This window comes from Haloferula sp. A504, from assembly GCF_044385805.1.
GTDB lineage: Bacteria > Verrucomicrobiota > Verrucomicrobiia > Verrucomicrobiales > Akkermansiaceae > Haloferula.
In genome coordinates, this window is record NZ_JBISBU010000003.1 from 1 (window position 1) to 115,343 (window position 115,343).

Below are 115,343 nucleotides of genomic sequence, written 5' to 3' on the forward strand. Positions count from 1 at the left end.
CTTGCGGGCGTGGACCCATTCCTCCATCGCCACGGTCAGCGAGAGGTCGAAGCGGGCGGCGAGTTGCTCGCAGTATCGGAGCAGTTCGATGTCCCGGCGGGTTACCTCGTCACCGGTGGCGATGCCGTTGGTGAGTCGCACGGTGATCTGCTGGGCGACGACTTGGGCCTCGTCCGGGCAGGAGATGCTTCGCCTCCGTCGCCGGCCGCCTTCCTTCCAGGCGAGGGTGTGTTCCGAGTATCCATCGGCCCGGGTCATCGTGTAGATCTTCACGGCGGCGGGGCCGGTTCCGATCTGGATCACGCTGCTGCGTTTCTTCCGTTTGCGCGGGTTCATCGAACCCTTCGCCGGTGTCAACTTGTCGGAATTTTTGTCCGAAGGATTCGCCCTCGGCGGCTTCGGATTCCTGCGAGTTGCTTGCCTGGAGCGGGTTACGGGATTGCTCCCACCCTCTCCGCCATCTACGGCTACAGCTACGAGGTCAATGGCGCGGGCAACCATCAGAGCGCCACCTCCGGCGACGCCTTTCCGCCCGCCCTCGACTGGGGCTGGAGTGGGGGCCCGAGGTTGATTTTCGATCAACCGGCCGATCAGCCAAGCGCCCGCTCGAAGGTCCAGTAGAGGCCGATGAGGGCGATCGTCGCCGAGGCGGTTTTCGAGAAGATCTTCATGCCCCGGGCGGCGCGCTCATCGGGTTCCCGTCCGTCCTTCGCCGGAAGGACGGCGCGAAGGATGGCCACCATCACGAACCACACGGCGAAGGCGGCGAGCAGGACAGTCACCTGACCGGCCTCGACGCCGAGGTTGAAGCCGACCAGCGGCTCGATGATCGCCCCCTTGGGGATTTCCAGCTCCTGCATGACCGAGGCGAAGCCCATCCCGTGCAACAGTCCGAGCGCGAAGACGAAGGCGACCCGCCACGGCTTGAGTTCCTTGACCCACAGGTTCTCGATGCCGACGTAGGCGATGCTGAAGGCGATCATCGATTCGACGAACCTCGGGTTGATCGAGAAGACGCCGAGCACGACCATCGCGAGGGTGATCGAGTGGGCCAGCGTGAAGGCCAGGCTTTGCGAAAGCAGCGGGCGGAACTTCGGCACCAGAAAGAAGAGCCCGAGGATGAACAGGATATGATCAACGCCCTTGGGCAGGATGTGCTCGAAGCCAGCGACGATCCAGGCATACAGGGACACCTCCCTGCTTTGCTCGATGCGGGCATCGGTCTGCACGGTCAGCAGCTCGACGGGTTCGTCCCGCGGGGCGAGGATCATCACGCGACGGAAGGGCTTTTTCCCCTCGCGGGGAATGATGACGTCGACCGTTAGAGGTTCCTCGCCGTCGTCGTTCCAGACCAGCGCGATCGAGCCCGAGGTGCCTGCGGGAAAGTCTCCGCTCAGGTCGGCGCGGATCACCGCGTTGTTCAGGGAGTTGGGTCCAAGTTGGGGGCGGCCCTTTCCGAACTCCGGCAACGACAGCTCGAACTCGAGAGGCTTGCCGTCCAGCGTGAGGACGAAGGCATCGTGGATGAAGACTTCCAGATGGTTTTGCATCGTCTCGAAGTCCTCTTGGCTGAGGGAGTCGAGCCACGCTTGGCCCGCGCGGTCGGGATCGCCGGGAGACCCCGGCGGCACCCGGGGGCCGTCTTCCGGATAGGTCGCCCAAGCCTCGATCCAAAGGCTGGAATTCCAGGTGCCGTCGGCCGCCTGGAACTCGGCCTTCACCTGGTCCAGGGGGTGGGCCGTGGCCTGGGAGAAGACCAGCAAGGGCGAGATCAGCCCGGCGAGGAATCCGCCCAGCGGATGAACTCTCGAAATTCGTGATCGTCCGGTCATGTCGGGAGGAGACGCCGTCGTCCGCGGGATCCTTTCGCTTTGAGGGGTGGGTGGGTCGCGTGCCGGCTAGGGCCTCTGCGTCGTGGGGAGGGAGCCGCCGGTTCTCAGCCGGACGTCTCGTGCAAAGGTCCGCGTCTTACCACTTGTCGAAGCCCGGCTTGGCGTCCGGGTTCACCGAGGGAGGCAGGGCGTCGGTGTCCTTGCGGAAGGCTTCAAGTTTCGCCTGGAGCTCGGCGAGTTTCTCCGGGTGTTTGTCGGCGAGGTTCGTGCGTTCGCCCGGATCGTCGGCGAGGTGGTAGAGTTCCGGCGACTTCTTCCAGTAGAAATCGATCAGCTTCCAGTCGCCGTCGCGGATCGCGGAGGAGGGGATGCCGCCCTGGTTGCCCCAGTGGGGGTAGTGCCAGAACAGGGGCGCGCGGTCGTGCCCGGCCTCCGGGTTCTTGAGCAACTTGGCGAAGCTGGTGCCGTCGACATGCTGTTCGGGCAGCGGGTCGAGCCCGCAGGCCTCGAGGATGGTCGGGTAGAAGTCGGTCGAGATCACCGGTGCGTCGCAGGTGGCACCCGCCTTGCCTTTCCCCGGCCAGCGGACGATCAGTGGCTCGCGGATGCCGCCCTCGTAGGTCCAGCCCTTGCCGGCGCGGAGGGGGAGATTGCTGGTGGGCGAGCCCTCGGAGGTCGAGAGGCCGCCGTTGTCGGAGAAGAAGAAGACCAGCGTGTCGTCGGCGACACCGTTTTTCTCCAGTGAGTCTAGTGCTTTGCCGACGGCGGCGTCCATCGCCTCGACCATGCCGGCGTAAATGGCGTGCTGCTGGACGGTGCGGTTCTTGCGCGGGTGTTCCGGTTCGAATTCCGCTTCGAGGCCGAGCTTCTTACGTTTGGCGTCGTACTTCGCGACCAGATCCTCCGGGGCCATCAGCGGCGTGTGCACCGAGTAGAAGGGGAGGTAGACGAAGAACTTCCCGTCCTTGTGGGTGGTGATGAACTTGTCGACTTCCTGTGCCAGTCGGTCGGGCAGGTGTTCGCCCTTCGGTCCGTTGGGCAGGTGCGGGTTGTCGTAGGGCGAGAAATACTTGTCGCCGGAGTAGGGCCCGCCGCCGCGGCCGCCGGCGATGTTGATGTCGAAGCCGTGGTCGGTGGGGAAGGACCCCTCGGGGCCGAGGTGCCATTTGCCGGCGTGCATCGTTGCGTAGCCGGCGGCCTTGAGCGCCTCGGCCAGGGTGGTGTGCGAGGCGTCGAGCTTCTCGATGTAGGGTGCGGGAAGCACCGGGCGCTTCTTGAAGTGCTTGAAGTTGCCGTCCTTCGCCGGATCGTAGTTCGCGGGCATCTCGAGGAAGCCGTTGGGGCCGCCGAAGTAGTCGGTGTTGCGCGTGCGGGCGGGATATTGGCCGGTAAGGACCGACGAGCGGGTGGGGGAACAGACCGGGCACGCCGCGTAGCCGTTGGTGAAGCGGACCGACTCCTTCGCCAGCGCATTCAGGCGCGGGGTGTCGTAGAAGGTTTCGGGGTTGTTGAAGCCAACGTCCATGTAGCCGAGGTCGTCGGCCATGATGAAGACGACGTTGGTCGCCGAGGCGGGAAGGACGAGCGCGGCGAGTGCGGCGAGAGCTTTCATGCCCCCACAACGCACCATTTGGCTGCTGACTTGCAAGCGAATGTGGCCGGGGCTTCCAGCCCCGTTGCCATGATGGATGAAAGGATGGGCGACGGGCCTGGAAGGCCCGGCCACATGATCGGGTCGGCCCGCTTGTACCAATTAAAAGTCAGATCTGGACTTTTAAGTTTTGCCCGAAGCGGGCTTCATCCATTACTCAGATCTTCGCCCGGGTCCCCTTCGCCAGGCCCAGTCCGTCAAGCTTCTCCCCGAGATCGCGGCGGAACGCCTCGGCTGCCGCGGGATCCTTCCTGGAGTGGCTGGGACGCGGCACCCTCAGCACTCCTCCGAGCTTTTTTGCCCAGTACCAAACCCTCTGGTAGGAAGTGTCGATCCCGTGGTGGCTCTTGAGCCATCGACGGGCGTCCTGAAGGGTCGTGAACTCGTGATTGGCCAGCTTCGCTTCGAACTCCTTCATCACCTCCCCGCTGACTCCCTTGCGCCAGCCCACCGGACGTCCGCCAGGGTCGCGTTGCCAGATCGCATCAAGTCCACCTTCGCGCACCGCCTTGAGCAGTTCGAACACCTTCGAGCGCGACAACCCGCAAAGCTCGGCGATTTGCTGGCTGGTGTGCTCTCCACGCGATGCCAACTTGATGACAAGAAGCCTATCCTTTCGCCAACCGGGCTTCTCTCCTCGATGTTTCTCGTCAATGACCGCTGCTACTTCAGGGCAGCCGAGCTTCAGTGTTCGTCCAGCCATGACGAACCCTAGCAAATCCCCGAGAAATCCAGAAGTTATTTTGTCACGGTATCAATCATGGCAACAGCCATGGTGCATGGCACCCCTGCCGGGGTGCGGGCTCCTTGGATTTGCAACCGGGGGTGGCGCTCGTTCCTCGCTTACCCCCGGCTACCACCATTTGACGCCTCCGGCGTCAGCGCCTTGGCAACGGGCATGTGCCGGATCCGCGTCGAGGCCTTGGCAACGGGCATGTGCCGGCTCCGGCGTCGGCGCCTTGGCAACGGGCATGTGCCGAGTCCGGCGTCAGCGCTTTGGCAACGGGCATTTGACGCCTCTGGTGGGCGAGTTCTGGCAGCGGGCAATTGAGCCCTCCGGCGTCAGCGCTTTCTCCGTCGCTGGTGGGTGAGCTTCTTCGGTCGCTTCCTGGCGGACTTTTTCCCTGTGCGATTTCCGCCGGCGGGGCGCTTGTCACCGGAGTTGCGGTTTCCGGAGCGAGATGACGGCTTCCCGCCTCTGCCGCGGTTCCGGCTTCCGCCGCCGTCCGGCTCCACTTCACCCGCGAGGGCGAAGTCGACGAAGCGGCGTTCGTGGTCGATGTTTGAGACCACCATCTTGAGTCGCTGGCCAAGCTCGATCTTGCGGTTGCCGGGGCCGACGTAGCGTCCGGTGCTCGATTCAAAACGCCAGCGGCCGCCGGGAAGGTCCTCGCGCTTGATCACCCCGCGGGTGGAGATGTCGGTCGCCTCGACCATCAGTCCCATCGAGCGGATCTCGGTGACGAGCCCGTTGAAGACGACCGGCTCCTCGGCGCTGGCGCACTGGTCGAGGTAGTCGAGGAGCTTGATCATCTTCGATTGACCCTCGGCGTCGGCGGAGGCGCGCTCGGTGTCGGAGATGTGGCGCGCGATCTCGGTGAGCTCGACCTGTTTCGGCGTGGCGTCCGTCTTCTTCGGCGGGTTGGTGAGGAAGGGCTGGAGCGCGCGGTGGACGATGAGGTCGGCGTAGCGGCGGATAGGCGAGGTGAAGTGGCAGTAGTCACCCTTCGACAGGCCGTAGTGACCGAGGGGATCCGGCGAGTAGGCGGCGCGCTTGAGCGACTTGAGAAGGCCGATCTTGATCGCGTGCTCGTCGGGGCGGCCGCGGGCGGCGTCGAGCAGTTGTTGGACGTGCTTCTTGTTGGTCAGGTCGCCGAACTGGTAACCGAAGGCCTTGGCCGTCTCTCCATACTCCTGCAGCTTGGAGAAGTCGGGGTCGTCGTGGACCCGGTAGATCGCGGGCTTGTTGCGGATCTTGAGGATGCGGGCCACCGACTCGTTGGCGGCGAGCATGCATTCCTCGATCAGCTGGTGGCTTTCGGTGTGGATGACGTTTTCGATCCGTGCCGCGCGGCCGTCGTCGCCGAGGATCACGCGGATTTCGGGCATCTCGAGGTCGAGCGCGCCGCGGGCGAAGCGCCGCTTGCGCAAGGCGGCGGCCATCTTCCATGCCTCCTTCACCATGTCGGCGACGCCCTTGTGGGATCCTTCCGGAGCCCGGCCGCCGTCGAGGATGGCCTGGGCCTGTTCGTAGGAGAGCTTGGCCTGGGAATGGATCACCGCGTTGCAGAAGCGCGACTTGTAGACATTGCCGGAGTGATCAACCTCGAGGACGGCGCACTTGGTCAGGCGGTCGACATCCGGCTTGAGCGAGCACAGGCCGTTCGACAGCTCGACGGGCAGCATCGGGATGACGCGATCGACGAGATACGTCGAGTTGCCGCGTTCGATGGCCTCCTTGTCGAGTGAAGTACGAGGCTTCACGTAGTGAGAGACGTCGGCGATGTGGACGGCAAGCTTCCAGCCCTTCCCGGTGCGCTCGACCCAGATCGCGTCGTCGTGGTCCTTGGCGTCGGCGGGGTCGATCGTGATCACCAGGCGGTCGCGCCAGTCCTCGCGGAGCTTCACCTCGGCGGGGTCCACCTCGTCGGGGATGGCCCTTGCCTCCTCGAGAACCTCGTCGGGGAAGGACGTCTTGATGCCGTTCCGGTGGATGATCGAGAGGATGTCGACGCCGGCGTCGCCGGGCCAGCCGAGGACTTCGATGATGCGCCCGTGGGGTGTCGTGTGCTGCCAGTTCTCGATGGCGACGACGACCATCTGCCCCGGCCGGGCGGTGGTGTCGCCGATCAGTTCCACGTTGCCGTCGATCGCGGGATCGTCCGCGCGGACCCAGGCGTTGCGGCCCTTCCGCTGGTAGGTCCCGACGATCTTGCCGGAGCGGCGGTCGATGATCTTTTCGACCACCGCGCGCGGCTCCTCGTTGTCGGTCTCCGGACGGCCGTCGCCCTTGCGGTTGCGGCGGAACTGCTTGGGACTGACCGGGCGCTGCTTCAGGGAGACCTGCACCCGGTCGCCGTCCATCGCCTTGCCGGTGTCGCGCTGCGAGACGTAGAGGCGGGTGCCGGGCTCGAGGTCGTAGCCGTGGTCGATCTCCTCGAGGTCGATGGGGTTCGGGTAGAACCAGGCGTGGCCTTTCGGGGTGAACTTGATGGTGCCGCGCAGTTGGTCGTCGGGCTGCCGGGCGGCGGCGTAGCGGCCTTTCTTGCCGGCTTCGATTTCGCCGTCGGCTTCGAGCTTGTCGAGTTCCTTGCGGAGTTGTGCCCGCTGGTCGGAGGGAATCTCGAGCGTGCGGGCGAACTCGGACTTGTTGAGGGGGCGGTAGTCGCGTTGGCGCATCGTTTCGAGGATGCGCTCGCGCAGGTTCTTGCGGGGCATGATGGTGAGAAAAGGGATGAGCTGGTGCCGGTGGCTGCCAGAGGCCGGAGAACGCCGGCTGCGGAGGGCGCGGGGATCGCGCGCGGTCGGCGTTCCAAGTGGCCGACGACGCGAAAGATGACCGGCTTTGCGCGGAAAGCAAGGCCGGAGATTTTCGGGAGCGCGCGATGCTGTCGCGCCTTGGACCGCTGGATTGGGAGCTGCCAGGAGTCTGGAGTGAGTGTTTGAACCCACGGTGCGCGACAGCGTCGCGCGTTCCTGCTAGAGGGATCAGCCTGCCTGGCCGAGGGTTTTGAGGCGGTCGAGGATCTCGACCGCGCGCTTGGCCTCCTCGGTCCGCCGGAATTCGAGTCGCTCGGCGGCTTCGGTGTTGAGTTGCTTCAGCTGACCGCGATCGAGCGCCATGCCTTCGGGGCCGATCTCGGGCCAGTCCCAGTCGTCGGTGCGGAAGCTGTGCAGCGGTTGCCAGGGCTTGCCGTCGACCTTGAGGTTGCCCGCCGCGCTGGTCGCCCAGGCGTAGCGGACGGCGGACGGCTCGGGCACCAAGGGGCTCCAGACGATCACCTTGGTGGCATCGAAGCTCTTGTTCGCGGTGTTCCAGATTCCGGCGTCCTTGGTCAGCGGCCAGGTGGCGTGGGCGCGGTAGAACTTCTGGTCGGGTCCGGCGATGGCGAAGCCTTCGATCACCGTCGACATGTCGTCGGGCATGACCTTCTTGTCGAAGGTGAGGACCATGCGATCAGCGTCGCGCTTGGTGGACACCAGCGAGGCCGAGTCCCAGCCGACCTTGAGATCATAGACCCGGTTCAGTGCCCAGCGGGCGGCTCGTTCGCCGTGGTCGCGCTTCTTGAAGGGATGGAGCCCGGGGATCTGGACGTCGTAGGCCGGGAGAAAGGCGGTGTTTTCCGGATCCCCCACATCGGCGAGTCCGAGGCGCTGGGCTTCGCGGATGAAGGCCGAGGGGGCGACGGTCCAGACCTCGAAGTTCTCCTCGGTCTGGGGAATGCCGCCGGCGCAGAAACCGATGACGCCCACCGGCAGTGCCGGGCTTTCGAAGTCCTCGCGCCAGCCTTCGACCATCAACTGCATCAGCGCCCGGTACCGTTTCGGCCGGCAGCTGCTTCCCATCGCGTTGTTGTAGCCCTGGTGGAAGAGAACGCCCTTGATGCCGAGGCCCTTGAAGGCCCCGAACATGCCGTTGTAGCAGCTGGCGGCATCGGACGGACTCTTGCCGGGGATGTTCCACGAGCGGAGCTCCTCGACGGTCCCCCGTTTCGGCCACTTTTCTTCGGGCACTCCCTTGGATTTGGCGCGGTTGAGCTGGTTCTGCCACTGGCGCTCGACTTCGGCCTCCGCGTCGAATTCCGCGATCCGCTGATCGAGGTGCTTCTTGTAGGCGGCGGCCACCGGGTGGTCGTCGAACTTGTGGGCCGGAACCAGCGACTCGATGGAGGCACCGCCGCGGGCGTTGTCGATGATGCCGATGGGAATGCCGAGCGCCCGCTGAAGGCGCGAACCAAAGGCGTAGCCGATGGCGGAGAAGCTGCCCGCGGTTTCCGGGTCGGAGACCAACCAGCCTCCGCCGTCGATCTTGTCGGCCGGAATGTCGTCCTGGAGGGTCGATTGCTCGTTGGGGCTGATCCCGAGCCGGCGGAACAGCGGCAGGTTGGATTGGGCCCTTTCGAGATCGGACTGGATCGTTTTTTCGAGGCCCCACTTCATGTTGCTCTGGCCGTTCATCACCCACACGTCGCCGACGAGGATGTTGTCCATCTCGATGGCTTCGTCGCCGGACCTGATGACCAGCTTGCGGGGTTCGATGTCGGCCTCCCGGGCCGGGAACTCGACTTTCCAGCGTCCGCCTTCGGCAATGCCTTCGGCCGACCCGGTTCCGAAAGTCACCGAGACCTTCGAGCCCGGCTTCGCCCAGCCCCAGATGGTGATCGGCTTGTCCCGCTGGAGGACCATGTTGCTGGAGAACACGCCGTGGGCCTTGAGGGCCGTGGCTTCGGCATTCGCCGGCGTGAGGGTCACGGCCACGGCCACGAGCGCGGAGGCGAAAAAGGGACGAAGGGTCATAGTTGGGATTACCCGAGCCCGCCCGCCCGCCTTTCATGACGGCGCGGTGTACTGGAATGCCGATTCGGAGATCGGCGGTCCGCTACAGACCACCAAAGCGCCGGTGGCGGGCCTGGTATTCCTCGACCGCGGCAAACAGGTCGGCCTGCTTGAAGTCCGGCCAGAACTTCTTGTAGATCACGATTTCCGAGTAGCTGATCTGCCACAGGAGGAAGTTCGACACGCGCAGCTCGCCCGAGGTCCGGATCAGCAGGTCGGGATCCGGAAGGTCGGCGGTGTAGAGGTGGGAAGCGACGAGTTCGGGGGTGACGTCGCCGGGCACGAGCCGGCCTTCAACGGCCTCGTGGACCATGGCGCGGGCGGCCTCGGTGATCTCCTCGCGCGATCCGTAGGACAGGGCGAGGACGAGGGTCATCGCGGTGTTGTCCGCGGTGCGGGCCATGGCATCGCGCAGCTTGTTGCGGGTCTTCTCGGGAAGGCGGTCGAGGTGGCCGATCGCCCGCAGCCGGACGTTCTGCTTCATCATCTCCTCGGCCTTCTGTTCGAGAAAGCGTTCGAGGAGGTTCATCAGGGCCGAGACTTCGTCGGCCGGACGGCTCCAGTTTTCCGAGGAAAAGGCATAGAGCGTGAGGTATTTCACGCCGAGCTGCTTGCACGCCTCGACGCATTCGCGGACCGACTCGGCACCCGCCCGGTGACCCTCGCGTCGGGGCAGGCCGCGTTCCTTGGCCCAGCGTCCGTTGCCGTCCATGATGACGGCGATGTGCTCGGGGACTGTGGGTTTGGGAGGCATCGGAGGCTGATGACAGCGCGCCCGGGTGAAGAAATGAAGAACGAACCGGGAAAATGCCGCGATTTCCGTCGAGGACTCAGCCCGTGGCGACGACCAGCGTCTGCACCCGGTCGGGCCCGACCCCGACGAACTGGATCGGCGTGTCGCAGAGTTCGGACAGGCGGCGGAGGTAGCCTTTGGTGTTCTCCGGAAGATCGTCGTAGTGGGTGCAGCCGGTGGTGTCGCTCATCCAGCCGGGAACTTCCTCGTAGATCGGGGTGGCACGATCCCAGGCATGGCGGTCGGCCGGCGGCAGATCGTGGCGGGTGCCGTCGATGTCGTAGCCGACGCAGATCTTCAGCGTCTCGTACTGGTCGAGGCCGTCGACGTTGGTGACGGCCAGGCCGGTGGTGCCGTTGACCATGCAGCCGTGGCGGAGCAGCACGGCATCGAGCCAGCCGCAGCCGCGGGCGCGACCGGTGGTGGCGCCGAACTCGCGACCGAGATCGTGGAGGTAGTCCGAAAGGCCCTCGTCGGCCGACGGGAAGGGGCCGGCGCCGACGCGGGTCGTGTAGGCCTTGCAGACGCCGATCACCTGGTCGATCGAGGTGGGCGGCAGGCCGGTGCCGGTGCAGGCACCGCCGGCGGTGGTGTTCGAGGAGGTGACAAAGGGGAAGGTGCCGTAGTCGATGTCGAGAAGGCTTCCCTGGGCACCCTCGAAGAGGATGTTGTCGCCGGCCTTCCATGACTTGTGGAGGGAGGCGATGGTGTTTGTGACGTGCGGTCGGAGGCGGGCGAAGGCGGCGAGCACCTCGTCGGCCTGCTGCTCCGCGTCGAAGGTCGGAAGGTCGAACCTGGCGAGCACCTCGTTGGCCTCCGCCGTGCGGTGCGCGAGCATCTCGCGGAAGTAAGATTCATCCAGCAGGTCGGCGACGCGCAGGCCGTTGCGGTTGATCTTGTCGGCGTAGGCCGGGCCGATGCCGCGCTTGGTGGTGCCGATCTTGCGATCGCCGAGGGCGGCCTCGCGGGCGGCGTCGAGTTCCTTGTGCAGCGGCAGGACGACGTGGCAGCGGTCGGAGATGAGGAGTTTCTCCGGAGTGATGGCGATGCCCTGGCCCTCGAGTCGCTCGATCTCGGCGACCAGGCCGATCGGGTCGAGGACCACGCCGTTGCCGATCACGTTGGTCTTGCCGTCCCAGAGGATGCCCGAGGGCAGCAGGTGCAGGACGTATTTGGTGCCCTTGGCGATGACCGTGTGGCCGGCGTTGTTGCCGCCCTGGCCGCGCACGACGACGTCGGCGGATTCGGTCAGGTAGTCGACGATCTTGCCTTTTCCTTCGTCTCCCCACTGGAGACCGGTGACGATGGTGTTCATGAAAAGTGATCGGTGATCAGTGATCGGTGATCAGTGCAGAGAGGCGATGAACTTACTTCGACTGCTCGACCAGGTCGGCGAACTCGTCGAAGAAGTAGGTCGCGTCGTGCGGGCCGGGGGCGGCCTCGGGGTGGTACTGGACGCTGAAGACCGGGTAATCCTTGTGGCGGATGCCCTCGACGGTGTCGTCGTTGAGGTTGATGTGGGTGACCTCGACGCTGGTGTCGAAGGACTCCGGGTCGACGGCGAAGCCGTGGTTCTGGGAGGTGATGGAGATCTTGCCGGTGCGCAGGTCCTTGACCGGTTGGTTGGCGCCGCGGTGGCCGAACTTGAGCTTGAAGGTCTTGCCGCCGAAGACGTGGCCGAGGATCTGGTTGCCGAGGCAGATGCCCATCATCGGCTTTTTCCCGATCAGCTTCTTCACCTCCTCGTGGATGTAGCCCAGGGCGGCCGGATCGCCCGGGCCGTTGGAGAGGAAGATGCCGTCGGGGTTCTTGCCGAGAACGACGTCGGCCGGCGTCGTGGAGGGGACGACCTCGACCTCGAAGCCGACCTGCCGCAGGCGGCGCAGGATGTTGTATTTGATGCCGAAGTCGTAGGCGACGATGCGGCTGCGGATCGGCGGGAGATCGGCCCAGTTGCCTTCCTGTCCGGTGACGGTGTTGGGCAGGGCGAAGCGGCGTGAATCATCCTCCCACGGGAAGGTTTCCGCGCAGGTGACCTCCTTGACCAGGTCGGCCCCCTCCATCGACGGCGAGGCCTTCGCGGCGGCGATTGCTTCCTCGGCGGTGAGTTCGGTGCTCAGGCACGCCCGCATCGCCCCCAGCGACCGGAGGTGCTTGGTGAGGGCCCGGGTATCGACGTGCTCGATGCCGAGGATGCCGTGTTCGGTGAAATACTCGGCCAGCGTCTGGCGCGACCGGTAGTTCGAGGCGATGGGGGAAAGCTCGCCGATGACGAAGCCGCGGACGTGCGGGGAGGCGGACTCGGCGTCGTCCGGGTTCACGCCGTAGTTGCCGATCTGCGGGTAGGTCATCGTGACGATCTGGCCGCGGTAGGACGGATCGGTGATGACCTCCTGGTAGCCGGTCATCGAGGTGTTGAAGCAGATTTCACCGGTGCGGGTGCCGGTTGCGCCGAAGGCACGTCCTTCGAAAAGGCGGCCGTCTTCGAGAGCGAGAATGGCTTTCATGAGGCGGGGAATGGGGCGGTGGAAAGACCGTCTTCCCGACCGCGGCGGCGGAGCCTAGGGGCGGCGGAGGCGGCTTGTCGAATGCGGAATGGAACTCCTACTCCTGGATCTGGCGGCGCAGCTTGTGGGGGCGGGAAAGGTGGTCCTCGTAGGTCTGCTGCAGGCGCCGGGTGAAGTCCCGGGCGGACTCGTCGGCCTGAGGTTCGAGGGCGTCGCCGAGCTCGAAGCTGATCCGGATGGGAAAGTCCGGCCGCTTCCACAGCGGCCAGCCCTTTTCCATGAAGCGGGTGTTGCTGCGGACGAAGACGGGCAGCACGGGGACGCCGGCCCGGCGGGCGATCAGCGCGCAGCCGCCCTTGAGCGGGTTGATCCAGCGCCGGTCGCGGCGGGTGCGGGTGCCCTCGGGGAAAAGCAGCAACTGGCCGCCGCGGTCGAGGGCGTCGGCGGCGTCGCGCACCAAGCGTGACGAGCTGCCGTTCGGGATGTAGCCCGCGAGGCGGGCGCCACCGCCGAGGAAGGGATTGCGAAGGATGCTGTCCTTCATGATGCAGATCGGCTGCGGCAGGCAGGAAATGACGAAGACCGCATCCCACAGCGAGGTGTGGTTGGGCGCGATGATGACCGGGTCGCGGCGTTCACGGAGCGGCTTGAGCGAGTCGAGGTCGGCATGGACCAGGCCGGTGACCCGCAGGTAGCCGACAAAGATCCGGAACGCCCGGTTCAGCAGGGTGCGCCCGAGGCGCTCGGCCCGGCGCTTGGGAAGCAGCAGGCAGAGAGGCAGTGCGGCCACGGTGAAAAGCAGTCCGAAGACGCCCCAGTAGGCGACGCCTCCGAGGGCGGCGAGCGTTTCCAGGGGCCACCACCACCAGCCGCGACCGGATACCGGGAGCGACGCCGAATCGCCGACGGCGGTTTCGGGAGGGGGTGACACGGCGCCAGACTAGCGGCCCGGCCGGGGGCGGGCCAAGGTTCAATTGAGGGGCGGGCTTCGTGCTTTTTCGGAAGCGCGCTTGCCAAGCGGGCGAGGAGTGACAGTGATTCGGCGATGTCCGAGCTGGAAGCACTGCCCCACGGTCCCGAGTTCCGGTTCGTGGATGAACTTGTGGAGATCGATCCCGGGCGCTCGGCGCACGGCCGCTACCGGGTGCGGGGCGACGAGGCCTTTCTCGCCGGACATTTTCCCGGGCAGCCGCTGATGCCGGGCGTGATCCTGGTCGAGGCCATCGCCCAGCTCGGCGGGGTCGCGGCGCAGAGCGACCCGGAGCATGGCGCGATGGACGGCCTGCTCCTGACCGGCATCCGCGGGGCGAAAATCCTCGGCGCCGCCGAGCCGGGCCAGACGCTGGAAATCCGGGTCGAGGTCGAGGGACGGCTCGGCGGGATGATCCAGATCTCCGGAGAGATCGAGTCGGCGGGGCGGAAACTTGCCAGCGCCAAGGTGATGCTCAGCGGACAAGCGTGAGTGCTCCGGGTCAACCCGCCGCCCGGCGGTTCTGGATCTACCCGGCGGTGCTCGCCGGAGTGTGGCTGGCGTGGGTCGTGGCCATGGCGATGGCCGATGCCTGGGGCCTGTTCCTCACGCGTTGGCCGATGGCCCTGACGATGGTGTTCGGCTCCTTCGTGGCGGGATCGACGCCGGCGGGCGGCGGCGCGGTGGCGTATCCGGTTTTCACCAAGTTGCTGTCGATCCCGACCAAGGATGCCGCGCTTTTCGGACTGATGATCCAAGCCGTGGGGATGAACATGGCGGCGATCTTCATCCTGACCCGGGGGATCCGGGTGAACTTCCGGGTGATCCGCTGGACGTTGCTCGGCGCGATTCCCGGGGTGATGCTCGGGCTGGCGTTCATCGAGTTGCCCCGCAACGTCCCGAAGCTCGCGTTTTCCTCGCTGCTGCTGGTGTTCGCGATCACGCTCTACCGGTCGCACTGGAAACGCCGCCACCGTCCCGAGGCCGAGGTGGTGGCGTGGACGCGGCGGGACGCGATCCGCTTCGTCGTGGTGGGCGTGGTCGGTGGCCTGGTGGCATCCCAACTCGGAGCGGGTGCGGACATGCTGTGCTTCGTGCTGATGACGCTGGGCTACGGACTCGACGAGCGGGTGGCGGTGCCGACCTCGGTGGTGACCATGGGGGTGATTTCCCTGGTGGCCTTCATGTTCCGGCTGCTGCTGCCCGAACCGATCGGGGTGGTCTGGGAATACTGGGCGGTGGCGGCCCCGGTGGTGGCGGTGGGCGCGCCCTTCGGGGCGTGGGTGGCGTCGAAGGCGAAGGGCGGGGCGATTCTGGTGTTCGTGTTCTGCCTGGTGACCGTGGAGGTGGTGACGACCGCCATCCTGGTGCCGGTGGACGGACCGCGCGCCCTGATGTTGATCGGGGTGCTGGTGGTTTCGGTGGTGTGGTTCCGCCGGCTGCGGGCGCTGCGGTCGAGGCATCTATCCGACGGAGCGTAGCGGGCCTTCCCCCGAATGATGCGGAAGACCTGCTGAAGCAGGAACTACGAACGCCTGGAGGCGAAGCGCTTGCGCAGTTCCATGCGGGAAAGGTTCCATGCGGTGGGATCGGTGAACCACTGCCGCGGAGTCTCCCAGCCGGCCAGCTCCGCGGTGGCGGCGGAGCGGAGGGCGGCGAGATCGGTGTCCACTGGGACCAGGGCGGCGACCTCGTCGACCCGCTCGGGATCCTGGCTCGGGATGCCGAAGACCCGGATCCTGTTCACGAGCCCGGTGCCGAGAAGCACCGCCTCGACGCGGCCCGGGCCGATCTTGCGACCCGCCACGTTGATGTGGCCGTCGGCGTGGCAGTCGAGGTGGAGGCGGCCGTTCTCCAGTCGCCCGACATCGGTGGTGAGAAACTTTCCGCCGCCGAGTTTCACGCCGTTTCGCGAGTGGTCGTAGCCGAGGGCGACCGAGTCGGACTCGATCAGGAAGCGTCCGTTCTCGTCGAGGGAGACCTTGACCCCGGGCAGCGGCTCGCCGAGGTCGGTGGCCTCCGTGCGCGGTTCCGGTGTCGGGTCCCATGAGATGCCCCCGCATTCGGAGGCGCCGTAGAAGTTGTGGAGCTTGAGCCCGTGCGCTTCCCACGCCGAGCGCTCGAGGTCGAGCGGCAGCGGGGCTCCCGCGGAAACGGCGAGGTGGATGGGGGCGTTTTCCAGGATCCCCGAGCGCAGCCAGGCCCGCCACATCGAGGGCACGGCCGGGACCACCATCGCCTCGTGCCCGGCCCACGCCGCGGCGACCACGGCCGGGAAGGGGACTTCGACCGTGCGCAGGGGAATGCCGTGGAGCAGCAGGGGCAGGACGACCGAGGAAAAGCCGTAGGAGTGGGCCAGCGAGATCGTGGCCAAATTGGGGATCTCGGGGGTCAGCCCCATCGCCCGGACGATCCGGTCCGCATCGGCGGCGATCTGCGAGGCGGTGAAGCGGACCGTGCGCGGCATGCCGTCGGTGCCCGGCGTCAGCTTGAGGTGGGCGACGCCTTCGGGAATGTCGGTCAGCGCCGGCAGGCGGGCCCCGGCGCGCTCGACCGGCAGCACCGGCACCCGGTCGCGCCAGCCGCGCAGGGTGGCGATTACAAGCTCGCGGGCGGAGCCGCTGGCGACCACCGGGCCGTCGGCTTCGGGGAGCTCGCCGAGCTGCTCATCGAGGTCGCGGAAACGGATCACCTCGTCGCCATCAAAGATTGCGGGACGGTCGTGGGATCGCGCCAGGGTTTCCTTCCAACGGTTAAGCAGCATTTGACAAGCTCGCTGGCCGTTGTCTTGCTGCGGCTTTCGCCCGACCGCCAGCCTGAATTCCAACGATTGTGGCTTACCGCGCCGATTCTCCCCGCCTTGAACACGCCCGACCGGTGGTCATCACCGGTGCCGGGATCGTGACCTCGATGGGGCTGGGCATGTCCGAGAATGCCGCCGGTTTCCGGGAAGGACGAACCGCCTTCCGCGAGGTCGATCTGTTCGACGTCTCGCAGCAGCGGACGAAATCCGCCGGCCAGGCGGTGCTGCCGGAAAAGCCGCCGGGTGTCGGCGCGCGGGCCTGGGAGCGGATGGATCGCGGGACCCGTTTCGCGCTCGTGGCGGCCCGCGAGGCGCTCGACGAGGCGGGCGTCTCCGGCGCGATGCCGGTCGTCATCGGCACCTCGGCCGGCGCGATGCCGATCGGCGAGGATTTTTACCGGCATGCGATCGCCGGCGAACGGCTGGGCCAGTTTCGAAGGGTCGAGTGCTATCAGCCGCAGGGTCAGCTGACCCGGATGATGGCGGAGCTCGGTGTGGCCGGCCCCTTGCGGATCATTTCCAACGCCTGCGCGTCGGGCGCCAATGCCATCGGCCATGCCTTCCAGATGATTCGGGAAGGAAAGGCCGACCGGGTGTTGGCGGGCGGCTACGACGGTCTCGCGCAGTTGGTTTTCGCCGGCTTCGATTCCCTGCAGGCCCTGTCGCCCTCCGGCGTGCCGCGTCCCTTCGATGCCGCGCGGGACGGTCTGGCGATCGGCGAGGGGGCGGGATTCGTCGTGGTCGAAAGCCTCGAGGCCGCCCGCGAGCGGGGTGCCCGGATGCGGGCCAGCGTGCTCGGTTACGGGGCGGCGACCGATATCCACCACCTTACCCAGCCGCATCCCGAGGGCGATGCCGCCTTGCTGACGATGACCGAGGCGACGCGCATGGCGGGGCTGGAGCCGGAGCAGATCGACTACATCAACTCCCACGGCACCGGCACGCCGCTCAACGATGTCGCCGAGGCCGGAGCGGTCCGCCGCTGGGCCGGGGACGCCGCGGGGAAGATCCGCCTGAGTTCCACCAAGTCATCCATCGGCCACCTTCTCGGCGGTGCCGGCGCGGTCGAGTCGGTGATCTGCCTGATGACCCTCGAGGGCCAGTGGCTCCCCGGGAGCCTCGGCGTCCGGGAGGTCGATCCGGCGGTGACCTTCGATCTCGTCCGCGAACCCCGCGAGGTCGAGGTGCGGCATGCGCTGACGAACTCCTTCGGCTTCGGTGGAGCGAATGCGACCCTGATCTTTGGAAGGGAGGTCCCGGCATGAGCCGCATCACCGCCTCGGGAATTGGCGCGGTCTCGCCCGCGGGTTGGGGGCTCGAGCCCATGATGGCGGCGCTCGATGCGAACCAGCGTCCGGAGGTCGGTGAATTCGAGCGGACCACCACCGGCGGGGAAGTCGTCCGCACACCGGTGCTGCGGGTGCCGAAGTTGGAGGATCGGTCGAAACTGCCCCGCGACCCGCGACTCCGCCGCGCCAGCGCGGTGGGCAAGTTCGCTGCGGCGGCGATGTACGAGGCCCTGGGTGTCGAGCGTTTCGAGGCGGTGAAGGCCGGGGACCTGCGCCTCGGCGTGGTCTGCACGATGATGAACGGCTGCGTGAACTACTCGAACCGGTTCTACGGCGAGGTGCTGGAAGCCCCTGCCACCGCGAGCCCGATCCTCTTTCCCGAAACGGTTTACAACGCCCCCTCGAGCCACCTCTCGGCGGTGGCCCACAGCCACGCGCCCAATGACACGCTGGTCGGCGACGGGGCGGAGTTCTTCACCGGCCTCGAGCTGGCGGCCGAATGGCTGGAGCGGGGCGACTGCGACCTGTGCGTGGTCGTTTCCCCGGAGGAGGCCGACTGGCTCAGCGCCGAGGCGATGGGCTACTACAGCTCCCGTATGTTGCCGGCGGAGGGGGCGGCGGCGGTCGTGCTTGAGAAGGATGGCGCAGGTCCACAGCTCATGGCGGTGCCGGATTCCGTGAACTACGCCGGCGAGTCCGACCGGGTTGCGGCGTTCGCAAGACTCTGGCAGGAACTGGAAGCCGAAGATGACGGTGCGACCGTCTGGGCCGACGGCCGTGTCGGGGTCGGGCGCTTCGACTTGCCGGAAAACTCGGTGTCCTGGAGTGGTCCGCGCTTTTCCCTGCGACGCGTGCTCGGCGAGTCGCTCGGGGCCTCCGCCGGCCTGCAGACCGTCGCCGCGCTGGCAAGGCTGAACCGCAGCGATGCCGGATCGGCGATCGTCACCTCGGTCGGCGGCAACGAAGCGGTCGGCGGCGCCCGCTGGAGCCGCTGAAGGACCGCGCGACGCTGACGCGCCCGACGGTTTGGGAGCGATCCGAAAGACAGGCAGGCGATCCCGGGGAATGCGGGAGGGTGCTTGAATGAGAATCCATTGGCAGGCATCTTGTCACGCAGGGTTCCTTCGGAGTACCTTCCACCAAGCCGGCAGGGACTGGCCACCCTGAGATTCATGAGACTTCCAGTCGTCATTCACAAAGACAAGGACTCCGATTACGGAGTCACGGTTCCCGATCTGCCGGGATGCTTTTCCGCTGGCGAGACGGCCGACGATGCCCTGAGCAATGCGGTTGAAGCGATCGAATGCCACGTCGAGGGACTTCTGATCGACGGTGAGCCCATTCCCCGGGGACAGCCCATCGAGAACCACCGATCGAAACGCGAGTTTTCCGGGGGGATCTGGGCCTTGGTCGATGTCGATCTGTCCAAGCTTTCCGGCAAGGCGAAGCGCGTCAACATCACCCTCCCCGAGAGGTTGCTGGTGCAGATCGATTCCTTTGCGTCGAAGACGGGTGATACCCGGTCGGATTTTCTCGCTCACGCCGCACTGGAGTATGTGAGCACCCATTCCGAACAAGAAGAGCGAAAAAGGCGCCGTTCCTGACATCTGCTCCGCGGCGAGCTCGAACCACCATGACCACCCAGTCCTCAAACTGTCGTCGAAGTCGCGTCCACGGCAGGTGTGGGAGGACGTTGACTCTGGGTGGAAGAGATTGAATTCATGCACGACGGACCGGACGAGAAAGACTGGAAGGCATTTCGCAAGTTGGCCCCGATTCTCCGGGAGCGATACCTTCGCGGTCGGATTGAGGAGTTGGCCACGATCCTGGCGGACGGGGAACGCTCTCCTGCCGAGAGGTTCTGGGATCTTGAGGAGCAGGTTGGGGAGATCGCCAAAGCGCTTCGAGCGTGCCTGGATGGGCACTCGCGCAGCAGGATGAGACAATTCATCATCCAGATGCTCGCCGTCGGCATGATGACGCGCGAAGACCTGGACGCATTCAGCGAAGAACTTCGGGAGCGCATGATCGAATGGACAAAGCCGGAACCCTGACGCTCGACAAGTCGGCGACGAAGTCCTCTTGGAGCGGTCTTGTCGCACCCTGGTTTTGACGATTCAATCCGGGCAACGGGACAGTTTCGGCGCTTCGTGGGGTTGGGGTCGACTGTCTTCAAATGTTGGGCCAGAAATCATGAAGTCAATCATCCTCGCATGGATCGCGGGTGCCACCGTGGCGAGCGCTGCCATCAATGCTGACGGCAAGGGGTTCTTTCCTGTGATGGTCCAGGTGATCGATCCTGATTCCAGAACCCCGATTCAAGGTGCCAAGGTGCGATTGGAGGGAGCCGGAACCTACGAAGAACTCGAGATCGATCCTGAGCGCCAAACGAAACTGCTTCCTGATTCCCTTGGTAAGCCGGTCGATACCAATGGTGAAGGCGTGGCAGTGGTCTTCTATTTTGGCGGATGGACCAGCACTACAACCGACGGGAAGTCGACCTATTCTAGATCGCTTGCGGGCACCATCGTCGTTGAACACGAAGGGAAGGAGATCTTCCGCTCGACGCTGAAGGATTGGGCGAAGAAAAATGGTTTCCGAGCGAGTTCCAGTTCGGCACCATGGATCGTCGTCACGCCACCAAACGAAAAATAGTCCAAGCTCAATAAGATAGCGGAGGTGACCCGCGCTAACAGCGGCCAAGTATTTTGCTGAGATCAAGGGCACGTCTGAGCAGATCGTCGTCACCGCTGGCTACTGTAGAGGTCCGCTATGGGGTGGCGGTCCCATTGTCGATGCAAAGAAGGTGAATGACACTTGGGTCTTTGACCCCTACGGTGCCCTCTGGAAGAATTGAATTTCCCCTCGAAGAGATTTACCCAGGTTCAAGCACCGAGTGCACCCGACGGGCCTCCCGGCTTTAATAGTGAAGTGCAAGCTTGGGGCTCATGGGAAGAGTTCGATGGCGCTGCGAGGTGCTTGGTTTCATGCTTTCGACCGAGGTTCGTCCGGACTACGTTTGCCCGATGAACGTCCTGCTCTGTTGGCTTTTGGCGGCATCCTCGGTCATTGCCGTGACGGTGGACGACGATGCTTCGCTGCGCGGGGCGCTTGCGGCGGCGAAGCCGGGGGATGAAATCGTGGTGAAGGCGGGCAGCTACCGCGGGGGGATTCAGGTCCGCGATCGGGCTGGCACGGCGGACCGCCCGATCGTCCTGCGGGCGGAGGGCGAGGTGTGGTTGCGCGGGGGCGGCTCGACCGCGATCCAGTTTTCGGCCTGCCCGCACTGGAAGGTGAAGGGGTTGCGGGCCGAGGGGTATCCGGGGAACGGATTCAACTTCGACGACGCGGGGCGGCTTGACCAAGCCGTGAAGGGCGTGGTGATCGAAGACCTGGTGGTCCTCCGCACCGGGCCGCGGGGGAACCACGACGGCATCAAGATGTCGGGGCTGGTCGACTTCGAGGTGAAGGGCTGCCGGATCGAAGGCTGGGGTGGCTCGGCGATCGACATGGTCGGCTGCCGCGATGGAAAGGTGACCGGCTGCATCATCCGCGGACTCGAAGGGCACGACTCCATGTCCGGCATCCAGATGAAGGGGGGCACGCGGGGCATCACGGTTTTCCGGACGCGGTTCGAGGATGCCGGCCTGCGGGCCATCAATCTCGGCGGAAGCACGGGAAAGCCGTACTTCCGGCCCGAGGTGACCCGCTTCGAGGCGAGCGACATCACGGTCGCCCACAACGTGTTCGTCGGCGGACAGTGTGCGGTGGCCTTCGTCACGGCTGACCAGGGCGCGGTGCGGCACAACTTGATCCTGCGGCCGGAGAAGTGGGCGTTCCGGATTCTCCAGGAGCAGCCGGTGCCGGAATTCGGTGCCTGCCGCAACGGGCGGATCGAACGGAACATCATCGTTTTTCCGGAGGACAACCGCGTGGCGGTGAACGTGGGGCCCAACACGGAGGCCGGGAGCTTTGCGTTCCGGGAGAATGCATGGTTCCACGAGGGCGGGCGGCATCGTCCGCAGCTTCCCTCCGCCGAGCAGGGCGGGGTTTACGGAACGGATCCCAAGCTGGACGGGGAAAGGGTCACCGCCCGTGCGCTTGCCGGCTTCGGTCCGCAGTCGGGTTCGTGAAGGATCGACTCCGTTCTTGGCAGGGCGGTGGGGTTCCGTAGCTTGCGGGGGTGCCGACGAGTTCCCAAGGCGACGTCTTCAAGGTCCTCCTCTACGTGGTGGGGACCCTGGTCCTCGGGGCGGCGATCGCCCCGTGGATCTACAACATCGGCATGGGCCTCGCCGAGGTGACCGCCGAGAAGGAGACCAACGGCTTCGTCGAATGGATCGGACGGGCGGCGGAGCGATCCAAGGACAACTTCGGGCGCTTCTTCGACCGCGCGGTCCTGCTGTCGGCCCTGGTGCTGCTGTTTCCGCTCTTGGCCTGGCTCAAGCTCGGCCGCGGTGGCGAGCGCTACCGGGACACGCCCTGGTCGCTGCGACTTCCGGATTCGGTGGTGAGCGGCCGGGGTCAGCCCCTGCGCCGGAATCCCCATGGCGGCGCGGAGATGATTTTTGGGTTCGTGTTGTCGGGAGGGATCCTGATGATTTCCGGCTGGATCCTGGTGAAGGCCGGCTTCTTCCTGTGGCGCGATGCGGCGGAGTCGACCCAGGGTGTCCCCAACCCCATCGTCTCGGAGATCGACTGGGGGGGCGCCCTGCGGAAAGGACTGATCACCGCGCTGGTGGTGTCGATCCTCGAGGAGGTGCTTTTCCGGGGGGTTCTGTTGGGCATCTTCCTGCGGGCGATGCGCCCGGCGATGGCGATCGTCACGCTGTCGTTCCTGTTCGCCTTCGTCCATTTCCTCGAGCCTCCGGCGGGGGCGGCGGTGGCCGATCCCGAGGCCGGGAATGCCGGCTTCGAGCTGCTGGGTCAGATTCTTTCCCGCTTCGCCGATCCGCTCTCGATGGTCGGCAGCTTCTCCATCCTGGTTGCCGTCGGCGTGGTGCTGGGCGTGGCGCGCTACCGGACGGCTTCATTGTGGCTGCCGATCGGCCTGCACGCGGGCTGGGTTCTGGCGCTCACCGTCTTCAAGGCGGCCACCTGGCCGGTCTTCGAGCTGCCCGATGCCGCGCGCTGGTTTGTCGGCATGACGCTGCTGGAGGGTGTGCTGCCGCTGGTCATGGTGATCCTGACCGGCCTGGTCGTCGCCTTGATGACCCGCCGGAGCCTGCCGGACGAGATCGATGAGGCGGGTCCTTAGAGGCATCTTCGGCCGGGCCCTCGATCTGGTCTATCCCGGCATCTGCCACCTGTGCGGCGAAGGGGTGCCGGGCGGGCGTTGCCTGTGTCGGGCATGCGGCGACGAGTTGCCCCGGCTGCGCGCCCCACATTGCCGGATCTGCGGGCAGGGGTTTGACGGGCGGATCGAGGCCGAGTTCGCGTGCCCGAACTGCCGCGACCAGAGCTTCGCCTTCGAGTTTGCGCGGCCCGCCCTGTTCCGTTCGGACGGTGCCATGACGCTGGTGCATGATTTGAAATACGGACGTCGGCTGGAACTGGCGCGCGAGTTGGCGGACCTGACCGTTTCCGCCTTTTCCGATCCGCGCCTGGCCGAGGCCCACGAGCAGGGCTGGCCGCTGGTCCCGGTGCCGCTGCACCGGCGGCGGCATCATTGGCGGCAGTTCAATCAGTCCCGCGAGATCGCCCGCCCGCTGGGCCGGCGGCTCGGCATGCCCGTGCTCGATCTGCTGCGGCGGATCCGGCCCACCGAGACCCAGACGCGCCTCAGCCGCAGCCAGCGCCAGAAGAACCTGCGCGGGGCGTTTGCCGTCCGCAGAGGGACGGTCGGCGGCGCGGGCGCGGTGCTGGTCGACGACGTCTTCACCACCGGCTCGACCGCCCACGAATGTGCCCGGGTGTTGAGAAAAGCGGGCTTTCAAAAGGTGATTGTCGTGACCGTGATGCGCGGGTAGCCTCGGGGCCATCCCGGTCGGGGCATTCTGCTCCCCGCCTCCAAGCACCATCATGGGAATTTTCGACAAGCCCAAGCTCCGGAAGAACAAGGCCAAGGACACGATGCCGGAAGGATTGTGGACCAAGTGTCCCGACTGCTCCGCGATGCTCCACCAGCTTGAGCTGCGCCAGCACCTCCAGACCTGTCACCACTGCGGCCATCATTTCCTGATGGATTCGCACGACCGGATCGCGCTGGTCGCCGATCCGCAGAGTTTCGAGGAAACCGAGACCGAGCTGATCTCCGCCAACCCGCTGGGTTTCCAGAACTATTCGGAAAAGACCGCGGGGCTGCGTGAGAAGACCGGCCTCCGGGATGCCGTCGTGACCGGACGCCTCACCGTCGGCGGCAAGCCGGTGATGATCGCGGTGATGGATTTCAAGTTCTTCGCCGGATCGATGGGATCGGTGGTCGGTGAGAAGATCACGCGGGCCATTGAGATGGCGATCAAGGAGAAGCGCGGGATGATCATCGTCTCCGCCTCGTCGGGCGCGCGCATGCAGGAGGGCATGCTGTCGCTGATGCAGATGGCCAAGACCTGCGGCGCGCTGGCGCGCCTGGGAGAGGCCGGGCTGCCCTACATTTCCATCCTCACGCATCCGACCACCGGCGGCGTCACCGCTTCCTTCGCGACCATCGGCGACGTGAACCTCGCCGAGCCGAAGTGCATGATCGGCTTTGCCGGACCGCGGGTGGTGAAGGAAACGACCCACCAGAACCTGCCGCCCGGTTTCCAGACGGCCGAGTTCATGCTCGATCACGGCCTGATCGACTCGATCGTGCCGCGCACCAAGCTGCGCGAGAAGCTGACCACGCTCCTCGCCTACATGATGGCGTGAGATTCCGTCGCGGCCGGTCATGAACTACCGCGAGTCCATCGACTGGCTGTTTTCAACCCAGCTCTTCGGGATCAAGCTCGGGCTCGACGGTCCGCGGCGCCTCCTCAAGGAGTTCCTCGCCTATCCCGGGCACCGGACGCGGGTCCTTCACGTCGCCGGGACCAACGGCAAGGGTAGTACTTGCGCCATGGCCGAGTCGGTCGCCCGGGCCGGCGGCACGCGCACCGGGCTTTTCACCTCGCCGCACCTGATCGACTTCCGCGAGCGGATCCGCGTCTCGGGCGTCGAAATCCCCGAGGAGGAATGTGCCGCCCTGCTGACCGAGTTGAGGGGGATCTGCGAACGCCTCGACCCGCATCCGACCTTCTTCGAGATCACGCTGGCCGCGGCGATGCGCTGGTTCCGGGAAAGGGAGTGCGAGCTGATCATCCTCGAAACCGGCATGGGCGGCCGCCTCGATGCGACCACGGCCGTGCCGGCGGATGTCTGCGCGATCACGCCGATCGGCATGGACCACATGCAGTGGCTGGGGGACACCCTGGAAAAGATCGCCTTCGAGAAGGCGGGGATCCTGGTGGAAGGGAAGCCGGCGATCTCCGCGCCCCAGCATGATGGAGCGCGCCGCGTGTTGGAGTTGGAGGCGAACGAGCGGCGGACGCCACTGAGTTTCGTGCCCGTCCCGCTCCGCGGTTATCCGATCGGGCTTCCGGGGGAGCACCAGGCCTGGAACGCGGCGCTGGCGCTCGAATGCCTGCACGCGCTGGGCTATCCGCTCGACTACGAGACGGTGAGACACGGCCTGGAAACGGTCCGCTGGCCCGGCCGTTTCGAGATTCTGGAATGCGACGACGGGAAGGTGGTGCTCGACGGCGCGCACAATCCCGAGGGGGCGGAGGCGCTGGTCCGGACCTGGAAGGAGCGATTCGGAGAGCGCAAGGCGGCGCTGATTTTCAGTGCGGTCGAATCGAAGGATGTCGCCGGAATCGCGCGCCATCTGGACGGGATTGCTTCCGAGGTTCATCTTTGTCCGATCGACTCGCCACGCGCCCTTCCGGCCGAGGCGCTGGTGGGGCACTTTTCCCAGGCCTGCCTGCACGAGGATTTTGCCAAGGCGTTCTCGGCGGCGAAGGCGAGCGGGGCACCGGTGCTGATCGCCGGTTCGCTGTTCCTGGTCGGGGAGGCCAAGGAGCACCTCGAGGGAGCCCGCCGCGACCGGAGCGCCCAGTGAAGGAGTTGGATTTGGGTCTTGTTCCCCGACGGCGGCGAACCGGAGAGTCGAGGCGATGAAACGCGGCGGATGGGTGGTGGTTTTCCTGGTGATGCTGGGAGTTGCCGTGCTGATGGTCCGGCGGGGTCCGTCGGATGCCGGGCGGGTGGAAGGCGGGGAGCCGGTGCCTTCGGCGGCCCGGCAGGAGAGCGTCGCAGGGCCGGTCGCCCCGGTGATCGACGATGCCTTTCGAAGCCTCGATGCGGCCAGGGGGGGCGCCGATGTCCGGCGGATTCTCGCGAGGCTTGAATCGGACCTGTTCGCCATGCCGCCTGCCGAAGCCTCCCGGGCGATGGTCGATTTTCTGGCGGACGATTCGCGCAATTTCCGGACCGGCCTGTCCTTCACGCTGCGCCCGGATGGGAGCCTGAAGACGGCGCCGGCCTTGCGCGTGGCCCTGCTCGACTGGCTGGGCCGGATCGATCCAGCGCAGGCCGCGAAGCTGGCGGAGACCGTCCTGGCGGAATCGAACGACCCGGACGAGTGGGCGGTCTGCCTGAGAAACAAGGCGCTCGGGGATCCGGGACCGGAAACCCGCGACGATCTGGAGCGAAAGGCGATCGAACTCGTGCGGAATCCCGAGTGGCGCACGAAACCGACCGCCGGGTATCTGGAGGCCTTCGACGTGCTGGTCCACACGCGGGCGACCTCCGCCGTGCCGCTTCTGTCCGAACTGGTGTCCGACCGCAGCGAGGCCGGTCGTGCCACGGCCCATGCCGCATTCCTCACGCTCGACCGGCTGGTCCGTTTGGCGCCGGAGGAGACCCTCGGCTGGCTTGCCGGCGATGCCGCGGTGGCGGCGTCGCGACCGGTGATGCTTGCCCAGCTCATGGCGCGGGCCGACCTGCGGGACGCCGCGCAGCGGAAGGTGGTCGAGGACTACCTGCTCGATCCGGCACGGAGTGCCGCCGGGCTCGATGCCTTCGCGGCGATTTTTCCAAACTCGAACTACCCGGTTTCCGACAACCTGCTGACCAGGGTGGAGATCCCTTCGGGCGCGGAGATGGACGCGCGGGACCGGGCGGCGCGCGAGGTCATCGACGCCTGGCGGCGCGAGGAACGGTTCGGCGCGCTCGGGGACCGGTTGGGCGCGATCCGTGAGCGCCTCGACGGGTATCTGGATCCGTGACCGCTCAGTGCCGCCCGGCTTCCTCGATGTACCACTTCTCGACCTTCTCGCGGGCCCAGGGGGTCTTGCGGAGGAAGGTGAGGCTGGAATTGATGCTGGGATTGTTCTGGAAGCAGCGGACCGGGATCCGGTCGGCCATCGCCTGCCAGCCGTGGCGCTCGTGCAGCTCGGTGACGATGGCTTTCAGCGTGATCCCGTGAAGGGGATCATTGGGGTGGGCATCACTCATCGGTCGCGCTTTCCGGGCCGGGTTTCTTCGTTCGATATCCCGGCTTGGCGAGGATCTCGATGTAGATGGCGGGCCATTCCTTGCGGGAGGCGTTGTCGATGAGCGCGATGAGCTCCGCGACGTGGGCCTCGGTGGCGGACTCCGGTTCGGTGCCGACCCGGCAGGCGAAGTCGCAGAAGTCGACGTCCTCGGGAAGCGGTTTGCGGCGCTCGCGTTTGATATACTTGCGGACGTCGTTCTTGATCGCGGCCACCACCCGCGGAGGCTTGATGCCGGGGACTTCGAGGGGAAAGGACTTCTTCATGGCGTGCCTTGTCGCAGGGTCATGGCGTTTGTCGAGCCGGGGTGTCGGCTCAGTCCCGTTTCTCGGCGAGGTAGATCCGGTGTTCCCGGCGCTTGGCGCGCGGGTGCTTGGCGACCTCCAGTTCCTCGACGGCGAATCCGCTGCGCCGGAGGTCGCGCAGCAAGCCGGCCTCGACGCCGGCGGACCAGAAGGCGACGCGGCCTCCGGGGCTGAGGGCGCGCTTGATCACCTGCAGCCCTTCCCGTCCGTAGATGCGGGCGTTGCGCGGCTGGAGCAGGGAGGAGGGGCCGTCGTCGACATCGAGCAGGATGGCGTCGTAGCGCGGGCCCTTCTTGCCGGCGGCCGCGACGATCCGGTCGTAGACGTCGGCCTCGACGATGCGCGTCCGCGGGTCGGCGAGGATGTCATCGTTGCAGCCGTCGAGGCATCTGCGGTTCCACTCGATGACCTCGGGCAGCAGCTCGGCGACCTCGACGAGCGCCTTTTCGCCCGTGATTTCCAACGATCGCCGGAGGCTGAAGCCGAGCCCGAGCCCGCCGATGAGGACCCGGGGGTGGCGCCGCTTGTCGCGGAAGTCGCAGCCACCGTCGGCCAGCAGCAACTCGGAGTGGGTGAGCGTGGTGCTCATGACCTGGCGGTCATTCATGTAGAGGTAGAATTCGCCGTCGTGGCCGACGAGGCGGAACACGGCACCATCGGGCGCAGTGGTCTGGGCGATGTTGGTGGTGGGTTTCATGGGGGCGGGCCTCGCGGGATTGGTGACTGTGGATTCAGAGATGGGAACCGCAGATTTCGCAGATTACGCGGAAAATCAATGAGGTGGATCGAACCGGATGAGCTCTCTTCAAGTGACTCCTGCCGTATTTCCAGCTCTTTCGAAATCCGCTTAATCTGCGTAATCAGCGGTTCATCGTTCCCGTTTCAGGGTCACGACTGCCCGGGATTGATCACAGCCGTTGCCCTTGCTTCTCGAGCCGCTCCCTGAGCTTGGCGTAAGGGACATCCTGTACCGGCTGATCCGCGTCAATCGCCATTGCGGCGGCAGTGCCGGCACTCTGTCCGAGGATCATGAAGACCGGCTCCATCCGGATCGAACCGAAGGCGACGTGGGAGGCGGAAAGGCCGACCGGCACCAGCAGGTTCGTGCACTCCTCCCGTTTCGGGACGATGGAGCGGTAGGCGACGGGGTACGGGCCGTTCTTGCAGGGGTGTCCGAAGCCGCCCTCGTTGCGGACGGTCGTGTGGCCATTCTCCTCGACCACGACCCGCTGGCAGAAGTGGGAGTCCATGGCATAGGAGGCGAGGCCGACCGAGTCCTCGGCGATGCGCGTCCGCTCGCAGTCGGCCTGGGTCATGACGTAGTCGGAAACCATGCGCCGCCCCTCGCGGACGTAGAGCTGGTGAGGCCAGTGACCGGTCTCCTTGAATTCCTCCGGATCGAGTCCGAACTTCCGCACGCGCTCCTGCAGCTTGTCGGGAACCTGCGGATCGTGGGCGAGGAAATACAGCAGCCCGAGTTGGTAGCTGACGTGGTCCTGGAAGATCTTTTCGCGGAGCTGATAGAGCGCGCGCATGGGCATCGGCAGGCCGCGGCGCGGCTCCGGCAACTTTGAGAAATTGACCGGCTCGTAGGTTCCGTCCGGCCAGTGGTGGGCACCATCGACGTGATCCGTCGAGAAGCTTCCGGCGTTGTTCGAGTCGCCATTTCGCATCTGCACCGGGCCATCGGTCATCGGGCGCGTGGTGTAGTTCAGTGTCCACGTCGGCCGCGGCTCGATGTTCAGGAAGCGCGCAAGCAGGGCGTAGCGGCCCGGGTCGTATCCCTGCGGCTTGGGAAAGGGCACCTTGCCCGGCTTGTTGGAGAGATACATGCGGAAGTTGTAGGCCTGGATCCGGTAGTCGCCCTGACCCGGCTTGCCGGCAGGATCCGAGGCAATCCCCGGCAACAGGCCGGACTCCGGGTCACCGGGATGGACGTAGGGGCTGATCGGCAGCCCGCAGAATTGATAGACGCCCTTCCACGATACCTGCTGCCACTGTCCGGCGAGCGATTCGCCGTAGGCACTGCGCGGTTCCCGGCCGACCTGATAGGAAACGCCCGCCGCCGCCATCAGGTCGCCCTCGTAGGTGCCGTCGATGAACATCCTTGCGCGGATGGTCTCGCCGCCTTCCATCTTCATCGAGACGATCCGGCCGTCCTTGGTTTCCACCGACTCCAGCGGTGCATTCAGGATCACTTCCACCCCGGCTTCTTCGAGCATCCTGCGGAAGGCCTCCTCGGCCGCCGACGGGCTGAAGTCTTTGATCTTGCCAATGCCCTGGTAGAACTCGTTGGCCAATCCGCCGATCGACTTCCGGTCGCCGATGTCGGTGGCGGTCAGCCCTCCCGAGGTCAGGCCGCCGACATGGCCATTGAATGAGACCAGCACCGCTTTGCGACCCATGCGAGCGGCTTGAATCGCCGCCGTGACACCGGCAGGGGTGCCGCCGTAAGCCGCCACGTCGCATTCCACGGTCCGTGCTTCCCGAGGCTGCGGTGGACGATAGTAGAAGAGGCCGTTCAGGTGCTGATCCGCCCCGGTCGCCGAGGTGACGGCCGAAAGCGCAAGGATCGCGAAACGGTGAAGCCAGGCGCGGCAGGGGTTGTGTGATGGGAAGTGTTTCATCGGCGGACGTAGCGGAAACCGGGGAGGGCCTGGACGAGGCGTTTCATTTCGAGCTTGAGGAGGGTGGCGGTGACGGTCGGGGCGGGGAGGCCGGTGACGTCGATCAGGCGGTCGACGCCGGATTCGTTGTCGCCGAGGGCGTCGAGGACGGTTTGTTCCTCGGGGGGAAGTTCGGGGGTGTCGGGTGGCCCGACTGAATCCGATGCGGAAGATGCGGACCGAAGTCCGCGCTCCAATCCGAGGCCGCCGAGGTCGTCGAGGATGTCGCCGGCGTCGGTGACCAGAGTGGCGCCGTCGCGGATGAGGCGGTGGCAACCGGCGGAGGTGGGCTTGTCGATGGGACCGGGAACGGCGTAGACGGGTCGTCCATACTCGGCGGCGAGATTGGCGGTGATGAGCGAGCCGGACCAGGCGGGCGACTCGGTGACGAGCAGGGCGCGCGACCAGGCGGCGACGATGCGGTTGCGCTGGGGAAAGGTCTGCTTGTCCGGCGCGGTGTGGAGCGGGAACTCGGAAACCACCGCGCCGTGGCCGTCGGCGATCATCTCGGCGAGGCCGAGGTTTTCGGCGGGGAAGATCTTGGCCAGGCCGGAGCCGATCACGGCGACGGTGCGACCGTCCCGGGCCGCGAGCGCCGCTTCGTGGGCGGTGGTGTCGATGCCCCGGGCAAGTCCGGAGAGGATGGTGTGTCCGGCATCGGCGAGCTGGAAGGAGAGCTTCTTGGTACTGTTTTTCCCGTAGATGGTGGCGCGGCGGGTGCCGACCACGCCGATGGCATGGCGGTCGCGCGGCAGGACCTCACCCCAGACGTAGAGCAGCACCGGGGCATCGTAGGCCTCGCGCAGCGCGGGCGGGAAGGCCTCGTCGTCGGGGGTGAGCAGGGACAGTCCGCGCTCCCGCACCTCGCGCAGCTCGGTGGCGGGATCGGTGTGGCTTTCCCACGAGCGCAGGACCTCGGCGGTTTCGGGGCCGATGCCATCGACGCGGGTGAGCCGGTCCTTCGGTGCGTTGAGGATGGCCTCGGCCGACCCGAAGGCGTCGAGCAGGCGCCGGATCCGGACCGGCCCGATCTTCGGCAGGGCATTGAGGGCGACGAGGTGCTCGAGCATGGGGTGGAAGAAGGTTGAACCGCAAAGTCGCCAAGACGCAAAGGCTCGGGTTGTGAAATTTGGAACTTGGAACTTCGACTTTGGAACTTCGGGTCAGCACCACTGCGAGAGCTGTTCCGGGAAGGGACAGTCGTGGCAGTCGGTGAGGTCTTCGAGACAGAAGTCGTGGTAGATCTGGAGCAGGGCCTGGTGGTGGGCGGCCTTCTTCAGCCACGGCGCGGCCTGGGCCTCGGAGCCGAACAGGCGGATGGCGCCGCGGCGGACCTTGTCATTGGGGGTGGCGGCCGGCAGTCGGAGGAAGGCCTCCCAGTCGAACCGCGGATCCTCGTGCAGGGCGAGGGGCGCGAGGTGATTGACGAGCAGTTCGGTGGCGCGTGACTTGCCGAAGAGGGCGACGGGCCTGGCGGAGGGTGCGGAAGAAAGGGTGTGGCGGTGGATCCAGAAGGGGTCTTCGAGATCGCCGAGGAAGCGGAGCACGGCTTTCGGCGAAAAGGGGCGGCCGAGGGCGTGGCGGCGGTAGGCGGGCCAGGCCCGGACCAGGGCGGCGAGGGCGGCGACCCGGCGGTGGGGATGGTTGGCGGGGCGCTGGCCGCCGAGCTGCCAGGGGATGGCGTGATCGGTTTCCCAGCGGGCCCGGTGTTTCCACCAGGTGTCCCACAGCGACCGCAGCTGGTCGCGGGTGTCGGCGGGGGCCTTCTCGTGGAGGTCGGGCGCGAGAAACCCGGCGACCCCGAAGAGCAGCGCGGCGGCGGCCCCGGGGTCCTCGCGCAGCGCGGCGAGTGGCAACCGCTGGGCGAGCAGCCGCATCGCCAGCGCATTGGGCCGGTAGCCGAGGGTCTCGGCGGTGGCCTGGAAAAGGGCGGCGTCGCGACCGTGGGCGTCGGCCGTTTGGAGGAGGCGGGAGCTCTTGAGTCCGGCCCGGTATTCCGCCGCCTCGCGCAGGAGTGACGCGACCGCACCCTCCGGCATTTCGGCGAGGGGATGAAGGCAGCGTCCCGGCCGGGCGATGGCCACTTCGCGGGCCGGGCGCTGGAGCACCTCCTCGAGCTGGTCGGGGGCGATCGTGACCCGCGGCACCGCGCGGTGCTCGGCGGTGCGGGTGAAGGTGGCGGCTTCGGGCGAGCGGAAGACGACGTGGAGCACGACCTGGTTGAAGGCGGGATCGGCCCCGTGGCCGTGGGCCTCCCAGTCGGTGGCGTGGCAGTCGAGTTCGATGGCGCCCGCGCGGGCCTCGCCGTCGATGGCCACCGAGGCATGGAGGAAGTCCGGGCCGGCGGTGCGGTTCCACTCGCCGAATTGTACGATCTTCACCGTAGCTCCATCGGCATCCACGAATTCCCGGCCGAAGGCGCCGGCGAACCACAGGGCCTGGAGCTCGAGTTCGGAGGGGAGATCGGGGGCGGGGGACTCGGCGACCGCGGCGAGGATCGATTCCCGTAGTTGCGCGTAGCGGGTCATCGGTTCTCGGGGGCCTGGGCGGGTGGTGGTGGCGGTGGATCGATGATGTTGAGCCAGGCGAGGGCCGCCTTGGCTTCCGGCAGCGAGGCGAAGGTGGTCGAAGCGGTGCGCAGCTGGCGAATGGCGGCCTCCTTGCGTCCGGCCTCGCGGTCGATGCGGGCGATGTGGAGATCCATGCGAAGCTTGCCGGCGGGATCCGTGAAGCGCGGCAGCGCATCGCGGAAGATCGAGGCGGCGCGGTCGCCACGACCGATGAGGTGAAGGTGGAGGCCGACCGCTTCGAGCAGGCGCGGATCGTTCATCCGCGTCGAGGCGGCGCGCAGCTGCGCCTCGCGCTCGGTGTCGTCGGACGGCCAACGGAGCTGGGCGATGCGCAGCGCGCGGAAGAGCCGGTCGGCGTCGGCCTTGCGGCCGGACCCGTCGATGCGCACAAAGGGCCGGTAGAGGGGGTCGCCGAGCACCACCGCCTGCCAGGATACGGCGGGGGCGGCCATGTACGCGGCTTCGACGAGCGTGTGGCCGTCGAGCAGGCGGTCGGTGAGGATGTCGAGGTGGTGGGTCAGGTGGAGGAAGGGTTCGTAGACGTTGCCGACCGTGGCGGCGGCACCCCTGGCGAGCAGGGGCGCGCACCAGGTCTTGTTCGGATCCCGGAGGGTGGCCGCACTGAAGGAGTGGAGATGGACCGCCACCGCCCCGCGCTTGAACTTGAACCCCGGTTTGACGAACGGGCCGCTGACGTTCCAGTCGTACCAGCCGAGGTAGTAGGCGGTGTCATCGAGCGGGAAGTTGACCGGCAGGGTTTCGTTGAAACGGTCGACCAGTGTCGGGATGCCTTGGCCGTCGAGGGTGGTCGCCGCGGTGCGCATCCAGCCGTCGCCTTGGGCGATCTTGTTGGCGAGGTCGACCACGGCGAAGCCCCACAGGCCGGTCTTCTCGACCTCGACGGCATCCTCGATCATGCGCTCGCAGACCGCGAAGCTGTGGGCATCGATCCGGCCGACCAGGAGAATCGGCGGCTCGGCCTCGGCGACCGGCGCGTCGCTTTTGAAATAGGGATTGTTGAGCGGGCCTTCGAGGGGGAGCCCCTCGTTTTCGAGCATCGCAAGTTCGGAATCCACCGCGGCGCTTGCGGTGGCCATCATCTGCTGCTGGGTGGGCGGGGCGCCGTTCTCGTTCTTGGGGAAGGCGTGCTTGATCCGGCTCGGCACCCCGCGCATGCAGACGAGAATGCGGATCTTGGTGCTTTGGAGGGCCGGGTTGCCCTTGGGATCCCGCACCCGGCGCCACCAGCGGCGTTCGTCGAAGATCCCGGCGAGCGGTTCCCGCAGCAGGGAGTCGTACTCGTCGCGGCTGATCTCCTCCTTGTCGGGCAGGGGGAGGCCGATGAGGTTTTCGGCGGGGATGTCGCGCTTCTCGGCGTAGAGCCGGGCGAGCTTTTCGGATCCCTCGACCCCGCTGTTGTAGATCACGGCGACGGTGGCGGGCCGCGGCGGCTCCGGCGGTTCCGCGCGCAGGGCGACGGAGAGGACCAGGATCAGAAGCGGAACGGGGAACATGAGACGATGGGAAGATTTCCCGCGCCGGGATGGAACCTAAAAAGCGGGCAGCTTCAATCCATCGTGCGCGACATGGACCTGGGGCGGAAGGCCGGCCGCCAGCGCGGCGTGGTCGTTTTCGTGGCCGAGATGGGTCAGCCACGCCTGACCGGGTTCGATTTCCCCGATCATGGCCATGGCCTCGGCGAGCGACAGGTGGGTCGGGTGCGGATCGGGCCGCAGTGAGTCGAGGATGAGAATGTCGACGTTCCGCAGCAGCTCGCGGGTGGTGGTCGGGATCTCCTTCACGTCGGGGATGTAGGCGATCGGCGGGTAGCCCGGGTGGTCGAAGAGAAAGCCGTGGGTCTCGATGTTGCCATGGACGACCGGCAGCGGGGTGATCTTCAGGCTGCCGATCCCGAAGGGGCCGTCGAGCAGCACCGGGGCGGGCTTGACGTAGCCCTTGTAGACGTTGTCCGGCGAAAAGGCCCACGGGTACATCTGACCGAGGATGTCGAGGGTCTGGCGGTTGCCGTGAAGCGGCAGCGGGTCGTCGCGCCGCCAGCAGAAGGCCCGCAACTCATCGAAGCCGGCGACATGATCGACGTGGGCGTGGGTGTAGAGCACGGCATCGACGCGGGTCAGCTTCTCACGCAGTGCCTGCTCGCGGAGGTCGGGTCCCGAGTCGACCAGCAGGCTGTGCCCGCCGGCCTCGAGATGGATCGAGGCCCGGGTGCGGCGGTTCCGGGGGTCGCCGGAGGTGCAGACCGCGCAGTCACAGCCGATCACCGGCACGCCGACCGAGGTGCCGGTGCCGAGAAAGGTGAGGTGGAAGGAGCCCGCCATGCGCGGGGACAGGCTGTCACAGCCATGGAGAACTGCCAAGTGCCCCGGCGGCCCGGGGTGGCTACCGTCGTTGCTCCAAAGGATTGGAGTTCATGGGACCCGCTGCCGGGGGTGCGGTGGCGGGCACTTGGCCTGGTTCTCAACCAGCCTTGAATTTCAGGATCTTCAGACTTGTTGATGCGAGTCGCACCATGGAGTGTTCGGAGCCCCCAGGAACCGCTTAATCACCAGAACCATGCGTCCACTTCCATTCCTGAGTGCCTTGCTCGCGACCTCGGCATCCGCCATTCAAATTCAAGTCGACTACACCTACGACACCGACGGCTACTTCGATATTCCCGAGCGACGACAAGCGCTTGAGGCCGCTGCTCAGTTCTATAGTGACTTGCTGAGCGATAATCTGTTGCGGGTGGATCCTTCGGAGTTCCCCGGTGGCAGTTGGACCGTATTTGTCAGCAATCCCCAAACCGGAGCCACCGAGAGTTTGCCCAATCCGGTAGTCCCGGAAGATATCCTCATCGTCTTCGCCGGAGCCCGTGAACTGGGTGGCACCGTCCGAGGTCAGGGGGGAACGTCCGGATACAGTGGATTTGGATCGGCTGCCGCGTGGTTCTCGAGGATCCGTGCCCGGGGAAATCCGGGGGCGGATGTCAACGACGACAGCCTGGCAACCGATTTCGCACCCTCCTTCGGCTTCGTGACGTTCGACATCACGACGGACTTCAATTTCTCATCGACCCCCCATCCCACGAAGACCGACTTCATTCCGGTGGCCCTGCACGAGTTCGCGCATGTGCTTGGTATCGGAACGGCCGCGTCGTGGGACAACCTCATCAACTCGAACACCTTCACCGGCCCGGCCGTCGTGCAGTCGGCAGGTAGCGCGCCCGCCGTGCAAACCGGTGGAGGTCACTTTGATCAGAGCGTTTCGAACAAACCCGCCTACGGCTCTTTTGGTACGCCCCATGGATCTTCCGGCGCGGTCATGATGCGGCCCAGCCTGACCGGCAGCAGCGGCGGACTCACGGTGGCGACCGACCTCGATCTGGCGGGCTTGCTGGACATTGGCTGGGAAGTCAGCCCTCCAGCCATCGTCGAGATCGTGAATCTCGGGCCCTCGGCGACCGAGCTTGAGTGGCCGTCTTCCAGCTTCCTCGACTACGTCGTCGAAAAGGACACCGATCTCGACTTCTCGAATGCCAGCCAGTTCTCGTTCAGTGGTGACGGGTTCGTGAAATCATGGACCGATCCCGCACCCCCCGCCGGGAAGGCATTTTACCGCCTGGTGAGTGAGCCATTCGGTCCTGCCGCCGTCCCGGCTGCACCATCTGCGCCTCTCCGCACAGAGCAAGTGAACGAAGGACTCATGACAGTCTACGTCGCCCCGCGCTGGGTCGAAGGCTGCGGATGCTCCGATCACTGAGGACAAGAACGCACAGCCTCGCTTTGCGTTTCCCGGAGCCCGACCTGCCCGTTGAGTCGATGGATCCGGTCGGGGATGTCGAGTTGCCCGGTGGGCCGGGCGGCCGTTTCATGCGCCTGCGGGTGATCCGGCCGTGAGGATTTCCCGGATTTGCCTCAACGCCGGGGATGCCGGCCGTGATTCGCGGTTGTAAGTTGGGTGCGGACCTGCTTTCTCCGGGGCGGCATGGCCGAACGAAAAACGCTGGAAGAACGGGAGCAGATGACGGATCTGGAGCGCCTGCGGCATTCGTGTGCCCATGTGATGGCGACCGCGATCCTGCGGATCTGGCCGGACGCGCAGTTCGCCTACGGTCCTCCGGTGGAGAACGGCTTCTACTACGACCTCGACATGGAGCACCGGATCACGCCGGACGACTTCGAGAAGATCGAGCAGGAGATGCGCAAGGTGGCGAAGGAAAACCAGCGCTTCGAGAGGATCGTGATTTCCCGCGACGAGGCGAAGGCGATGGCCGAAAGCGGCCGCCTGGGTGGTTTGTCCGAGCGCCCCGGAAATGCCAGTCGCTTCAAGCTCGACCTGATCGACAAGATTCCCGAAGGCGAGGAGATCTCCTGTTACCAGAACGGCGAATTCATCGACCTCTGTGCCGGCCCGCACGTCGGCTCGACGGCCAAGACGAAGCACGCGAAGCTGATGGCGGTGTCGTCGTCCTTCTACATGGGCGACAAGGACAAGGGGCAGCTGCAGCGGGTCTATGGCACGGCCTTCCCGACGAAGGACGAACTCATGACGCACCTCGAGCGGCTCGAGGAGGCGAAGAAGCGCGACCACCGCAAGCTCGGGCGCGAGATGGGCCTGTTCCACATCGACGAGGCGGTCGGCCAGGGACTCATTTTGTGGAAACCGAAGGGCGGGCTGGTGCGCCGGCAGCTGCAGGACTTCATCACCGAGGAGCTCGACAAGCAGGGCTACTCGCAGGTCTTCACGCCGCACATCGGCAAGCTCGACCTCTACCGCACCAGCGGTCACTTCCCCTACTACCAGGAGAGCCAGTATGCGCCGATCCCCGAGCGCGACACCCTCGAGAAGCTGGCCGACGAGAACGCGAGCTGCGACCAGTTGATCAACGGCCTCGAGGAGGGGCAGTACGAAGGCTACCTGCTCAAGCCGATGAACTGTCCGCACCACATCAAGATCTTCGACAGCGAGCACCGCTCGTACCGGGATCTGCCGGTGCGCCTGGCCGAGTTCGGCACGGTTTACCGCTGGGAGCAGAGCGGCGAGCTGGGCGGCATGACGCGGGTCCGCGGCTTCACCCAGGACGACGCCCACATTTTCTGCACGCCGGACCAGGTGGCCGGGGAGATCGAGGGCTGCCTCGGGCTCGTGAAGAAGGTCCTGACGACCCTCGGCATGGACGACTACACCGTGCGGCTGTCGCTGCGCGATCCGGACAGCGACAAGTACGTCGGCTCGCCCGAGAACTGGGACAAGGCCGAGGCCGCGCTGCGCGAGGCGGTGCGGGGGATGGGCGTGGACTACACCGAGGAACTCGGCGAGGCCGCCTTCTACGGACCGAAGATCGACTTCGTGGTGAAGGACGTGATCGGCCGCTCGTGGCAGCTTGGCACGGTGCAGGTCGACTACAACCTGCCCGAGCGTTTCGGGCTGGAATACGTCGGGGCCGACAACACGACCCACCGCCCGGTAATGATCCACCGCGCGCCCTTCGGCTCGCTGGAGCGCTTCACCGGCCTGCTGATCGAGCACTTCGCCGGCAAGTTTCCGACCTGGCTGGCGCCCGAACAGGTGCGGGTGCTGCCGATTTCCGAGAAGTTCCTCGAGGCGGCCGAGGAGACGACCGCCCGGCTCGCCGATGCCGGGGTGCGGGTCTCGCTCGACCGCGGAGGTGACAAAGTCGGTGCCAAGATTCGTCTTGCCCGGCTCGACCGGGTTCCGTATATGATCGTCCTAGGCGCCCGAGAGGTCGAGCAGGGGACGGTTTCCGTCCGCCACCGCGACAAAGACGACCTTGGTGCCCAATCACTTGATGCTTTCATTGGAACGATACGCGAGGAAATCCAGAACCGGTCACTTTGAGGACCGGCTCCTACGCTGATGCATCCCTCATGACGGGACTCCTGCATTCACGTTCCACCACCCTCTTCGCGGGGAGCCACCGGCTGTGTCCGGTTCTCGCCGCGTCGCACTGAACCAACACCGACCAGAGCCATCGCTAAGAAAAAGAAGAAATTCAAACGGACACCGCGTGACACGACCCGTGTCAACGAGCGCATCCGTGCCCCCAGAGTCCGTGTCGTCCTCCCCGACGGCCGTCAACTCGGAGTCATGAGCGCCAGGGAAGCCTTGGAGAAGGCGAAGCTGGTCGGGCTCGATCTGGTCGAAATCGCCTCCAAGGCCGATCCGCCGGTCTGCCGCATCATCGATTACGGCAAGTACAAGTACGAGCAGGCGAAACTCAAGAAGCAGGAGAAGAGCGCCAAGAACGCGACCCGGATGAAGGAGATCAAGTTCCGCGTCCGCACCGAGCAGCACGACTACAACATCAAGCTGCACCGCATCGAGAACTTCCTCGAAGAGGGGCACAAGATCCGCGTGGTGCTCCAGTTCCGCGGCCGGGAGAACGCCCACCGCGAGCTGGGTTTCGATAAGCTCGAAAGGATCATCGCGGACCTCAAGACGATGGCCAATGTCGACCAACCACCGAGGTTGAGCGGCCGTGCGCTGGGGATGACGCTTTCGCCGCTGCCCAAGGCCCAGCAGAAGCGCAAGTTCCAGATGTTCCACGGCGAGTTGATCGACGAGGACGACTTCATCGACGAGGACGAGGAAGAGGAAGATGTGGAGGTGATGTCGGAGCCGGCCTCCGACGAGGACGATTCCGCCGACGGGGAGTCGGCCGACGAAACGGCCGACGAGGCCAAGGTGTGAGCGCTCCGGCGAGACTCTGGCTTTTCGACATCGACGGCACCCTGGTGGACACCGGCGGTGCCGGGATGCGGGCGTTGAAGGATGCGGCGCACGAGTGCTTCGGCGCGGAAGGCCCGGAACTCGATCTCGCGGGCAGCACCGACTCGGGAATCGTGGCGGACATGTTCCGGCACTTCGGGCAGGAACCCGACGAGGCGGGAATCGAATCGTTTTACGCGCTCTATCTCGAACATCTCGAACGCCACCTCGGAGGGGGGCGGTTTCCGGGGCGGGTGCTGGCCGGTGCGTTGGAGATGCTCGAAGTGGTTGCCGGCAGGGAGGACATCACGGTGGGCCTCCTGACCGGCAATATCGAGTCCGGTGCCCGGGCCAAGATGCGGCACTACGGGCTCGATCATCACTTTGGTTTCGGCGCGTACGGCTGCGATCACCCCGACCGCAATCGGCTCGGGCCGGTCGCTCTTGAGCGGGCCGCGGCTCATGCCGGGCGGACGTTCACTCCCGAGGAGACCCTGATCATCGGCGACACGCCCAAGGACATCGCCTGTGCCCGCGCTCTCGGTGCCCGCTGCCTCGCCGTCGCCACCGGTTCCATCCCGGCGGATGGATTGCAGGAGGCCGATCACGTGCTCGCTTCCCTGGAGGAGCGAGAGGTGTGGGAGAAGTTTCTAAGTTAGGTGTGGAAGGGGTTTGAAGGCTACGACAACAAATGATCGTATTCGGCGTGGGTTCCGATGAAAAACCAGATCACCACATCCCCCTCCATGATTCCAAGGGCACGATAGCCCCCTGTCACTCTCGCTGACCAGAAGTCACCCACTTTCTTGAACCGCACCGATGGATGGTGGGGGTCTTCGAGCCAAAGTGAAAATTGCTTGTCCGCAGCTCGCTGGATCCTTGAGGGAAGCCTCTGATAACCCTCCCAAAAGCTGGCGACGGCTCTACTCTGCATCCGACGGAAAACTCTTCGACTTCCCCGCGCGATATTCGCTGAGGGCCTCCTCTGCGACCTTGTTCAGACGACCCGCCTCCACATCGTCCTCAAGCTGCTGATCCCACTGCGCATCGATTCGACGCTGAAGCCATTCACCCAGTGCGAAAACCTGGTCTTTGGGCAAGCGGTCGATTGCCTCTTCGATCTCTTGAAGCGTTCCCATGCTGTGATTTTAGGTGTACCTGCGATGGCTCTCAAGCCCCGCTTTCGGAGCGCGCGTTGAGGGGTCGGCATGCGGGTGTCTTTTCAGCCTGTGCTTCAAGCCTGAAACCACCTGAACCATCGCCGATCATGGAAAGCTCGCGGAACACCTCATCGAGGCGCTCCCGCGAGTGGCCTCGGTGGTAGGTTGCGAACTCAGGATCGAGTTTGGCGCCGTCGGGCCCGTCGCCGTTGAGCGCGCCGCGGATGGCTTCCACCGCGGCTTCGGGATCGCCCTCGGGAAAGGTGCGGCCGATCTGGAAGCGCTCGACGCGGTCGCCGACGCACTGGCCGGCGGTCGCGACGAGCGGGATGCGGAAGGCGGCGGCCTTGGTGAGGGCGTTGCTGCTTCCTTCAAAGCCCTCGTAGGCGGCCCAGACGAGGTCGAAGGTCGAGAAGATCGAGTTGTAGGGCGCGCCGTCCTGGATCCGGTCGCCACTGGTGTCGAAGTGGATGTGGTCGATTTCGCCCGCCGCGATGCGTTTCTCGAGATCATCGAGAAAGGCGAGATCCTCGGGAGAGAAGGTTCCCCGAGGATAGGGGCCGGTGGCGACGAAATACCATGGTTCTCGTAATTCACCGGCGCGCAGCGCGGCCTTGAGCATGGTGACGAGGCCCTTGCGCTTCTCCATGCTGATCAGCCCGATGATCTTCCGGTCGCCGGCCTTTTCCCGGAGGGCTCGGGCAGCCGGGGTCGGCGTGTCGGGAAGCGTCTCGTCGGTCATGTCGGGGAAGGCGATCGCCGGATGGCCGGAGATCTCCTCGAGGGTGTCGTTGAAGCGCTCGTCGAGCGTGCACACCGCACGGCAGTCGGGGCTGCGCAGGAGCCGGTCGCCCTTGGCCGCGCGGCGGAGCGGGTCGCCGGGGAACTCGAGGTGCCCGTTCCGGAAGTAGAGACCGCTCCACGGTCGGCCAAGGGTCATGCCGGGAAGCAGCGGGAAGGGCGAGAAGCGAAGGTAGCAGTCGAGGTAGCAGAAGAAGACGAGATCCGCGGTCCAGCCGGTGTCGCGCTCCGCACGGTCGAGGATTTCGGCGGTGGCGCGCCAGCGCAGGGGCGTGCTCAGGGGGTCGTGGTCGCGGTTGCGGTTGATGACTCCGTGATTGCGGTGGATGAAGGGGAAGCCGGCGATGCGGTCGCTTGGTGCCTCGTCGAGGGCCTCGAGGATCTCGTCGGGCTTCTGGCACAGCAACAGGACGCGGGCACCCATGCGCAGCAGCGAGGCGCTGAATTCCCGGAGGTAGGTCGGGTGGTGCCCGGCCCAGCGGGTGTCGACGAGTGCAACAGTGGGGGGTGGATTCATCGGTGCGGGTCGGTGCGGGCAAGGAAGGAAACCCGGATGTGGAAGGCCTGGGGCAGCCCGGCCATGATTCCGAAGGTCATGCCGGCGAGTCGTTCGTAGAAGGGATTGGAGGTCGCCGATTCACTCAGGAAACAGAGCGTGGCGACAAAGGGCAGGAAGGCGAGCCAGATGTCGGGTCCGGGCAGGGCGGCGTTGGACTTCGCCGAGCGCAGGCTTTGGATCGCGGTATTGGAGAAGAGGGCCAGGTGGCCCAGCAGGCCGATGACGCCGCCGGCAAAGAGCGCGTAGGTCCAGGTCGAGTGTCCGGCGAACCAGACGTCGCTGCCGAGGTCGGCATTCTTGGGGTAAACGAGTTGGAGCTCCGGGATGTAGGCCATGTTCCAGGTATAGGACGCGCCAACGCCCATGCCATGGACGTAGCGGTTCGGTTCCTCACCGAGGATCCGCACGATGTCTTCGGCCTCCGCGCGGCGGGTGAGCCACGAGACGTCCGTGGCCAGGTTGCGGTCGCCGGCGTGGTGGAAGAGGCGTTCGCCCCAGCGCTCGATGAGGGCGGGCCAGACGGCGGCGGCGATGACGAGTCCGGCCACGGCGAGCCCTGCGACGGCACCGACCGGCAGCAAACGCTTCGGAAGTTCGCTCCAGCGGAAGATCTTCCAGTGGCAGCCGAGCGCGAAGCAGAACGAGGTGGCGACGGCCGAGGCCATCACCGGGAAGATCAGGGCGCGGGTGACGGTGATGAGGATCCCGGTGAGCAAGGCGGCGGAGCCGAGGACGAGCGTCCAGTGGAAGCGCGACCGGAGCAGCAGGGCGCAGCCGATCCAGGCCGCCATCCAGTTGGTCGAAGGGCTGAGGACCTCGACGCGAACGGTCTCCAGCGAGATTTCCTTGAACAGGAAGCCGTGAAGGATGCGCCAGAAGATGTTGATCACCGCGGCGGCGAAAACCGGGGCCACGATGCGGGACGGACGGAGTCCGGCGCAGGCGGCGATGTGGGCGTTGATCATGCCGGCCAGGCACAGGCCGAAGGGCAGGCCGGTGCGGATCGAGCGCGTCGGATCGACGCCTTGAAGCAGCGCGCCGCCCGCCATGAAGGCCAGCACGCCACCCCACAGCGTGATCATCCAGACGCCGGGCCTGACCAGCAGGTGCCGCCAGCCGAAGTAGAGGATGCCGAGCGTGGCGAGCACGCAGGTGCCGAGGAACAGCAACTGGTCGAGACCGGTGCCGCCGCCGGCCTGGCGGTCCACCGACGCCCGGTAGTCGAAAGCGAAGGACAGCATGAACGCCCACAGCAATCGCTCGACCCACACCGCCTCGGGGGCGCGGGGAATTCGAAGCGGGTCGGTGGCGTCGTCGAGGAGCATGTCGGTGTTTCGGTGCTTCAGTATTTCGGTGTTTCAGTTCTTCGGCCCGGCATCGATGACTGAAACATCGAAACACGGAAACACTGCCTCACCGCTTCTGCCACGCCTCGACGATCTGGCGGATCGTCTCCTCGAGGCTGACGGTGATGTCCCACCCGGGGTAGTGGGCGCGCATCTTGTCGAGATTGGAGATGTAGCAGATGTGGTCGCCGATGCGGTTGCCCTCCTGATAGGCGAACTGCTGCTCCCTGCCGGAGAACTTTTCGGCGATCTTGAAGGCCTCGAGGATGGAGCACGAGTTGTGGCGTCCGCCGCCGATGTTGTAGACCTCGGCGACCCGCGGTGCCTTGATGAATTCCTCGATGAAGCGCGCGACGTCGTGCGAGTGGATGTTGTCGCGCACCTGCTTGCCCTTGTAGCCGAAGATCTTGTACTCGCGGCCCTCGAGGTTGCATTTCACGAGGAAACTCAGGAAGCCGTGCAACTCGACGCCCGAGTGGTTCGGACCGGTCAGGCAGCCGCCGCGCAGGCAGCAGGTCGGCATCTCGAAGTAGCGTCCGTACTCCTGGACCATCACGTCGGCCGCCACCTTCGACGCGCCGAAGAGCGAGTGCTTCGACTGGTCGATGGGAAATTCCTCGGTGATGCCGTCGGCGTAGGCCGGATCGTCGTAATCCCAGCGCGTTTCGAGTTCCTTGAGCGCGATCGTGTTGGGCCGGTCGCCGTAGACCTTGTTGGTCGACATGTGGACGAAGGGCGAGGTCGGGCAGGCCTGGCGGGTCGCCTCGAGCAGGTTGAGCGTGCCGACGGCGTTGGTGTCGAAGTCGTCGAAGGGAATCGCCGCGGCCCGGTCGTGCGACGGCTGGGCGGCGGTGTGGACGATGGCGTCGGGCTTCACCTCGGCGAGCAGCTTGAGCACGCCGTCGCGGTCGCGGATGTCGAATTCGTGGTGGACGAAGCCGGGCAGGTCGCGCTGCAGCCGGTCCTGATTCCAGCGGGTGTCGCCCTGCGGACCGAAGAAGACGGCGCGCTGGTTGTTGTCGACGCCATGGATCTCCCAGCCGAGGGCGGAGAAATGGATGCACACTTCGGAGCCGATGAGGCCGGAGGAGCCGGTGACGAGAAGCTTCATGGTAAATGCTGAAATTCTGAAATGCTGAGAAACTGAAAGAAGATCATGGAGTCAGAAGGCGGGCGAGGGCCTTGCCGCGGTCGGACCAGTGGAAGGCGCCACGGCATTTCTCCAGGGCATTGGCGGCGGCCTGGTTGAGGAACTCGAGGTCGTCGATGCGATCGGCGATCAGCTCCGCGAGTTCGGAGGTGGATCCGGCGGCGAGGCAGTCGCGTCCGGGATTCAGGGGCAGGCCGCTAAGGGCCGGTCCGATCGATGCGAGGGGCAGGCCACGGAAAATGTAGTCGAGGGCCTTGAGCTTGAAGCCGCCCCCGAGCGCCTCGGGGATCAGGCCGATCCGGGCGTCGCCCAGATGGGGATCCATGCTGCGGACGTTGGGGAAGAACGAAACCTGCGGGAATTCCTCGCTGAGCTTGGCGAAGTAGGCCGGGTCGCATTTCCCGACGACGTGGAAGGCGATGTTGGCCTTCTCGAAGGGTTCGGCGGATTCGGTGAGAAAGGCCTCGAGGTTCCGGCGCTTGGCCAGCCATTCGAAGGTGCCCGCCAGCACCACGCGGCGCGGGGTTCGCTCGACCAGCGGGGGCAGGGATTCGGGGATCCGGCGCGAGTATCCGGGCGAGATGATCTTGATCCGCTTCTCCGGAAACTCGCGCTTGTAGATCGAGGCGTCGCGCGGGGTGATGGCGCTGATGGCGTCGGCGCGTTCGGCGAGGCGGTCTTCGAGTCGGGCGTATTTCATCGCGTCCTTGGTCAGCGCCCAGCGGAAAAGCGGGGACCCCTCGCCGGACTCGGCGACCTCGGCGCGCACGCTCGCCTCGTGGTTGTGGGAAATGTAAATCACCCGCATCTCGCGCGGGATCAGGTCGAGCGCCCAGGCATTGGCGGCCTGATCGATGACCACGCAGTCGAAGTCCTCTTGCAGCAGGTCCCACAGCGCCTCGCGCATCTCGCGGCCACCGAGGCGGTGGGCATCGCTGGGGAGCTTCGAGAGCAGGCACAGCAGCGACTTCTTTGGCACGCCGACCGGCAGTTCGCAGTGAATGCCCGGCAGCGTCTCCCCCGCATTGTGTGGCGCCCGGTGGGCCAGCACGGTGATCCGGCACTCATCGGTCGCGGCCAGCGCCTGCAGCAACCCGATCGTGTAGATCAGGTCGCCGCTGTCGGCCGGACGCGGGTCCTGGCGGGTGATCCACAGGCAGCGTTTCATCCGGTGAGAATGCGTTCGAAGGTGTCGGCCTTGGCCTCGATGGGAAAGGTCTGCTCGGCGTAGCTGCGGGCGTTGGCAGCGAGGCTCGCCCGCAGCGCCTGGGACTCGCGGAGGTTGCGCCCGGCGGCGAGAAAGCCGTCGAGATCGCCCGGGGTGACGGTGAGGCCGGCCCCGTGGTCGAGGGTGATCCGGGCCGCGAGATTGGCTGGAGGCACGGCGAGCAGCAGCGGCCGGGCGGCGCACAGGTAGCTGAGCGTCTTCGACGGCACCGAAAAAGTGCCGGCCTCCTCCTCGAGCAGCCCGACCAGCACGTCGCCGGTGGCGAGCACCGACGGCAGATCGGCGAAGGGTTGGTAGGGAAGGACGAGAAGATTCTTGAGCCCGGCCTTCGCCGACTCGGTCTTGAGCCATTCGGCCCCGATGCCTTCCGAGATCACGACCACGCGCACCTCGGAGTCGTCGCGGTGGCGACGGGCGAGCTCGAGCAGCATCGAGGGATCGTGCTTCATCCCGAGCGTGCCGGAGTAGAGGAAGACGAAGCGGTTGTGGAGTCCGTGACGCACCGCCCACTCGTTGGACTTGTCCTGCTCGGGAAGTTCCTCGATCACCGCCCAGTTTGGCACGACTTCGACGCGATCCGGATCGATGCCGAACTCCTTCTCGAGAATGGGCGTGAAGTCCTCGGTGATGGTGACGATGCGCTCGCTCTGGGCGAACTGCCGCGAGTCGAGATGGCGGTACCACTTGCCGACCAGCGATCCGGCGACCGGGATCTTCTTCCGCAGCAGGCGATCAACCGCGAGGCTGTAGAAGTCCTGAACCCAGTAGAAGAAGCGTCCGCCGACGCCGGTGGTGGCGAAGGCGATCGGGTCCTGGGTCTCGGTGGGCGTGTTGCCGGAGAGCACGGCATCCGGCTTCCACTCGCGGATGAAGCCGGCGGCGGCCCGACCACAGCGGACCTCCATGTTGCGTCGGCGCAGGAAGGAATACTTGTAGCGCGGGTAGTCCGGATCCATCGGGATCTCCTGGAAACGGAGCGTCGGGGAATCCCCTTCGCGGTGCCGGAGGTCGCCGCGGGGCGTCTGCAGGGTCGAGGCAAAGGCATGCACGACCTCGTGACCGCGCTTGGCCAGAGCGCGGCTCAGGGATGTCGGGAACGCATGTCCCGCATAATCGTGGACGACAATTTTCATGAAGGGGGAACAGGCCGAAGCCGGTTGAATCCTAAGGGTTTCGGAAGCTTCCGGCAATCCCGCCCCGGCACGCGATCGCGTAGGAAAACGGGGAATTCTGCATTTTATTTCGATTGCGAGCGGCTTGGCCCGACCACTGCTGCATGGAATCCGTCGCGACACAGGCGGTCCGGCCGGCACCAGCGGGGTTTCATGGGTTTTTCTCCGCGTGTGCCTGGTCGGACCGCCGCCTTTTTTACCGGAAGCTTCTGGCCATCGTGCGGTCCCGTGCTGAGCGTGGCCCCCATGAGCGAGCAGAAGCACGATGCGATGGTGGTGGGATCCGGAACCTCGGCCTATTTTGCGGCAAGTGGATTGAAGGAAGGCGGACTCGACGTTGCGATCATCGATGAGCGCCCCTACGGCGGGACCTGTGCCCTGCGGGGCTGCCAGCCGAAGAAGTATCTGGTGTGCAATGCCGAGGCGGTGGCGATGGCGCAGCATCTGGTCGGGCGCGGCATCGTCGAAGCCCCGCGCACCGACTGGAAGGCGCTGCAGGCCCTGAAGAACGAGTTTCTGGAAGGGCGGCCGGAGGGTGAGGTCGAGGACTGGCGGAAGGAGGGGGTCGCCACCTACCACGACCGGGCCCGCTTTTGCGGCGAGCGGTCGCTGCAGGTTGGTGACCGGGTGCTGACTGCCGACCACATCATCCTGGCGACCGGGGCCACGCCCCGCTGTGCGGGTTATCCCGGGGCGGAACTTTCGGGGATCAGCGACGACTTCCTGGAACTGCCGGAACTGCCCGAGCGCCTGGTCTTCGTCGGCGGCGGCTACATTTCCTTCGAGTTCGCGCACGTCGCCGCCCGGGCCGGGGCGAAGGAGGTGACCATCCTCCAGCGCTCGGACCGGGTGCTGAAGGGCTTCGATGCCGATATGGTCGAGGTGGTGGTGAAAGCCAGCGAGGATGCGGGAATCCGGGTGATCCTCAACGAGTCGCCGGAGCAGCTCGAGAAGTCGGGCGATGTCTTTCTTTTGACCGGAAAATCGGGGACCCGCTACGAAGCGGACCTCGTGATCGAGGCGACCGGCCGGGTGCCGAACCTCAGCGTGGTGGAAGGGGGTGAGGGAGACGTCGAACACCACGAGGGCGGAATCGTGGTCGATGGATCGTTGCGAAGCGTCTCAAATCCGGCGGTGCATGCGATCGGGGATTGCGTGGCCGGTTCGCCCATGCTGGCACCGGTGGCCGATGCCCAGGGCAAGCTGGTTGCGCGGAATATCCTCAGCGGCAGCGACGAGGAGTTCGACGCCTCGGTGATCCCGAGCGCCGCCTTCACCACTCCCAGCATCGGGTCGGTCGGTCTGACCGAAGAGCAGGCGAAGGAGCAGGGGCTGGACGTTCGGGTCAATCGGGGCAGCACCACCGGCTGGCCCTCGGCGAAGCGCATCGGCGAGAAGCACGGCGGCTACAAGGTGATCATCGAGAACGGCAGTGAGCGCATCGTCGGCGCCCACCTCGCCCGCCACAACGCTGCCGAAGCGATCAACGTGCTGGCGCTGGCCATGAAGCACGGCATCACCGCGCCGCAGCTCAAGGACTTCATGTGGGCCTACCCGACCATCGTCTCGGACCTGAAATACATGGTGGGGTAGGCGCGGGGGGACAGGAGACAGGAGACGGGTTTCCCACCGATCATGGCTGTCACGAATCTGCGTTTTCCAGCATCCTCAGAAAATCCGCCGGCGAGATGGCCGGCACGGGAGAATTGCGGTAGTCGGGCAGGTTGCGGGTGACGATCCAATCGGCTTTCCATGCCACGGCGGCGGCGGCTTGGAAGGCATCTTCCACGTCGGACATCGGCAGGCCAAGAGCGAGACGGGCGTGGTCAGATCCGACGCTGGCGACGTCCACCAGCTTCAGCAGATTGTTGAGGAAAGCTCTGCCACCTTTGAGCAAGTAGGAGCAATTCGTCAGCGAGTGCCAGGCGACGGCGGCCTCGCCACTCGCCTGCGCCCATTCGAGGACGGCAGTGCTGTGATCGACATGCGGTTCGCGGGCGAGGGCGACATCCAACAAGACATCCGTATCGAGAAGCACCTTCATCAGCGAAGGTGTTTTGCCTTCAGCGCATCATAAAGTGGATCGGAGCCCGGTTCAGCATCCCTGAGACTCGCACTTCCTCTCATGCTGGCGACGAGATCCTTCCCGATGGGCGCGGTTTCCGCTTCGAGCAAGGACTCGATCAATCCGGAAACGGTGGTGTGCCTCTTATTGGCCGTCCGCTTGGCAAGGCGGTGGACCTCCGGGTCGAGCGTGATGGTCACCCGTGTCTTCATGAGTATGCACTTAATTCAGATGATGCATACTGTCAAGTGAGGGCGACCGATAGTGTCCCGCGCGGAGTCGGACATCCAAACCTTCGACACGGCGGAAGTGGCCTCCCATCGCAGGGGTGAAATTCAGTGCCTCACCCGGTGAGGTCATCCCCATCGTGCGGCGCTTGCCGAGCTTTTGTGAGGGGATCTTTTCCGCGCGCCCGCGGAAGGACGGTTGAGGGTGTTTCGTAGTTGTCCGAGCGGAGATCATTCACGCCCATCCCGCCTCCAAATGACCCATGAAGGTCCCGAACTTCCTGAAATCCACCTTGATGGCGGTGGGGGTCTGTCCGGTCGTCGCCACCGCGGCCGGACCGGAGACCCTGCCGCTTGCCGGTGAGTGGCGCTTCCAACTCGACCCCGATCAGGCGGGCGTGGCCGGGAAATGGCATGCCAGGCCGCTCACCGACACGATCCGCCTGCCCGGCACCACCGACGAGAACGAGAAGGGAATCCTCACCAACGAGCGTCCGGTGGACCGCCTCGCCCGCGTCTGGCGCTGGAAGGGGGCGGCCTGGTATCAGCGCGACATCGTCATCCCCGAATCGTGGGCGGGAAAGCGGATCACCCTTTTCCTCGAGCGCACCAAGCACAGCCGGCTGTGGGTGAACGACCGCTTCATTTCATGGCGCGACTCACTCAGTGCGCCGCACACCTTCGACATCACGACGGCGGCCCCGCCGGGACGGCACACGCTGACCCTGCTCATCGACAACTCCAAGCTCCCGCCGGTGGGTCCGTCCCACGCGGTCGACGAGCGAACGCAGACCAACTGGAACGGGATCGTCGGCCGCATCGAGCTGCGTGCCACCGATCCGGTGTGGATCGAGGACGTGCAGGTTTTTCCCGACGCCGCTAGCCGCGAGGCTCGCGTGGTGACCGCCTTCGGCAACATCACCGGGAAAACCGCCGCCGGATCTCTGAAACTCCGCTGCCGAAGCCGCAACGTGAAGGAGCCGGACGATTTCGCTCCGCAGTCGATCGAGGTGGAGATCCCCCCCGAGGGATCCACGCTTGAGTGGACCTATCGACCCGGCGGTGGCGTGCCGCTGTGGGACGAGTTCCATCCCGCCCTGCTCGAACTCGACCTGCATCTCACGACCCGCGCCGGGGAAGCGCGGTGCTCCGACCGGCGGTCCGTGACTCTCGGGATGCGCGATTTCACCCGCGAGGGCAACCGGCTGGTGATCAATGGTCGTCCGGTGTTCCTGCGCGGGCGGGTCGATTGCGCCAACTACCCGCTCACCGGCTACGCCCCGATGGACCGCGAGTCGTGGCGGCGCATCCTGCGTATCCAGAAGGACTGGGGTCTCAACCACGTCCGGTTTCATTCGTGGTGTCCACCCGCGGCCGCCTTCGAGGTGGCCGATGAGCTGGGCCTCTATCTGCAGGTCGAGCTGCCGAACAAGCGCAGTGCCTTCAAGGCGCCGGACGACGAAAACGCGGCGGTCCACAACTACGACTTCCTCGACGTCAATTCGAGCGAGGATGAGGTTGGCCTCTTCGACTACGGCAAGCGCGAGGGGGAGGCGATCTTCCGCCACTTCGGCAACAGCCCGTCATTCACGATGTTCACGCTCGGCAACGAGCTGGGCATGAATGACGGCATGGCCGAATTGGTTGCACATTTCCAACAGGTCAACCCGCGGGCGCTGCATGCGCAGGGGTCGAACAACAGGCACTGGGATCCGGCCCTGCCGGAAGGCGACGACTTCTGGGTCATGGCCAAGCTCGGGAAGATGGACCGGCCCGTGCGCGGCGCCTTTCACATCCACCGCAACCCGCCCGGTCACGTCGAGAACGCATCGCCCTCGACGCTCGTCGACTACCGCGACTCGATCGCCGGGGTGCCGGTGCCGGTGATCGCCCACGAAACCGGGGCCTACCAGGTGTCCCCGGATTTCCGCGAGATCGACAAGTTCACCGGAGTGCTCCGGGCGCGGAATTATGAGGTCTTTCGCGACCGGCTCAAGGCCGCCGGGATGCTCGACCAGGCGGAGGATTTCGTGAAGGCCTCGGGCGCGCTGGCCGCGATCTGTTATCGCGAGGAGATCGAGGCGGCCCTGCGCACTCCGGAGTTCGGGGGGTTCCAGCTTCTGGACATCATGGATTTCCCCGGCCAGGGCACCGCGCCGGTCGGCATGCTCGATGTCTTCATGGACAGCAAGGGCATCATCGGACCGGAGAAGTGGCGCGAGTTCTGCAGCGAGACCGTGCCGCTGCTGCGGATGGAGAAATACACCTGGACGGAGGACGAGACTTTCACCGCGAAGGTTCAGGTGGCGCACTACGGCCCGGCGGATCTCGTGGACGCGACGGTGTCCGCGACGCTGCTCGGGATTCCCGGCGGCCCGGTCGAGTTCGACCTTCCCAAGACCACCCTCCGCACCGGAAAGGTCAACGAGATCGGTCCGATCTCGCTGCCCCTGGACGCCGTCGATCTGGAGGCACCGAAGGATGTGCTCCTCATTCTGAAGGTCGAGGGAACTCCGTATCGCAACCGCTACCGACTTTGGATCTATCCGGCCGAGATCGAAACCACGGTGCCGGACGGTGTGAGGGGCTTCCGCCGTTTCAGCGACGATGCGACCCGGGTCCATCTGGAAGGCGGCGGACGCGTGCTGCTTTTCCCCGAACTGACCAAGCTTCCGCACAGCGTTCCGGGCGCGTTCATGACCGACTACTGGTCACCGATGTTTGCGCAGGGCGACCGCAAGCGCGGTGAAGCCACGCCTCCCGGCACGCTGGGCCTGCTTTTCCATCCCTCCTCGCCACCCGGCGGAGCGGCCCTGGGACATTTTCCCACCGAGGCGCACAGCAACTGGCAATGGTGGCACCTGGTGAAAAACGCGCGCCCCATCATCCTCGACGACACTCCCGATGACTTCCGCCCGAGCGTGCAGGCGATCGACAATTTTGCCCGTAATCACAAGCTCGGGGTGATTTTTGAAACCCGCGTCGGCCGGGGCTCGATGCTGGTCTGTGCCATCGACCTGCCCGCCCTTCAGGACAAGCCGGAGGCCCGCCAGCTTCTCCACAGCCTGCTGCGCTATGTCGGCTCGGAGCAGTTTGCTCCCTCGAATGAGATCGACCGCGCGATTCTCGAGAAGCTTTTCCCGGAGTGATCCGAGCTGAAATCGACGATCGGCTGAATCGAGACGCACGGGCATTTGGTGGACCTCCACGCATGGGTTTTCGTCTCAGGACGTAAAGTGAGTCTCATATTGAAACTTTTAAAGTTGACAAATACGGAAACACTTACTCATTTTCATGGATAAATCATTGATATGAAAACGATTACGGTCCGGGAGATGAAGGCGCGATGGGCTGAGGTGGAGGCCCAGGTGCGCGAAGGGGAGACTTTTGAGGTTCTCAATCGGGGCCGGCCTGCGGCACGCATTGTGCCGGCGATTCCACGCAAGGTGCTGCGCTGGGAAGATCATCTGGCCACCGCGATTCCGGCCTCGGGCCGATCCGCGGAAGAAACGGTGCGGGCTGACCGCGACCATCGCTGGTAGGCACGGGTATGATCTATTTGGACACCAGTGCTTTTCTGAAACTCTACCTCCGAGAGTCGGGATCTCAGGAAGTTCAGGATTTTGTCGCTGCCCAGGACGATCCCTTGCCGGTCTGGGACATTTTGGAGGGAGAGCTTACCAATGCGCTCCGTCTCAAGGCCTTCTGGAAGGAGATCACCGAGGAGCAGGCGGAGGACCAGATCGTGCGTTATCGCCAGCGGAAACAGCAGGGTTTCTACCATGTTCCGGAGATCGACCGGAGGGCGCTGATGGACGCTTTCCAGATTCTGAGCCGGGAGACGCCGCGTCTGGGTTGCCGGACCCTCGACATCCTTCATGTGGCGTGTGCCAATCTGCTCAAGCCGGAGGCCTTCATCACCTTTAATGACCGTCAGCGCTCCCTGGCCGACCATGTCGGTCTCCAGGTGCCCGCCATTCTCAAGCCCTGACCCCGGCGTCAGATTGACCAAACCTCGAATGCGCATCGTGCTGCGGTAATGAGAATCACGATTGAGATAGATGATGCGCTTCTTCGTGCTTTGCGGGAGGAGGCAGGCCGAAAGGGCAAGTTGATCAAGCGTTTGGTGGAAGAGACCTTGCAGAAGGGATTGAGCGTTTCGATGTGGGGTGAGCGGGAGCTGATCGATATTGAGCCTTCACCGGTCGGGGTGCGTGTTCCCTATCGGGCGATGAGCATGAATAGGCTCCATGACGATCTTGAGGCGAGGGATCCGACATGAGCAGGCCCGCGCTCAGCTGGACGAATCCGCTGGCTGCCACGGGGTAATCGCCGATCCATCCATCAGGGTTGAGGAGTGAAGTCGTCCGGCTTCAGCGTCACGGACTTGCCGGGAGGGGTGCTCACCATGGTGCCCCGGTCGCCGGAAACGACCTTCACTTTCTCCAGGGCGTTCTTGCCAGGGTGGAGGGTGGCCTCGACCAGTTGGCCAGCCTTCCATCGGATATCGACGGTGAAATCACCGCGGGCGCGGAGGCCGGTGACGTGGCCCTCGGGCCAGCGGTCGGCGGGCAGGGCGGGGAGCAGCTTGATCTCGTCGTTGTGGCTGTGCAGCAGCATCTCGGCGACCGCCGCGGTGGCGCCGAAGTTGCCGTCGATCTGGAAGGGCGGATGGTTGTCCCAGAGGTTGTCCTTGGTCGAACGGACGAGGATGGCGTGGAGGTTCTCGTAGGCCTTCGCGCCGTCGGAGAGGCGGGCGAAGATGCCGATTGTCCAGGCGCGGCTCCAGCCAGTGGCGGCGCCGCCCTTCCGGAGGCGGGTCTCGATCGACTTCAGCACGGCGGCGCGCATCGCCGGGTCGTCGTCGAGGTCGATCTGATTGCCGGGGTAGGCACCGAGGATGTGGGAGATGTGGCGGTGGCCGGGTTCATTCTCCTCGAAGGGCAGGCGCCACTCCATCAGCCGTCCATCTTCGCCGATCTGCGGCTTGAAGACCTTGGGCAGGGTGGCGGCGATGTGTTTCACGAAGGGATCATCCTGTTTCCCGAGCACCTCGGCGGCCTCGAGGTAGTCACTGAAGACCTGACGGATCATGAACTGGTCGAAGCTGGTGCCGGCGGACAGCGCGGCCGGGATCTTCTTGCCGTCCTCGTTGGTGTAGAGAAACAAGTTCTCCGGTGAGCTCGACGGGCGCGACATGAGTTGTCCTTCCCCGGGTCCGGGGATCAGCCACGAGTCGGCGAAGCGCACCGAGTCGGTGAGGATGTCCCAGTTTTGCTCGAGAAACTTCGGGTCGCGGTTGAAGCGGTAGTGCTCGAGCAGGTGCAGCGTGAGCCACTGGCCGTTGAGAAACTGCCCGGACCATTTGGCCTTGGTTGACATCGCCTTGGCGTAGCCCCAGATGTCGGTGGCGTGACCCATGCACCAGCCCTTCATGCCCATGAGTGAGGCCATTTCGCGCCCCCTCGGCTGAAAGTGCCGGACGAGGTCGAAGAACGGTCCGTGCATCTCGGCGAGGTGCATGGTCTCCGCCGGCCAGTAGTTCATCTGAAGGTTGATGTTCAGGTGGTAGTCGGACTTCCACGGCGGGTTGAGGTGCGGATTCCAGAGGCCCTGCAGGTTGGCCGGAAAACAGCCGGGCCGCGACGAGGCGACCAGCAGGTAGCGGCCGAACTGGACGTAGGTTTCGACCAGGTCCGGATCGTCGTGCTCGCCCTGCTTGATGCGGGCGAGCCGCTCGCGGGTGGGCAGCTTGAGGATGGCGGGGTCGGTGTCACCGAGTTGCAGGTCGACGCGGTCGAAATACCCGGCATGTGAGGCGATGGCCGCCTCGCGGACGGCTGCGGGCTCCTTGTCCTGCACCTTGTCGAGGTCGGTGAGTGTCTTCTCCTGCCAGCCATCGGCGAGGTTTTTGCCGGGCTCGTCGCGGTCGAAATCGGTGGCGGCGCTCAGGTAGAGCGTCACCGTCGTCGTCGGGCCGATCTTCAGGACGCCGTCTTTGGTCTCGATCTTGTCGGCCGTGATCGCGCGCACGCGGCTGGTGAACTTCGTGCCCAGCGGGCCGGAGGCCGCGCCGTGGAGGACAAGATCGCCGTCCGCGGTGGTGGCGTTTTCCATCGAGACCCTCAGCGAGATGGGTTTCCGCGCCTTGATGTTGACGGCAATCATGTCGTCGGGAGCGCTGGCGAGCACCTCCTGGGTGATCTCGTTGCCGTCGCTCAAGGTATGGATGCTGGTGGCGACCCCCGTGCGAAGGTCGAGGTTGCGCCGGGTCTCCCCGAGGTCGGCGGCGTCGTAGTTCAACTCCAGCCAGCCCACGAGCTGATAGGCATTGGGCCGACCACCATCGAGCACTTCTTTTTCGAAGACCCGGTCGGCGGCGTGGTAGTCGCCCTTCGCTTCGAGTTCGCGGATGGTTTCGAGGTGCTTCGGCGTGTTCTCGCCCATTTTCATCTCACCCTTGTTCTCCCAGATCGTCTCTTCGTTGATCAGGATCCTCTCGGCCGGGAAGCCGCCTTGCGGCATCGCGCCGATGCGGCCGTTGCCGACCGGATAGGAAACGTCCCATTCGGTGGCGGGTTGATTGTCCCAGATCGTCAGCGGCCGGAGGCCGGGATCGGCGGCCATCAGTGTGGTGGAACAGGCGAGGCCAAGGAGGAAGTGCGACGGTTTCATGGCTGTTGGGACTACTGAGCGCCACCGGCCTTCCTTGCGGACGCATTGCGTCATTGGATAACCCGCCCGGGCGGGAGACGCTTTCATGCCCCCGGCTCAACCGCCCGCAGGATCCAGCCTGAGCGGATGGCTGCGCTTGGCGGGGTCCCGCTTGAAGATCTTGCCGACACTCACCCGCACGGCTTCTCCCTCGGCGCGGATGGTGGCGCAGTCCGGACCCGCCTGGGTGCCGCGGTCGGGATAGTGGGCGCTGGCCCCGGTCACGGCGGCCGGCCTGCCGTTGACTTGCGGCCAGCCGAAGGTGACTTCCACTTTTGGGATCGGAGATCTCGGCAGCGGCTGGGTGGCGTAGACCTCGACGAAGGCGGAGTGCTTGGCCCAGTAGGTGAAGTCGCGGCCCTCGAAGCGCAGCTTGCCGATCGGGTGCCACTCGCCCGCCGGCGACTGGATGCGGCATTCGAACCAGGTGGCTGGTTGACCTTCGACCTCAACGGTCTCCGCCTTCCGGATCTGATAGATCCACGTCCCCTTGCTCCACTTCAAGGGCCGCCGCACGCTGGCAAACTCGCCCTCGTAGCCGGCGCTTTCCACCAGGCAATCGGGACCGGCCACCCGGACGTGGTCGAGGCCGATCGGCGTCTTCTTGTCACTCGACCAGCGGGAAAAGATCCCTCCGTGTTCGCGGTGCACCCGCTCCCGCGACTCGGGGTCGGCCCAGCCGTTGATGTTGGTCTGGATGCCACCGTAGAACATCAGGCCGTTGATCTCCGCCACCCCGACCGGGGCGATGTAGAGGTTGTAGTCGGCCGGCACGTCACGATCGATCGTGACGTCCACGCTGAGGGACTCGAAGTCCTTCACCGGTTCCTTGAACGTCCACCAGATGTTGGCGAGGTGCCAGGGATAGCGGGGGAGTTCCACCCCGGCCTCCTTCGCCATCTCGACCGGAGACGGTTGCGAGCAGGGATCGGTGGTGGGGACCTCCTCGGCCAGGGCGAAGACCGGTACCACGAGAGCCGACAGCACCCTGCAGAGGGGCGGGAATGATCGCAGTGTGAAGGCAGGCATGCGGGCTGGGGGAGGTTGGGACGGTCTACAGCTCCTCGACCTCGATGTTGCGGAAGTGGATTTCGCTGCCTTCGGATTGCAGGCCGATCGGGCCGGAGACGATGTCGAGGCTGTGTGCTTCGTTGATCGGTTGGCCATTCAACGACACCCTGATGGTGTCACCCTGGACGATGATCTCGTAGCGGTTCCATTCGCCGGGCGGATTTTCGGCCATCTTGGTCTTTTCGACGCCCCTGAAGTCGCCGAGGTCCTCGTGGTCCTCGACGGTCTTGATGCGCTCTTCCGGGCCGTCGACCTTGGCTCCACGGAAGGCCCAGATGTCGCCGGCGGATTCGTGCATGAGCTGGGCCTCGACGCACTTCGGCATGAAGCCGATCGGTTCGCCCGCGATGCGCAGCAGCACGCCGCTGTTGGTTGGTTCCGCCGCCCAGCGCCACTCGAGGGTCAGCTTGAAGTCCTGGAACGAATCGTCGGTCACGAGGTAACCGAGCGGCTCGCCCTTGCAGACGATGGCGCCGTCCTTGACCGACCAGACGTCTTCGATTTTGAGCGTGTCGTCGACCAGCACGTGCGACCATCCGTCGAGCGTCTCGCCGTCGAAGAGGGAAATGGTTTCCGCTGGCACCGGGGTCTCCGCGACGGTGGGCGGCTCGTGCTTTTCGCAGCCGACCAGCGCCAGCGCCAGCGTCAGCGTTCCGATCAGCGAAGGGGAAGGGGAAGGAGTCGTCATGTCCCGTGGAGTCCACACGGGCCGGGACCGTCAGGCAAGCCCGGCCTCCGCGGATCATCCGGGTGTCATCGCCCGACGGGCCGGTGAATCGAAGCCCGAGGGAATGCGCAGGCATCGATCGCAGGTGCCTGCCGCCTCCTTTTGCCTTTCCTGAAATTCTTCAACGCGCCAGCTTTGCCGCCGTATGAAACGAGCATACCGCGATGTTGTGATGGCAACCGTCGTCGGCACCTTTCTCGTCCACGGTGCTCCCGCCGGGGCGGCGGAGATGGTGGCCAACGAGGACGGGGTGTATGGCTACGAGGACACCCCGATGCTGCCATGGATCAACTACCGGGTGCACGACAACCGGAGGCCGAAGCCACGGCACGTCGAGGCGAAACCGAGCACCACGCCTGCTCCGGCCGATGCCGTGGTCCTCTTCGGCGGCACCGGCATGGACCAGTGGCAGGTGGCCGAGGGCTGGCAGGTGGCCGACGGGGCCCTGGTGGCCGGCAAGAGGGCGATGCGGACCAGGCAGTCCTTCGGCGACTGCCAGATCCACCTCGAGTTCATGGTGCCGGATGTCGAGTCCCCCAATTTTTCGGATCGCGGCAACAACGGTGTCGGCCTGATGGGCCTCTACGAGATCCAGATTTTCGACTCGCACCCGATGCACGAGAAGAAGCTCTACGCCGACGGGCAGTGCGCGGCGATCTATGGCGAGACTCCTCCCTTGGTGAACGCCTGCCGCCGGCCCGGCGAATGGCAGAGCTTCGACATCGTCTTCATCGCCCCCGTCTTCGAGGGCGACAAGCTGGTCTCGCCGGCCTACGTCACGGTTCATCACAACGGTGTGCTCGTTCACCACCACGAGCCGATCCGCGGGCCGGTCCGCTGGCGCGGCATCGCGCCCTACAAGCCTCACCCGCCAAAGCTGCCGCTCGTCCTGATGAGCCACGGCAGCGAGGTCAGGTTCCGCAACATCTGGGTGCGCGATCTCGACCCGCAGCCGTGAAAGCCGGCCCCCGGGAGCCGATTTCCCTCCCGTCCCGGCACGCCATTCGCTAGTCGGTGGTGGATGTCGCTTCTGGGAATGCTGCTGTTGCTCGGTCTCGCGTACGCGCTTTCCCGCGGACGGCGGTCGATCCGGTGGCGCACGGTCGGCCTGGCCTTCGCGCTGCAACTGCTGATCGGGTTGCTGGTCTTCCGGGTCCCGTGGGGCAAGGATGCGCTCGACTGGCTCTCGGCCCACGTGGCGGCGGTGATCGCCGCCGGGGACGACGGCATCGCGTTCTTGTTCGGGCCACTGGTGGAGGTCGATTCGATCGGCTTCGTCTTCGCCTTCAAGGTGCTGCCGGTGATCATCTTCTTCTCCTCGCTGATCGCCGTGCTCTACCACCTGAAGATCATGCAGTGGGTGATCCTCGTCCTCGGCGGCGGCTTGAGGAAACTGCTAGGCACCAGCCGCGCCGAGTCGCTGTCGGCAGCGGCGAACATCTTCGTCGGCCAGACCGAGGCGCCGCTGGTGGTGAAGCCCTACGTCGCGCGCATGACCCGCTCAGAGCTTTTCGCGGTGATGTGCGGCGGCCTGGCCAGCGTGGCGGGATCGGTGCTGGCCGGCTACGCCAGCATGGGGGTCGAGCTGAAATACCTGCTCGCCGCGTCCTTCATGGCCGCACCGGGTGGACTGCTTTTCGCCAAGATCCTGATGCCCGAGACCGAGAAGCCTGAGGAGGTCACGCTCGACTGGGACGAGGGTGACGACAAGCCGGTCAATGTGCTGGACGCCGCCGCGCTCGGCGCCGCCACCGGCCTCAAGCTGGCGCTGAATGTCGGTGCGATGCTCCTCGCCTTCATCGGGCTGATCGCGCTGATCAATCTGATGCTGGGCGGGATCGGTGCGTGGTTCGACCGGCCCGATTTGAGTCTCGAGTTGATCCTCGGCTCGATCTTCGCGCCGGTCGCCTGGTCATTGGGCATGCCGTGGGGCGACAGCGTGTCGGGCGGGAGTCTCATCGGCCAGAAGCTGATTCTCAACGAGTTCGTCGCCTACGGCCAGTTCCGCGAGATGGGCGAGATGTTCAGCGAGCGCAGCAAGGCGATCGTCACGGTCGCCCTCTGCGGCTTTGCCAACCTTTCCTCGATCGCCATCCTGCTCGGCGGCCTCGGAGGCATGGCGCCCACTCGCCGCCAGGAGATCGCCCGCTTCGGCCTGCTGGCCGTCGCTGCCGGGACCTTCTCGAACCTGATGAGCGCCGCGATTGCCGGGCTGTTCTGGACGGGATAGGGTAGGCCAAATCCCGGAAGCGGAGGAACGCCTCGGGAACTCAGTGAAAGGAGGTCATGCGATGAAGAGTCACAAGCGAATCCAAGGGTGTCTCGGCAAGAGGATGGGTCTGGTTTCAACCGCTGCCATGATGATGGCGGCCGGGACGATGCCGGCGGAAGACATCGCCTATCCTGTGGCGAAAGTGAGTTTCAAGGACTTCGAGGGCCTCGTCGCGGAGGCGGGGAAGCATCGTGCGGACCGGTTGGTGGATCTCGACACCTTTCTGAAGATGAGCAGGGAGCCGGGCGTCATCATTCTGGACACCCGCTCGCAATTCCGTTTCGACCGCATTCACGTGAAGGGGGCGAAGCACCTGAACTTCTCCGATTTCACCCAGGCCAATCTGGCGGAGGTGATTCCCACCTTCGAGACGACCGTCCTGATCTACTGCAACAACAACTTCGAGGGCAACCAGACCGACTTCGCCTCCAAGATCGCCCTGCCGAGGCCGAAGGGCCGCGTGACCCCGGCCGAGCAGTTCTCCGTTCAGGAAAGGCCGATCATGATGGCGCTGAACATCCCCACCTATGTGAATCTCTACGGTTACGGCTATCGCAAGGTTTACGAGTTGCACGAACTGGTCGACGTCAAGGATCCGCGGATCATTTTCGAGGGATCGATTGTCGACAAGCCGGACAAGCCCGGCGTCGGGAAGTGACCCCTGCTTCCGCAGGGATCCATGAAGCCACCAACCCCGAGACAGCATGTCGCCACTCAAGGGACAAGTCGCCTTGGTCACGGGCGGAAGCCGCAGCGTCGGCCGGGGAATCGCGCTCGGTCTGGGTGAGGCCGGAGCGACCGTTTACATCACCGGTCGATCGGTGAGCGGAAAACTCGCAGCAGAGGTCGACGCTCTCGGTGGGCGGGGAGTGGCGGTCCCCTGTGATCACGAGGATGACGATCAGGTGAGGGCGGTGTTCGGCCGGATCGAGAAGGAGGAGGGTCGTCTGGACTTGCTGGTCAACAATGCCTGGGGCGGCTACCGGCGCCTCAGGAATCGCAAGGCCAATCCCGGTTTCAAGTGGAAGGATCCATTCTGGAAGCAGCCGGTGGACTTGTGGGACGACATGCACACCGTGGGAGTGCGGTCGAATTACGTGGCCAGCGTGTTTGCCGCGCGGATGATGCAGAGTCAGGGAAGCGGGTTGATCGTCAGCATCTCGTTCTACGCCGGGCGCCGTTACTACGACAACGTCCCCTACGGTGTGTCGAAGGCGGCGACGGATCGCCTGGCCCGGGACATGGCGGTGGAGCTGGAGCCGCACCGGGTGGCGTCGGTTTCCCTCTATCCGGGTCACGTGATCGACACCAAGAAGGCACCCAAGCCGAAGCGGGAATCGGCGCAGTTCGTGGGAAGGGCCGTCGCCGCCCTGGCGGCGGACCCGAAGGTCATGGAAAGAACCGGGCAAGTCCTGGTCGTGGCCGAGTTGGCCAAGGAATACGGCTTCACCGACACCGACGGCACCCAGCCGGAACCCTATGACAAGTTGTAGTCGAAGGGCCCGAGCCAACGTCCTCGATGCCACCGCGCTGGTGCCGGCACCGGCCTCAAGCTGGCGGCACCTTCTCCAACCTGATGAACGCTTCCGGAGCTCCGTGAAAGGAGCCGCTTCCCGGGCTGGATGCAGTGGATAGGGGATCCTCGCTTGATTGTGAATACATGGCGGTGGATACCTCCCGCCATGAAGACGCGCGTATTCCGAAGCGGCAATTCCTTGGCGGTCCGGTTGCCGAAAGAGATGGCTTTGCCTTGTGGCCCGGTTTCGATCCGACGCGAGGGCTCGAGGATTGTCATCGAGGAAATGAACGAGGGAGGCTGGCCGGAGGGCTTCTTTGACGGCATTCGGATCAAGCGAAAGAGCTTCGGCCGCGAGGTGCCCGAGTTTCACGAGAAGAAGCTGTGAAGCGCCGGCTCGACACGAACGCCTGCATCGACGTCCTGCCATTTGATGACGAGTGCGCGAAAGTCGCGGGAGGGATCAATGCGGCGCTGCTGAACGATGGCACCCCGGTTGGCATTACCGACGTCTGGATTGCGGCGACCGGGTTGCGGCACGGTTGGACCGTGGTGACGAGCAATCGACGGGATTTCGAGCGGATCAAGGGTTTGGAGCTGGAGAACTGGCGGATTTGATTGTTCACCACTGTGGCAGCTTGTGCATTGATCCGGGGTGGATGCATCTGGCTTTCATCGGCGGGGGTGGTGCGGGCGGTGTTCTCGTGTTGATCGGGCTTCTGATCCTGTTGCTCCTCAGTCTGCTTCTCGTCGCGGTTGGGGTCACGTTTGCCTGCATGAAGAAGCCGAAATTGTCGGCGGTATCCTTCTGTGTTGCCCTGGGGATCGGTGGCTACCTTTACTCGTTCTACTCTGAGGTCGCCAAACGGGCTGAACTAGGTGCCAGCCGGAAAACCGATTTCGAGGTCGAGATGCAACTCTGCGGGCCAGGTGGCTACGCGGTCTTGGTCGATGGAGAGCCTTTCGACGGGGAACGTGTCATGCTGGACGGCACCATTCGTTTTTCCATCAACTTCGATGAGGTGAGGTCGCTTTCAGGGGAGTGTTCCTCGTTTGACTCGATTCATGATGGCGGAGAATTCGAATCGCTCCATCTTTTCGGTCTCAAGATAGCAGCAGAAGAGCGGGCATCGTTTCTCGCCAGTTTCGAGTCAGCACCTCAGGGTGCAGACCGATCCGGGTGGACCGAGGATTACTGGGTCGCTTTTCGGACGCACCATCCGGCGAGAGAATCGCTCGAGTGCCGCAGGAGGGTTGCACGAGGATACGACTGAGGTGCTGGTAAGAGAGGCATGTGGAAACTCCCCATTGTCAACGGGTTGTGCCGGGTTAAAGGTCCGTGAACCTTGAATTCCGTAAACCACGGCGGCGTTCGCGGCATTTCTTAGCGTGGGCGTGTTGCCGGATGGGTGAGGTGCCTCGCAAACCCTTCAATCCATGAATCCTCGAAACTCTCTCAGGCGGGTGGCTCCCTTGCTGCTCGTTCTCGGTGTGCTGAACTCGACTCGGTTGGCCGCTGCGCCGTCGGATCAGGTCTGGCACATCCCCTTTGCGCAGCAGGTGCCCGAGAACAATGGGGGAACTTCGAATTTCTTCCAGATGCGGACTCCCTACGTGGAGATCGATCCGGCGGGAACGTTCACGGTGTATCAGGGCTTCTTCAAGAATGGGGGAGTCAATGGGGATCAGAACGGTGGTCAAGTGTACTACCGCAACGCCAGCACGGCCGGAGCCTGGCAGTCGTTGCCGCTCGGGTTCCACGCCAACGAGGGCGGAAACCAGTTCTGGAAGGCCACCGTCGATCTGGGGCCGGGGGGGCTCGATGCCGGGGACGACGACGTGATCGAATACTACATTCTGGTCACCTTCACCGGCGGGAGCCCTTCCGACACGTACATTCATGGTGGTGATCTCGATCCAGGCTTCGGCAACCAGTTGGTGACCGACATCGAGTCGGGCGCGCAGGCCAGCCCGTATTCGTTCCGCAACCGGCCGGCCTGGATCTTCCATGCGGACAATCGGGTAATCAATGGCGACGACGTCGAGTTCTGGTCCAAGGTCGGCTACATCGGCGACGTCAACGACCCCTCCACCCGCTGGGCCAATGCAGGGAGCGTCTATTTCACGACCGACGGTACCGATCCGGACGGCTCGCTCGGTTCGCCCGCGGGTACCTCGCAGGCCGTTGCGTTCACCTACAACGGGCCCGAGCAGAACGAAATCGACCAAGGCAGCGTGACCGGTGGCCGCGGCATGTGGTGGCGCGCCACCGCCACGGATCTCCTCCAGGGATTGCCGCTCGGTGCCACCATTCGCTACAAGGTCGGCTTCTGGAACACCGACACCAACGAGGAAAAGTTCGCCGATCACAACGCAGGTACCAACGACCAGATCTTCTCCTTCACCAACGGCTCCGTCGGCGACCCGGCTCTCACCGTTTCGACGGCCACCACCGGCACGCTGAATGGCGACTACACCACCTCGAAACTCTATGTCGATGAGATCGCCGGAGATTCCATTCCCGTCACCGTCGTCTTCGAGCCGGGCGAGCCGAACATCACGCCCGGCAGCGTGGAGGTGGTCACGAACCTGAACCAGCGCCACCGCACCGACACCGACAAGAACGCCAACGGCATTTCCGACGGTCAGGAATACAACCAGACCGAGGCGATCATCGGGCCATCCACCGACGATACCTATTACTACCAGGCTCATGCCATGAACACAACCGGCACGCCGGGTCAGTACTCAGCGGTCATCCAGGCGACCAAGACCGGCGCCTACCGGCTGACGGCTCGGTGGAAGGTCGATGGCGATCCGGCCTGGCGCTGGTATACCGCCTTCGGCCGTCGTGACCACGCGATCACCGTGGCACCGACCGATGCCCGAAACATCAATCTGTACGAGCTTCACACGCTGACGATCGAGGCCAATGGTGGCGGCTTTGAAAACCGATCGACCTTCGAGGACCTGCACGACGCACCCGGTGCCCTGCGCACCGGCGACGGGAAGGGTTTCAATCTCGGCTACCTGCAGGGGCTCGGGGTGAACTGGCTGTGGTTCCAGCCGGTGCATCCGCCCGCGATCGAGGGGCGGGAGATCGATCCGGCGACGGGTCAGCCGTACGACCACGGCAGCCCGTACGCGATCAAGAACTTCTTCGAAATCGACCCGGCGATGAGCGTCGCCAACACGCGGCCCGCAGCAATGACCGCGTTCCAGAACTTCATGGCGGCCGCCGATGCCGCGCAGATCGAGGTGATGCTCGACGCGCCCTTCAATCACACCGGCTTCGACGTCGAACTGGCCCAGAAAGGGGTCGATCTCTTCGACACGGGTGGTGCGGGATGGTCACCGACCGACAAGATTCGTGACCGCGAGGCACGTTTCTTCTCCAAGGGCGACATTTTCAACTCCGCCAACAACAACTACGGCGAACGCGCCACCAATGCCAACGAGGCCACGAATGCCCCCGACCGCGGCGACTTCGGGAAGTGGGGTGACGTGATCGACGTGTACTTCGGCAACTACGACTCGCTGGTGCGCCTGAATCCCTCCGAGAACGGCCGCTATCTCAACGAGGGCGACCAGTTCTACTACACCGACCCGAACTGGGACGACGTCACCCGCAACGTCTGGAAGTATTTCCGCGACTACGCGCTGCACTGGCTCGACCAGACCGGCTACCCCGCCGGCACGCCGCACACCGAGGCGAACCGCAACAAGGGCATCGACGGCCTGCGCTGCGACTTTGGCCAGGGACTGCCGCCGCAGGCCTGGGAATACATCATCAATGCCACCCGCACCCGGAAGTGGAACTTCGTGATGATGTCCGAGTCGCTCGACGGCGGGGCGGTGACCTACCGCTCGAACCGCCACTTCGACATCATGAACGAGAACATCGTGTTCCCGCTGAAGAGCGCGTCGAACGCGAACGACTACCGGCAGATCTTCGAGGACCGCCGCAACGCCTACGGCCAGGGCCTGGTGCTGCTCAACAACACCTCGCACGACGAGGAAAACTACGTCGATCCCTTCGAGGCGCTGGTCCGCTACAGCGTGGTTGGTGCCATCGATGGCCTGCCGATGATCTTCATGGGCCAGGAACTCGGGATCTCGCGCACCTTCGGCTTCAATTTCTACGAAACCAACTTCGGCAAGCAGATTGGTCACTTCAAGAAGTACAACTCTCTCGATCCGATCTGGGACAATGACGACAACGGACTCAACCAGCTCTATCCGGTCTATGCGGGCATCAATGCCGCGCGACTCTTCAGTCCGGCCCTGCGCTCGGTGAACCGCTGGTTCCTCGATGGCGACGGATTCAACAACCAGATCTTTGCGGTGGCGAAATACGAGGATGCCGGGGCTTCCCCCGCGTTCCAGGACGTGGTGCTCGCCTTCACCAATCTCGACCGCAACAACGACCAGTCCGACAACTTCAAGATCCCTCCCGCGCTGGCACCGCTGATCGGGCTCAAGGACGGCCGGCTCTACGACGTGAAGAACATCGCCGCCTACCTCGGGCAGGATCCGAACCGGCGCGACCTGTGGTTGTGGAACGGCGGCAGTGGAGTCAGCGGTGCCTCGCTCAAGTCGAGCGGCCGCTTCGTCCAGCTCTGGAAGGTGCCCACCGAGCCGGCGCTGTGGAACGCCGGACCTTACGAGGCACAGTATCTCAAGGTCTACGACGTCACCCCGCCTCCCTCACCCGATCCGCTGGCCAGCCACTACGCGATCGGAACGAGCGGCACCTTCACCTGGACGAATCCCGGCGGGCCCGACGACAACATCACCAAATACGTGATCGACATCGGCACCACACCGGGTGGCACCGACCTGGTTGACGGCGCCGAGGTGACCGACGGCTCGAACCAGTACACCTTCACCGGCACGCCGGGAACCGTGTACTACGCCACGGTCACCGCGGTCAGTGTTGCGGGCATTTCCGCCACAAGTTCGGGTTCCTCGGATGCGGGCGCGCCGAATCCGGCCTCCGGCACGACTCCGGTGATCCTGCTCGACTCGGCAGACGACGAGGACGGGGACGGGCGTTCCAACGGCGACGAGGACATTGCGGGCACCGATCCGCTCGACCCGGCTTCGAAGCTGGAGGTCGTCTCGATCGAGAAACTGGCGACCACCGTCGAGCTCACTTACTCCAGCGTCCCCGGCCGGATCTACACGATCGAGAGTTCCACCTCCCTTATCGGCTGGACACCCGAGGATGAGCCGGATGCTGAGGATTTCCTTGCCGGTCCGGGAGCCACCACGACCTTCATCGATCTGAATCCGGGGCCGACGAAGAAGTTCTACCGGGTGCGTGTCCAAGCTCCGTAGTAGCAGCCGCCCTTGAGGCGGACGACCGTATTGGCTGGTGACAACGAGGATGCTCCACGAATCCGCTCATTGCCGACGCCCGGAGTACTCGGTGTGGATCTCTTCCTCAACCCAGCCGGCACTTTTTGGGAAGCGGTCGCTGAAAGAGCCGAGGTTTTGGGTCTCGACTGCAGCGCGGCTTGGGGACCTCGCTTCGCCGATTGGCAGGCAATGGATGACGAACGATCTCGGGGTCGCCCCTCCTGGCACCACATGCGTTCCCATTGACAGAAGCGAAGAGTGAAATTAATCAGCGGATCCAATGAAACCGTATTCATCTCTCCGGAGTGCCGGTGCAATGTCTTTGGCGGTTCTTTCTGCTCTTATCGGGGCCTTGCGGGCCGACACCATCGTGGTCAACAGCACGGCCGACCCAGCGGGATTCAACCAGGGCATCACCGTCGCCGGTCTTGGCAGCACGGTCACCTTGCGGGACGCAGTCAACGCGGTCTGTAACAGCGGCACCGGGCACACCATTACCTTCGACCCCGCTTTGGCGGGGCAGACGATCGAACTCTCCCAGGAAGCGACCAGTGGAAGTGCGTTGCTCTTCTACAACATCCCGGGGCAAGCCAGCTACCTTACCATCCAGGGGCTGACCGGCCCTGCGGGGATCACCATCGCGCGTGCTGCCGGTGCTCCGAACATGAGACTTTTTGAAGTGAGTGGCACGAGCATCGGCACCCTTACCCTGAACGACCTGACGCTTTCCGGCGGTCATGTCCCCGGTGAATTCGGTGGAGCCATCTTCTCGGCCAGCCCCAGTTGCTCTATCGTCCTGAACCGGTGCACCGTGATGAATAATACCGCCTTCTTCGGTGGCGGTATCTATCTGCGCGACCTTGCCGAAATGACGCTGAATAACTGCACCGTGAGCGGAAACACAGCCACGGACCAGGGAGGCGGGATCAACTCCTACAAGGGAAGTCTCACCCTTAATCACACGACCATCGCCGGCAACACCGCGCCGTCAGCGGGCGGGCTCTACAGTCGTATTCTCTACCCCCTGCTGGTGAATACGATCATCGCCCAGAACACGGCGACAGTCGTCAACCCCGACCTCGCCGGAGACGGGATCAGCCCGAGCAGTCATCACAACCTCATCGGTGGCAACGTGAATCTCGGGACGCTCGCCAACCATGGCGGACCCACCCCGACCTATGATTTCAGCGGACCCAGTCCGGCCTTTGATGCAGGGGCAGCCATTGGCTTCACCACGGACCAGCGGGGGGTGGCCCGTCCGCAGGGCGCTTCGCCGGATATTGGAGCGGTCGAGGCAGAGCCCGCTGCGCCGACCTTCCTGACGGCGAACAGCGCTCAGTTCAGCGTCGGCATTGCCGGCTCTTTCACGATGCTGGCTTCTGGCTATCCGGCCCCCGCTTTTTCCACGACGGATCCCCTGCCTGCCGGCGTGACGCTCAGCTCCTCCGGCATTTTGAGTGGCACCCCGGCCGCAGGCACGGGTGGCAGCTATCCGATCACGGTCACGGCTTCCAACGGGACAAGCCCGGATGCCGCCCAATCCTTCACCCTGACCGTGCTCGACCTCGTGGTCACCACCGCAGTCGATGAGGACAACGGCAGTGCCGATCCGGCCCTCGGCACCGGGACCAGCCTGCGCGAGGCCTTGAACCGGGCCAAGGCACTTGGTGGCAGCAGGACCATCGTGTTCTCGCCCAGCCTGGCAGGGCAGACCATTCAGGTGACTGACTCTGAAGCCGACGTCGCCGGGGCTTCGGCATTCTGGATCACTACGCCCATCACAATCCAGGGACTGACCGGAGATGCGGGCATCACCATCGCGCGGACCAGCGCTTCCGCGTTGAGGCTCTTTGCGGTAACGAACCCAGGAAGTCTGACCTTGAACGACCTGACGCTGGCCAACGGCTCGGCACAGGACGGAGGCGCCATTCTAAGTTTCGTTCCCCTAACCCTCAACCGCTGCACCCTGACCGGCAACAGTGCCACCGGGCTGGGAGGTGCCATCTACGCCAACAGTCTAACCATGACCAATTGCACGCTGGCGGGCAATTCGGCCGACAACCAGGGGGGCGCCATCTACACCTTTACCAACGCCGCCCAGCTGAAGCACGTCACGGTCACCGCCAATAGTGCGGTCAACGCCGGAGGCGGAATCTCCGGCCCGGCGAACCTGACCAACTGCATCGTGGCCGGCAACCTTCAGGGGGGCGCGCCCTCCGATCTTGGCGGTAGCTGCACCGGCAGTGGAAATATCATCGGCACCGGTGGCTCCGGCGGCCTGACCGATGGGGTGAATTCCAATCAGGTGGGCCTGGCCTTGGCCGATATCAAGCTCGGCGCGCTGGCCGACAATGGAGGGCCTAACGCGACCTGTTCGTTGCTTCTCGATAGCCCGGCCGTGAACGCGGCGGTGGCCTTAGGTGGCGTCAGCACCGACCAGCGTGGCACGGCGCGACCGCAGGTGGGAACGGCGGACATTGGTGCCTATGAGTATGTCCCGCATTTCGTGGTCACGACAGCCGTGGATGAAAACGACGGCACGAGTGAACCGGGAGTGGGCACAGGCACCAGCCTGCGCGAAGCACTTCAGGATGCGACCTTCACCGGCACGGCACAGACCATCACCTTCGATCCGGCGCTGGGGGGGCAGACGGTGACGCTAGATTCCGGCTGGAACGACACTGCCGATGCTTCGGCGCTGCGCGTATCCACACCGGTCACCATTCAGGGGCCGTCCACCGCGCCGGGTGTCACCCTCAAGGTGGCCGACGGCGTGGACAAACGGCACTTCCTCGTCGAGGGCTCGGGTGCATTGACGCTGGAGAATCTCACCCTGCGCGACGGCACGGGCGACAACGGTGGCGCGATCTGGAACTTCGGTTCATTGACCGCGCTTGCTTGCACGTTCACAGGCAACCACGCGACTTCGGAAGGCGGTGCCATCCAGTCCTGGGGCGACTCCCCGCTGCTCTGGCTGGAGAACAGCACCTTCGCCGGTAATTCCTGCGATGGGAATGGAACGGCCATTCTGACCGGAGCCTCGGCCAACACCCTGCGCCACGTCACCATTACGGGCAACACCGGGGGCACCACGGCCTTCGCCATCTGGACGCATCAAGTCGAAGCGACCAACAGCCTGATCGCGGGCAACAGCGTTGAGGGTGTGACTGGAATCAGCGGCGGCTCCTTCAGTGCAACGAGCGCCAACAATCTTCTATCCACCGGCGGTGGCGCAGGCTTGACCCACGGTGTCAACGGTAACCTCGTGGGCATCCCCGCCTCCAGCCTTTACCTCGGCGCTCTCGCCGACAACGGCGGGCCGACCCCGACGGTCGCCTTGCTCAGTGGCAGCCCGGCCATCAACTCCGGCACGGCCATCGGCGGACTCGCATTCGACCAGCGTGGCATCACCCGCGTGGTCGCCGGACTGCCCGACATCGGTGCGGTGGAGGATGCGCTGGGCGACAGCGATCCCGACGGCGACAACCTCGACAACGTCACCGAGGTCACCGGCGGGACCAGCCCGGTCCTCATCGACACCGACAGCGACGGCTTCAACGATGCCACCGAGATCCTTTCCGGCAGCGACCCGACCCTTTCGGGCAGCGTGCCGGGCAGCACTCGCATCGAGCGCGTGCTTGGCTTCGGTCCGGCCCGCGGCCTCGACCTCTCCGGCACCTTCGTCCACGCCTTCAACGTGGGCACGAACGGCGCGGCCGGACAGGCGGGCGACGCGACCTTCACCGCCGACAATGCCAGCGGCGTCACCGTCACCGCGCCCAACGAGATCCCCAACTGGACCACCCGCGAGTTTGGGCCCGACGCTGAAGACACGACCCTCGAGACCCTTTTCCAGTCCATCCGCTGGGCGGACAATCCCAACACGATCAACGTCACGCTGGATAACCTGACACCCGGCAATCACTACAAGCTCCAGTTGCTCTTCATCGAGAGCAATGATGGGATCCGCCGCTTCGACGTGCGGGTGGACGGTGTACTGGTCGCCGACGATTTCTCTCCTGCCGTGGCTCAGGGCATCCCCCTGAAGGCCTACACAGCCGCTGCCGTCGTGCACGAGTTCATCGCCAGCGGGACCAGCACGCAAATCGTGCTCAGCGGGGCCGACGTCGCCACTCCTGCAGATTTCAACCCGACCCTCAGCGGGGTCACCCTGGAGCAAACGGCTCTGGCCACGCCCATTGACAGCTGGCGGGTGCTCCACGGCCTCGCCACCGACGGCTCCGAGGACGACGGCAATCCCTCCGGCGATGGAGTGGCCAACCTCCTCAAATACGCCTTCAACATCGCACCCAACGCGGGCGACCTGCTGGAGTCGAACGTCTCCATTCTACCGAACGGCGGCAGCGCCGGCCTCCCGGCCATCACCGCCAATGGAACGCCGCAACTCGTCATCCAGTTCGTCCGCCGCAAGGCTGCGAGCAACCCCGGCGTCACCTACACCGTGCAGGTCTGCTCGGACCTCTCCGATCCCAACGACTGGAGCCCCCTCGACCTGAGTGGCGCAACCGTGGAGTCGATCGACAGCACCTGGGAGCGCGTCACCGTAACCGACCCGACCGGAGGTCCGCGACGATTCGGCCGGCTCCTTGTTTCCGCGGCGGCACCATAGAACCTGCAATCCGCAATTCGGCTAGGGCAGGTGAAGCGCAGATATCTGTCGCGCAAGGTCTTGCGGGGGTCGCCGGACATCTTTCGGCATCCTGCCGAACGTCTCTTCAAGCTTTGTCAGCTTCCAAACGGCGGAAGACGGGAAGGACCGTCAGCTCCATCGCGTTTCCCGACAGCCTCTTCAGTCCGCCCGCAACCGGCCCCGTTCCGACACAGGCGGACTGAAGTCCGCACTCCTTTGGAGGCGAGTCTGAAATCCTGAGTCCAAGAGGCATGCATGGCGCGGCGGGTTCGCTGCGAGAATCACCCCGGCTGGGCCGTATCCAAAAATGCACGCTCATGACTTGTCTCACGACTTCCCGGGTCGTCGCATTGACCGGGTTCCTGGCCGCCGCCTGCCTGTCGGCACAGACTCCGGAGGAATCGGCCCGCGCATCTTCGGAGATTGCCGGCCGCTCACTGGGCAAGGTCCAGCGATGGCTGCACGAGGTGGCGCTGCCGAAGATCGATCCCGAGACGGGGCTCTACCTCTCCCACACCAGCGGCAGTGGTCGCTATCGGCAGTCGCTCTGGAACTACGACGATGCTGCGGCCGACACCTATCCGTTTCTGTTCTGGGCGGCGTGGTATACCGACCGGGAAAAAATCGACGGTCCGATTCTCGGCGTGCTCGAGGCCGAGCAGAGGCTGTGCAACCACCTCGATCGCATTCCCACCGCGATCAACCCGAAGACACTGGAGAAGCAGATCAAGTCCAAGGACGACCTCGTTTTCGCCGCGTCCGAATACGTCAAGGATGGCCTGATCGCGATCGTCGAGGTGGCCGGCAGGGACAACCCGTGGTTCGAGCGGATGCGGGCGATCGAAGACGACATCTGGAAGCATGCCGACGTCGAGACACCCTTCGGGCCGATCCCGACCCGGAACCTCGAGGCGAACGGCGAGCAGATCCAGGCGCTGGTCAGGCTCTTCACGATGACCGGCGAGCGGAAGTATCTCGAATGGGCCGAGCGGCTGGCGGACCACTACCTGCTCAAGGGAGACTTCCTGCCCACCCGCTTGCGCGACCACGGGTGCGAGATCATCGGCGGGCTCGGCCTGCTCTTCGCGGTGGAGACAATCCACAACCCGGAGAAGGCGAAGGAATATCGTCCCCACCTCCGCAAGATGCTCGATGAGATCCTCGCCCGCGGCATCAACGAGGACGGGCTCATGTTCAATGCGCTCGACCAGAAGAAGGGACAACTCAGCGATGGTTGGGGCTACAACTACGTGGCTTACCTCTGTTTCGACATGGTGGTGGGTGAGCCCATCTATCGGAACCGGATCGAGAGCACGCTACGAGCGGTCGCCAAGCCGGCCTATGCCAACTACCCGTGGGAGGGCAGTTCGATCGACGGCGTGGCGGACTCGGTCGAAGGCGGGCTGTATCTCATCAATCGCCTGCCGGTGCCCGAGGCCATCGGGTGGGCCGATCGCGAGGCGGCGGACCGCCTGGTGCGGGTGGCCGACAAGGACCACCTCTGGGGCTCGATGAAGCTCGAGTCGAACGGCGTGCGCACCGTCCTGCAGCACGCGCTCATGCACACCCGCGGCACGATTGCCCGCCCATGGCGCGACGACCTGCGGCTCGGTGCCAGCGAGTCCGATGACGGCTTGACGGTGGTGCTGAAAGCCGACCGCCCGTGGTCGGGCAGGCTCGTCTTCGACAAGCCCCGTCATCGGGTGGAGATGGGATTTGCGAAGGATTGGCCGCGCATGAACACCATGCCGGAATGGTTCACGGTCGATGCAGAGGCCGACTATGTCGTCGAGGATCCCGCCAGCGGCCGCGAGACCACCTGCACGGGGGCGAGTCTTCAGGAAGGCTTCGAACTTTCGCTGAAGCCCGGCGTCGAAACGCGGCTGATCGTTCGCAAGGCGGCGCGCTGAGCGATTGGAACTCTCGAAGCGGCGGAGCTATTCCTTTCCGGTTGGGTCGGCACGCTCCCGGCGCAGGGCCTTGAACAGGCAGAAGGTCATCACCAGAAGAGCGAGGGCGAAGGGAAGGCCGGTGGTGATGGCGGCGGATTGGAGCGCCTTGAGTCCGCCGGCGTAGAGCAGGGCGGCGGCGACGCCGCCCTCGAGCAACGCCCAGAAGACTTTCTGGATCACGGGCGGTTTCGGATGACCACCGCCGGTGATGGTGTCGATCACCAGCGAACCGGAGTCGGAAGAGGTGACGAAGAAGGTGATAACGACAATGACGGCCAGGCCGCTGGTGATCCGGGACAGCGGGTAGTGTTCGAACAACTTGAAAATGGCGGTGCTGAAGTTTTCGTTCACGGCAGAGAGGATGCCGCTGTCATAAGCCATCTCTTCGTGCAGTGCGGAATTTCCGAACACGGTCAGCCAGACGAAGGTCAGCAGCGTGGGAACGAACAGCACGCCGAGGGCGAACTCGCGGATGGTCCGCCCGCGGGAAATGCGGGCGATGAACATCCCGACGAAGGGTGACCAACTGATCCACCAACCCCAGTAGAAGATGGTCCAGCCGTGTTGCCAGCCGCCACCCTCGCCATTGCGATAGGTTTCGGTCCAGGTAGCCATCGGCACGAGGCGGTAAATGTAGTTGCCGATATTTTGCAGCAGGGCGTCGAGCAGGTGGGCCGTGGGCCCGATCAGGAAGACCATCAGGAGCAGCGCGCCGGCGAGGATCAGGTTGGCTTGGGAAAGGCGCTTGATGCCGCGGTCGAGGCCGCTCACGACCGAGGCGGTGGCGGCCAGGGTGATGCCGATGATGAGCAGCATCTGCACGTTGGTGCCGGCGGTGGTGCCGTTGGCGGCAATGGCTTTCGGGAAAAGGTGATGCAGTCCGGAGTTGATCTGCAGCACGCCGAGCCCGAGCGAGGTGGCGACACCGAAAAGGGTCGCGACGACGGCGAGAATATCGATGAGGTGCCCGAAGGGTCCGCGCACCCGCTTGCCGAGGATCGGGTAAAAGGTGGAGCGGATGGTGATCGGCAGGCCGCGATTGAAGGCGAAGTAGGCGATGGCGCAGCCGACCAGCGCATAGATTCCCCAGGCGTGGAGGCCCCAGTGGTAGAAGGTGATGAGCATCGCCTCGCGTGCCGCCTCGGGCGAGCCGGTGGCGAGAATGCCCGGCGGCGAGCCGAAGTGATACATCGGTTCCGCGACCGACCAGAACATCAGGCCGATGCCCATGCCGGCGGAGAACAGCATCGCGAACCACGAGCCGTAGCGGTAGTCGGGCTTGCAATCCGCTCCGCCGAGCCGGATCCGGCCGAAGCGCGAGAAGATCAGGACGCCGACCGATATCAGCAGGAGGTTGGCGGCCAGGATGTAGAACCAGCCGAAGTTGGTCGCCAGCCAGTCGAGGGTGACGGCGAAGATGTTCTCGGTTCCCTCGGCATCCTGGCGGGCCGAGACGAAACCCCACAGCGTGAAGCCGAGGATGAGCAGGGCGGAGACCGGGAAAACGACGGGGTGGAACTCAAGCGGACCGAGCTTGATGAAGTCCGGCTCCAGCTCGCCCTGCCGCTTGCCGCGTTTGCTCATGGCCCGGTCACGCAGGCTTGCGGAAGTGCAGGATACCCCAGTCCAGGGCCCCTTTCGACCCGGCCTCGATCCAGTGACGCAGGCCGCTTTTCATCCGCTCGACATACTCGCCGCTGATCTCGTCGCCGATCTCGTCGGAGCGCTTCTCGAGTTCCTCCAGCACGCGGCTGTAGTGCCGTACCAGGCATTCGGGCTTTTCGTCGATGTCGATGGTTTCCCAGCCGAGTCCGGCGGCGTAGCCCATGTAGGTCTCCACCGAGCCCATCGACGGCAGGTGGATGCGGGCGAGAACGGGTTCGAGCAACTCGGGGTCGACACCTGCCTTCTGCATCGGGTCGGTGAAGATGAAACCACCGCCGGGCTTGAGCACGCGGTCGACCTCCTCGAAGACGCGACGGCGTCGTCCGCTATGCAGGATGGAATCCTGGCACCAGACCTGTTCGAAGGTGGCGTCGTCGAAGGGGAGTTCCTCGAAGTTGCCGTCGTGGACCTCGATCAGCTCCGCAAGGCCCTGCTCGGCGGACATGGCGCGGTTGCGCTCGTTTTGCACGGCGCTCAGGTTGAGGCAGGTGACCGGGATGCCGCGCTCGCGGGCAATCACCCGCGCCGAGCCGCCGTAGCCGGCCCCGATGTCGAGCAGGCGGCCGTTTTCCGGCAGCGCCGGGATGCGCGAGAGCATGGTGTCCACGGTGCGCCGGCTGGCGGTAAGGATCGGCTCGTCGGGGGTCCGGTAGATGCCGACGTGGATGTCCTCGCCGCCCCAGATGCGGTAGTAGAAGTTGTCGGCGTCACTGCTGTCGTAGTAGTCGCGGGCGATGTCCACAACCTGGGATCCGTCGGCCCGGCTCATCGGTTTTCCTCCTCTTCCCCGACGTACTTTTTCTCGGCGATGTGGACGTAGAAGTCCGGGTTTTCCTGGCGGTAGGTTTCCTGGAAGTCGGCGAAGGTCTGGACACGCTGGAAGCCGACCTCGAACATCAGCCGCTCGACGTAGGCCCGGCGCAGGGGAAACATGTTGAGGTGATAGACCGACTCGTCGGGAAAGGTGTAGCGGAAGCGGGCGAGCCCCTCGTCGACGTGCTCCGGCTCGGCGCGGACGTTGTCGCCGCAGTAGTAGTAGGCGTGCTTGGTGGAGAAGCCCTCGTCGAGGATCATGTCGTAGTTGCGCTGGTCGAGGATGAGGCATCCGTCGTGGCGCAGCGCGGCGTAGAACTCGGCGAGCGCCTTGCGGCGGTCGCGCTCGTTGAAGAGGTGGGTGAAGGAATTCCCGAGACAGACGACGGCGTCGAACTTGCCGTTGAGGTCGCGGTTGAGCCAACGCCAGTCGGCCTGGACGGTGCGCAGGATGTGGCCGCGGCGGCGGCCGTTCTCAAAGGCCTTGGCGAGCATCTCCGGAGCGCCGTCGGCCGAGACGACCTCGAAGCCGGCCTCGATCAGGCGCACCGAGTGGAAGCCGGTGCCGGTCGCCACGTCGAGCACGCGCTTGGCGCCGCGCTCCTTGAGGGTCTTGATGAAAAAGTCGCCCTCGCTCCTGGCGCGGGCGTCCCAGTCGATCAGTTCATCCCATTTGTCGACGAATCCCCGGACATACTCTTCCTGGTATTTGTCGGTTTCACGGACCTCGGTGGGATTGGATCCGTAGTCCTGTTCGACGTCGTCGTCGGCGATCTTCTTGGTGATGTGTGACATGGTGGTGGCAGGCTGGCCTGCTCGGATGAGCGAGGCTTTCAAGGTTCCCTCAAACACGCATCATCGGTGCCCGTGAGGGGGATGCGCGGCGCAAAACAACGACTCGGTTTCGCGGCTTGCTTGGTGACAAGAGGCCACGGAATCGAGGCCCCGAGGTCAAGGAGCGATTGGTGGAGGCGCGCGGCGGGGGGCTGAAGTCCGGTGCCCCGGTGGGCGTCAAAGCCTTGAAGGAAGGGGGTCTGGTGGAATTCCGGCAGGCGACGCGCCAAACTGAAGAAACTTTCCGGAGTGTCGCGGGACGGCCTTCACGAGACCGGCAGAACGTCGGGGAATTCGATCTCGGGCTCCATTGACGTCCGGAGAGATCGGGTCCAGTGTCCGCCTATTGCATGAAAGGCCCGTTTTTCACAATCCTTGCGCTGGCGCTGTCGTCGACGGCCCTCCCCGCCGCGACGCCATCGCCGTCGAAGACCGACGACCCCGAGTTCGTGCGCAAGGCGGCGCTGGAAATCGACAAGCATGTGGCGGGTTGGTACCGCAAGCAGAAGCTGCAGGTGCCGGACGTCACGGATGACGCCACCTTTCTGCGCCGGGCTTTCCTGGTGACCGTCGGGCGCGTCCCGACCGCCGAGGAGGCGATGTTTTTCCTCGAGATCAACGACGGGAACAAGCGCACCGAGCTCATCGACTACCTGCTCGACTCGCCGGGCTACTCGAGCCACATGTCGAACTGGGCCTTCGACCTGCTGCGGGTGGCCGACAACAAGCCGGGAAACCGGGCCGGCTTCGAGCCCTACCGCGAGTGGGTCCGCCGCGCGATCGACGACAACAAACCGTGGGACGAACTCACCCGGGAGCTGCTCGCGGCCAGGGGCAGCATGTGGGACCCCGACGAGGCGGCGGTGGGCTACTACCTGCGCGACCGCGGCATGGAACTCGACAACCTGGCCAACTCGATGCGGATTTTCCTCGGCTCGCGGATGGAGTGCGCGCAGTGCCACGACGATCCCTTCCGCGACACCGAGCGGATGGAATTCTACGAGCTGGCGGCCTTCGTCCACGGCCAGGGAACCGGCAACCGCAAGCCGATGCGCCAGATCTGGGACGAGGTCCGTGAGGAGGACCGCCGCCGCACCATCGACTACGCCGCCGCCCAGGTGCTCTGGGATGAGGTTTATGGAACGACCCTCACGGGGGGTGGCCGGGGGCGCATCGAGTTGCCGGGCGACTACCAGTACCGCGATGGTCAGCCCGGCGAGATGATCGGGGCCAGGACGCCCTTCGGCAAGACGGTGCGGCTCTCGGACCGGCGCAATGCCGGGGACGGTCGCGAGGAACTCGCCGAGTGGGTGACCCGCGACACCGGCGAGCAGTTCCCCTCGGTGATCGCCAACCGGATGTGGGAGCGGGTGATGGGTCGCGGCGTTTATGAGCCGGTGGACGAGTTCATTCCCGCCTCCGAGACGCACCTGCCGGCGATGATGAACGAACTGATCGCCCTCATGGTCGACCTCGACTACGACCTCAAGGGTTTCCAGAAGGTGCTGCTCAACACCCGCACCTTCCAGTTTGTGCCGAATCCAAAGCCCTCGAAGGTGCCGAGCGGCGATGACTTTCACGGCCGCCAGCTCGCCCGCCTCTCGGCCGAGCAGATCTGGGACTCGCTGATCACGCTGGCGGGCGGAAATCCCGACACCAAGCCGCGGCGCAGCGCGGACAACCGCATCCGCGTTGGCGGGAAGGTCGTCAACTTCGAGGGCAAGGACATGAAGCAGCTCTCCGACGAGGTGCTGGCGATCGACTCCGAGCAGGAGATGCGCCGCTACTTCAACAAGTTCCTCGCCGCCGTGAAGAAGGGCGGCAGCAAGGGCGGCGACGACATGATGTCGATGCAGTCGGCAGGCCGCAGCTACGGTCGCAACGCCCAGGTGCGGGCCAGTGAGTTGCCGAGTCCGGCGCCGCGCGACCACCTGCTGTTCCTCTTCGGCCAGGCCGACCGCGAGGTGATCGAGTCGCACAGCCGCGAGCCGAACGTCGGCCAGGTGCTGGCGCTGATGAACGGCTTCGTGCAGGAACAACTGGTCAACAATGCCGACGCCCACCTTTACAAGAGCCTCGAGGGCGCGAGCACCGACCATGAAAAGATCCGCCGCCTCTACATCGCCATCCTCAGCCGTCCGCCGTCCGACGAGGAGATGGGCTGGATGCTCGACGAGGTGAAGGCCGCCGGCGATGCCGGCTACCGCAACATCGTCTCGGCGCTGGTGATGTCCTCCGAGTTCCTCTTTGTCCAATGAGCCCCTTCGACCGATGAGTGAGATTGAAAACAACCGTCACGACGAGCTGACCCGGCGCCATTTCATGTCCAACGCCGCGCGCTGGTATCTCGGCGTGCACCTCGCGCCGATGTTCGGAGCCAGTGTCGCCACCGCCGCGCCGGCCTCGGCGGGAGCGAAGGCGAAGAACGTGATCTACCTCTACATGTCCGGCGGCATGAGCCATCTCGACACCTTCGATCCCAAGCCGAACAAGAAGGAGGTCATGGGTCCGCTCGAGGCGATCCCGAGCAAGGCCGACGACATCCTCGTCGGCCAGCACCTGCCGAAGACCGCGCAGGTCATGGACAAGGTTTGCGTGGTCAACTCGATGAGCTCGAAGCAGGGCGCCCACGAGCAGGGCTCCTACATCATGCACACCAGCTATCCGATGCGCGGGACGATCAAGCATCCCTCGCTCGGAGCCTGGGTGCTCAAGCTCGGCGGACGCCTGAATCCCGAGATTCCCGGCTACGTCGCGATCGACTCGTCACAGGACCTGACCGGTGGCGGCTTCTTCGGGGCCAAGTACGCCGCCGCTCCCATCGGCAGCGCGAGCGAGGGCCTCAAGGACAGCCATAAACCCGCAAACGTGTCGAAGGGTGACTTCGACCGCCGTCTGGCGCTGGCCGACCGGCTCAACAAGCAGTTCCACGGTCGCTACGAAAACGCCGACGTGAAGGCCTACGAGGAGCTCTATCAGGAAGCCATCCGCCTGATGAACAGCGACGACCTGAAGGCCTTCAACATCAACGACGAGCCGCAGTCGTCGAAGGGCCTCTACGGTGGCGGCCGTTTCGCCCAGGGCTGCATGCTGGCACGCCGGCTGGTCGAGCACGGGGTCCGCTTCGTCGAGGTCCAGCTCGGCGGGTGGGACACCCACTACGACAACTTCGCCGGCGTCGAGGGACGCTGCCAGGAGTTCGACCAGGCCTACGCGGCGCTCATCAGCGATCTCGACCAGCGCGGCCTGCTCAAGGACACGCTGGTGGTCGTGGCGACCGAGTTCGGGCGCACGCCGGAGATCAAGACCGAGCACAACGACGGGCGCGACCACCATCCCTCGGCCTTCACCTGCCTGCTCGCCGGTGGCGGGGTCAAGGGCGGCTTCAAGTACGGTGAGACCGACTCGACCGGCTCGCGGGTGAAGAAGGACGAGGTTTCCCCGCAGGACTTCAACGCCACCATCGCCCACGCCCTCGGCATCCCGCACGACCTGGTGGTCATGTCTCCGAGCCAGCGGCCTTTCCGCATTTCCGACAAGGGTTCGCCGATCAAGGACGTGTTCGCTTAGTAGATATGGAGAAGGGCCTGGAAGGCCCTTCTCCATGCGAGGGAGTCCGCAACGCCTTGGCTGGTCATGCGGGTGGCGGGCTGATAGACAAGGCCGATGTCCGGATCGCCGAAGCACTGGCTTGCCTCCCTGCTGCCGGGCATTTTCCTGATCGGCTACAACATCGGCACCGGCAGCCTGACCGCGATGAGCAAGGCCGGGGCGAACTACGGCACCGGGATGCTGTGGGCGGTGCTGGTGAGCTGCCTGATCACCTGGTACCTGATCAACTTCTTCAGCCGCTTCACCATGTCGAGCGGGATGACCGCGATGGAGGCCTACCACCGGCACATCCACCCGGTCTATGCGTGGACGCTGTGGACCGCGCTGGGGATCATCATCCTCTCCGCGCTGATGGGTATGATGGGCCTGCTGGTGGATGTGGTGGCGGTGGGATTTCAGGAGCTGGCAGGCATCGCCGTCAACCGGGTCGCGACCGGCATCGCGATCGCGGCGGTGGTGCTGGTCCTGATCTGGGTCGGCACACCGCGTCGGCTCGAGGCGATGCTGGGCGTGATGGTCGGCCTCATGGGTCTGGCCTTCATCGGTTCGGCGATCCGCTTCTTCCCCGGCGTCGGGCCCACCCTGCAGGGCTTCGTCCCGAGGCTTCCGGGGGCGGCGGAGGGGAGCGACACCAGCCCCTTCGTGATTCTCGCCGGCATGGTCGGCACCACCGTGTCGGTCTTCGCCTTTCTCATCCGCAGCGGGCAGGTCAAGGAACACGGGTGGACGATGGAGCAATGGGCGATGCAGAAGCGCGACGCGCTGGTGAGTGCCTCGATGATGTTCGTGTTGAGCGCGGCGGTGCTGCTGACCGCCACCGCCACCCTGCACGCCGAGGGGCTGAAGATGAACTCGATCGCCGAGATGATTCCCATGCTGCACCCGATGTTCGGCGACGCGGCGATGGCGATCTTCGTGGTCGGCGTGCTTGCCGCGGGGATCTCGTCGCACATGCCGAACATGATGGTGATTCCCTGGCTCGCCCGCGACATGCGGGGCAGCCCGCGGGAGCCCCGCACCCGGGCCTTGGGCATCATCTTCCTGCTGCTCACCGCGGTCAGCATCCTCGGGGCGGTGCTTGAGACCCGGCCGGTGTTCCTGCTGCTGCTTTCCCAGGCGGGGATCTCGCTGGTCATGCCGTTGGCCCTGCTGGGACTGATCTGGCTTTCCGCGCACCCGGACCGGACCGGCGCGCCCCGCCCGGGCCGGGTCGAATGGCTGCTGCTGGGGTTGATCGCCGCCTTTTCATTGATCATGAGTTTTCTCGCCCTCCGCGGGCTCGTCACCGACCTGACCCAGTTGTTCTCATGACCAATCCCTTCAGCCTGGAAAACGAGGTTGCGCTGGTGACCGGCGGCGCGACCGGCATTGGTTTCGGCATCGCCCGATGCTTCGTCGAGGCCGGTGCGCGGGTGGTGCTGTGCAGCCGCGATGAAGAGGCGCTCACGAGCGCCGTGGGGGAGCTGGGGTACCACGCCTCCCGTCGCGTTCACGACGTTACCGAGACCGATGGCGCGGTCGACCTGGTGGCGGGCATCGAGCGCGAGATCGGACCGGTCTCCATCCTCGTCAACAATGCCGGGGTCCACCTCAAGAAGCCGGCCGAGGAGGTCACGCCGCCCGAGTTTCAGAAGTTGCTGGACGTCCATGTGCTCGGTGCGCACGCCCTGACGACTGCGGTTGGTCGCGGCATGCTCGAGCGGGGCAGGGGTTCGGTGCTCTTCATCGCCTCGATGGCCTCGTTGTTCGGGTTTCCGGGGGTGGTGGCCTATTCCGCCGCCAAGTCGGCCCACCTCGGGATGGTGCGCACGCTGGCCACCGAGTGGGGGCCGCGGGGCGTGCGGGTGAATGCGATCGCCCCGGGCTGGATCCACAGCGAGATGATGCACCAGGCGGTCGATGCCGATCCGGCGCGCAAGGCGAAGATCCTCGGCCGGACGCCGCTCGGAGGCTTCGGCGACCCCGAGGATGTCGGCCGGGCCGCCACCTATCTCTGCTCGCCGGCCGCGAAGTTCATCACCGGAGTCTGTCTGCCGGTCGACGGCGGTGCGGCCATCGGCTTCTAACTTCATCACCCATGAAGCTCGGATTCGGATTCTACCGCCACATGCTCAACCGCGAGCACTGCGACTTCGCCGTCCAGTGCGGGGCGACCCACGCGGTGGTCCACCTGGTCGACTACTTTCACCGGGGCTCGCGGGAGCACGGCGAGGACCAGCCGATCGGCGACACCCACGGGGGCTGGGGAATCGCCGGGGGCACCCCGGACGAGGAGTGGTCGGAGGAATCGCTCCGGTCGCTGAAGGCGGAACTCAAGGCGGCGGGCCTCGAGCTTGAGGCGATCGAGAACTTCGATCCCGCCCACTGGCACGACGTTCTCCTGGATGGTCCGCGCAAGGCGGCGCAGATCGAGCGGCTGAAGGAGATCATCCGCAACGTCGGTGCGGCCGGGATCCCGGTCTTCGGCTACAACTTCAGCATCGCCGGGGTGGCGGGCCGGACGGTCGGCAACGGCACCCGCGGCGGGGCCCGCACGGTGGGCATGGACGGCGCCGCCGAGTCCAGCACCGCGCCCATTCCCAAGGGCATGGTCTGGAACATGGTTTACGACGGCGAGGCGCCGGAAGGGATGCTGCCCGAGATCGACCACGAGGAATTGTGGAGCCGGCTCGAGTTCTTTCTCCGCGAACTGGTCCCGGTGGCCGAGGAGGCCGGAGTCCGCCTTGCCGCCCACCCGGATGATCCTCCGTTGCCGCGGGTCCGCCGGCAGCCGCGGCTCGTTTATCAGCCCGCGATGTATCAGCGCCTGGTCGACCTCGTGCCCAGCCGCAGCAACGCGCTCGAGTTCTGTCTCGGCACCCTGGCGGAAATGAGCGAGGGAGACATTTACGAGGCCTGCGACCATCACAGCCGGCAGGGGGACATCGCCTACATCCATTTCCGCAACGTCCGGGGCAAGGTGCCGCACTACACCGAGACCTTCATCGACGAGGGCGATATCGACATGCGGCGGATCATGGAAATCCTGCGGAAGAACCGCTACGAGGGAGTCCTGATTCCCGACCACGCCCCGCAGATGAGCTGCGAGGCCCCCTGGCACGCCGGCATGGCCTACACGATGGGATACATGAAGGCCCTGCTCGACGGGGCGTCCTCCGGTCGGCCCGAATGACGCCGCAGCCTCCCGCCGACTCGATCAGGTCCTGGGAAATCGGAGCCCCGAAGGGCATGAATTCGTTGATAATGAGACGATTGGCACCCTTCGAGCTTCATCGGTGTTTGCGACGGTCCTCTCGCAGCAAACCCATCATTGCTTCCGGGATGGCTCCGCGCCTCGAAAAGCCCGTCAGCCATGTGCCAAGATCGTTACATTTGTTGGAATTGGCTGGCGTTGGGGAAATGGATTCGGGGACGCTGCCCGATGCGCATCCGCTTGTTGCTGTGGCTCCCGCTGGCTCTTTGCGGGATGCCGGGCAACGTCTTCGGTCAGTCGGGCGATGGGGGCGAGTTGGTGGTGGTGGAGAACCAGGTGGAGCGGTCGCCGGCGCGCACCGCTTGGCGAAAGGCGGTGCTGGGTGAGAAAATCGGGTGGCAGGAGCAGGTGCGGACGGGTGAGCTGAGTCGCGCCGGCATCGAGCTTGCCACCGGAGGGGTGCTGCGGGTCAGCGAGCTGACCGTGCTCCGCCTGCAGCCGCCGAAGCCCGGGCAGGATCAGCGCAGCCGGATCGATTTTTCGAAAGGGGCGGCCTATTTCTTCAGTCGCACCGACAAGGAGGCGGACGTCGAGACGCCGACGGCCAGCCTCAACATCCGGGGCACCGAATTCGTCATCGAGGTCGGCGACAACGGCACGACGGTGGTGACGATGATCGACGGCGCGGTCGGCCTGTCGAATGCGTTCGGGGCGGTGGAGCTGGCGAGTGGCGAACAAGGAGTCGCCGAGCCGGGTCGCGCGCCGCGGAAGACCGCCGTGCTCGACGCGTCCGAAGACATCCAGTGGTTCCTGTATTACCCCGGGATCGCCGATCCGGCGGGCTTTGCGGGGCTGGGCCCCGCCTTTGCGGCATCGCGGAAGGCCTATGCCGCGGGCGACCTGCTGCAGGCACTGGAGTTGCTGCCACCGCCGACCGGCCGCGACGAGCATCTGTTTGCCTCCGCCGTGAAGCTGTCGAGCGGTCGGATCGACGAGGTCGATGAGAACCTGAAGCGGGCCGGAGGGGGCGCGGTCGCCGATTCCTTGCGGCTGTTGATGGAGGTGGTCCGCACACCGGCGGCACAGATGAACGGGGTGGTGGCCCCGGAGACGCCGGAAGGGCGGATGGCGCTGTCGTATGCGCTTCAGTCGGCCGGGGATCTGGAAGGGGCGCTGGAAGCGGCGAAGGGAGCGGTCGGGCTCTCGCCGCGATTCGGTATGGCGTGGGCTCGTGTCGCCGAGCTGGAGTTTGGTTTCGGGCGGAACGAGGTGGCGGAGGAAGCCGTTGAGCAGGCGCTTGCCTTGAGCCCGCGCAATGCGCAGGCGATTTCGCTAAAGGGTTACTTTGCGCTGGCGGGGAACCGGATTCGGGAGGCTCGGGAGCAATTCGCCCGCGCGCTCGAAATCGATCCCGCGCTCGGCAACGCGTGGCTCGGCCAGGGTCTGGCCTTTTTCCAGTCGTCGATGCCGGATGAGGCACTGCGCTCGATGACCATCGCGGCGGCGGTCGAGCCGAACCGTGCCTTTCTGCGGAGCTACCTGGGCAAGGCCTTTGCGGAGACGGGGCGGGACGAACGCGCCATGCACGAACTCGGCCTGGCGGGTCAGCTCGACCCGGGGGACCCCACCGCCCCTCTCTATCAGGCCCTGCTCGAGCAGAGGCAGTCGCGATTCAACGAGGGAATCGCCAACCTCGAACGATCCATCGAGCTGAACGACAACCGGGCGATCTATCGCTCCGGCTTCCTGCTCGACCAGGACCGCGCGGTGCGCGAGGCGAACCTGGCCGCCCTGTATGAGAATGCGGGCATGACCGGGACCAGCCTCGAGGAGGCGCGGCGGTCGGTGGTCAGCGACTACCTCAATCCCGCCGCCCACCTGTTCCTGTCGAACAGCGTCGATGCGTTGCGCGACCCGCGTCGGGTGTCGCTGCGTTATGAGACGCCCTGGTTCAACGAGCTGCTGCTCGCCAACCTGCTGTCCCCGGCCGGGACCGACCTGCTGGCGCAGAACATCTCGCAGCAGGAATACACCAACCTGTTTCCGGTAAGTCCTTTCGGCATTTCCAACCGCAGCCTTTGGCGGGGCGACGGCGAGTTTCTTTCGACCGGGACGCTGCAGGGTCGCTTCGACCGGAGCAGCGTGGCGCTCGATTACGACATCTTCCTCGCCGACGGCGACCGTCCCAACCGGGACGTCGAGCGCTACACCGCCTACCTGCAGTACAAGCAGGCCCTCAGCGATCGCGACAGCCTCTACTTCAACTTCAAGTTCCAGCGCTTCCGGGGAGGCGACCTGCGGCAGCTTTACGATCCGACGACCTTCGACCCGGACTACCGCGTCGAGCAGGAGCAGGCACCGGTGGCGATCATCGGCTACCAGCACGAGTGGTCGCCGGGCAGTCGGACGCTGGCGCTCGGCGGCCTGCTCACCGACCGCCTGCGGATCTCCAACAGGTCGACGACTTCCTTCGCGATGCTGATCGATCCCCTGGCACCGGCCGTATCGACGCCGATCGGCTTTCCGAGCGATATCGACCAGCTTCGCGAAACCGAGGTCTTTTTCGGCGAGTTGCAGCACATCTGGAGCGACGAGCGGCAGACCTTCCTGATCGGCACCCGCTTCGACTCGGGCCGCTTCGAGACCGAGAACACGCTTTCGATGCAGCCGATCGTCGGCATTCTTCCGGGCGATCCCTTCACCCTTCGCGCCGCGCCGGACTATCAGCGATGGGTCAGCTACGCCTACTACACGAGGGAACTGGTTGACGGCCTGTGGGGCACGCTCGGGCTCGCCTTCGATACCCAGGACTATCCGCTCAACCCCAGCGTGCCACCGGTTTCGGCGGAGCGGAAAAGCCGCTCCGAATTGCTGCCGAAGGCGGGCTTGGTTTGGACGCCGTGCAACGAGTTCACGATGCGGCTCGGCTATGCCCGCTCGCTGGGCGGAGCGACCTTCGACGAGAGTGTGAGGCTCGAGCCGACACAGGTGGCCGGCTTCACCCAGTCGTTCCGGACCCTGATCAACGAGTCGGAAGTCGGCGGACTCTCAGCGCCGCTTTTCGACACGGCCGGGGCGAGCGTCCTGTGGAAATTGCCGGGCCGCACCTATCTCGGGGCGGAAGGCTTCGTTCGCCGTGCCGAGGCGGCCCGCGGGGTCGGGGTGCTGGGGATCGACAGCGGCACCCTGGCCTTCGACCGGGTGCTCCAGATCGAGGAGGATCTCGACTACGAGGAATGGGGTGGGGCCTTCCACGCCACCAAGCTCGTCGGCGATGCGTGGTCGATCGGCACCCGCTACACTTTCGCCCGGGCCGAGCTGAGCCGTTCGTTCCCGGCGCTGACGGCGGCGGGGGTGGCCGGATTCCGGTCGGACGAATCGTCGCAGCTCCACGATGCCGAGGCTTACGTGATCTACAACCACCCGAGCGGCTGGTATGGCCGCCTGAGCGGACGGTTTCTTTCGCAGGACAACGAGGGCTACGCACCGGTCCGGCCCGGAGATTCATGGACGCAGCTCGACTGCGCGGTGGGCAGGCGATTCCTGAAAAATCGCGGCGCGTTGGAACTCGGCGTGCTTAACCTCACGGATCGGGATTACCGATTCAACCCGCTCATCACGCTCCCCGAACAGCCCCGCGAAAGGACCTTCTACATGGAATTCCGGCTCGACATCTAGATCGGTGGAAAGCCCGTCCCAGACTCCCGCTCCCGCCGGTGAACCCCCGGTCTCGGAGTCAACCCAGCATCAAAATGCCTTCCCAAACCCAAGTTCTCCTCACCTTCCTGGCATGGTTTGTCGTGCCGTCGCTTTTTGGCCAGGTCCTGCTGATCAGTGACCAGCAGGGTTTCCGGACGCTGGCGTCGGAACTCCGCGAAGAAGGTTACGACGTGACCCTGCGCGAGGAGGAGTATGACAACAATTACGCCAACCTGCTCGATGCCACCTTCCTCGACTCCTTCGCCGTGATCGTCTACTCGGAGACCGGGTTTCAGTCGGTCGGTTCGGTGATTCCGGCCAATGTCGCCGCGGGCCTCGAGAACTACGTCAATGCGGGCGGGCACCTGCTGGTCACCGGCAACGACGTGTTCGCGCATCCGGCCGACGGGGCGATGGCCTCGCTGGTCGGCTCGACCTCCACGGCGGACTACTTCGTCTCGCTCGACACCTGGGTGGTCCCGGACATCGATCACCCGGTTCTCAACGGGCCCTACGGGAACTTCCGCGGCCAGACCTTCACCGGAATCAACTTCCGCGATTTTTCGGGGGGCTACGACACGGCCGAGCCGAATGTCGCGGCCGGTACCATCGAGCTGGCCACCCTCGGGAGCCCGCGGGGCACCGGCAAGCTGCTCTTCACCGACCGTCCGGGGCCGGCGGGCAGCGTGACCTTCTGGAATGGCGGGACCGCGGATCCCAACGTGGATCCGCAGGACGAGTTGCTGGCGGGGACCGAGACCGGAAGCATCTTCCGCAACTACCTGGCCTCGACCGACGGTCTGCCTGCGGCTCCGGGCGGCAAGGTCGTGATCACCGAGTTCATGATGGCGCCGGAGGGTTCGGGGAACTCGATCGGCCAGTACATCGAGATCTTCAACGCGGGGCCGACGTCCATCGACCTGGACGGATGGAGCATCCGCAAGACCAACACCACCACCGGCCACACGATTTCGGGGTCCGTGGTGGTCGCCCCGGGCACCTACGCGCTGCTCGGGCAGACCGCCGACCTCGGAGGCACGCTCGCGACCGGGGTCACCGCCGATTACGACTACGATGACTTCGATTTCCTGTCCGGCGGTAGTGGGCTGCAATTGGTCGATGACCAGGGCGTGGAGGTCGACCATGTGAATGTCGTCTTCGGGACTTTCTTTCCGGATGCGAGCTACAACGGGGTCGCTCACGTGTTCACCGGAACGGTCGACGATGACAACAAGGAGTTTCCCGCATGGGCCAAGGCAATCGCGACGGAGCCCGGCTACGACCCGGGCAACATCGACCTGGGTTCGCCCGGCACGGCCGGGAGCGACCAGTCGGCCATCGAGGCCGTTCCGCTGAGCTACTACGTCAGCTTCGATCTGGGCGATCTCGGAACACTGACCGGGGGGGACCTCCTTCAAACTGTTGAGGCCGGGACTTCGGCCGAGGCGCCAACCTTTGGGGTCGATCCAGGCTGGCTTTTCGCCGGTTGGAATCTCGACTTCTCGACCGTGATCGGACCGATGGTCGTGACCGCTCAGTATGTGCCCGAGATCTTCCAACTCACCTTCGTCGAGGGAACCAACGGAACGCGCACCGGGGGCGGGCCACTGACCCAGTTTGTCAGCGTCCTCGACCCGGTGGTCGAGCCGGTGATCACCGCGGATCCAGGCTGGCGGTTTGCCGGTTGGGACACCGACTTTTCGCTGGTTACCAGTGACCTCACGATCACCGCACTCTTCGAGGCCGGGCCATCGGCGGTGGCGGGTGGAGATGTCGAGATTGCCGATCTCAATGACGACGATCAGGTTCTGGTGCGCCTCGATGGCAGTGCCTCGCAGCCGGCCACCGGCACCATCGCGTCGTGGGACTGGACCTGGCCGGGCGGCAGCGCCAGCGGCGAGGTCGTGGATGTGATTTTCCCGGCGAATGACCTGGCGATCCCGGTCACGCTGACGGTGACCGACGGAGCGGGCGATACTGCCGTGGACACCCTGAACCTGACGGTCCTGCGCCGGGAGACCGGCCTGTTCAAGGACTTCGCCGGATTCACGGGAGGCATCGACGACACCTACCTGGCGGGTGACACCCTGTTGGTGGACGGCTCCGATGCGGCAAGCACCGAGGTCTTTCGACTGACGGCCGGCACCTGGGTGGAGTCGCCGATCACTCCGGGCGGACCCGACCTTGCTCTTGTCGATTCCGATACCATCGTCAGCGGCGATTTTACCAATCTTACCGGGTTCACCGTCCACCGATGGAGCGGCGGCGCGTGGATCGGGACCGGCCAAACGATCGTCGGCTCCCTGCCTCCGGTGGACGGCAGCCGCAAGACCTTCGCCTTCACCTCCGACACGGTGGTGATCGGCGACGGGAACAACGATGGCTCGGCGACCGATGGCGGCCGGGTCGATGTGTTCGAATGGACGGCGGACACATGGACCCATGCCACCTCCCTGCAGCCCGGCGATGGACTCGGGGTCGGGGCTCGTTACGGGGATGTGCTTGCGGTCGAAGGCGACCTGATGGTGATTGCCAAGCGCATCGAACTCTTCAGCGGCAGTTACGTCGGTCGCCGGCTCGATGTGTTCCGCCGGGCGGGCGGAAGCTGGAGCTTCGACGAGTCGATCTTCTACGACCCGAGCGTTCCAACGTCGATTTCCCGCTTCCTCGAAGACACCGAGCTCGACCTCAGGAACGGGACCATCCTGGCGCGGACCACGGCACCCGCGACATTCGTGGTGATCGAAGAGATCGCTTCCACTTGGGTGCAGACCGAGATCAGCTATTCGTTCTCTGAGTTTTCCTTCATCAACGGCCTGCATCTCGACAGCGATTCGACCGCTTTGATCGCATCGGGGAACGCGGCATTGCGACTCTACGAACGAGATCTGTCGGCTTCCGACTGGACCGGGTTCGCGGGTGCGGGGAGGCCTCCCTTGGTAAGCTCCTTCACCCGGGCGGGCGATTTTGAATCCGGTCGGGCGGCGATCATCAACGGCTCCTCGGTCCGCCTGCTCATGGATGGGTCCACCGGGGAGGACCGGGTCGCGGTCGAGGCGACGGCCAATGCCGGATCGGACATCGCGACCACGAGCTTCGACGGTTCTCCGGTGCGGGTCTTCCTCAATGGTGGTGCCTCGAGTCACCCCGACGGTCCCGACAGCCTCACCGCCACCTGGTTGTGGGATGGGGGCAGCGCGACGGGACTGCGGACCTTCGCCGACATTCCGGCTTCGGTGACGTCGATCGAACTGGTGCTGACCGACGGACGCGGGGGAGTGGCCAAGGACACCATCAACGTCGACATCATCCAGCCGCCCCTGATCGATGCCGGAGTGGATCGGTCGGTGGTCGATGTCGATGCCGACGGCTCCGTTCGACTGAATGTCAGCGGTTCGGTCCTTTCCCAGGATGCTCCGGTGGTGTCGTGGACGTGGCGCTGGACAGGCGGGTCCTTCAACGGCCAATCCGGAACGATCACGCTGACCGAGGCGGCGCAGGGTCAGCCGGTCACGCTCGAAGTGATCGATGCCAACGGCTTGTCGCGTCAGACTTCCTTCCACTTTTCCCTCCTGGATGCCGATCCGCAGCCCGACATCATCACGGCGGCGGACGGCGAGTACGGGGACATGTTTGGTGCGGCGGTGTCGATCGATGACGGGGTGGCGCTGGTGGGTGCTCCCGAGAAGGAGTTTGGCGGCACGGTGCTCGGGGCGAGCTACCTGCTTGAGGACGTCACCGGGAACTGGCAGCAGATTCCGCTGCCCATGGCGCTGCGCCAGGGGGAGTCGGTTCTGGTCGAGGGCGATGAGGCCCTGGTGGGGGCGCCGTCCGACAACAGCGATGGATCCGGCGCGCCCGGGTCGGTCGAGGTCTACCGGAAGGCGAACGGAAACTGGAATTACCACGCGAGCCTCGTGCCGGTGGATCCGGCGACCGGTTTCCCGCGCACGGGTCTCGAGTCCGACGGGGATTTCGGCCTCTCGATGGACCGGGACGGCGACTTGCTGATCGTGGGGGCGCCGACTTCGAACTCGAATGACGGACGGGCGTTCGTGTTCGAGTTGGTCGCAGGCGAGTGGGAGCAGGTGGCGGAGATCAATCCACCGGCCTTTGCCACGACCGAAGGATCTCCGGGCTTCGGGGTCGCAGTGGCGATTCACGGAGACTTCGCGGTGGTTGGAAGCAAGGTCTATCAGGGTAACCTCAATTCGGGCGCGGCCTTCGTCTATGAGCGTGATGCCGCGGGAGCGTGGAGCTTCGTGACCCACTTCGAAAGCGACAACGTCAGCGACCCTGGTATCACCCCCTTCGACCGCTTTGCGTATGCCGTGGACATCGGCGAGACCGAGTTGCTGGTCGGAGCATCGGGGGACGACGAGGGCGTGAAATCGGGGGCGCTCTACCGCTACTCGCTCGTTTACGACGCCATGTCGGACACCCGCGCATGGAGCCGCGTGGAAAAGATTGCTTCACCGGCCAACGGCTTCGGCTCAAGCATCGCGCTGGAGGGCGCGGCGCTTGCCGTGGCGGCGTGGTCGGAAGCCGCCGGCGGGCTCCGTGGGGCGGTCTACACGTATCTTCTAACGGGAGGGACCTGGCAGCAATCGGGCTATCTGCCGATGAACACCTCGATCGACCCCGGGGTCGCCAGCAGCTCCTATCTCGGGTTGAGGGAGGCGTCCCTGGATCACGATGGCAACCATCTCATTGTCGGAGCGCCCGAGGCCTTTGATTCGTCCATCGTCCGGGGGAATGGACGAGCCTACATCTACCGCAATTTCGCCGGCCTCGACCCGGATGCCAACTTCGAGCCCTTGGCGGATGCCGGTGCGGACATTCCGGCGGTGGACACCATCGTCCGGGGCCCCGCGCCGGATTACGAGATCATCGAGCCGCTCGGTTCCGAGGAGGTGCTGCTGGATGGCAGCGGTTCCTCGGATCTTGAAGACAGCATCGTTTCATGGGAGTGGAACTGGAATGGTGGCAGCGCGACCGGCGAAACGGTCAGCGCCCGTTTCCCGGTCGGGACGACGACGGTCACGCTGACCGTGACCGATGACCAGGGAGTCGTGAACAGCGACACCGTCGATGTGATCGTGTCGCTCGCCCAGGTCGCCCCCGACCCGCTGGCGGATACCACCGGCAATACACTCACGGTGAACCTGCCGGTGGCCGGGGCGAAGTGGCGGCTTTCCTCGGAGTTCGAGTGGCACGACAGCGGCCACACGATCACCCAGGGCATCCTCGCCGACGCGAGTTATCGGCTCGAGATGCTGGCCTATCCGGGTTCGCCCGAAATTCTCAGCGAGTTGATCCTAACCGAGAGCGATGGCACGACGACGCTGAGCCCCGCCATCGATCCGCCGTCGCTACCGGCCGAGAACGGGATCATCGGCTTTCCCGAGAATGCGGAGGGTTTCGGTTGGCGACTGGTCGGCGAAACGTCGTTACGCAACGCGGTCGAGAACAACGACGGCATTGCCGACTTCTCCGATGTGAGTCTTCCACTTGGCACCTACCGCATCGAGTTCAAGCCGGTGGCCGGGTTCGCGACCCCGCCGTCGCGACTCGTGACCGTGGTGTCCGGTACGACGCACTTCACCTCCAGCGGCTACCAGCAGCTCGCCAGTTACGATCCGGCCAAAACCTTCGAGCAGGTCGTGCCCCCGCAGCAACTCGGCAATCCCAATCACTTCACCGGCATGATCCTTACCCGGCTGGGAAGGGGAACGGGCACCGTGGTCTCGGAGCGCGTCGTCCTCACCGCCGCCCACTTGTTCTTCGACGAGAACGGCCTCACCTTCGAGGAGGTTGAGTGGTTTCCGCGTCAGCAGCAGGGCGAGTATCAGGCGGAGCCGGTGAGTCCCCGTGGCATCCTCTACCGCACCAGCTACGCCAAGCTCGTGGCACCCGATACCGTGCCGGATGAAGTGACCTCGCTGCCGGACGACGATCAGGAGGTCGATTTCGCGGTGCTCTATTTCAACACCGACAACGCCTGGACCAGTGGGGAAGCCGGGTTTCTTGAATCCTCGGCGCAGAAGAACTGGCTGACGGGTACCGAGCCGAAGCTCGCCGTGGGCTATCCTCAGCGCAGCCAGCCGTTTCCCCAGCGCGGGACTCTCTTCGAAAAGGACCTGCTGCAGCCGCTCACCCCGCTGGACGCGAATTCCCCGCCCAAGCTGTACTCCACGGATGAACTGTCCGGAGACGGGGGTGCCAGCGGCAGTGCGCTCTTCGTCCAACCCGCGGGCGCTCCGGCACCGTACCCGGCCGCGGTTCTTCTCGCGGGGCAGGGACGCGCCGTCTATCGGGTGATCGACCAGGACGTGACCCGGATGATCAAGGACGGCGAGGACGCGGCGTCCGGAAACGACGAGGTGCTCGACAGCAGTTCGTCCTTGGTCGGATTCGGCGGGCTCGGAGGCTTCACCACGCTGGCCGTCCAGATCACGCCGAACGAGACCTTGGCCGCCGCGCGCTGGAGCATCACGCCGGATGTCGGCAGCGGCTACACGAATGTCATGCCGGGCGACCGCGTCGCCTTCAACTCGAACTGGGAGAGCTTCACCGTGAGCTTCAGCGACGTGCCGGGTTATGCGACGCCGGAGCCCCTGTTCTATCTGAAGGAACAGGTCAACTCCGGGGCGACGAACACCTACTCGGTGGTTTACGAGCCGCTCTCGAGCTACGAGATCTGGCTTCGGGACAACGGCATCGGGAGCGACTCCGCGGACGACGACCGGGACTCGCTCGAGGCGCTGGTGGAGTATGCGCTCGACCGCGATCCTGGCGTGTCGGACTACCTCGCGCCGATCCGGATGGTGCAAAATCCCTCGCAGGACACATTCGCCGAGTTCGAGGTGTATGTCAGCGCGGTGGCGGATGGCATCCGCTACGAGGTCCAGGTCGCCAACGACCTCGGTGACTTTGCCACCGGCACCAATGTCCTGACCCTGCGGACCCTGACCAAGGCCGACGGCACTTCGGACTACCTGGTGATTCCCGACACCCAACCGATCAGTGCCTCGAACACGCGCTTCGGGCGGGTGGTCATCACCCACGACCGCAGTCTATCCACCGCTCCCTGACGACTTCCGTTCCGACGATCCCACGACCCATGAACGCACCCCTGCCCCCGATTCAAAAGATACTGGAAGGCCTCCATGCCGAACTGATGGAAAACCGCGGCGGTGAAGTCGCAACCTACATTCCCGAACTGGGGAAGGCCGATCCCGAATGGTTCGGCGTCTGCCTGGTGACCGCCGACGGGCAGGTCTATCAGGTCGGCGAATGCGGTCAGCAGTTCACCATCCAGTCGATTTCCAAGCCCTTCGTCTACGGCATCGCGCTGGACGACCACGGCAAGGACGCCGTGCTGGAAAAGGTCTGGATGGAGCCGTCCGGCGAGGCCTTCAACGCGATCAGCCTCAGGCCCGGCACCGGCAAGCCGGCCAACCCGATGATCAACGCCGGGGCGATCACCTCGAACTCGATGGTGGCGGGAGACGGCGTCGAGGAAGTCGTCGGCCGGATCAAGCAGGTGCTCGGGACTTACGCGGGTCGCGAACTGACGATCGACGAATCGGTCTATCGCTCGGAAAGCGAGACCGGGCATCGCAACCGCGCGATCGGCTACATGCTGCGGAACTTCGACATCCTCGAGGAGGATCCGACGGACTGTCTCGAGGCGTATTTCATGCAGTGCGCCATCTCGGTGAACTGCCGCGATCTCGGCATGATGGCGGCGACGCTTGCGAACGGTGGCGTCAATCCATGCACCGGCAAGCGGGCGGTGAGTCGCCAGCACGTCGAGAACATCCTCAGCGTGATGGGCTCCTGCGGGATGTACGACGCGGCGGGCGAATGGATCTACAATGTCGGGATGCCGGCGAAGAGTGGCGTCGCCGGGGGCATCCTCGCGGTGCTGCCGGGACAGCTCGGCATCGGGGTCTTCTCCCCGCGTCTCGATCCCTGCGGCAACAGCGTGCGGGGCATCGAGGTGTGCCGCGGGATCTCCCGCAAGTTCGGGCTCCACATGTTCCAGGTGCCGCAGCTTTCCACTTCGGTGCTGCGGCGGGTCGGTAGCCTGATGCAGACCCGCTCCAGCCGCCTGCGCTCGAAGGCGCAGACCCGCAAGCTCAAGGAGTCGGCCGGCATGGTCCGGGTGCTTGAATTGCAGGGTGACCTGAACTTCGGCACGGCGGAGTTCGCGATGCGCCAGCTCACCGAGGACGCTGCGGGCGTGCGCGAGTTGGTCCTCGATTTTGCCCATGTCACCCGGCTCGACTCGAGCGCGACCGGGGTGCTGTCACTGGCCTTCGCGAGCTGGTTGGAATCCGGACGGCGCATCTCGATCTGCCGTTGCGAGCGGTTCCCGTCGCTGCGGGAGATCATCGAGGCGGAGGCTTCCGACCTCAGCGACAAGGCGGAGTTCTTCGACGACATGCCGGCGGCTCTTGAGGAGGTCGAGAACCGAATACTGGAGGAAGCCGGCCTGCGCCGTCACAGCTCCGAGCGCGTCGGACTCGAGTGCTGCTACCTGCTGGAGGGATTCACGGTGAAGGAGCTCGAGTTCATCCGGGGCGTCCTCGAGCCGGTCGCCTTCCCCGAAGGAAGCAGCCTGATGAATGTCGGCGACGAGCCCGACGGCATGTATTTCCTGATGCGGGGAAAGGCGAGTGCCTGGATCACCACCGAGGGCGGTCTCCAGCGCCGGGTCGCGACCTTTTCCCCGGGGATGAATTTCGGGGAAATGGGCCTGCTCGACGACAGTCCACGCTCGGCTGAGATCCGCGCCGACAGCGATCTCGAGACGCTGAAACTCACCAAGGACGGATTGCGGAAAATGGGCACCGACGTGCTGGCCACCTTGCTGGCCAACCTGACCCGGATCCTGGCCGATCGATTGAGGGAGGCCAATGCGGAGCTTTCCCAGCTGCATTCCTGATGACCCAGCCCCGCACATCCCCGAGCGACCCGAGGTGAGCAAACCGCGCTGGAACCGTCGGCTCAAGCGCCTGGGTGCCACACTCCTCATCGGGGCGCTGGCTTCGACCATGGGCGTCCTGTTGCTGGACCGCGGCCCCGGCCTCGGGCTCCAGCGCCTCAGCTACGACCTGCCGTTCCGCTTCACCGAGAGCGAGCCGCCGGACGAACTCGTGCTCGTCTACCTCGACGAGGCGACCTACACGGACCTCGACCAACCGCTCAGCCAACCGCTCGACCGCCGCTTCCACGCGGAGCTGACGAAGCGACTGACGGCTGTCGGGGCGCGCACGATCGTCTTCGACATCCTCTTTCACGACTCCCGGCCGGAGGAGGACGAGCCGTTTGCCCGCGCCATCGAAGCGCACGGACGGGTCGTCCTGGCCGGCGAACGGATGCGCAGCCGCGGGGGCTCCTCCGACCGCGACAGTCTGCTGCTGGCCACGCCGGACCTGCGCCGGGTGGCGGCCGGGTGGGGGCTGACCGCGGTGCCGCGCGACTCCGACGACGTGATCCGCCGGGTTCTGCCGGTGATCGAGACCCCCTTCGGACCCCGGCCGAGCCTTGCGGAAGCCGTCCGGCGCCTGGAGACCGGGGACGAGAATCCACCGTCGATCGCGGCCCCCATGCTCCATCATTACGGTCGTGCGGGCACTTTCCCGGGCTACCGGCTCAGCGATGTCCTCGGCGGCGGAACCATTCCGGAGGACGCTTTTCGCGACAAGATCGTGATCGTCGGCGCGCGCCAGAACGCGGGAGGTTTCGATGCGGGAAAGGATCTTTTTCTCACCCCCTACTCGGCCATCCCGATTGAGGATCCGGCGACCGGCACCCGGGTGCTGCGGCTGACGCCCGGGGTGGAAATCCAGGCGACGGCGATGGGCAACGCACTCGAAGGAAGCTGGATTGTCCGGCTCGATCCCGGGGTCGAGAAATGGATCGTCGTCTTGCTGCCCTTCGCTTTCGCAGGCCTGGCCTGCCTGCTGCCGCCCATCCGCGGCGGCCTGCTCTGTCTCCTGCTCGCCACCGGCGTGGGCGTGGCGGGAACGCTTGCCCAGCAAATGGGCGGCGTGCAGTCCGCCTGGGCCATTCCCGCCTTCGCGCAGGCCCCGCTGGTGCTGGTGATGGCCCTCGGAGCCCACTATTTGATCGAATATTCCGCGCGCTGGAAGCTCCGCCGCGCTTTCCGCTCCTACATGTCCGAAGAGCAGGCGCGCCAGATCGATGAGGACGAGGTCAGCCTCGAACTGGGTGGCAGGGAGGTCGAGGCCACCATCCTCTTCAGTGACCTCGAGGGGTTCACGGCGATGTCGGAGGGGCTGCCGCCGCAGTCGGTGTCGAAGGCGCTGATCAGTTACTTCGAGAGGGCCACCGAGGGCATCCTCGACAACGACGGCACGATCATCAAATACGTCGGCGATGCGGTGATGGCGACCTGGGGAGCCCCGCTCAAGGTCGACCGCGAGGCCGACCGGGCGATCGATGCGGCGATTCAGATGCAGAGGGCGAGCGCCCGCCCGATCACTCTCGAAACCACCGGAGGCAAGGTCGAGAAAGTCCTGGGAACCCGCGTGGGGATCAACCGCGGGCCGGGTCTGGCCGGCAACCTCGGCAGTCGCCGCCGCTTCGACTACTCGGTGATCGGCGACACCACCAACACCGCCGCCCGGCTCGAGGGGCTGAACAAGATGCTCGGCACTTCGGTGCTGGTCTCCGAGGCGGTGCTGGACGCGTGCACCGAGCCGGACCGGTTCCTGACCCGGCGGATGGGGAGCTTCGTGCTGAAGGGCAAGAAGCAGGGCATCGGCGTGTTCGAAGTGATGGGTGAGCGAGGGGATGCCGCACAGGCCTTCCGCCAACGGCAGGAGGCCTACCTGATCGCCTATCAGGAGGGCTTGGGCGCCTTCGAGTCCGGCGACCTGATGGCTGCCCGCGAGGCTTTCCTGGAGGCGAAGCTCCTGCATGACTTTTTTCCCGAGGACCCGGCATCGCGGCTTTTTCTGGATGCGATCGAGTCACTGGGATCCGAGGTTCCAAAGGAGCAGGCGTGGCGGGGCGAGGTCGTGCTCAGCTCCAAATGATGGGTGTGGCAGAAGGGCGCAATGGGAACTGGTGCGCAGCGCCAGGTGGCCGGGCCTTCCAGGCCCGGCATCTCGAACGTCGATCAAGGCCACGGGCCTGGAAGGCCCGGCCACAGCCCGCCGCAGGCTGATCAGGCCCACTCAATCCGCCCGCCTTTTTCAGTTTTACTCGCGGCAGGATCCCCGCTTGACGTTCCCGTGAGGCGTCGAAGGTTGGCCTATGAGAGATCCTGTCCTGATCATCGGCGGCAATTCCGGCATCGGCTTCGCCACCACCAAACGCCTCCAAGGCAATGGAGTGCCGCTGCTGGCGGCGCTGCGCCATCCCGAAGCGGTCCGCGAGCTGGGGATCGAAACCCAGGCATTCGATGCGACCTCGGCCCCCGACCTGAATTTGCCGGAGAAGCTCGGGGGACTCGTGTATTTTCCGGGCACGATCAACCTCAAGCCCTTCCATCGTCTGAGTGACGGGGATTTCCTCGACGACCTGCAGACGAACTTCCTGGGTGCCGTTCGAGCCATCCGGGCCGCGCTGCCGGCTCTCAAGAAGTCGGATTCGGCTTCGATCGTGCTCTTCTCGACGGTGGCGGTCGCCGAAGGCATGCCCTTCCACGCGTCGATTGCCTCGGCAAAGGCGGCGGTGGAAGGACTCGCCCGCTCCCTGGCGGCCGAGTTCGCGCCCCGAATCCGGGTCAACGTGATTGCGCCCTCACTGACCGACACCCCCCTCGCAGGTCATCTTCTCGGCAACGACGCCAAGCGCGAAGCCGCGGAAAAGCGTCATCCGCTGGATGCCGTGGGGTCGCCGGACGACGTCGCCGAACTCGTCGCCTTCCTGCTCTCTGATGCCTCAAAGTTCATGACGGGCCAGGTGCTCCGGCCCGATGGCGGGCTGTCGACGATCCGCCGGTTCTAACTGCCGGTCTCGTCCCGGGCGGGAAAATCCGGGGAAAGCTCCCGGAGGTCGCGAGCCTGTCTGCCGAACCGGCGCTTCTGTGGCGATTCTTGTCACAGGGAGCGCCGATTGTTTCCAATAGTATCCAAGAAACGGATCGCCTCGGTGTCTCTCACTCGGTGGGAGCCTCCGGGGTTCGTTGGACTATTTGGAATCATGAAAGGGAAACTGATTTTGGTGATGGCGACGATGGCCCTTGGCCTCGTCATGGGAGCTGAACCTGCGGAGCAACGCGAGAAGGCGCAGGCCTTGCAGAAGGAGGGCAACTGGAAGGATGCGCTCGAGATCTACGAGGTCCTGTTGAAGGAAGTGGACGACGCGAACAGCGGCGGAGATCTCGCCGCAGCCGTCCAGTCATTGCGCCAACTGCAGAAAACCCCGCTGCAGGACGAACTGGTCGAGACCGCGGTGGAAAGGCATCCGGAGAACTACGACGTGCTCGTCCAGGCGGCGAATGCCTACCAGAATGGTCCCGCCTGGGGCCGTCTGCTCGACGGGGAATTCCGGCGGGGCGAGAACCAGGGCGGGGGTGCCTGGATCGACGCCAGCGCCCGCGACCGGGTCCGCGCCATGCAGCTCCAGCTGCGCGCCATCGAAAACGCGCCCACGGCAGAGGCGAAGATCAGCTCCCTTTCCCAGCTGGCCCATCTGGTGAGCATGAACCGGACCCACTCGTCGACGCTCTGGGCCCTGGCGGTCAAGACGCCGCTGGATTCCCTGCCGGACTACGGCGACGACCGGGGATTGTCGAGCGGATCGGGAGCCCCGGTCGATGACGAGGGCAATCCGCTCTATTTCTCGGTGCCCGAAAGCTGGCAAGCGGCGGCAAATGACGGCGAACGCTGGCGCTGGCTCCGCAGCGAAGTGCGCCGGCTGATGCAGGAGGCCTCCCCCGACATGATGCCGAGGCGGGCTGCCTATCTCGACCTCGAATGGGCCAATTTCCTGCGCCAGAACTACGGCGTGGGCACCCTCGCCGGGTTCGGCTGGTGGGGCCGGTCCCAGGGGGCCGACGAGCACAAGGGCATCCTCCAGGCGCACACTCTCGGGGAATCCGAGACCTTGGCGAAGTTGGCAAATGGCGTGAAGCGCTTCGAACTCCGGGAGGACTACCAGTTCATTCCGCTCTACCGAAAGCTTTACCAAGGTGAAAGCCGGCTTGCGGACGCCGGCGATGCGCTGGTGCAGGTCTTTCTCGACCGCCGGCAGTTCGTCGCCGCTGAGAAGGAGCTGAGGGAGGTGATCGAGCGTCATGGACCCGGTTCCGACAATGCCCGCAGGAAGCTGCTCAAGCAGATCACCGGCGACTGGGGGCGTTTCGAAAGCGTCCCGATGTTCGGTGCCGGCAAGAAGCCGAGCGTGCCCTTCGTCTATCGGAATGCCGAGACCGCCGCCTGCGAACTGCACCGGATCAAGCTGGATCTCGTGGTCGACGATGTCTTCGAATACCTGGAGAGCAATCCGCGGGAGATCGACTGGGAGAAGGTGAACCCGGGAATGATCGGCCAGCAGCTCGTCGACAAGGACCGCAGCCGCTATCTCGGGGAGCAGGTCGCGGAATGGGAGGTGGAACTGGAGCCCCGCAAGGGGCACTGGGACACCCGGAGCGACATCAAGCTGCCGACGGGTGAGGCGGGCGCGTATCTGCTGAAGGCGACCGCCGGCGACGGCAACACCTCGTGGATCGTCGTCTGGATCTCGGACACGGTCCTGCTGCGCCACCAGACCAAGGAGAACCACATCTACTACCTCGGCGATTCGGCCAAGGGCGGGGCCCTCGCCGGCGAGGTCGAGTTCCTCGGCTTCAAGGTCAACCGGCGCGAGGGCGCCAAGGGCCTGATCCGCAAGTTCGACATCGAGACCCGGCGTTTCACCCGCGAGGTCGGCGAGGACGGCCTGCTGGAGCTGGAGAAGGGGACTTTCGACAACAACTTCCGCTGGATGGCGGTCGGGCGCGGCGACGCCGGCCGGATGGCGCTGATGGGTTTCCAGAACTACTACTGGAGGGACCATCACTGGCAGACTTGGCAGACGGATCGCTCCTATGGGATCACGGACCGGCCCGTGTACCGACCGGGGCAGCCGGTGAAGATCAAGTTCTGGAGCCGGTCCGCCAGTTACGACCTGGGCGACGAGTCCCTCTATGCCGGGAAGTCCTGCACGATCGAGATTCACCATCAGAACAGCGGCAAGGTCCACGACAGCGGTGCGCTGGTGGCGGACGAGTATGGTGGGGTGGAGATGGAGTTCGAACTCCCGGAGGATGCCAAGCTGGGGCAGTACTACGTCCGGATCGACGGCGTTGTGCCGGCTGGCAACATCAGCTTCCGGGTCGAGGAATATAAGAAGCCGGAATACGAGGTGACGGTCGACGGACCGAAAGAGCCCGTTGCTCTCGGCGAAACGATCGAGGCGACGGTGAAGGCGACCTACTACCACGGCGCGCCGGTCACCGAGGCGACCGTGAAGGTCAAGGTGCAGCGCTACAGCCACACCGAGCGCTGGTTCCCGGTCGGACGCTGGGACTGGCTCTACGGCAAGGGCTACTGGTGGTTCGGGCAGGAGTATCCCTGGTATCCCGGCTGGCACGATTGGGGTTGCATCCCGCCGACACCGCCGTGGTGGGGCGGCAACCGGTGGACGCCGCCGGAGCTGGTGCTCGAGCGCGAGTATCAGGTCGACGCCGACGGCACCGTGAAGGTCGAGATCGACACCTCGATCGCGAAGCTGGTCCACGGCGACATGGACCATCGCTACGAGCTCACCGCCGAGGTGGTCGATGCCTCGCGCCGGACGATCGTCGGCAGCGGCAGCGTGCTGGCGGCACGCCAGCCCTTCACGGTGACGACCTGGCTCGACCGCGGCTACGCGCGACCGGGTGAACCGGTGACGCTGTCGTTCGCCGCCAAGACGCTTGACGGGAAATCCGTGAAGGCGGCCGGGACGGTGAAGCTTTTCCAGATCCTTCCCGACCAAGGAGGCAAGGTGAAGGAGGAGCTGGTCAAGGAATGGAAGGCCGCGACCGGAGCGGACGGCGAAGGAGAGCGGGTCTTCAAGGCACCCGCCGCCGGGCAGTACCGCTTGTCCGTGACGCTCACCGATTCCAAGGGCAACGAGCAGGAGGGGGCGACGATCTTTGTCGTCAGGGGCATGAAGGACAAGGGACAGGGCCTGCGCTTCAACGATCTCGAGCTGGTGCTGGACAAGAAGCACTACGCCCCGGGGCAGACCGCGAGGCTGCTCATCAACACCAACCAGCCGGGCGCGACTGTGCTGCTCTTCCTCCGGGGCTCAGGAAACGTGGCGGAGGCCTTGGAGGTCATCCAGATGGACGGCAAGTCGGAGGAGTATGAACTCAAGCTCGAGAAGCGCGATATGCCCAACACCTTCGTCGAGGCGGTCACGATTGCGCGCGGCCGGGTGATCACGCAGGTGCGGGAGATTGTGCTGCCTCCCGAGAAACGACTCCTCACCGTCGAGGTCATCCCCGAGAAGACCAAGTACAAGCCCCGCGAGAAGGGGAAGGTGACCATCCGGCTCACGGATGAAACCGGAGAGCCCTTCGTCGGTAGCACGGCGGTCACGGTCTATGACAAGAGCCTCGAGTACATCTCCGGCGGCAGCAACGTGCCGGAGATCAAGAGCTTCTTCTGGAACTGGAAGCGCGGCTACTCGCGCGGATCGCTCCAGCACTCGCAGGTGCTCGGAGGCCACCATCTGGCCAGGCCGAAGAGCACCCAGATGCAGTCGCTGGGGCGGTTCGGCCACATGATGGCGGACCAGTTGACCGAAACGCTGGATTTGTCCGCCAATGGCGTTCGGAGGGAGATGATGTTCAAGGCGGGTGCCGCCCGGGCGATGCCCATGCCCATGGCTTCGGCGGTGCCGGGGATGCCGGTGGAGGAGGCGGCGATGGACATGGCTGCCGCGGTGGATGACCTTGCCAACGCGGCCGGCGGCGAAGCGGCGATGCCTGAAGTGATGGTCCGGTCCGAGTTCGCGGACCTCGTGAAATGGGCCGGTTCGGTCGAAACCAACGACAAGGGCGAGGCCGTGATCGACCTCGAGATGCCGGACAACCTCACCACCTGGAAGATCAAGACCTGGGCGGTGGGCCACGGCACACGCGTCGGCGAGGGCAGTGCGGAGATCATCACCAGCAAGGACCTGATCGTCCGGCTCCAGGCCCCCCGGTTCTTCATCGAAAGCGACGAGGTCACCCTCAGCGCCGTGGTTCACAACTACCACGATGAAGCCAAGGAGGTCGCCGTCAGCCTTGAGATGGATGGCGGCAATCTCACCACCGACGGCAGCACCCAAAGCACGGTCGTGATTCCCGCCGGCGGCGAGGAACGGATCAACTGGACCGCCGTCGCCAGGAAGGAGGGCGAGGTCACGATCCGGATGAAGGCGATCGCCAAGGATGATTCGGATGCGATGGAGATGACCTTCCCGGTCTACGTCCACGGCATGGCCAAGACGGAGTCATGGAGCCGTGCGATCGCCCCCGACGGAAGCTCCACCACGATCGAGTTCGAAGTGCCGGAGAAGCGGCGCCCGGCGGAGACCCGCCTGGAGATCCGCTACTCGCCGACGATCGCCACGGCGATGGTCGATGCGCTGCCTTATCTCGTCAGCTATCCCTACGGCTGCACCGAGCAGACGCTGAACCGCTTCGTGCCGACGGTGATCACGCAGAGGATCCTGCGCGAGATGGACGTGGATCTGGCGGCCGTCCGCGACAAGCGGGTAAACCTGAATCCCCAGGAGATCGGCGACGCCAGGGAGCGCGCGGCGCAGTGGCAGCAATGGAAAGACAATCCGGTCTGGGATGAGGAAGAGGTCAGCCGGATGGTCCGCACCGGCGTGCAGCGCCTCGCGGAAATGCAGAACCGCGACGGTGGCTGGGGCTGGTTCTCGGCTTACGGCGAGCATTCCTATCCGCACACCACGGCGGTGGTGGTCAACGGTCTGCTGATCGCAAAGGAGAACGGTGCCGAAATTCCGGAGGACATGCTCCAGAGCGGGGTGAAGTGGCTCAAGAAGCACGAGAACAAGGAGGCGGAGAGAATCCGCATGTGGGAGAAGCGGAAGCGCAACACCAAGAAGAGTGCCGACGCCATGGATGCCATGGTGCGCGAGATTCTCGGCAAGGCCGGGGTGGATCACGAGGAGATGCTCGGCTTTCTGGTCCGCGACAAGGTTGGGCTTCCGGTCTATGCCAAGTGCCTGCTGGGGCTGGAGCTTCACCGGGTCGAGCGCGTCGAGGACCGCGACGCGGTGCTCAGGAACATCGAGCAGTTCCTGAAGAAGGATCCCGAGAACCAGTCGGCCTATCTCGCGCTCGGGAACCGCAGCTACTGGTGGTACTGGTATGGCAACGAGTTCGAGGCCCATGCTTCCTACCTGAAGCTGCTGGCGGCGGTGAAGCCCGACAGCGAGCAGGCGAGGGGGCTGGTGAAGTATCTCGTCAACAACCGCAAGAACGCCACCTACTGGAAGTCGACCCGCGACACCGCCTACTGCATCGACGCGCTGGCATCCTACCTCCGAGCCAGCGGCGAGACGGCACCGGATCTCGAGGTCGAGATCCTTCTCGATGGCAGGACGCTCAAGACGGTGAAGATCTCGAAGGAGAACCTGTTCAGCTTCGACGGCACCGCCATCGTCGCCGGCGACATCCTCGGCGGCGGCAAGCACACGATCGAACTGCGCAAGAAGGGATCGGGACCGCTCTATGCCAATGCCTACCTGACGGTCTTCACCCTCGAGGACTTCATCACCAAGGCGGGTCTCGAGGTCAAGGTGGAGCGGCAGTTCTACAAGATGGTCCCGGTCGACGCGACCGAGGCGGTGGCCGGATCGGACGGCCAGGCGCTCACGCAGAAGCGCGAGAAGTACGAGCGCGTCCCGCTGAAGACCGGCGACACGGTGACCAGCGGCGACCTGATCGAGGTCGAGCTGTCGATCGAGAGCAAGAACGACTACACCTACCTGATGTTCGAGGACTGGAAGGCCGCCGGGCTGGAACCGGTCGAGGTCCGCAGCGGCTACAACCCGAATGGACTGGGGGCCTTCATGGAACTCCGCGACGAGAAGGTCGCGCTGTTTGTCCGGAACCTGCCACGCGGCCGCCACAACCTCAGCTACCAGCTCCGCGCCGAGATCCCCGGCAAGTTCAGCGCCCTGCCCACCCGCGCCGAGGCGATGTATGCCCCCGAACTCAAGGCCAACTCCGACGAAATGAAGATCGGCGTGCGGGACCGGTAGGGCTGTGGATCCATCGTCGACGCTGCGATGACCGGCAGGCCCTCGCTGCTCCGTTCACTCCGGGGTGTCGCCGAGGGCTTGTTCGATGGAAAGGGTTTCCTCGGGACAGGCCTGGCGGAGGCGGTGGTCTTCGGTGACGAGTTTCCGGCCGAAGCTGCGGGCAAGCGCGATGAAGCGGGCGTCGTAGGCGGAAATGTTCCGCTCGCAGGCGATGCGCAGCGTGTCGTTCAGGTCCGGGGCGTGGGTATTGGCTGGCGGGAAAAGGGCGATGGCGCGTTTCTGGGCCACGAACGCGTCGGAGACCTCCAGTTGCCCGGCCCGGTGATAGTTGCGCAAGGCATTGCTCAATTCGATCTGCCACCAGTCGGGCAGGTGCCAATCCGCGTCCTTGGCAAGCAACTCGCGCGCCGCTTCGTGGAACGGATGGGTGATCACCAGGGCGATGACCAGATTGGTATCGACGACGAGCATGGGAGCAGGTGGTCAGTAGCCCCGGGCCTCGATGTCGTCGTCGATGAACCGCTGCGTGTCTTCCGCGGAAAGCGCAGGCCCCTTCAAACGGATCGGATCGGGCAGATCCATGGCACGGGGAAGGGGCGCTGCGAGAAGAGCCTTTTCAATCGTGGCGATCACCTCCTGGTTGATGGAACGCCGATGGCTCGCCGCGACCACCTTGAGGCGAGCGTGGAGGTCGGCAGGCAGGTTGCGAATCAGGAGGTCAGCCATATCAAAATGATATTGATACAATATCATCGTGCAATCCGATTTTCCGTCTGAGCGGCGCAATAGGAGGGGTGATGAATCGGATGGAGGCGCATCGCTGGTTGTCCGAATGGTCCGGCGGCAAGCGCTTCAGCCTTCCTCATGAGGGCTCGCTTTGTAGCTGCCGCCCGGGAAATTCCCTGCTAACCCAAATGGCGTGGCGGCGAAGATCACGAAGGTGGCATGCCAGGGCTGCGGGGCGGTCTTGGAGGTGGACGAATCGGTTCGGTTCGTCACCTGCCGCTACTGTGCCTCGCGACTGGAGATCTGCCACGAGCCGTCGACGATTTACTCAAAGCTGCTGGAGGATGTGGCCCGAACCCAGAAGTCCGCCGAGCGGGAGTTGCGGCTGATCCGGCTGGACCGGCAGCTGGATCGGCTGGACAAGACCTGGAAGAGCTTCGCCGATTCGGTTTCCACAAAATCCAGGGACGGATCGCTTCATCAGCCGGGTGGATCGGACTCGATTCTGGTGATGGTCGTGACGGTATTGATCGGGCTTCTGCTGTTGCTGGCCTCGTTTCAATCAAGGGACCACTGGCCGCTTGCGGTTCTGGCAGTGGGCGTGTTCTTCACGGGGCTGATGATCAGTCGACATGCGAAGCGGCGGGCACGTGAGTTTGGGCGGGCCAGGAGGCGCTATCTGGAGCGCAGGGCGGCCCTCAAACTCGAGATCACCAAGGCGGAGGCAGGGAAGGGTTTTCCGAGGATGAGACGCAGCGGCCGTCCCGCACGGCGAGAATAGGTCGCCGTCCAACAGCATGCCGGGCATCCGGTTCGCGGGGGTGATGCTAGGAACCCCTCACTTTCGCGGGTTGACCACGATCTCATCGATGAAGACCCATTGCCCTCCGGTCTTGATCTCAACCTTCACCTTGCGCGCCCTCACCGGTCCCTCGCGGTCCCACTGGCGGGTGAGCAGCAGGACCGAAACCGGCTCGATGCCATCGGTCCTCATCTTGGCGAGTTCCTTCGTGTTGTAATAGCGGATCGTGTTATAGCGGCTTCCGTTCACCCGGAACTCTTGGCCGTCCGCCGAGGTGCTGTAGACCAACTGCTCCGGAAACTCGGACTTCGCAGCGGAGCTTAGCAGCAGATTCACCGCCATCGAATCCACCTCCATCTCCGCGCCCAGATCGAGAACCAACTCGATCGGCTGGTCCGACGGCGGAAAACCGACCCACGCCCCGTCCTGGTGGTCGGTGGTCCCGAACTTCCCATCGCTCAGCACGGAAAGATCCGTCGCTCCCGGCGGCGCGCTGCCGCTCACCTTCTTGCCGATCCCGTCATGGGTTTTGATCTGTCGATACGAGTCAATGAAGCGCTCTTCGAAGATCGCGGGATCCAGCTCGATGTCCGGCGCGATGAGCCGGCAGGCCTCTCGCGCGAAGCGCTGGCCTATCACCACGTAACCCTCAGGCGGATAGTGTCCGTCCTCGAAGCTGAAACCACCCCATGGATTCACGCCCCGATTCAGGTCGTCGGTGTCGATCCACGCGCCGTTCGCGTGGTCCTCGCCGAGCTTGGCAAGGATTTCCCGCATCGCCTCGCCGTCGGGTTCACGGAGCCAGTAATCGTTGATCCGCCCCACCACGAAGTGGATCTCCTCGATCCCGAGGTCGGCCCTGAGCTGATCCGATAGGCCGAGGAAACTCTTCTCGTAGACACTCGCCCATCCCCTGGAGGCATCGGCTTCGCCCTGCATCCAGATAAATGTCGCCGATGCCGGAGTCTCATCCTTCCGTACCCTCTCGACCGCCGCGATCAGCACATCGTACAAATGCCCGTTCTTGTCGGGCTTCGGATCCTCCATGCCCTCCGGCGGTTGCCAGTCGCGATACCAGTTCTTGATTGGCTGACCCGGATGGCCGGTCCTTGCGATGAGGACCCGGTCCTTGCCGAGCACAGCTCCAACGCATTCGTAGAACGAATGACCGAGCGTCTGCGTCATGTTCGACTGTCCGGAGAGCACGAACAGGTGACGCCCTGGAACCTCGCCACCGCAGACACCCGCAGTGAGGCACAGAAACAGGATGCTGATCAGGCGGATCGCGTGCATGAAGTTCGGTCGGGTGGGCACCGGGAGAATGTGGACGATTCGCCCACCCACCGGAGTCAAAACAACGGGTCTTCTCTATATCAACAGGCGGGCCCACTCAAGATGCTGTCGGGAAACGCGATGGAGACGACGATGTTTCCGTTTGCTGCCCTTTGGAGTCTGAGAAAGTCTGAAGCAAGGTTCGGCAAGATGCCGAACGCTGCCGGCGAGGCGCCGGCGCTCCCCTTTTCCGACAGCCTCTCAAGCCTGCGACCACTCTGACATCTGTGCCTCCGACAGGCAGTTTCAGGATCTATTGGCGCCGGCGATGGAGCAGGGCCACCAGACCTCCGAGGGCTGCCAGCACGGCTGCGCTCGGTTCGGGAATCGCCTCGAATGCAATACCGGTAATGCCCGTGGTGCTCGATGCGACGATATCGAGGTCGAAGCTGTCGCCTGCCGCTCCGTCGACATTGAAGAAAACATACTGTCCGAAGTTTGCTCCGGCAGGAGTGGCGGTGGCTGTTCCCGAGCCGCTGCCGCCAGTCTGGGCAAGGGTAATCGAAGTCGGCGTGCTCACCGGGCTATTCGAGCCGACAAGCACGGCGAGCACGAACTTGCTATCGGCGGAAAGGGCGAAACTGAACTTGGTCCCCGTGTTGTAGTAGAGGGCCCCGTTCACATCGGTGACGCTCGCCCCCGGCGTCTGACTCGCGTCGTCAAAGTCAATGTAGTTGTCCGACACGAAGAACGAACCGGCTGAAGCGATCGAAGAAACGTAGCTCGGGTTGGACTGGACGAATCTGCCAGCCTCGGTGGCCGAGTTGGAGGAGCCAAGAGCAGTTTGGCCAACGTAGTAGCCATCGTTGCCATAGATGTTGTCTCCATTCGGATCGAATGCCGAGGTCTTGGTCACGGTGGTCGTGCGCCAGGATGCCCCGGTGGTCGTATCTTCACCCAGGAAGGTGATCGTTGCGGCCCCGGCTGATCCTGAGAGGGATGCCGCGGCGGCCAGGGTGATGAACGGTTTCAGATGCTTCATTGGATCGTTGTCTTCGTGAATGCTGAACTCGATGGGCGTTGGGGGTTCTTCTCGATATCCCCTGACAGCCGCGAGAGGGATGAGCCATCGGGTCTCCCCCGTCACGAGCTTTGAGGCTTGGCTTCTGATAAAAGGATTGCCTAGATTTCTCCATGGGCCTGAACATTCTCTCTCCGGCCGAGCAGGTGGCGGCTCACCTGCGCGACGAGATCGCCAACGGGCGATGGAAGAACCAGATGCCCGGAATTGCCCACCTGAAGTCCATCCTCGGCGTCAACCACGTGACGATCAACGCCGCGCTCCGCCAACTCGAGCAGGAAGGGTGGCTCGCGTCGCAGGGTCGTCGCCGCTGTCGTCGCATCGTTCGCACACCGTCCCGACAGGACACCCGGCCGATGCGCTTCCGCCTGATCCCCTACGACAAGGAGAACCGCGCCGAGCCGGACTGCCTGGCCATTCTGGACGGGCTTCACAAGCAGGGTCATCTCGCCAGTTTTGCCCGCAAGAGCCTTCATGAACTGGGCATGAACCCCGAGCGGGTGGCGCGGTTCGTCGCGGGTGTCGAAGCCGATGCCTGGATCGTCTCGGGCGCATCGAGGGAGGTCTTCGAGTGGTTTGCGCGGCAGGACTGTCCGGCGATCGGTCTGTTCGGTCGCTTTTCCGACGTTCCGATTGCCGGGGTGGGCGTGCGGAAAAGCCCGCTTCTCGCCAGCCTGGTGAGGCGATTGGCATCGCTCGGCCACCATCGGATCGTCATGCTGTCCCATCGGGAGCGAATCGTACCGAATGTCGCCTTGGGAGAGCGAAATTTCCTCGCCGCAATGGCCGGGTGTGGCATCCCGACGAGCCCCTTCAACCTTCCGGAATGGGAGCCGTCGAATGCCGGCCTGCGCCGGTGCATCGAGGGCTTGTTCCGGCACACGCCGCCCACCGCACTGATCGTGGCTGAGCCCAGGCACTTCATTGCCATTCAGAACCAGCTGACCACACGGGGCATTCGGGTCGGCCAGGATGTATCGATGATCTGTTGCGACCCGGATCCGAGCTTCAGGTGGTGTCATCCGACCGTGACCCACATGCAGTGGGAAACCAAGAAGGTGGTCAACCATGTCGTGCGTTGGAGCAACCAAGTGGCGCTCGGAAAGAAGCCCGTGCGGCAGAAGCTCTACGACGCCTTCCTCGTGGAAGGGGAGAGCATAGGCCCTGCGCCGAGGTGATTGGCGACGCCTGCATCCAGGCATCCTGCGGGGACGCCTGAGCAAAATGCCAGGCATTCTATAGTAGTATAGGCTTCTGTAGTCGTAGGTAGAGGAATCATCGAAAAATCAACGGTTTACGGCGTTTCGAACCCGGCGAGGACGGGGCGGATTTCGGGTGGTCGGAGCTTTGTGGATGAGGTTTTCCGGGACGGCCGCAAGGATGATGCGGCGAAGCGGTCTACGCCGAATGGCGCTTCTTTAGGTAGCTGCTTCGGCCTGAAAGTCGAAGGTCTGAAAGTCCAAAGTCTGAGCGAACGACATGGAGTGAACGCTCACAAACGCCTGAACCAGAGGACTTTTGACCTTTGGCCTTCCGACCTTCGACCGTCTTCTTCTCTCAGTCGTCCCCCGAAAACACGCTTGAGGAAGAGCCATTCGGTCTACGCCCCAGAACTTCCGGCCAACTCCGACGAAATGAAGATGGGCGTGCGGGACCGGTAGGGATCTGCCCCGGATTCCGCCGAATCGTTGAAAAATCGAAGATTCTCCGTTTGACTTGACCGAACGGTCAACTAGGTGTGTCGGCGTGTCCGCGCCAGCCTCCGCCCGCTTCCGCCTTCTCGAGGCGATGATTGGCGCGATTTGGGAAAGCAGCTATGGCACCTCTTCCGTCGAGAGGATTTGCGAGCGGGCCGACGTCCGCAAGGGAAGCTTTTACCATTTCTTCAAGTCCAAGACCGCTTTGGCGATCGCGGCCCTCGACCACCTCTGGGAAACCGAGAGTCGTCCGAATCTGGACCGGATTTTCAGCCACTCGCAGCCGCCCTTGAGCCGTATTGAGCGGCTGCTCGAGCACGGCTACCGCAAGACCCTTGAGTGTCGGGCCGAGCACGGTCGCGTGCTTGGCTGCCCCTATTTCAACATCGGGGCGGAGATCGCGTCGGCTGAGCCGGAGTTGGCGGCGAAGGTCCGCGAGATTCTCGATGCGTTCCAAGGCTACCTCGAAGCAGCGCTGCGGGACGCCCGGGACGCGGGTGTGGTGGACATTCGTTCTCCCGATGAGACCGCGGCCTGTCTTTTCTCGATGCTGGAAGGCGCCTCCACCCAGGCGCGCATCCACAATGACCCCGAGCGCGTCCGACACTTTGCCGATGCCTTTTCGCGGGTCATCGGCGCCGAACTGAACCCCGACCTGGAAGAGGTCGTGGCCTGAACCTTCCGCTGATTTTTTTCATCATGTCGAACTCATCCTCCATGCGCGTCGCCCTCGGGTGGCTGGTCGTGACCATCCTCTTGGTGGTCATGGCGTGGTTTGGCTGGAAGGCGTTGCGGGATGCGAAGCCGGAAGACGGATCCGGTCGCGGTGGCGGAGGTCGGCCGCCGAGCGCGGTGGTGGTCCGCCCCGCGCAGAGCAAGGAAATCGTGGAAACCCTTTCCGTGACCGGGACGCTGCGCGCCGTGCGCCGGGCGGAGGTGGCGGCGCGCGAGTCGTCGGCGGTCGATGAATTGCTGGTCGACGAAGGGGATACGGTGAAAAGCGACGCGGTGATTGCCCGGCTCGATCCGCGGCGTCTCGAGGCCCAGATCCAGGAGGCGTCGGCGGCCCTCACTTCCGCCCGCGCCGATCTTTCCCAGCGGGAAGCCGAGAAGGAGCGGGCCCTGCAGGACGAGAAGATGATGCGCGGCCTGTGGGAGCAGCGCGCCGTCGCCGAGCGCGAGTACCTCGACAGCGTGCGCGAGCTGAAGGTGGCGGAGGCCCGGGCCGATGCCGCCAGCGAGATGATCGAGGCGGCGCAGCAGCGGCTCGACCTTTTCGAGTTGAGGAAGGGCGACCTCGAGGTCCGGGCGCCCTTCGATGGCCGGGTGCTGACCCTGCACACCGAGATCGGCGAGTGGCTGTCCGAGGGCGCCCCGGTGGTGACGCTGGTCTCGACCGGCGAGATCGAGGCCTGGCTGGAACTTCCGGAACGGCATGCGCGGTTGCTGAGGGAAACGTCGCCCACCAGTGTCGAGATCGAGGTGACCGGCGCGGTGGAAAGCATCAAGGCGGATCGCTTCACGGTGATCCCCGAGGTCGATGGACGCTCGCGGAGCTTCACCGTGGTGGCGCATCTGCCCGACCCGGAGAATCGTCTGACGGCCGGCTCGTCGGTGACCGCCCGGGTGCCGCTCGGGGTGCCCACCCGGCGGGTGGTCGTGCCCAGTGACGCGATCCTGACGGGTTACTCCGGACCCTATGTCTTTGTGCCGGAATCGTCCGGCGAGGGACCGCCGACGGCGAAGCGGGTGGACGTCGTGGTGCTGTTCGAGCGGGGCGGGGAGGCGATCCTCGAGGATGGGGAATTGAAGCAGGGCGACGAGGTCATCGTCGAAGGCAACGAGCGACTGATGCCGAACGCGCCGGTGGCACCCCGGCCGTGGCAACCCGGAGGCGGGGAGATGAGTGGGACCCCGGCAGGCGGCTGACCCGATGAAGTCGCCGATTGATTTTCTGCTGAAGCAGCCGATCACCATCGCGGTCGGCACGATGCTCGCGATTTTTTCGGGCATCCTCGCGATCACGCGGGTGCCGGTTCGGATGACGCCCGAGGTGTCGTCGGTGGTCGTCGCCGTGACCACGAACTGGGAGAACGCCTCGGTCGAGGAGATCGAGTCGGACATCATCGAGGAGCAGGAAAGGGCGCTCGGCGAGGTCACCGGCCTCAAGTCGATGATCAGCACCAGCGCCGCGGGGCAGGGGACCATCCGGCTGGAATTCGAGACCGGCACCGACATCTCGGTGGCTGAGGACGAGGTGCTGCAAAAGCTCGACGAGGTGCCCGGCTATCCGAACGGCGTGCTGCAGCCGGTGGTCGAGGACATCGATCCCGAGTCGGCCGACTACATCGCGTGGATCGGGCTGTTCTCGACCGACCCGGAGTATGATCCGGGCCAGCTCTACGATTTCATGGACCGCAGCATGAAGCCCCGCTTCGAGCGCATCCCGGGGATCAGCCAGGTCGGGGTGCGCGGCGCGACGGCTTCGGAGCTCCAGATCGTGGTCGATCCCGACGCGTTGGCGCAGCGGGGAGTAACCTTTGCGCAGCTGCGGGAGGGGATCATGGCGGCGAATGCCAACTTCTCCGGGGGCAAGATCGAGATGGGCAAGCGGGACTACCGCCTCCGGATGCCCGGGCGTTTTCAAACCCCGCAGTCGGCTGCCGAGATGATCATTTTCCGGGACGAGTCGGGACCCGTCTATCTCGGCGACGTGGCCGAGATCCGCAGTGGCTTCAAGGAGCCGACGTCGTGGGTGCGCTCCCGCGGCCAGCGGGCGGCCTTCTTCAATTTCCAGCTGCAGCGCGGCGCCAACCTGCTCGAGACCATGGGCATGCTGCTCGACGAGGTGGAGGCGATGAACCAGCCCGGGGCCCTGCTCGACCAGAAGGCGCGCCAGCTCGGTCTCGACGGCACGCTCGAGCTGGTGCCGACCTACAATGCCTCGACCTATGTCGAGGATGCCTTCGTGCTGGTCCGCTCGAATCTGATCCTCGGCGGCGTGCTGGCGACCATGACCCTGCTCTTCTTCCTGCGCAGCGTGCGGGCCGTGGGCATCATCGCCATCGCGATCCCCGTCTCGATCATCGCGTCCTTCACCGTGCTGGTGATGCTCGGACGCTCGATCAACATCATCTCGCTCGCCGGCCTCGCCTTCGCCGTCGGCATGGTCGTCGACAATGCGATCGTGGTGATCGAGAACATCCACCGCCACCTGGAGATGGGCAAGAAACCGCTGGCGGCCGCCCGCGATGGCGCCGTCGAGGTCGGCGGCGCGGTGCTGGCTTCGACGCTGACAACGGTGGTGGTGTTCGCCCCCATTCTTCTGATCGAGGAGCAGGCCGGGCAGCTCTTCCGCGACATCGCCCTGGCCATCATGGCGGCGGTGAGCCTGTCCTTTCTCGTCAGCCTCACCCTGATCCCGGTGGCATCGGGCAAATGGCTCACACCCCACGACGAAGGGGATGGTCCCTCGGCCTTCGACCGTCTGTTCGGATCGAAGTTCTTCCGGATTCTGGGCGCACCGTTCCGCCCGCTGGCGGTGCTCTTCGAGCGCATGCCCGACTTCGCCGCACGGGCGGTGACCACCGGCACGGCGACCTGGCCGCGGCGGCTCATCATCATCGGGAGTTTTACCCTGGTGACGGTGGTGGGAACGCGGGTCCTGCTGCCGCCGCTCGACTACCTGCCACAGGGCAACCGCAACCTGGTGTTCGGCCTGCTCTTTCCACCGCCGACCTACAATCTCGACAAACTCTCGGAAATGGGCGAGCGGATCGAAGAGCAGATCCGGCCGCTGTGGGAGGCGACGCCCGACAAGTATGGCGTCGAGACGCGCCTCAACGGCGGCAATGCAGAAGCGGAGGATCATCGTGAGCCGGTGCCGCTCGGCGATGGCTCGGGGCGCACCGTCCTGCCGCCACCGCTCGAAAACTACTTCCTGGTGTCCTTCGAGGGGCGCATGTTCCACGGCGGCATTTCGGCGGACAAGACGGCGGTGGCGGATCTCATCCCGGCGTTTCGCAAGGCCACCCAGGGTGTGCCCGACACCTTCGCTATCGCCCGCCAGATGCCGCTTTTCCGGGTGGGCGGATCCACCGGTGGCGCGGTCCAGATCGATTTCCGTGGCCGGGACCTCGACCTCGTCTCGCAGGCGGCCGGAGCGGCGATGGGGCGCTTGTTCGGCTCGATGCCTCCCGGCTCGAACATCACCCCGGCACCCCCGAATTTCGCCCTGCCGCTCGACGAGTTGCGCGTCGCTCCGGATGATCAGCGTCTGCGCGAGCTGGACATGACCCGCACCGATCTCGGTCTCGCGATCCAGGCCGGTGGCGACGGCATCGTGTTGTTCCGCGACTACGAGCAGAATGGCGAACTCAAGGACATCAAGATCCTGACCGCCCGCGAGAACGGCGAACAACCGGTCGACAAACTCATGGACCTGCCGGTGGCGGCCCCGGGGGGAGAGATCGTGGACGTGCGCTCGATTTCACG

General features: G+C 65.0%; 86 protein-coding genes (1 of these 86 running past the window's edge). 49 read left to right on the top strand and 37 right to left on the bottom strand.

What is annotated here, in order from left to right; genetic code table 11:
* Positions 1–336, bottom strand: a 336-nt coding sequence (locus ACG2LG_RS02095) for a hypothetical protein (protein ID WP_396255887.1), incomplete at its 3' end; no start/stop codon positions are given.
* A gap of 81 nt (positions 337–417) precedes the next feature.
* Here ACG2LG_RS02095 and ACG2LG_RS02100 point away from each other — a divergent pair.
* A complete protein-coding gene (locus tag ACG2LG_RS02100) occupies positions 418–621 on the top strand; it encodes a hypothetical protein (protein WP_396255889.1) in 204 nt (67 codons plus the stop codon).
* Here the strand turns inward: ACG2LG_RS02100 and ACG2LG_RS02105 are convergent.
* The 9 genes from ACG2LG_RS02105 to ACG2LG_RS02145 all read right to left on the bottom strand — a co-directional run bounded on the left by ACG2LG_RS02105 (position 591) and on the right by ACG2LG_RS02145 (position 13,270).
* Positions 591–1,832 carry a HupE/UreJ family protein gene (locus ACG2LG_RS02105; protein WP_396255890.1) on the bottom strand — a complete coding sequence of 414 codons (1,242 nt, stop codon included), beginning with the start codon at positions 1,830–1,832 and terminating at the stop codon, positions 591–593. The genes ACG2LG_RS02100 and ACG2LG_RS02105 overlap by 31 nt on opposite strands.
* A 136-nt stretch (positions 1,833–1,968) precedes the next feature.
* Positions 1,969–3,444 (bottom strand): sulfatase, encoded by a 1,476-nt coding sequence (locus ACG2LG_RS02110; RefSeq protein ID WP_396255892.1) that lies wholly within the window; start codon positions 3,442–3,444, stop codon positions 1,969–1,971.
* A 196-nt stretch (positions 3,445–3,640) separates the two neighbouring features.
* The gene (locus tag ACG2LG_RS02115) at positions 3,641–4,186 is read right to left on the bottom strand and encodes a helix-turn-helix domain-containing protein (protein WP_396255893.1); all 546 of its coding nucleotides are present in this window, start codon (positions 4,184–4,186) and stop codon (positions 3,641–3,643) included.
* Positions 4,187–4,545: 359 nt separating this feature from the next.
* Positions 4,546–6,921 carry a ribonuclease R gene (rnr, locus tag ACG2LG_RS02120; RefSeq protein WP_396255895.1) on the bottom strand — a complete coding sequence of 792 codons (2,376 nt, stop codon included), beginning with the start codon at positions 6,919–6,921 and terminating at the stop codon, positions 4,546–4,548.
* 270 nt (positions 6,922–7,191) lie between these two features.
* Positions 7,192–9,000 (bottom strand): hypothetical protein, encoded by a 1,809-nt coding sequence (locus tag ACG2LG_RS02125; protein ID WP_396255897.1) that lies wholly within the window; start codon positions 8,998–9,000, stop codon positions 7,192–7,194.
* 82 nt (positions 9,001–9,082) lie between these two features.
* Entirely contained in the window at positions 9,083–9,793 is a 711-nt protein-coding gene (locus ACG2LG_RS02130) for an isoprenyl transferase (RefSeq protein WP_396255899.1), read from the bottom strand.
* Positions 9,794–9,869: 76 nt separating this feature from the next.
* A complete protein-coding gene (locus ACG2LG_RS02135) occupies positions 9,870–11,147 on the bottom strand; it encodes an adenylosuccinate synthase (RefSeq protein WP_396255901.1) in 1,278 nt (425 codons plus the stop codon).
* Between the two features lie 52 nt (positions 11,148–11,199).
* Complete coding sequence (carA, locus tag ACG2LG_RS02140) at positions 11,200–12,339, bottom strand: glutamine-hydrolyzing carbamoyl-phosphate synthase small subunit (protein ID WP_396255903.1); 1,140 nt, start codon at positions 12,337–12,339, stop codon at positions 11,200–11,202.
* A gap of 97 nt (positions 12,340–12,436) precedes the next feature.
* On the bottom strand, positions 12,437–13,270 hold the full coding sequence (locus ACG2LG_RS02145; RefSeq protein WP_396255905.1) for a lysophospholipid acyltransferase family protein: 834 nt from the start codon (positions 13,268–13,270) through the stop codon (positions 12,437–12,439).
* Positions 13,271–13,384: 114 nt separating this feature from the next.
* Here ACG2LG_RS02145 and ACG2LG_RS02150 point away from each other — a divergent pair, with 114 nt between their 5' ends.
* Both ACG2LG_RS02150 and ACG2LG_RS02155 read left to right on the top strand, forming a co-directional pair.
* Complete coding sequence (locus ACG2LG_RS02150; RefSeq protein WP_396255907.1) at positions 13,385–13,801, top strand: 3-hydroxyacyl-ACP dehydratase FabZ family protein; 417 nt, start codon at positions 13,385–13,387, stop codon at positions 13,799–13,801.
* Entirely contained in the window at positions 13,798–14,790 is a 993-nt protein-coding gene (locus tag ACG2LG_RS02155) for a sulfite exporter TauE/SafE family protein (protein ID WP_396255908.1), read from the top strand. Before ACG2LG_RS02150 ends, ACG2LG_RS02155 begins: the two co-directional genes overlap by 4 nt.
* 44 nt (positions 14,791–14,834) lie before the next feature.
* Here the strand turns inward: ACG2LG_RS02155 and ACG2LG_RS02160 are convergent, their stop codons facing one another.
* On the bottom strand, positions 14,835–16,073 hold the full coding sequence (locus tag ACG2LG_RS02160; protein WP_396255910.1) for a class I adenylate-forming enzyme family protein: 1,239 nt from the start codon (positions 16,071–16,073) through the stop codon (positions 14,835–14,837).
* A gap of 68 nt (positions 16,074–16,141) precedes the next feature.
* On the opposite strand from ACG2LG_RS02160, the gene ACG2LG_RS02165 reads away from it, so the two are divergent.
* The 11 genes from ACG2LG_RS02165 (at position 16,142) to ACG2LG_RS02215 (ending at position 26,646) form a co-directional block, all read left to right on the top strand.
* A complete protein-coding gene (locus ACG2LG_RS02165) occupies positions 16,142–17,377 on the top strand; it encodes a beta-ketoacyl-[acyl-carrier-protein] synthase family protein (RefSeq protein ID WP_396255912.1) in 1,236 nt (411 codons plus the stop codon).
* A complete protein-coding gene (locus ACG2LG_RS02170; protein ID WP_396255913.1) occupies positions 17,374–18,396 on the top strand; it encodes a hypothetical protein in 1,023 nt (340 codons plus the stop codon). The genes ACG2LG_RS02165 and ACG2LG_RS02170 overlap by 4 nt, the downstream gene beginning before the upstream one ends.
* Positions 18,397–18,573: 177 nt before the next feature.
* Positions 18,574–19,005, top strand: a complete 432-nt coding sequence (locus tag ACG2LG_RS02175) for a type II toxin-antitoxin system HicB family antitoxin (protein ID WP_396255914.1) — start codon at positions 18,574–18,576, stop codon at positions 19,003–19,005.
* Between the two features lie 99 nt (positions 19,006–19,104).
* On the top strand, positions 19,105–19,455 hold the full coding sequence (locus ACG2LG_RS02180) for a hypothetical protein (RefSeq protein WP_396255916.1): 351 nt from the start codon (positions 19,105–19,107) through the stop codon (positions 19,453–19,455).
* Between the two features lie 139 nt (positions 19,456–19,594).
* Positions 19,595–20,056 (top strand): hypothetical protein, encoded by a 462-nt coding sequence (locus ACG2LG_RS02185; protein ID WP_396255917.1) that lies wholly within the window; start codon positions 19,595–19,597, stop codon positions 20,054–20,056.
* A gap of 293 nt (positions 20,057–20,349) precedes the next feature.
* Positions 20,350–21,534 (top strand): nitrous oxide reductase family maturation protein NosD, encoded by a 1,185-nt coding sequence (locus ACG2LG_RS02190; RefSeq protein WP_396255918.1) that lies wholly within the window; start codon positions 20,350–20,352, stop codon positions 21,532–21,534.
* Positions 21,535–21,584: 50 nt separating this feature from the next.
* Positions 21,585–22,658 (top strand): lysostaphin resistance A-like protein, encoded by a 1,074-nt coding sequence (locus tag ACG2LG_RS02195; RefSeq protein WP_396255920.1) that lies wholly within the window; start codon positions 21,585–21,587, stop codon positions 22,656–22,658.
* A complete protein-coding gene (locus tag ACG2LG_RS02200; RefSeq protein WP_396255921.1) occupies positions 22,642–23,370 on the top strand; it encodes a ComF family protein in 729 nt (242 codons plus the stop codon). The genes ACG2LG_RS02195 and ACG2LG_RS02200 overlap by 17 nt, the downstream gene beginning before the upstream one ends.
* 52 nt (positions 23,371–23,422) lie before the next feature.
* Positions 23,423–24,250: an acetyl-CoA carboxylase, carboxyltransferase subunit beta gene (accD, locus tag ACG2LG_RS02205; protein WP_396255923.1), complete on the top strand. Its 828-nt coding sequence runs from the start codon at positions 23,423–23,425 to the stop codon at positions 24,248–24,250.
* Positions 24,251–24,269: 19 nt separating this feature from the next.
* Positions 24,270–25,478 carry a bifunctional folylpolyglutamate synthase/dihydrofolate synthase gene (locus ACG2LG_RS02210; protein ID WP_396255924.1) on the top strand — a complete coding sequence of 403 codons (1,209 nt, stop codon included), beginning with the start codon at positions 24,270–24,272 and terminating at the stop codon, positions 25,476–25,478.
* A gap of 55 nt (positions 25,479–25,533) precedes the next feature.
* Positions 25,534–26,646, top strand: coding sequence for a hypothetical protein (locus ACG2LG_RS02215; RefSeq protein ID WP_396255926.1), 1,113 nt, complete (start codon positions 25,534–25,536; stop codon positions 26,644–26,646).
* 4 nt (positions 26,647–26,650) lie between these two features.
* Here ACG2LG_RS02215 and ACG2LG_RS02220 read toward each other — a convergent pair whose 3' ends face one another.
* From ACG2LG_RS02220 to ACG2LG_RS02255, 8 genes are all read right to left on the bottom strand, one after another.
* On the bottom strand, positions 26,651–26,875 hold the full coding sequence (locus ACG2LG_RS02220; RefSeq protein ID WP_396255928.1) for a VF530 family DNA-binding protein: 225 nt from the start codon (positions 26,873–26,875) through the stop codon (positions 26,651–26,653).
* Positions 26,868–27,179, bottom strand: a complete 312-nt coding sequence (locus ACG2LG_RS02225) for a DUF6172 family protein (protein ID WP_396255930.1) — start codon at positions 27,177–27,179, stop codon at positions 26,868–26,870. Before ACG2LG_RS02225 ends, ACG2LG_RS02220 begins: the two co-directional genes overlap by 8 nt.
* A 49-nt stretch (positions 27,180–27,228) precedes the next feature.
* The gene (locus ACG2LG_RS02230) at positions 27,229–27,915 is read right to left on the bottom strand and encodes a spermine synthase (RefSeq protein ID WP_396255931.1); all 687 of its coding nucleotides are present in this window, start codon (positions 27,913–27,915) and stop codon (positions 27,229–27,231) included.
* Positions 27,916–28,126: 211 nt separating this feature from the next.
* Positions 28,127–29,845, bottom strand: coding sequence for an FAD-dependent oxidoreductase (locus ACG2LG_RS02235; RefSeq protein WP_396255933.1), 1,719 nt, complete (start codon positions 29,843–29,845; stop codon positions 28,127–28,129).
* On the bottom strand, positions 29,842–30,954 hold the full coding sequence (dprA, locus tag ACG2LG_RS02240; RefSeq protein WP_396255935.1) for a DNA-processing protein DprA: 1,113 nt from the start codon (positions 30,952–30,954) through the stop codon (positions 29,842–29,844). Before dprA ends, ACG2LG_RS02235 begins: the two co-directional genes overlap by 4 nt.
* A gap of 93 nt (positions 30,955–31,047) precedes the next feature.
* Complete coding sequence (locus ACG2LG_RS02245; RefSeq protein WP_396255936.1) at positions 31,048–32,412, bottom strand: DUF2851 family protein; 1,365 nt, start codon at positions 32,410–32,412, stop codon at positions 31,048–31,050.
* Positions 32,409–33,968, bottom strand: a complete 1,560-nt coding sequence (locus tag ACG2LG_RS02250) for a TIGR03790 family protein (protein ID WP_396255938.1) — start codon at positions 33,966–33,968, stop codon at positions 32,409–32,411. The genes ACG2LG_RS02245 and ACG2LG_RS02250 overlap by 4 nt, the downstream gene beginning before the upstream one ends.
* 36 nt (positions 33,969–34,004) lie before the next feature.
* The gene (locus tag ACG2LG_RS02255) at positions 34,005–34,793 is read right to left on the bottom strand and encodes an MBL fold metallo-hydrolase (RefSeq protein WP_396255939.1); all 789 of its coding nucleotides are present in this window, start codon (positions 34,791–34,793) and stop codon (positions 34,005–34,007) included.
* Positions 34,794–35,028: 235 nt separating this feature from the next.
* On the opposite strand from ACG2LG_RS02255, the gene ACG2LG_RS02260 reads away from it, so the two are divergent.
* The 4 genes from ACG2LG_RS02260 (at position 35,029) to ACG2LG_RS02275 (ending at position 39,845) form a co-directional block, all read left to right on the top strand.
* A complete protein-coding gene (locus ACG2LG_RS02260; RefSeq protein WP_396255941.1) occupies positions 35,029–36,216 on the top strand; it encodes a hypothetical protein in 1,188 nt (395 codons plus the stop codon).
* A gap of 225 nt (positions 36,217–36,441) precedes the next feature.
* Positions 36,442–38,316: a threonine--tRNA ligase gene (gene thrS, locus ACG2LG_RS02265; RefSeq protein WP_396255942.1), complete on the top strand. Its 1,875-nt coding sequence runs from the start codon at positions 36,442–36,444 to the stop codon at positions 38,314–38,316.
* A gap of 132 nt (positions 38,317–38,448) precedes the next feature.
* Complete coding sequence (infC, locus tag ACG2LG_RS02270) at positions 38,449–39,168, top strand: translation initiation factor IF-3 (protein ID WP_396256178.1); 720 nt, start codon at positions 38,449–38,451, stop codon at positions 39,166–39,168.
* Complete coding sequence (locus ACG2LG_RS02275) at positions 39,165–39,845, top strand: HAD family hydrolase (RefSeq protein WP_396255944.1); 681 nt, start codon at positions 39,165–39,167, stop codon at positions 39,843–39,845. The genes infC and ACG2LG_RS02275 overlap by 4 nt, the downstream gene beginning before the upstream one ends.
* Before the next feature lie 264 nt (positions 39,846–40,109).
* On the opposite strand, the gene ACG2LG_RS02280 is transcribed toward ACG2LG_RS02275, so the two are convergent.
* The 6 genes from ACG2LG_RS02280 to ACG2LG_RS02305 all read right to left on the bottom strand — a co-directional run bounded on the left by ACG2LG_RS02280 (position 40,110) and on the right by ACG2LG_RS02305 (position 46,563).
* A complete protein-coding gene (locus ACG2LG_RS02280) occupies positions 40,110–40,325 on the bottom strand; it encodes a hypothetical protein (RefSeq protein WP_396255946.1) in 216 nt (71 codons plus the stop codon).
* A gap of 31 nt (positions 40,326–40,356) precedes the next feature.
* Positions 40,357–41,664, bottom strand: a complete 1,308-nt coding sequence (locus ACG2LG_RS02285) for a hypothetical protein (RefSeq protein WP_396255948.1) — start codon at positions 41,662–41,664, stop codon at positions 40,357–40,359.
* Positions 41,661–43,031 (bottom strand): hypothetical protein, encoded by a 1,371-nt coding sequence (locus ACG2LG_RS02290; RefSeq protein WP_396255949.1) that lies wholly within the window; start codon positions 43,029–43,031, stop codon positions 41,661–41,663. The genes ACG2LG_RS02285 and ACG2LG_RS02290 overlap by 4 nt, the downstream gene beginning before the upstream one ends.
* A gap of 88 nt (positions 43,032–43,119) precedes the next feature.
* Positions 43,120–44,163, bottom strand: a complete 1,044-nt coding sequence (locus tag ACG2LG_RS02295) for an NAD-dependent epimerase/dehydratase family protein (protein ID WP_396255950.1) — start codon at positions 44,161–44,163, stop codon at positions 43,120–43,122.
* Between the two features lie 43 nt (positions 44,164–44,206).
* Positions 44,207–45,370, bottom strand: a complete 1,164-nt coding sequence (locus tag ACG2LG_RS02300; RefSeq protein ID WP_396255951.1) for a hypothetical protein — start codon at positions 45,368–45,370, stop codon at positions 44,207–44,209.
* Positions 45,367–46,563 (bottom strand): glycosyltransferase family 4 protein, encoded by a 1,197-nt coding sequence (locus ACG2LG_RS02305; protein ID WP_396255952.1) that lies wholly within the window; start codon positions 46,561–46,563, stop codon positions 45,367–45,369. Before ACG2LG_RS02305 ends, ACG2LG_RS02300 begins: the two co-directional genes overlap by 4 nt.
* 285 nt (positions 46,564–46,848) lie before the next feature.
* Between ACG2LG_RS02305 and ACG2LG_RS02310 the strand changes: the two genes are divergently transcribed.
* The gene (locus tag ACG2LG_RS02310; RefSeq protein WP_396255954.1) at positions 46,849–48,195 is read left to right on the top strand and encodes a dihydrolipoyl dehydrogenase family protein; all 1,347 of its coding nucleotides are present in this window, start codon (positions 46,849–46,851) and stop codon (positions 48,193–48,195) included.
* 49 nt (positions 48,196–48,244) lie between these two features.
* Here the strand turns inward: ACG2LG_RS02310 and ACG2LG_RS02315 are convergent, their stop codons facing one another.
* Together ACG2LG_RS02315 and ACG2LG_RS02320 are read right to left on the bottom strand one after the other, a co-directional pair.
* Positions 48,245–48,646 carry a PIN domain-containing protein gene (locus tag ACG2LG_RS02315; RefSeq protein ID WP_396255956.1) on the bottom strand — a complete coding sequence of 134 codons (402 nt, stop codon included), beginning with the start codon at positions 48,644–48,646 and terminating at the stop codon, positions 48,245–48,247.
* Positions 48,646–48,879 (bottom strand): DUF6364 family protein, encoded by a 234-nt coding sequence (locus tag ACG2LG_RS02320; RefSeq protein ID WP_396255958.1) that lies wholly within the window; start codon positions 48,877–48,879, stop codon positions 48,646–48,648. The genes ACG2LG_RS02315 and ACG2LG_RS02320 overlap by 1 nt, the downstream gene beginning before the upstream one ends.
* Before the next feature lie 278 nt (positions 48,880–49,157).
* On the opposite strand from ACG2LG_RS02320, the gene ACG2LG_RS02325 reads away from it, so the two are divergent.
* From ACG2LG_RS02325 to ACG2LG_RS02340, 4 genes are all read left to right on the top strand, one after another.
* Complete coding sequence (locus tag ACG2LG_RS02325; RefSeq protein ID WP_396255960.1) at positions 49,158–52,043, top strand: sugar-binding domain-containing protein; 2,886 nt, start codon at positions 49,158–49,160, stop codon at positions 52,041–52,043.
* Between the two features lie 162 nt (positions 52,044–52,205).
* Positions 52,206–52,436: a type II toxin-antitoxin system Phd/YefM family antitoxin gene (locus ACG2LG_RS02330; RefSeq protein ID WP_396255961.1), complete on the top strand. Its 231-nt coding sequence runs from the start codon at positions 52,206–52,208 to the stop codon at positions 52,434–52,436.
* Positions 52,437–52,444: 8 nt separating this feature from the next.
* A complete protein-coding gene (locus ACG2LG_RS02335; RefSeq protein WP_396255963.1) occupies positions 52,445–52,885 on the top strand; it encodes a type II toxin-antitoxin system VapC family toxin in 441 nt (146 codons plus the stop codon).
* A 48-nt stretch (positions 52,886–52,933) separates the two neighbouring features.
* Complete coding sequence (locus ACG2LG_RS02340) at positions 52,934–53,176, top strand: hypothetical protein (RefSeq protein ID WP_396255964.1); 243 nt, start codon at positions 52,934–52,936, stop codon at positions 53,174–53,176.
* A gap of 62 nt (positions 53,177–53,238) precedes the next feature.
* On the opposite strand, the gene ACG2LG_RS02345 is transcribed toward ACG2LG_RS02340, so the two are convergent.
* The 3 genes from ACG2LG_RS02345 to ACG2LG_RS02355 all read right to left on the bottom strand — a co-directional run bounded on the left by ACG2LG_RS02345 (position 53,239) and on the right by ACG2LG_RS02355 (position 57,367).
* Positions 53,239–55,569 carry a glycosyl hydrolase family 95 catalytic domain-containing protein gene (locus ACG2LG_RS02345; protein ID WP_396255966.1) on the bottom strand — a complete coding sequence of 777 codons (2,331 nt, stop codon included), beginning with the start codon at positions 55,567–55,569 and terminating at the stop codon, positions 53,239–53,241.
* A gap of 96 nt (positions 55,570–55,665) precedes the next feature.
* Positions 55,666–56,637, bottom strand: a complete 972-nt coding sequence (locus ACG2LG_RS02350; protein WP_396255968.1) for a DUF3472 domain-containing protein — start codon at positions 56,635–56,637, stop codon at positions 55,666–55,668.
* 25 nt (positions 56,638–56,662) lie between these two features.
* The gene (locus tag ACG2LG_RS02355) at positions 56,663–57,367 is read right to left on the bottom strand and encodes a DUF1080 domain-containing protein (RefSeq protein ID WP_396255969.1); all 705 of its coding nucleotides are present in this window, start codon (positions 57,365–57,367) and stop codon (positions 56,663–56,665) included.
* A 184-nt stretch (positions 57,368–57,551) separates the two neighbouring features.
* Here ACG2LG_RS02355 and ACG2LG_RS02360 point away from each other — a divergent pair, with 184 nt between their 5' ends.
* From ACG2LG_RS02360 to ACG2LG_RS02405, 10 genes are all read left to right on the top strand, one after another.
* On the top strand, positions 57,552–58,364 hold the full coding sequence (locus ACG2LG_RS02360; protein ID WP_396255971.1) for a DUF1080 domain-containing protein: 813 nt from the start codon (positions 57,552–57,554) through the stop codon (positions 58,362–58,364).
* Positions 58,365–58,427: 63 nt separating this feature from the next.
* Positions 58,428–59,636, top strand: a complete 1,209-nt coding sequence (locus tag ACG2LG_RS02365; protein ID WP_396255972.1) for a NupC/NupG family nucleoside CNT transporter — start codon at positions 58,428–58,430, stop codon at positions 59,634–59,636.
* 127 nt (positions 59,637–59,763) lie between these two features.
* Positions 59,764–60,336 carry a rhodanese-like domain-containing protein gene (locus ACG2LG_RS02370; RefSeq protein WP_396255974.1) on the top strand — a complete coding sequence of 191 codons (573 nt, stop codon included), beginning with the start codon at positions 59,764–59,766 and terminating at the stop codon, positions 60,334–60,336.
* A 46-nt stretch (positions 60,337–60,382) separates the two neighbouring features.
* A complete protein-coding gene (locus ACG2LG_RS02375; protein ID WP_396255975.1) occupies positions 60,383–61,171 on the top strand; it encodes an SDR family NAD(P)-dependent oxidoreductase in 789 nt (262 codons plus the stop codon).
* A 189-nt stretch (positions 61,172–61,360) separates the two neighbouring features.
* Positions 61,361–61,582: an antitoxin gene (locus ACG2LG_RS02380; protein WP_396255977.1), complete on the top strand. Its 222-nt coding sequence runs from the start codon at positions 61,361–61,363 to the stop codon at positions 61,580–61,582.
* A complete protein-coding gene (locus ACG2LG_RS02385; protein ID WP_396255978.1) occupies positions 61,579–61,812 on the top strand; it encodes a PIN domain-containing protein in 234 nt (77 codons plus the stop codon). Before ACG2LG_RS02380 ends, ACG2LG_RS02385 begins: the two co-directional genes overlap by 4 nt.
* A 41-nt stretch (positions 61,813–61,853) precedes the next feature.
* Positions 61,854–62,468: a hypothetical protein gene (locus ACG2LG_RS02390; RefSeq protein WP_396255980.1), complete on the top strand. Its 615-nt coding sequence runs from the start codon at positions 61,854–61,856 to the stop codon at positions 62,466–62,468.
* Between the two features lie 163 nt (positions 62,469–62,631).
* On the top strand, positions 62,632–66,534 hold the full coding sequence (locus ACG2LG_RS02395; protein ID WP_396255982.1) for an alpha-amylase family glycosyl hydrolase: 3,903 nt from the start codon (positions 62,632–62,634) through the stop codon (positions 66,532–66,534).
* Between the two features lie 373 nt (positions 66,535–66,907).
* Complete coding sequence (locus ACG2LG_RS02400; protein ID WP_396255983.1) at positions 66,908–71,185, top strand: choice-of-anchor Q domain-containing protein; 4,278 nt, start codon at positions 66,908–66,910, stop codon at positions 71,183–71,185.
* 338 nt (positions 71,186–71,523) lie between these two features.
* Complete coding sequence (locus tag ACG2LG_RS02405) at positions 71,524–73,116, top strand: hypothetical protein (RefSeq protein ID WP_396255984.1); 1,593 nt, start codon at positions 71,524–71,526, stop codon at positions 73,114–73,116.
* A 27-nt stretch (positions 73,117–73,143) separates the two neighbouring features.
* Here ACG2LG_RS02405 and ACG2LG_RS02410 read toward each other — a convergent pair whose 3' ends face one another.
* From ACG2LG_RS02410 to ACG2LG_RS02420, 3 genes are read right to left on the bottom strand one after another with little or no spacing between them, the layout of a single operon-like run.
* Positions 73,144–74,742, bottom strand: a complete 1,599-nt coding sequence (locus ACG2LG_RS02410; RefSeq protein WP_396255986.1) for a BCCT family transporter — start codon at positions 74,740–74,742, stop codon at positions 73,144–73,146.
* 7 nt (positions 74,743–74,749) lie between these two features.
* Positions 74,750–75,592, bottom strand: a complete 843-nt coding sequence (locus tag ACG2LG_RS02415; protein ID WP_396255987.1) for a methyltransferase domain-containing protein — start codon at positions 75,590–75,592, stop codon at positions 74,750–74,752.
* Positions 75,589–76,431 (bottom strand): class I SAM-dependent methyltransferase, encoded by an 843-nt coding sequence (locus ACG2LG_RS02420; protein ID WP_396255989.1) that lies wholly within the window; start codon positions 76,429–76,431, stop codon positions 75,589–75,591. The genes ACG2LG_RS02415 and ACG2LG_RS02420 overlap by 4 nt, the downstream gene beginning before the upstream one ends.
* Before the next feature lie 389 nt (positions 76,432–76,820).
* On the opposite strand from ACG2LG_RS02420, the gene ACG2LG_RS02425 reads away from it, so the two are divergent.
* The 11 genes from ACG2LG_RS02425 (at position 76,821) to ACG2LG_RS02475 (ending at position 105,271) form a co-directional block, all read left to right on the top strand.
* Complete coding sequence (locus tag ACG2LG_RS02425) at positions 76,821–78,728, top strand: DUF1549 domain-containing protein (protein ID WP_396255991.1); 1,908 nt, start codon at positions 76,821–76,823, stop codon at positions 78,726–78,728.
* 13 nt (positions 78,729–78,741) lie between these two features.
* Positions 78,742–80,040 carry a DUF1501 domain-containing protein gene (locus ACG2LG_RS02430; protein WP_396255993.1) on the top strand — a complete coding sequence of 433 codons (1,299 nt, stop codon included), beginning with the start codon at positions 78,742–78,744 and terminating at the stop codon, positions 80,038–80,040.
* 96 nt (positions 80,041–80,136) lie between these two features.
* Entirely contained in the window at positions 80,137–81,393 is a 1,257-nt protein-coding gene (locus ACG2LG_RS02435) for an Nramp family divalent metal transporter (RefSeq protein ID WP_396255994.1), read from the top strand.
* Positions 81,390–82,148, top strand: coding sequence for an SDR family NAD(P)-dependent oxidoreductase (locus ACG2LG_RS02440; protein ID WP_396255995.1), 759 nt, complete (start codon positions 81,390–81,392; stop codon positions 82,146–82,148). The genes ACG2LG_RS02435 and ACG2LG_RS02440 overlap by 4 nt, the downstream gene beginning before the upstream one ends.
* 11 nt (positions 82,149–82,159) lie before the next feature.
* Positions 82,160–83,254 (top strand): mannonate dehydratase, encoded by a 1,095-nt coding sequence (locus tag ACG2LG_RS02445; RefSeq protein ID WP_396255997.1) that lies wholly within the window; start codon positions 82,160–82,162, stop codon positions 83,252–83,254.
* 249 nt (positions 83,255–83,503) lie between these two features.
* A complete protein-coding gene (locus ACG2LG_RS02450) occupies positions 83,504–86,953 on the top strand; it encodes a FecR domain-containing protein (RefSeq protein ID WP_396255999.1) in 3,450 nt (1,149 codons plus the stop codon).
* 74 nt (positions 86,954–87,027) lie between these two features.
* A complete protein-coding gene (locus tag ACG2LG_RS02455; RefSeq protein WP_396256000.1) occupies positions 87,028–94,068 on the top strand; it encodes a lamin tail domain-containing protein in 7,041 nt (2,346 codons plus the stop codon).
* A gap of 29 nt (positions 94,069–94,097) precedes the next feature.
* Positions 94,098–95,927 (top strand): glutaminase A, encoded by a 1,830-nt coding sequence (gene glsA / locus ACG2LG_RS02460; RefSeq protein ID WP_396256002.1) that lies wholly within the window; start codon positions 94,098–94,100, stop codon positions 95,925–95,927.
* Positions 95,928–95,961: 34 nt separating this feature from the next.
* Positions 95,962–98,046: a CHASE2 domain-containing protein gene (locus ACG2LG_RS02465; protein WP_396256003.1), complete on the top strand. Its 2,085-nt coding sequence runs from the start codon at positions 95,962–95,964 to the stop codon at positions 98,044–98,046.
* 220 nt (positions 98,047–98,266) lie between these two features.
* Positions 98,267–98,962: an SDR family NAD(P)-dependent oxidoreductase gene (locus ACG2LG_RS02470; protein WP_396256005.1), complete on the top strand. Its 696-nt coding sequence runs from the start codon at positions 98,267–98,269 to the stop codon at positions 98,960–98,962.
* A gap of 195 nt (positions 98,963–99,157) precedes the next feature.
* Complete coding sequence (locus ACG2LG_RS02475; RefSeq protein WP_396256007.1) at positions 99,158–105,271, top strand: alpha-2-macroglobulin family protein; 6,114 nt, start codon at positions 99,158–99,160, stop codon at positions 105,269–105,271.
* A 54-nt stretch (positions 105,272–105,325) separates the two neighbouring features.
* Here ACG2LG_RS02475 and ACG2LG_RS02480 read toward each other — a convergent pair whose 3' ends face one another.
* Together ACG2LG_RS02480 and ACG2LG_RS02485 are read right to left on the bottom strand one after the other, a co-directional pair.
* Positions 105,326–105,742 carry a type II toxin-antitoxin system VapC family toxin gene (locus ACG2LG_RS02480; protein WP_396256008.1) on the bottom strand — a complete coding sequence of 139 codons (417 nt, stop codon included), beginning with the start codon at positions 105,740–105,742 and terminating at the stop codon, positions 105,326–105,328.
* A gap of 12 nt (positions 105,743–105,754) precedes the next feature.
* Positions 105,755–105,997 (bottom strand): FitA-like ribbon-helix-helix domain-containing protein, encoded by a 243-nt coding sequence (locus ACG2LG_RS02485; protein WP_396256010.1) that lies wholly within the window; start codon positions 105,995–105,997, stop codon positions 105,755–105,757.
* Positions 105,998–106,190: 193 nt separating this feature from the next.
* Here ACG2LG_RS02485 and ACG2LG_RS02490 point away from each other — a divergent pair, with 193 nt between their 5' ends.
* Positions 106,191–106,778: a hypothetical protein gene (locus ACG2LG_RS02490; RefSeq protein WP_396256011.1), complete on the top strand. Its 588-nt coding sequence runs from the start codon at positions 106,191–106,193 to the stop codon at positions 106,776–106,778.
* Between the two features lie 57 nt (positions 106,779–106,835).
* Here ACG2LG_RS02490 and ACG2LG_RS02495 read toward each other — a convergent pair whose 3' ends face one another.
* A complete protein-coding gene (locus tag ACG2LG_RS02495) occupies positions 106,836–108,113 on the bottom strand; it encodes a sialate O-acetylesterase (RefSeq protein ID WP_396256012.1) in 1,278 nt (425 codons plus the stop codon).
* A 271-nt stretch (positions 108,114–108,384) separates the two neighbouring features.
* Positions 108,385–109,218 carry a hypothetical protein gene (locus tag ACG2LG_RS02500; RefSeq protein WP_396256014.1) on the bottom strand — a complete coding sequence of 278 codons (834 nt, stop codon included), beginning with the start codon at positions 109,216–109,218 and terminating at the stop codon, positions 108,385–108,387.
* A gap of 47 nt (positions 109,219–109,265) precedes the next feature.
* Here ACG2LG_RS02500 and ACG2LG_RS02505 point away from each other — a divergent pair, with 47 nt between their 5' ends.
* The 4 genes from ACG2LG_RS02505 to ACG2LG_RS02520 all read left to right on the top strand — a co-directional run.
* A complete protein-coding gene (locus tag ACG2LG_RS02505; protein ID WP_396256016.1) occupies positions 109,266–110,330 on the top strand; it encodes a substrate-binding domain-containing protein in 1,065 nt (354 codons plus the stop codon).
* 568 nt (positions 110,331–110,898) lie between these two features.
* Positions 110,899–111,525, top strand: a complete 627-nt coding sequence (locus tag ACG2LG_RS02510; RefSeq protein WP_396256018.1) for a TetR/AcrR family transcriptional regulator — start codon at positions 110,899–110,901, stop codon at positions 111,523–111,525.
* Positions 111,526–111,548: 23 nt separating this feature from the next.
* Complete coding sequence (locus ACG2LG_RS02515) at positions 111,549–112,778, top strand: efflux RND transporter periplasmic adaptor subunit (protein WP_396256020.1); 1,230 nt, start codon at positions 111,549–111,551, stop codon at positions 112,776–112,778.
* A 4-nt stretch (positions 112,779–112,782) separates the two neighbouring features.
* On the top strand, positions 112,783–115,343 hold the 5' portion of the coding sequence (locus tag ACG2LG_RS02520; protein WP_396256022.1) for an efflux RND transporter permease subunit. The gene runs 787 nt beyond the window's last position; only the first 2,561 of its 3,348 coding nucleotides appear in the window; its start codon is at positions 112,783–112,785; the stop codon falls past the right edge of the window.

Bases quoted from the DNA above. Each gene is read 5' to 3' on its own strand.
- ACG2LG_RS02105 (WP_396255890.1), bottom strand. From the start codon at position 1,832: ATGACCGGACGATCACGAATTTCGAGAGTTCATCCGCTGGGCGGATTC.
- ACG2LG_RS02110 (WP_396255892.1), bottom strand. From the start codon at position 3,444: ATGAAAGCTCTCGCCGCACTCGCCGCGCTCGTCCTTCCCGCCTCGGCG.
- ACG2LG_RS02115 (WP_396255893.1), bottom strand. From the start codon at position 4,186: ATGGCTGGACGAACACTGAAGCTCGGCTGCCCTGAAGTAGCAGCGGTC.
- rnr (WP_396255895.1), bottom strand. From the start codon at position 6,921: ATGCCCCGCAAGAACCTGCGCGAGCGCATCCTCGAAACGATGCGCCAA.
- ACG2LG_RS02125 (WP_396255897.1), bottom strand. From the start codon at position 9,000: ATGACCCTTCGTCCCTTTTTCGCCTCCGCGCTCGTGGCCGTGGCCGTG.
- ACG2LG_RS02130 (WP_396255899.1), bottom strand. From the start codon at position 9,793: ATGCCTCCCAAACCCACAGTCCCCGAGCACATCGCCGTCATCATGGAC.
- ACG2LG_RS02135 (WP_396255901.1), bottom strand. From the start codon at position 11,147: ATGAACACCATCGTCACCGGTCTCCAGTGGGGAGACGAAGGAAAAGGC.
- carA (WP_396255903.1), bottom strand. From the start codon at position 12,339: ATGAAAGCCATTCTCGCTCTCGAAGACGGCCGCCTTTTCGAAGGACGT.
- ACG2LG_RS02150 (WP_396255907.1), top strand. From the start codon at position 13,385: ATGTCCGAGCTGGAAGCACTGCCCCACGGTCCCGAGTTCCGGTTCGTG.
- ACG2LG_RS02160 (WP_396255910.1), bottom strand. From the start codon at position 16,073: ATGCTGCTTAACCGTTGGAAGGAAACCCTGGCGCGATCCCACGACCGT.
- ACG2LG_RS02170 (WP_396255913.1), top strand. From the start codon at position 17,374: ATGAGCCGCATCACCGCCTCGGGAATTGGCGCGGTCTCGCCCGCGGGT.
- ACG2LG_RS02175 (WP_396255914.1), top strand. From the start codon at position 18,574: ATGAGACTTCCAGTCGTCATTCACAAAGACAAGGACTCCGATTACGGA.
- ACG2LG_RS02185 (WP_396255917.1), top strand. From the start codon at position 19,595: ATGAAGTCAATCATCCTCGCATGGATCGCGGGTGCCACCGTGGCGAGC.
- ACG2LG_RS02190 (WP_396255918.1), top strand. From the start codon at position 20,350: ATGGGAAGAGTTCGATGGCGCTGCGAGGTGCTTGGTTTCATGCTTTCG.
- ACG2LG_RS02200 (WP_396255921.1), top strand. From the start codon at position 22,642: ATGAGGCGGGTCCTTAGAGGCATCTTCGGCCGGGCCCTCGATCTGGTC.
- accD (WP_396255923.1), top strand. From the start codon at position 23,423: ATGGGAATTTTCGACAAGCCCAAGCTCCGGAAGAACAAGGCCAAGGAC.
- ACG2LG_RS02210 (WP_396255924.1), top strand. From the start codon at position 24,270: ATGAACTACCGCGAGTCCATCGACTGGCTGTTTTCAACCCAGCTCTTC.
- ACG2LG_RS02215 (WP_396255926.1), top strand. From the start codon at position 25,534: ATGAAACGCGGCGGATGGGTGGTGGTTTTCCTGGTGATGCTGGGAGTT.
- ACG2LG_RS02220 (WP_396255928.1), bottom strand. From the start codon at position 26,875: ATGAGTGATGCCCACCCCAATGATCCCCTTCACGGGATCACGCTGAAA.
- ACG2LG_RS02225 (WP_396255930.1), bottom strand. From the start codon at position 27,179: ATGAAGAAGTCCTTTCCCCTCGAAGTCCCCGGCATCAAGCCTCCGCGG.
- ACG2LG_RS02230 (WP_396255931.1), bottom strand. From the start codon at position 27,915: ATGAAACCCACCACCAACATCGCCCAGACCACTGCGCCCGATGGTGCC.
- ACG2LG_RS02235 (WP_396255933.1), bottom strand. From the start codon at position 29,845: ATGAAACACTTCCCATCACACAACCCCTGCCGCGCCTGGCTTCACCGT.
- dprA (WP_396255935.1), bottom strand. From the start codon at position 30,954: ATGCTCGAGCACCTCGTCGCCCTCAATGCCCTGCCGAAGATCGGGCCG.
- ACG2LG_RS02245 (WP_396255936.1), bottom strand. From the start codon at position 32,412: ATGACCCGCTACGCGCAACTACGGGAATCGATCCTCGCCGCGGTCGCC.
- ACG2LG_RS02250 (WP_396255938.1), bottom strand. From the start codon at position 33,968: ATGTTCCCCGTTCCGCTTCTGATCCTGGTCCTCTCCGTCGCCCTGCGC.
- ACG2LG_RS02255 (WP_396255939.1), bottom strand. From the start codon at position 34,793: ATGGCGGGCTCCTTCCACCTCACCTTTCTCGGCACCGGCACCTCGGTC.
- ACG2LG_RS02260 (WP_396255941.1), top strand. From the start codon at position 35,029: ATGCGTCCACTTCCATTCCTGAGTGCCTTGCTCGCGACCTCGGCATCC.
- thrS (WP_396255942.1), top strand. From the start codon at position 36,442: ATGGCCGAACGAAAAACGCTGGAAGAACGGGAGCAGATGACGGATCTG.
- ACG2LG_RS02280 (WP_396255946.1), bottom strand. From the start codon at position 40,325: ATGGGAACGCTTCAAGAGATCGAAGAGGCAATCGACCGCTTGCCCAAA.
- ACG2LG_RS02285 (WP_396255948.1), bottom strand. From the start codon at position 41,664: ATGAATCCACCCCCCACTGTTGCACTCGTCGACACCCGCTGGGCCGGG.
- ACG2LG_RS02290 (WP_396255949.1), bottom strand. From the start codon at position 43,031: ATGCTCCTCGACGACGCCACCGACCCGCTTCGAATTCCCCGCGCCCCC.
- ACG2LG_RS02295 (WP_396255950.1), bottom strand. From the start codon at position 44,163: ATGAAGCTTCTCGTCACCGGCTCCTCCGGCCTCATCGGCTCCGAAGTG.
- ACG2LG_RS02300 (WP_396255951.1), bottom strand. From the start codon at position 45,370: ATGAAACGCTGCCTGTGGATCACCCGCCAGGACCCGCGTCCGGCCGAC.
- ACG2LG_RS02305 (WP_396255952.1), bottom strand. From the start codon at position 46,563: ATGAAAATTGTCGTCCACGATTATGCGGGACATGCGTTCCCGACATCC.
- ACG2LG_RS02310 (WP_396255954.1), top strand. From the start codon at position 46,849: ATGAGCGAGCAGAAGCACGATGCGATGGTGGTGGGATCCGGAACCTCG.
- ACG2LG_RS02315 (WP_396255956.1), bottom strand. From the start codon at position 48,646: ATGAAGGTGCTTCTCGATACGGATGTCTTGTTGGATGTCGCCCTCGCC.
- ACG2LG_RS02320 (WP_396255958.1), bottom strand. From the start codon at position 48,879: ATGAAGACACGGGTGACCATCACGCTCGACCCGGAGGTCCACCGCCTT.
- ACG2LG_RS02325 (WP_396255960.1), top strand. From the start codon at position 49,158: ATGAAGGTCCCGAACTTCCTGAAATCCACCTTGATGGCGGTGGGGGTC.
- ACG2LG_RS02330 (WP_396255961.1), top strand. From the start codon at position 52,206: ATGAAAACGATTACGGTCCGGGAGATGAAGGCGCGATGGGCTGAGGTG.
- ACG2LG_RS02335 (WP_396255963.1), top strand. From the start codon at position 52,445: ATGATCTATTTGGACACCAGTGCTTTTCTGAAACTCTACCTCCGAGAG.
- ACG2LG_RS02340 (WP_396255964.1), top strand. From the start codon at position 52,934: ATGAGAATCACGATTGAGATAGATGATGCGCTTCTTCGTGCTTTGCGG.
- ACG2LG_RS02345 (WP_396255966.1), bottom strand. From the start codon at position 55,569: ATGAAACCGTCGCACTTCCTCCTTGGCCTCGCCTGTTCCACCACACTG.
- ACG2LG_RS02350 (WP_396255968.1), bottom strand. From the start codon at position 56,637: ATGCCTGCCTTCACACTGCGATCATTCCCGCCCCTCTGCAGGGTGCTG.
- ACG2LG_RS02355 (WP_396255969.1), bottom strand. From the start codon at position 57,367: ATGACGACTCCTTCCCCTTCCCCTTCGCTGATCGGAACGCTGACGCTG.
- ACG2LG_RS02360 (WP_396255971.1), top strand. From the start codon at position 57,552: ATGAAACGAGCATACCGCGATGTTGTGATGGCAACCGTCGTCGGCACC.
- ACG2LG_RS02365 (WP_396255972.1), top strand. From the start codon at position 58,428: ATGTCGCTTCTGGGAATGCTGCTGTTGCTCGGTCTCGCGTACGCGCTT.
- ACG2LG_RS02370 (WP_396255974.1), top strand. From the start codon at position 59,764: ATGATGATGGCGGCCGGGACGATGCCGGCGGAAGACATCGCCTATCCT.
- ACG2LG_RS02375 (WP_396255975.1), top strand. From the start codon at position 60,383: ATGTCGCCACTCAAGGGACAAGTCGCCTTGGTCACGGGCGGAAGCCGC.
- ACG2LG_RS02380 (WP_396255977.1), top strand. From the start codon at position 61,361: ATGAAGACGCGCGTATTCCGAAGCGGCAATTCCTTGGCGGTCCGGTTG.
- ACG2LG_RS02390 (WP_396255980.1), top strand. From the start codon at position 61,854: ATGCATCTGGCTTTCATCGGCGGGGGTGGTGCGGGCGGTGTTCTCGTG.
- ACG2LG_RS02395 (WP_396255982.1), top strand. From the start codon at position 62,632: ATGAATCCTCGAAACTCTCTCAGGCGGGTGGCTCCCTTGCTGCTCGTT.
- ACG2LG_RS02405 (WP_396255984.1), top strand. From the start codon at position 71,524: ATGACTTGTCTCACGACTTCCCGGGTCGTCGCATTGACCGGGTTCCTG.
- ACG2LG_RS02410 (WP_396255986.1), bottom strand. From the start codon at position 74,742: ATGAGCAAACGCGGCAAGCGGCAGGGCGAGCTGGAGCCGGACTTCATC.
- ACG2LG_RS02415 (WP_396255987.1), bottom strand. From the start codon at position 75,592: ATGAGCCGGGCCGACGGATCCCAGGTTGTGGACATCGCCCGCGACTAC.
- ACG2LG_RS02420 (WP_396255989.1), bottom strand. From the start codon at position 76,431: ATGTCACACATCACCAAGAAGATCGCCGACGACGACGTCGAACAGGAC.
- ACG2LG_RS02425 (WP_396255991.1), top strand. From the start codon at position 76,821: ATGAAAGGCCCGTTTTTCACAATCCTTGCGCTGGCGCTGTCGTCGACG.
- ACG2LG_RS02430 (WP_396255993.1), top strand. From the start codon at position 78,742: ATGAGTGAGATTGAAAACAACCGTCACGACGAGCTGACCCGGCGCCAT.
- ACG2LG_RS02435 (WP_396255994.1), top strand. From the start codon at position 80,137: ATGTCCGGATCGCCGAAGCACTGGCTTGCCTCCCTGCTGCCGGGCATT.
- ACG2LG_RS02440 (WP_396255995.1), top strand. From the start codon at position 81,390: ATGACCAATCCCTTCAGCCTGGAAAACGAGGTTGCGCTGGTGACCGGC.
- ACG2LG_RS02445 (WP_396255997.1), top strand. From the start codon at position 82,160: ATGAAGCTCGGATTCGGATTCTACCGCCACATGCTCAACCGCGAGCAC.
- ACG2LG_RS02450 (WP_396255999.1), top strand. From the start codon at position 83,504: ATGCGCATCCGCTTGTTGCTGTGGCTCCCGCTGGCTCTTTGCGGGATG.
- ACG2LG_RS02455 (WP_396256000.1), top strand. From the start codon at position 87,028: ATGCCTTCCCAAACCCAAGTTCTCCTCACCTTCCTGGCATGGTTTGTC.
- glsA (WP_396256002.1), top strand. From the start codon at position 94,098: ATGAACGCACCCCTGCCCCCGATTCAAAAGATACTGGAAGGCCTCCAT.
- ACG2LG_RS02470 (WP_396256005.1), top strand. From the start codon at position 98,267: ATGAGAGATCCTGTCCTGATCATCGGCGGCAATTCCGGCATCGGCTTC.
- ACG2LG_RS02475 (WP_396256007.1), top strand. From the start codon at position 99,158: ATGAAAGGGAAACTGATTTTGGTGATGGCGACGATGGCCCTTGGCCTC.
- ACG2LG_RS02480 (WP_396256008.1), bottom strand. From the start codon at position 105,742: ATGCTCGTCGTCGATACCAATCTGGTCATCGCCCTGGTGATCACCCAT.
- ACG2LG_RS02485 (WP_396256010.1), bottom strand. From the start codon at position 105,997: ATGGCTGACCTCCTGATTCGCAACCTGCCTGCCGACCTCCACGCTCGC.
- ACG2LG_RS02505 (WP_396256016.1), top strand. From the start codon at position 109,266: ATGGGCCTGAACATTCTCTCTCCGGCCGAGCAGGTGGCGGCTCACCTG.
- ACG2LG_RS02515 (WP_396256020.1), top strand. From the start codon at position 111,549: ATGTCGAACTCATCCTCCATGCGCGTCGCCCTCGGGTGGCTGGTCGTG.